The organism is Streptomyces sp. NPDC030798 (assembly GCF_055572275.1).
In genome coordinates, this window is record NZ_JBVIDR010000002.1 from 527,203 (window position 1) to 641,311 (window position 114,109).

At 71.8% G+C, this 114,109-nt stretch carries 97 protein-coding genes and 3 tRNA genes (2 of these 100 running past the window's edge); 39 read left to right on the forward strand and 61 right to left on the reverse strand.

What is annotated here, in order from left to right; all coding sequences use genetic code 11:
* Positions 1-310: the 5' portion of an MFS transporter gene (locus ACZ404_RS06860; RefSeq protein ID WP_468436632.1), read on the reverse strand. The gene continues 1,118 nt to the left of window position 1, outside the view; only the first 310 of its 1,428 coding nucleotides appear in the window; it begins with the start codon at positions 308-310; its stop codon lies beyond the left edge, outside the window.
* Positions 311-411: 101 nt separating this feature from the next.
* On the opposite strand from ACZ404_RS06860, the gene ACZ404_RS06865 reads away from it, so the two are divergent.
* On the forward strand, positions 412-1,308 hold the full coding sequence (locus ACZ404_RS06865; protein WP_468436634.1) for a helix-turn-helix transcriptional regulator: 897 nt from the start codon (positions 412-414) through the stop codon (positions 1,306-1,308).
* Positions 1,309-1,330: 22 nt separating this feature from the next.
* Here the strand turns inward: ACZ404_RS06865 and ACZ404_RS06870 are convergent, their stop codons facing one another.
* From ACZ404_RS06870 to ACZ404_RS06880, 3 genes are all read right to left on the reverse strand, one after another.
* The gene (locus ACZ404_RS06870; RefSeq protein WP_468436636.1) at positions 1,331-2,998 is read right to left on the reverse strand and encodes a caspase, EACC1-associated type; all 1,668 of its coding nucleotides are present in this window, start codon (positions 2,996-2,998) and stop codon (positions 1,331-1,333) included.
* Positions 2,999-3,000: 2 nt separating this feature from the next.
* Positions 3,001-3,381, reverse strand: a complete 381-nt coding sequence (locus ACZ404_RS06875) for an effector-associated constant component EACC1 (protein ID WP_468436638.1) — start codon at positions 3,379-3,381, stop codon at positions 3,001-3,003.
* A gap of 117 nt (positions 3,382-3,498) precedes the next feature.
* The gene (locus ACZ404_RS06880) at positions 3,499-4,950 is read right to left on the reverse strand and encodes an MFS transporter (protein WP_468436640.1); all 1,452 of its coding nucleotides are present in this window, start codon (positions 4,948-4,950) and stop codon (positions 3,499-3,501) included.
* Between the two features lie 129 nt (positions 4,951-5,079).
* Between ACZ404_RS06880 and dusB the strand changes: the two genes are divergently transcribed.
* Positions 5,080-6,219: a tRNA dihydrouridine synthase DusB gene (dusB, locus tag ACZ404_RS06885; RefSeq protein ID WP_468436642.1), complete on the forward strand. Its 1,140-nt coding sequence runs from the start codon at positions 5,080-5,082 to the stop codon at positions 6,217-6,219.
* A gap of 23 nt (positions 6,220-6,242) precedes the next feature.
* Here the strand turns inward: dusB and ACZ404_RS06890 are convergent, their stop codons facing one another.
* The 3 genes from ACZ404_RS06890 to ACZ404_RS06900 form a co-directional block, all read right to left on the reverse strand.
* Positions 6,243-7,868 (reverse strand): sulfatase-like hydrolase/transferase, encoded by a 1,626-nt coding sequence (locus ACZ404_RS06890; RefSeq protein WP_468437180.1) that lies wholly within the window; start codon positions 7,866-7,868, stop codon positions 6,243-6,245.
* Positions 7,869-8,632: 764 nt separating this feature from the next.
* A complete protein-coding gene (locus ACZ404_RS06895) occupies positions 8,633-10,570 on the reverse strand; it encodes an amylo-alpha-1,6-glucosidase (RefSeq protein ID WP_468436644.1) in 1,938 nt (645 codons plus the stop codon).
* Entirely contained in the window at positions 10,567-12,015 is a 1,449-nt protein-coding gene (locus tag ACZ404_RS06900) for an MGH1-like glycoside hydrolase domain-containing protein (RefSeq protein WP_468436646.1), read from the reverse strand. The genes ACZ404_RS06895 and ACZ404_RS06900 overlap by 4 nt, the downstream gene beginning before the upstream one ends.
* 120 nt (positions 12,016-12,135) lie before the next feature.
* On the opposite strand from ACZ404_RS06900, the gene ACZ404_RS06905 reads away from it, so the two are divergent.
* Positions 12,136-13,356 (forward strand): ROK family transcriptional regulator, encoded by a 1,221-nt coding sequence (locus tag ACZ404_RS06905; RefSeq protein ID WP_468436648.1) that lies wholly within the window; start codon positions 12,136-12,138, stop codon positions 13,354-13,356.
* 418 nt (positions 13,357-13,774) lie between these two features.
* Complete coding sequence (gene ppdK, locus ACZ404_RS06910; RefSeq protein WP_468436650.1) at positions 13,775-16,495, forward strand: pyruvate, phosphate dikinase; 2,721 nt, start codon at positions 13,775-13,777, stop codon at positions 16,493-16,495.
* Between the two features lie 500 nt (positions 16,496-16,995).
* Here the strand turns inward: ppdK and ACZ404_RS06915 are convergent, their stop codons facing one another.
* From ACZ404_RS06915 to ACZ404_RS06945, 7 genes are all read right to left on the reverse strand, one after another.
* On the reverse strand, positions 16,996-17,217 hold the full coding sequence (locus ACZ404_RS06915; RefSeq protein WP_468436652.1) for a hypothetical protein: 222 nt from the start codon (positions 17,215-17,217) through the stop codon (positions 16,996-16,998).
* 418 nt (positions 17,218-17,635) lie between these two features.
* Positions 17,636-17,986 carry a nitrite reductase small subunit NirD gene (gene nirD, locus ACZ404_RS06920; RefSeq protein ID WP_468436654.1) on the reverse strand — a complete coding sequence of 117 codons (351 nt, stop codon included), beginning with the start codon at positions 17,984-17,986 and terminating at the stop codon, positions 17,636-17,638.
* A complete protein-coding gene (nirB, locus tag ACZ404_RS06925; protein ID WP_468436656.1) occupies positions 17,983-20,601 on the reverse strand; it encodes a nitrite reductase large subunit NirB in 2,619 nt (872 codons plus the stop codon). Before nirB ends, nirD begins: the two co-directional genes overlap by 4 nt.
* Positions 20,601-21,815 (reverse strand): NAD(P)/FAD-dependent oxidoreductase, encoded by a 1,215-nt coding sequence (locus ACZ404_RS06930; protein ID WP_468436658.1) that lies wholly within the window; start codon positions 21,813-21,815, stop codon positions 20,601-20,603. The genes nirB and ACZ404_RS06930 overlap by 1 nt, the downstream gene beginning before the upstream one ends.
* 132 nt (positions 21,816-21,947) lie before the next feature.
* The gene (locus ACZ404_RS06935) at positions 21,948-22,583 is read right to left on the reverse strand and encodes a class F sortase (protein ID WP_468436660.1); all 636 of its coding nucleotides are present in this window, start codon (positions 22,581-22,583) and stop codon (positions 21,948-21,950) included.
* A 138-nt stretch (positions 22,584-22,721) separates the two neighbouring features.
* The gene (locus tag ACZ404_RS06940; RefSeq protein ID WP_468436662.1) at positions 22,722-23,243 is read right to left on the reverse strand and encodes a hypothetical protein; all 522 of its coding nucleotides are present in this window, start codon (positions 23,241-23,243) and stop codon (positions 22,722-22,724) included.
* A gap of 303 nt (positions 23,244-23,546) precedes the next feature.
* Positions 23,547-24,083, reverse strand: coding sequence for a TetR/AcrR family transcriptional regulator C-terminal domain-containing protein (locus ACZ404_RS06945; RefSeq protein WP_468436664.1), 537 nt, complete (start codon positions 24,081-24,083; stop codon positions 23,547-23,549).
* A 175-nt stretch (positions 24,084-24,258) separates the two neighbouring features.
* On the opposite strand from ACZ404_RS06945, the gene ACZ404_RS06950 reads away from it, so the two are divergent.
* Entirely contained in the window at positions 24,259-25,476 is a 1,218-nt protein-coding gene (locus ACZ404_RS06950; RefSeq protein WP_468436666.1) for a DUF4241 domain-containing protein, read from the forward strand.
* Between the two features lie 105 nt (positions 25,477-25,581).
* Here ACZ404_RS06950 and ACZ404_RS06955 read toward each other — a convergent pair whose 3' ends face one another.
* Positions 25,582-27,231, reverse strand: coding sequence for a M4 family metallopeptidase (locus ACZ404_RS06955; RefSeq protein ID WP_468436667.1), 1,650 nt, complete (start codon positions 27,229-27,231; stop codon positions 25,582-25,584).
* Between the two features lie 139 nt (positions 27,232-27,370).
* Between ACZ404_RS06955 and ACZ404_RS06960 the strand changes: the two genes are divergently transcribed.
* The gene (locus ACZ404_RS06960; protein WP_468436669.1) at positions 27,371-27,808 is read left to right on the forward strand and encodes a gamma-glutamylcyclotransferase family protein; all 438 of its coding nucleotides are present in this window, start codon (positions 27,371-27,373) and stop codon (positions 27,806-27,808) included.
* A gap of 14 nt (positions 27,809-27,822) precedes the next feature.
* Here the strand turns inward: ACZ404_RS06960 and ACZ404_RS06965 are convergent, their stop codons facing one another.
* Entirely contained in the window at positions 27,823-30,072 is a 2,250-nt protein-coding gene (locus ACZ404_RS06965) for a molybdopterin oxidoreductase family protein (RefSeq protein WP_468436671.1), read from the reverse strand.
* Positions 30,073-30,174: 102 nt separating this feature from the next.
* Entirely contained in the window at positions 30,175-30,852 is a 678-nt protein-coding gene (locus ACZ404_RS06970; protein WP_468436673.1) for a SanA/YdcF family protein, read from the reverse strand.
* A gap of 170 nt (positions 30,853-31,022) precedes the next feature.
* Between ACZ404_RS06970 and ACZ404_RS06975 the strand changes: the two genes are divergently transcribed.
* The 5 genes from ACZ404_RS06975 (at position 31,023) to ACZ404_RS06995 (ending at position 38,284) form a co-directional block, all read left to right on the forward strand.
* Entirely contained in the window at positions 31,023-31,883 is an 861-nt protein-coding gene (locus ACZ404_RS06975; protein ID WP_468436675.1) for a sirohydrochlorin chelatase, read from the forward strand.
* A 148-nt stretch (positions 31,884-32,031) separates the two neighbouring features.
* Positions 32,032-33,321 carry a deoxyguanosinetriphosphate triphosphohydrolase gene (locus ACZ404_RS06980; RefSeq protein ID WP_468436677.1) on the forward strand — a complete coding sequence of 430 codons (1,290 nt, stop codon included), beginning with the start codon at positions 32,032-32,034 and terminating at the stop codon, positions 33,319-33,321.
* Between the two features lie 104 nt (positions 33,322-33,425).
* The gene (locus tag ACZ404_RS06985; protein ID WP_468436679.1) at positions 33,426-34,691 is read left to right on the forward strand and encodes an NAD(P)/FAD-dependent oxidoreductase; all 1,266 of its coding nucleotides are present in this window, start codon (positions 33,426-33,428) and stop codon (positions 34,689-34,691) included.
* 47 nt (positions 34,692-34,738) lie between these two features.
* Positions 34,739-36,655 carry a DNA primase gene (gene dnaG / locus ACZ404_RS06990; protein ID WP_468436681.1) on the forward strand — a complete coding sequence of 639 codons (1,917 nt, stop codon included), beginning with the start codon at positions 34,739-34,741 and terminating at the stop codon, positions 36,653-36,655.
* A 369-nt stretch (positions 36,656-37,024) separates the two neighbouring features.
* Complete coding sequence (locus tag ACZ404_RS06995; RefSeq protein WP_468436683.1) at positions 37,025-38,284, forward strand: RNA polymerase sigma factor; 1,260 nt, start codon at positions 37,025-37,027, stop codon at positions 38,282-38,284.
* Between the two features lie 38 nt (positions 38,285-38,322).
* Here the strand turns inward: ACZ404_RS06995 and ACZ404_RS07000 are convergent, their stop codons facing one another.
* The 4 genes from ACZ404_RS07000 to ACZ404_RS07015 form a co-directional block, all read right to left on the reverse strand.
* Positions 38,323-40,251, reverse strand: coding sequence for an ABC transporter ATP-binding protein (locus tag ACZ404_RS07000; protein WP_468436685.1), 1,929 nt, complete (start codon positions 40,249-40,251; stop codon positions 38,323-38,325).
* Positions 40,251-41,984, reverse strand: coding sequence for an ABC transporter ATP-binding protein (locus ACZ404_RS07005; RefSeq protein WP_468436687.1), 1,734 nt, complete (start codon positions 41,982-41,984; stop codon positions 40,251-40,253). The genes ACZ404_RS07000 and ACZ404_RS07005 overlap by 1 nt, the downstream gene beginning before the upstream one ends.
* 141 nt (positions 41,985-42,125) lie before the next feature.
* A complete protein-coding gene (locus ACZ404_RS07010) occupies positions 42,126-43,580 on the reverse strand; it encodes a xylulokinase (RefSeq protein ID WP_468436689.1) in 1,455 nt (484 codons plus the stop codon).
* Between the two features lie 104 nt (positions 43,581-43,684).
* Positions 43,685-43,990, reverse strand: coding sequence for a YtxH domain-containing protein (locus ACZ404_RS07015; RefSeq protein WP_468436691.1), 306 nt, complete (start codon positions 43,988-43,990; stop codon positions 43,685-43,687).
* 159 nt (positions 43,991-44,149) lie between these two features.
* Between ACZ404_RS07015 and ACZ404_RS07020 the strand changes: the two genes are divergently transcribed.
* The 4 genes from ACZ404_RS07020 (at position 44,150) to ACZ404_RS07035 (ending at position 45,356) form a co-directional block, all read left to right on the forward strand.
* A tRNA-Asn gene (locus ACZ404_RS07020) sits at positions 44,150-44,222 on the forward strand.
* Positions 44,223-44,228: 6 nt separating this feature from the next.
* Positions 44,229-44,301 (forward strand) — tRNA-Asn (locus ACZ404_RS07025).
* Between the two features lie 175 nt (positions 44,302-44,476).
* Positions 44,477-44,553: transfer RNA gene (locus tag ACZ404_RS07030), tRNA-Ile, on the forward strand.
* A 335-nt stretch (positions 44,554-44,888) separates the two neighbouring features.
* A complete protein-coding gene (locus ACZ404_RS07035) occupies positions 44,889-45,356 on the forward strand; it encodes a hypothetical protein (protein ID WP_468436693.1) in 468 nt (155 codons plus the stop codon).
* Between the two features lie 238 nt (positions 45,357-45,594).
* On the opposite strand, the gene ACZ404_RS07040 is transcribed toward ACZ404_RS07035, so the two are convergent.
* A complete protein-coding gene (locus tag ACZ404_RS07040) occupies positions 45,595-46,251 on the reverse strand; it encodes a TetR/AcrR family transcriptional regulator (protein WP_468436695.1) in 657 nt (218 codons plus the stop codon).
* Between the two features lie 130 nt (positions 46,252-46,381).
* On the opposite strand from ACZ404_RS07040, the gene ACZ404_RS07045 reads away from it, so the two are divergent.
* The 3 genes from ACZ404_RS07045 to ACZ404_RS07055 all read left to right on the forward strand — a co-directional run bounded on the left by ACZ404_RS07045 (position 46,382) and on the right by ACZ404_RS07055 (position 50,528).
* Positions 46,382-47,050: an ABC transporter ATP-binding protein gene (locus ACZ404_RS07045; protein ID WP_468436697.1), complete on the forward strand. Its 669-nt coding sequence runs from the start codon at positions 46,382-46,384 to the stop codon at positions 47,048-47,050.
* The gene (locus tag ACZ404_RS07050) at positions 47,047-49,470 is read left to right on the forward strand and encodes an FtsX-like permease family protein (RefSeq protein WP_468436699.1); all 2,424 of its coding nucleotides are present in this window, start codon (positions 47,047-47,049) and stop codon (positions 49,468-49,470) included. Before ACZ404_RS07045 ends, ACZ404_RS07050 begins: the two co-directional genes overlap by 4 nt.
* A gap of 182 nt (positions 49,471-49,652) precedes the next feature.
* The gene (locus ACZ404_RS07055; protein WP_468436701.1) at positions 49,653-50,528 is read left to right on the forward strand and encodes an MBL fold metallo-hydrolase; all 876 of its coding nucleotides are present in this window, start codon (positions 49,653-49,655) and stop codon (positions 50,526-50,528) included.
* Here the strand turns inward: ACZ404_RS07055 and ACZ404_RS07060 are convergent.
* Together ACZ404_RS07060 and ACZ404_RS07065 are read right to left on the reverse strand one after the other, a co-directional pair.
* Positions 50,483-51,850: a hypothetical protein gene (locus ACZ404_RS07060; protein WP_468436703.1), complete on the reverse strand. Its 1,368-nt coding sequence runs from the start codon at positions 51,848-51,850 to the stop codon at positions 50,483-50,485. The genes ACZ404_RS07055 and ACZ404_RS07060 overlap by 46 nt on opposite strands.
* A 259-nt stretch (positions 51,851-52,109) precedes the next feature.
* Positions 52,110-53,606, reverse strand: a complete 1,497-nt coding sequence (locus tag ACZ404_RS07065; protein ID WP_468436705.1) for an RICIN domain-containing protein — start codon at positions 53,604-53,606, stop codon at positions 52,110-52,112.
* Between the two features lie 264 nt (positions 53,607-53,870).
* Between ACZ404_RS07065 and ACZ404_RS07070 the strand changes: the two genes are divergently transcribed.
* Complete coding sequence (locus ACZ404_RS07070) at positions 53,871-55,202, forward strand: serine/threonine protein kinase (protein ID WP_468436707.1); 1,332 nt, start codon at positions 53,871-53,873, stop codon at positions 55,200-55,202.
* Between the two features lie 300 nt (positions 55,203-55,502).
* Here ACZ404_RS07070 and ACZ404_RS07075 read toward each other — a convergent pair whose 3' ends face one another.
* Positions 55,503-56,192, reverse strand: a complete 690-nt coding sequence (locus ACZ404_RS07075) for an ANTAR domain-containing protein (protein ID WP_468436709.1) — start codon at positions 56,190-56,192, stop codon at positions 55,503-55,505.
* Positions 56,193-56,324: 132 nt separating this feature from the next.
* Here ACZ404_RS07075 and ACZ404_RS07080 point away from each other — a divergent pair, with 132 nt between their 5' ends.
* Positions 56,325-56,687 (forward strand): STAS domain-containing protein, encoded by a 363-nt coding sequence (locus ACZ404_RS07080; protein ID WP_468437182.1) that lies wholly within the window; start codon positions 56,325-56,327, stop codon positions 56,685-56,687.
* Positions 56,684-57,628: an anti-sigma factor RsbA family regulatory protein gene (locus tag ACZ404_RS07085; RefSeq protein WP_468436711.1), complete on the forward strand. Its 945-nt coding sequence runs from the start codon at positions 56,684-56,686 to the stop codon at positions 57,626-57,628. Before ACZ404_RS07080 ends, ACZ404_RS07085 begins: the two co-directional genes overlap by 4 nt.
* A 24-nt stretch (positions 57,629-57,652) precedes the next feature.
* On the opposite strand, the gene ACZ404_RS07090 is transcribed toward ACZ404_RS07085, so the two are convergent.
* From ACZ404_RS07090 to ACZ404_RS07115, 6 genes are all read right to left on the reverse strand, one after another.
* The gene (locus ACZ404_RS07090) at positions 57,653-58,690 is read right to left on the reverse strand and encodes a rod shape-determining protein (RefSeq protein ID WP_468436713.1); all 1,038 of its coding nucleotides are present in this window, start codon (positions 58,688-58,690) and stop codon (positions 57,653-57,655) included.
* A 126-nt stretch (positions 58,691-58,816) separates the two neighbouring features.
* Positions 58,817-59,179 (reverse strand): CU044_2847 family protein, encoded by a 363-nt coding sequence (locus ACZ404_RS07095; protein WP_468436715.1) that lies wholly within the window; start codon positions 59,177-59,179, stop codon positions 58,817-58,819.
* A 73-nt stretch (positions 59,180-59,252) separates the two neighbouring features.
* Entirely contained in the window at positions 59,253-60,620 is a 1,368-nt protein-coding gene (locus ACZ404_RS07100) for a carboxyl transferase domain-containing protein (protein ID WP_468436717.1), read from the reverse strand.
* A complete protein-coding gene (locus ACZ404_RS07105; RefSeq protein WP_468436719.1) occupies positions 60,613-62,085 on the reverse strand; it encodes an acyl-CoA synthetase in 1,473 nt (490 codons plus the stop codon). The genes ACZ404_RS07100 and ACZ404_RS07105 overlap by 8 nt, the downstream gene beginning before the upstream one ends.
* Before the next feature lie 39 nt (positions 62,086-62,124).
* Complete coding sequence (locus ACZ404_RS07110; RefSeq protein WP_468436721.1) at positions 62,125-62,730, reverse strand: O-methyltransferase; 606 nt, start codon at positions 62,728-62,730, stop codon at positions 62,125-62,127.
* Between the two features lie 21 nt (positions 62,731-62,751).
* A complete protein-coding gene (locus ACZ404_RS07115; protein ID WP_468436723.1) occupies positions 62,752-63,825 on the reverse strand; it encodes a MerR family transcriptional regulator in 1,074 nt (357 codons plus the stop codon).
* 169 nt (positions 63,826-63,994) lie between these two features.
* Here ACZ404_RS07115 and ACZ404_RS07120 point away from each other — a divergent pair, with 169 nt between their 5' ends.
* Entirely contained in the window at positions 63,995-64,876 is an 882-nt protein-coding gene (locus tag ACZ404_RS07120; RefSeq protein ID WP_468436724.1) for an ATP-grasp domain-containing protein, read from the forward strand.
* On the opposite strand, the gene ACZ404_RS07125 is transcribed toward ACZ404_RS07120, so the two are convergent.
* Positions 64,866-65,768 (reverse strand): LysR family transcriptional regulator, encoded by a 903-nt coding sequence (locus ACZ404_RS07125; protein WP_468436725.1) that lies wholly within the window; start codon positions 65,766-65,768, stop codon positions 64,866-64,868. The genes ACZ404_RS07120 and ACZ404_RS07125 overlap by 11 nt on opposite strands.
* Before the next feature lie 114 nt (positions 65,769-65,882).
* Between ACZ404_RS07125 and ACZ404_RS07130 the strand changes: the two genes are divergently transcribed.
* Complete coding sequence (locus tag ACZ404_RS07130) at positions 65,883-66,725, forward strand: oxidoreductase (protein WP_468436726.1); 843 nt, start codon at positions 65,883-65,885, stop codon at positions 66,723-66,725.
* On the opposite strand, the gene ACZ404_RS07135 is transcribed toward ACZ404_RS07130, so the two are convergent.
* Positions 66,722-67,279 carry a hypothetical protein gene (locus ACZ404_RS07135; RefSeq protein WP_468436727.1) on the reverse strand — a complete coding sequence of 186 codons (558 nt, stop codon included), beginning with the start codon at positions 67,277-67,279 and terminating at the stop codon, positions 66,722-66,724. The genes ACZ404_RS07130 and ACZ404_RS07135 overlap by 4 nt on opposite strands.
* A 131-nt stretch (positions 67,280-67,410) precedes the next feature.
* On the opposite strand from ACZ404_RS07135, the gene ACZ404_RS07140 reads away from it, so the two are divergent.
* A complete protein-coding gene (locus tag ACZ404_RS07140) occupies positions 67,411-68,184 on the forward strand; it encodes an IclR family transcriptional regulator (RefSeq protein ID WP_468436729.1) in 774 nt (257 codons plus the stop codon).
* On the forward strand, positions 68,181-69,044 hold the full coding sequence (locus ACZ404_RS07145; protein ID WP_468436731.1) for an SMP-30/gluconolactonase/LRE family protein: 864 nt from the start codon (positions 68,181-68,183) through the stop codon (positions 69,042-69,044). The genes ACZ404_RS07140 and ACZ404_RS07145 overlap by 4 nt, the downstream gene beginning before the upstream one ends.
* 27 nt (positions 69,045-69,071) lie before the next feature.
* Here the strand turns inward: ACZ404_RS07145 and ACZ404_RS07150 are convergent, their stop codons facing one another.
* The 4 genes from ACZ404_RS07150 to ACZ404_RS07165 all read right to left on the reverse strand — a co-directional run bounded on the left by ACZ404_RS07150 (position 69,072) and on the right by ACZ404_RS07165 (position 75,379).
* A complete protein-coding gene (locus ACZ404_RS07150) occupies positions 69,072-70,460 on the reverse strand; it encodes an NAD(P)/FAD-dependent oxidoreductase (protein ID WP_468436733.1) in 1,389 nt (462 codons plus the stop codon).
* The gene (locus ACZ404_RS07155) at positions 70,453-71,682 is read right to left on the reverse strand and encodes an MAB_1171c family putative transporter (RefSeq protein ID WP_468436735.1); all 1,230 of its coding nucleotides are present in this window, start codon (positions 71,680-71,682) and stop codon (positions 70,453-70,455) included. The genes ACZ404_RS07150 and ACZ404_RS07155 overlap by 8 nt, the downstream gene beginning before the upstream one ends.
* Positions 71,679-72,284: a toxin-antitoxin system, toxin component family protein gene (locus tag ACZ404_RS07160; protein ID WP_468436737.1), complete on the reverse strand. Its 606-nt coding sequence runs from the start codon at positions 72,282-72,284 to the stop codon at positions 71,679-71,681. The genes ACZ404_RS07155 and ACZ404_RS07160 overlap by 4 nt, the downstream gene beginning before the upstream one ends.
* 128 nt (positions 72,285-72,412) lie before the next feature.
* Positions 72,413-75,379, reverse strand: coding sequence for a glycoside hydrolase family 35 protein (locus tag ACZ404_RS07165; RefSeq protein ID WP_468436739.1), 2,967 nt, complete (start codon positions 75,377-75,379; stop codon positions 72,413-72,415).
* A gap of 75 nt (positions 75,380-75,454) precedes the next feature.
* Between ACZ404_RS07165 and ACZ404_RS07170 the strand changes: the two genes are divergently transcribed.
* Together ACZ404_RS07170 and ACZ404_RS07175 are read left to right on the forward strand one after the other, a co-directional pair.
* A complete protein-coding gene (locus ACZ404_RS07170) occupies positions 75,455-75,913 on the forward strand; it encodes an RrF2 family transcriptional regulator (protein ID WP_468436741.1) in 459 nt (152 codons plus the stop codon).
* 214 nt (positions 75,914-76,127) lie between these two features.
* Positions 76,128-76,778 (forward strand): DUF4360 domain-containing protein, encoded by a 651-nt coding sequence (locus ACZ404_RS07175; RefSeq protein ID WP_468436743.1) that lies wholly within the window; start codon positions 76,128-76,130, stop codon positions 76,776-76,778.
* A 177-nt stretch (positions 76,779-76,955) separates the two neighbouring features.
* Here the strand turns inward: ACZ404_RS07175 and ACZ404_RS07180 are convergent, their stop codons facing one another.
* From ACZ404_RS07180 to ACZ404_RS07215, 8 genes are all read right to left on the reverse strand, one after another.
* On the reverse strand, positions 76,956-78,854 hold the full coding sequence (locus ACZ404_RS07180) for a pyridoxal phosphate-dependent aminotransferase (RefSeq protein WP_468436745.1): 1,899 nt from the start codon (positions 78,852-78,854) through the stop codon (positions 76,956-76,958).
* 102 nt (positions 78,855-78,956) lie between these two features.
* On the reverse strand, positions 78,957-80,111 hold the full coding sequence (locus ACZ404_RS07185; RefSeq protein WP_468436747.1) for an aldose epimerase family protein: 1,155 nt from the start codon (positions 80,109-80,111) through the stop codon (positions 78,957-78,959).
* 54 nt (positions 80,112-80,165) lie between these two features.
* The gene (mmsB, locus tag ACZ404_RS07190; RefSeq protein ID WP_468436749.1) at positions 80,166-81,410 is read right to left on the reverse strand and encodes a multiple monosaccharide ABC transporter permease; all 1,245 of its coding nucleotides are present in this window, start codon (positions 81,408-81,410) and stop codon (positions 80,166-80,168) included.
* Positions 81,407-82,957, reverse strand: coding sequence for a multiple monosaccharide ABC transporter ATP-binding protein (gene mmsA, locus ACZ404_RS07195; RefSeq protein ID WP_468436751.1), 1,551 nt, complete (start codon positions 82,955-82,957; stop codon positions 81,407-81,409). The genes mmsB and mmsA overlap by 4 nt, the downstream gene beginning before the upstream one ends.
* A 44-nt stretch (positions 82,958-83,001) precedes the next feature.
* The gene (gene chvE, locus ACZ404_RS07200; protein WP_468436753.1) at positions 83,002-84,111 is read right to left on the reverse strand and encodes a multiple monosaccharide ABC transporter substrate-binding protein; all 1,110 of its coding nucleotides are present in this window, start codon (positions 84,109-84,111) and stop codon (positions 83,002-83,004) included.
* A gap of 49 nt (positions 84,112-84,160) precedes the next feature.
* Positions 84,161-85,129, reverse strand: coding sequence for a hypothetical protein (locus ACZ404_RS07205; RefSeq protein ID WP_468436755.1), 969 nt, complete (start codon positions 85,127-85,129; stop codon positions 84,161-84,163).
* A gap of 113 nt (positions 85,130-85,242) precedes the next feature.
* On the reverse strand, positions 85,243-86,247 hold the full coding sequence (locus ACZ404_RS07210; protein WP_468436757.1) for a zinc-dependent alcohol dehydrogenase: 1,005 nt from the start codon (positions 86,245-86,247) through the stop codon (positions 85,243-85,245).
* Entirely contained in the window at positions 86,244-87,401 is a 1,158-nt protein-coding gene (locus ACZ404_RS07215; protein ID WP_468436759.1) for a mandelate racemase/muconate lactonizing enzyme family protein, read from the reverse strand. Before ACZ404_RS07215 ends, ACZ404_RS07210 begins: the two co-directional genes overlap by 4 nt.
* A gap of 203 nt (positions 87,402-87,604) precedes the next feature.
* Here ACZ404_RS07215 and ACZ404_RS07220 point away from each other — a divergent pair, with 203 nt between their 5' ends.
* Entirely contained in the window at positions 87,605-88,858 is a 1,254-nt protein-coding gene (locus tag ACZ404_RS07220; RefSeq protein WP_468436761.1) for a hypothetical protein, read from the forward strand.
* A 228-nt stretch (positions 88,859-89,086) separates the two neighbouring features.
* Entirely contained in the window at positions 89,087-90,250 is a 1,164-nt protein-coding gene (locus ACZ404_RS07225) for a serine hydrolase domain-containing protein (protein WP_468436763.1), read from the forward strand.
* Positions 90,251-90,318: 68 nt separating this feature from the next.
* Here the strand turns inward: ACZ404_RS07225 and ACZ404_RS07230 are convergent, their stop codons facing one another.
* Both ACZ404_RS07230 and ACZ404_RS07235 read right to left on the reverse strand, forming a co-directional pair.
* Positions 90,319-90,738 (reverse strand): organic hydroperoxide resistance protein, encoded by a 420-nt coding sequence (locus ACZ404_RS07230; protein WP_468436765.1) that lies wholly within the window; start codon positions 90,736-90,738, stop codon positions 90,319-90,321.
* A gap of 113 nt (positions 90,739-90,851) precedes the next feature.
* Positions 90,852-91,850, reverse strand: a complete 999-nt coding sequence (locus ACZ404_RS07235; protein ID WP_468436767.1) for an NADP-dependent oxidoreductase — start codon at positions 91,848-91,850, stop codon at positions 90,852-90,854.
* 95 nt (positions 91,851-91,945) lie between these two features.
* Here ACZ404_RS07235 and ACZ404_RS07240 point away from each other — a divergent pair, with 95 nt between their 5' ends.
* From ACZ404_RS07240 to ACZ404_RS07250, 3 genes are read left to right on the forward strand one after another with little or no spacing between them, the layout of a single operon-like run.
* Positions 91,946-92,380 (forward strand): MarR family winged helix-turn-helix transcriptional regulator, encoded by a 435-nt coding sequence (locus tag ACZ404_RS07240; protein ID WP_468436769.1) that lies wholly within the window; start codon positions 91,946-91,948, stop codon positions 92,378-92,380.
* 23 nt (positions 92,381-92,403) lie between these two features.
* On the forward strand, positions 92,404-93,231 hold the full coding sequence (locus tag ACZ404_RS07245; RefSeq protein WP_468436771.1) for an EI24 domain-containing protein: 828 nt from the start codon (positions 92,404-92,406) through the stop codon (positions 93,229-93,231).
* A gap of 11 nt (positions 93,232-93,242) precedes the next feature.
* Complete coding sequence (locus tag ACZ404_RS07250) at positions 93,243-93,563, forward strand: YrdB family protein (RefSeq protein ID WP_468436773.1); 321 nt, start codon at positions 93,243-93,245, stop codon at positions 93,561-93,563.
* A gap of 268 nt (positions 93,564-93,831) precedes the next feature.
* On the opposite strand, the gene ACZ404_RS07255 is transcribed toward ACZ404_RS07250, so the two are convergent.
* Positions 93,832-94,803 carry an aldose epimerase family protein gene (locus tag ACZ404_RS07255; RefSeq protein ID WP_468436775.1) on the reverse strand — a complete coding sequence of 324 codons (972 nt, stop codon included), beginning with the start codon at positions 94,801-94,803 and terminating at the stop codon, positions 93,832-93,834.
* 15 nt (positions 94,804-94,818) lie between these two features.
* Positions 94,819-95,721, reverse strand: a complete 903-nt coding sequence (locus ACZ404_RS07260; protein WP_468436777.1) for an SGNH/GDSL hydrolase family protein — start codon at positions 95,719-95,721, stop codon at positions 94,819-94,821.
* A gap of 256 nt (positions 95,722-95,977) precedes the next feature.
* Between ACZ404_RS07260 and ACZ404_RS07265 the strand changes: the two genes are divergently transcribed.
* The gene (locus ACZ404_RS07265) at positions 95,978-96,472 is read left to right on the forward strand and encodes a DUF3145 domain-containing protein (protein ID WP_468436779.1); all 495 of its coding nucleotides are present in this window, start codon (positions 95,978-95,980) and stop codon (positions 96,470-96,472) included.
* Positions 96,473-96,527: 55 nt separating this feature from the next.
* Here ACZ404_RS07265 and fabF read toward each other — a convergent pair whose 3' ends face one another.
* The 5 genes from fabF to fasR all read right to left on the reverse strand — a co-directional run bounded on the left by fabF (position 96,528) and on the right by fasR (position 101,479).
* Entirely contained in the window at positions 96,528-97,790 is a 1,263-nt protein-coding gene (gene fabF, locus ACZ404_RS07270) for a beta-ketoacyl-ACP synthase II (protein ID WP_468436781.1), read from the reverse strand.
* Between the two features lie 85 nt (positions 97,791-97,875).
* On the reverse strand, positions 97,876-98,124 hold the full coding sequence (locus tag ACZ404_RS07275; protein ID WP_018545314.1) for an acyl carrier protein: 249 nt from the start codon (positions 98,122-98,124) through the stop codon (positions 97,876-97,878).
* A gap of 80 nt (positions 98,125-98,204) precedes the next feature.
* The gene (locus ACZ404_RS07280) at positions 98,205-99,236 is read right to left on the reverse strand and encodes a beta-ketoacyl-ACP synthase 3 (protein ID WP_468436783.1); all 1,032 of its coding nucleotides are present in this window, start codon (positions 99,234-99,236) and stop codon (positions 98,205-98,207) included.
* A 21-nt stretch (positions 99,237-99,257) separates the two neighbouring features.
* Positions 99,258-100,184, reverse strand: coding sequence for an ACP S-malonyltransferase (locus ACZ404_RS07285; protein WP_468436785.1), 927 nt, complete (start codon positions 100,182-100,184; stop codon positions 99,258-99,260).
* Between the two features lie 89 nt (positions 100,185-100,273).
* Positions 100,274-101,479, reverse strand: coding sequence for a fatty acid biosynthesis transcriptional regulator FasR (fasR, locus tag ACZ404_RS07290; RefSeq protein WP_468436787.1), 1,206 nt, complete (start codon positions 101,477-101,479; stop codon positions 100,274-100,276).
* 97 nt (positions 101,480-101,576) lie between these two features.
* Between fasR and ACZ404_RS07295 the strand changes: the two genes are divergently transcribed.
* A complete protein-coding gene (locus ACZ404_RS07295) occupies positions 101,577-102,230 on the forward strand; it encodes a pirin family protein (protein WP_468437184.1) in 654 nt (217 codons plus the stop codon).
* Positions 102,231-102,259: 29 nt separating this feature from the next.
* On the opposite strand, the gene ACZ404_RS07300 is transcribed toward ACZ404_RS07295, so the two are convergent.
* Positions 102,260-103,081 carry a serine hydrolase domain-containing protein gene (locus ACZ404_RS07300; protein WP_468436789.1) on the reverse strand — a complete coding sequence of 274 codons (822 nt, stop codon included), beginning with the start codon at positions 103,079-103,081 and terminating at the stop codon, positions 102,260-102,262.
* A gap of 20 nt (positions 103,082-103,101) precedes the next feature.
* A complete protein-coding gene (locus ACZ404_RS07305; RefSeq protein ID WP_468436791.1) occupies positions 103,102-103,581 on the reverse strand; it encodes a GNAT family N-acetyltransferase in 480 nt (159 codons plus the stop codon).
* 98 nt (positions 103,582-103,679) lie between these two features.
* Here ACZ404_RS07305 and ACZ404_RS07310 point away from each other — a divergent pair, with 98 nt between their 5' ends.
* Positions 103,680-104,135 carry a MerR family transcriptional regulator gene (locus ACZ404_RS07310; protein ID WP_468436793.1) on the forward strand — a complete coding sequence of 152 codons (456 nt, stop codon included), beginning with the start codon at positions 103,680-103,682 and terminating at the stop codon, positions 104,133-104,135.
* 15 nt (positions 104,136-104,150) lie between these two features.
* On the opposite strand, the gene ACZ404_RS07315 is transcribed toward ACZ404_RS07310, so the two are convergent.
* The 3 genes from ACZ404_RS07315 to ACZ404_RS07325 form a co-directional block, all read right to left on the reverse strand.
* Positions 104,151-105,005, reverse strand: coding sequence for a DUF4429 domain-containing protein (locus tag ACZ404_RS07315; RefSeq protein ID WP_468436795.1), 855 nt, complete (start codon positions 105,003-105,005; stop codon positions 104,151-104,153).
* Positions 105,006-105,071: 66 nt separating this feature from the next.
* The gene (locus ACZ404_RS07320; RefSeq protein ID WP_468436797.1) at positions 105,072-106,289 is read right to left on the reverse strand and encodes an alpha/beta hydrolase; all 1,218 of its coding nucleotides are present in this window, start codon (positions 106,287-106,289) and stop codon (positions 105,072-105,074) included.
* A gap of 92 nt (positions 106,290-106,381) precedes the next feature.
* Positions 106,382-107,008, reverse strand: coding sequence for a TetR family transcriptional regulator (locus tag ACZ404_RS07325; RefSeq protein ID WP_468436799.1), 627 nt, complete (start codon positions 107,006-107,008; stop codon positions 106,382-106,384).
* A 120-nt stretch (positions 107,009-107,128) separates the two neighbouring features.
* On the opposite strand from ACZ404_RS07325, the gene ACZ404_RS07330 reads away from it, so the two are divergent.
* On the forward strand, positions 107,129-108,748 hold the full coding sequence (locus ACZ404_RS07330; RefSeq protein WP_468436801.1) for an MFS transporter: 1,620 nt from the start codon (positions 107,129-107,131) through the stop codon (positions 108,746-108,748).
* Positions 108,749-109,018: 270 nt separating this feature from the next.
* Positions 109,019-109,327, forward strand: a complete 309-nt coding sequence (locus tag ACZ404_RS07335) for a small hydrophobic protein (protein ID WP_468437186.1) — start codon at positions 109,019-109,021, stop codon at positions 109,325-109,327.
* 166 nt (positions 109,328-109,493) lie between these two features.
* Here the strand turns inward: ACZ404_RS07335 and ACZ404_RS07340 are convergent, their stop codons facing one another.
* Both ACZ404_RS07340 and aceE read right to left on the reverse strand, forming a co-directional pair.
* Positions 109,494-110,234: a potassium channel family protein gene (locus ACZ404_RS07340; RefSeq protein WP_468436802.1), complete on the reverse strand. Its 741-nt coding sequence runs from the start codon at positions 110,232-110,234 to the stop codon at positions 109,494-109,496.
* A 78-nt stretch (positions 110,235-110,312) separates the two neighbouring features.
* Positions 110,313-113,060, reverse strand: coding sequence for a pyruvate dehydrogenase (acetyl-transferring), homodimeric type (gene aceE / locus ACZ404_RS07345; RefSeq protein ID WP_468436804.1), 2,748 nt, complete (start codon positions 113,058-113,060; stop codon positions 110,313-110,315).
* A gap of 441 nt (positions 113,061-113,501) precedes the next feature.
* On the opposite strand from aceE, the gene ACZ404_RS07350 reads away from it, so the two are divergent.
* Both ACZ404_RS07350 and ACZ404_RS07355 read left to right on the forward strand, forming a co-directional pair.
* Positions 113,502-113,939, forward strand: coding sequence for a DUF3052 domain-containing protein (locus ACZ404_RS07350; protein ID WP_468436806.1), 438 nt, complete (start codon positions 113,502-113,504; stop codon positions 113,937-113,939).
* 141 nt (positions 113,940-114,080) lie between these two features.
* On the forward strand, positions 114,081-114,109 hold the 5' end (the start) of the coding sequence (locus ACZ404_RS07355) for a peroxiredoxin (protein ID WP_468436808.1). 430 nt of this gene lie beyond the right edge of the window; 29 of the gene's 459 nt are visible here — the first part of the coding sequence; the start codon lies at positions 114,081-114,083; the stop codon falls past the right edge of the window.

Below are 114,109 nucleotides of genomic sequence, written 5' to 3' on the forward strand. Positions count from 1 at the left end.
ACGCCAGCGAGGTCAGTCCGAACGCGGCCATCCCGCCGAGGAACAGCCGCCGGCGCCCGAACAGGTCCCCGAGTCGCCCGCCGAGTACGAGCAGCACGGCGTAGGCGACCCCGTACCCGGCCACGACGAGCTCCAGCACTGCCTCGCCGGCGGCGAGATCGGCACCGATGGTCGGCAGGGCGACGTTGACGATGAAGAAGTCGACCAGCGGCAGCGCCGCGGCCAGCAGAACGGTGAACAACCCCGGCCCGCCGAGTGCGGGCGTTGTCCCCGGCGCTCGAACGGCCGGGGCGGTGACGGTTTCGGTCATGCACCCGAGCCTGCGCCCGTCCTCAGACTGGTACCAGAGTCTTCTGATCCTGGTAGAAGAAGTACCTGGCAACAGGATCCGCCGGGCGGCACCCTGGAGGCATGACGACGACGGCAGCCCGTACGACGGCCGAGCGGACCGCCACCGCTCAGCCCGCGCGGGGCTCGGAGATCCGGCGGCACGAGCTGGCCGCCTTCCTGCGCAGCCGGCGCGAGCGCATCCCACCCGAGCAGGTGGGCCTGCCGCGCGGGGCCCGGCGCCGCACACCCGGCCTGCGGCGGGAGGAGGTCGCCCAGCTCTCGGCGGTCGGCGTCACCTGGTACACCTGGCTCGAGCAGGCTCGCGACATCCAGGTGTCCGTGCAGGTCCTGGACGCCCTGGCACGCACCCTGATGCTGGACGCCAGCGAGCGCGCCCACCTCTTCCAGCTCGCCGGCGCGACCGACCCGACACCGGCCGCCGGCTGCTCGGGCGTGACCGACGCCCAGCGCGAACTGCTGCGCCGGCTGGAGCCGTTCCCGGCCTGCATCCAGAACAGCAGGTACGACATCCTCGCCTACAACCGCACCTACGGCCGCCTGCTCTGCGACCTGGACGCGATCCCGCCCGAGGACCGCAACTGCATGATCCTCGTGCACACCAACAGCGACTGGCGCGCGTCCATCGTCCACCTCGAGGAGAGCATGCGGCTGATGGCGGCCCGCCTGCGCGCCTCCATGGCCGGCCACCTCGGCGAGCCCGCCTGGAAGATGCTGATCAAGCGGCTGGAGTCCGAGTCCCCGGAGTTCCGCGAGAACTGGGAGCGCTACGAGGTGGTCGGCAACCGCTCCAAGACCAAGGAGTTCATCAACCGGTACGTCGGCCACCTCACACTGGTCCACACCGACCTGTGGCTCGGTCCGGAGCCGGGGGCGCGGATGGTGACGTACACGCCGAAGAACGAAGAGACACGGGAACGCCTGGAGAAGCTGTACGCACTGGCGACGGCCGACGGCTGAAGTCGTCCGGCCGCAGCGCCGGTCAGCCCGGGTCGGCGAGCCGCGCGAGGCCCTCCTCGGCCTGCTGGACCATCCACCGATTGTGGATGCGGACGCCGATCTCCAAGGTGCGCGCGTAGTGATCATGTGCCTGCGACACGTCGCCGGAGCGCTCCGCGCACTTGGCGACGTGTATCAGGCTCCAGCCCGCCAGGGTGTCGTCGGAGGAAGCAAGGCCGGCCCGCGCGGCGGCTGCGTAATGCTCCCGCTCCTGTGAGGTGTCTCCCTCGTCGCGTGCCAACTCGGCCATCAGGTGGCGGGTCCAGCCCGCGGGTGCGTAGTGCCGATGGGCGTCCGACACCGCCAGGGACCGCTCGAACAAGTCCTTGGCGGCCGCCACGTCACCGCGTTCGCGCCGGTACGCACCGAAGTTGTGCAGACTCCAGGCCTTCAGGAGCGTGTCCCGCGTCTCGTCGGCGAGGCGATCGGCCCGGGTGAAGAACCTCATCGCCATCTCGTGGTCTCCGGAGCGCCAGCGACAGGAGCCGATGCCGTCCCAGGCCCAGCCTTCCTTCCCTTTGACGCGGTGCTGCAGGGCGAGGTCGAGAGCCGACCAGTAGTGGTCCTCGGCCCGGTCGAGCGCGCCTCGTTCACGCTCTTCGGTCGCCTGCTCCAGCAGCCTGTCGATGTCGGCGGGCCCTGGGCCGGCCGCGGGGGTGGGCGGCGGTCCCGGTGGGCGAGTCCGCTGCGGTGGGACAACCGGCTCGGCCGACCGGTTCTCGAGCTGGGCGGCGGCCTCGGCGGAGACGCTGCGGCTGTCGTCGTCCATCAGGAGCCGGAGCTGCTCGGCCGCGAGACCGCGGACCGTCCCGTTGCCGGTGCGGTACAGATGGGCCAGCGACGTCACGGCGCCGAGCCGGTCCGGCACGAGCGGGCTGAGCAGCATGTTCCGGAGATGCTCGGGCAGCGCCCAGTGGACGTTGCGGGCGACGACGATGCGGCCCTGGACGTCGTCCTGCTTCTTGGGCCGCTGCTGCGGCATCTCGGCGACGACCTTCTCGTGGACGTAGGCATACAGCTCGTCGAGGGTGATGTCGCCGTCGCCGTCGAGGTCGGCGGTGCCGTCGCGCAGCCCCCGCACCAGATGGCGCGTGAACACCGACTGAGGGGCGCTGCCGTGCACCTGGTCGCCCTCGAAGGAGTACTGGGTGGCGTCGGAGGCGGTCAGCACGGTACGACCGCGCCCCTGGAACCGCTCCAGCGTGTGCACGTCGTCGTCGCCCTTGGCGAGACGGCCGGCCGGGAAGGCGCCGCTGTAGCAGCAGTCGAGGATCAGCACCTGCCGCCGCGACAGGCAGGCGCTCATCGCCTGGTCGATCCGCTCCGCGGACAGGGAGGTGAACATGAGGTTGGTGCGGCGCGTGTCCGCCGTGGCCAGGTGCAGCCGGCCCTCGTCGTCCTTGAGGCCGTGCCCGGTGAAGTACAGCAGGGTGAGGTCGTCGTGGCGGCTGTCGCGGAAGAACTCGCCCAGGGCCGCGCCGATGCGGTGGTGCGGTTCGTTGACGAGGGTGGTCACCTCGAAACCGGCGATGTCCGGGTCGCGCAGCACCTCGGCCAGTGCCCCGGCGTCGTGGGCGGGTGCGGTGAGCTGCCGCAGTCCCTCGTCCTCGTACGCGTACGTGGCGATCAGCAGGGCCAGCCGGCGTCCCATGTCTACTCCCCACCCGCCCCGTGACGGCGCACGAACGCGTCGATCAGCTGCCGGCGTTCCTCGGGGGTCGCCTGCTCGAGCTCCACCGTGTCGCCGTCGACGGTGACCGAGACGCGATGCCGGGCGGACTGCCGGCCGAGCCAGTCCTGCACCAGGCCGACCAGCGAGGTGAGGACTCCGCCGGGAGCGCTCAGCGCCAGGACGACGGCGCCCGCGGTGACCGGGTCGACCGCCTTGGCGCGCTCGGGCGGGGCGCCGTCGGCAAGCACCCGCAAGCTGTCGACGTCGAGCTCGCGCAGCTCCGCGCGGAGCCGAGCGGTCAGCCGCTCGCTCTCCTCGGCGTCCGCATCGCCGTCCGGTGTCAGACCCAGCAGGACATCCATGGCGCCCACCCCCCGGCCATGGAACCGCTTGCTCCACGGCGCAGTGACCAGTGTGGTGCAAGGGGATGGGGTCGGGGGAGGAATCCCAGGAAATGGACGAGCCCGCCCGGGGCGGGGCTAGCCGCGCCCGGAAGCGCTCACGGTCTGGCGAACCTCCGGTGACTCCAGCTTCTCGGCGGTGCGCTCGGCCGTTGCGTGGGCCCAGCGTCCGCTGGTGACGAAGCCGAGTGCCAGGACCGCCAGGCCGCAGCCGGTGAGGATCCACCAGCCGGGCTCGGCCGCCGCGACGAAGGCGTTCCTGTACGACGACCTGCCGATGCCGGAGGCCAGCACCGCGCCGACCACGGCGACCCCGAGGGTCTGTCCCAGCTGCCTGCTGGTGGAGGCGACGGCGGCCGCGACCCCGGCCTGGGCGCGCGGCATGCCCGACACCGCCGTGTTCGTGATCGGCGCGTTGACGAAGCCGAAGCCGATGCCGAACAGCATGTACCCGACGAAGAGCGTGGTGTTGGCCGTCTCCGCGGAGAACGCGGCGAACAGCACCGCACTCGCGGTCATGGCGGCGCCGGCGACCAGCAGCGGCAGCCGCGGCCCCCGGCTGCCCACCAGCCGCCCGGACAGCGGCGCGCACAGGAACATCGGCACGGCCATCGGCAGCATCCACAGGCCGGCGTGCAGCGCGTTGAGGCCGCGCACGTTCTGCAGGTACAGCGTGGACAGGAACAGGAAGCCGCCCAGCGCCGCGAACGCGCTGATCGCGATCACGGTGGCGCCGCTGAACGGGGCGGAGCGGAAGAAGCGCAGGTCGATCAGCGGTTCCTCGCGCCGGGGCTCGTACCACAGCAGCCCGGCCAGGGCCGCGGCGGCGACGGCGGCGAACGGGGCCACCGTGCCCGTGCCCGCGTCGGGCGCCTCGATGATCGCGTACGTCAGCGAGCCGAACAGAGCGATCACCAGCGCCTGGCCCACCGGGTCGGGGCGGCGGGCCCGCGGCGCCCGGGACTCGGGCACGAACCGCAGGGTGAGCAGCAGGGCCGCCAGGCCGACCGGGAGGTTGACCCAGAAGATCGAGCGCCAGCCGACCGACTGCACCAGCAGACCGCCGGCCAGCGGTCCGGCCGCCATGGATATGCCGACCACCGCACCCCACACGCCGATCGCGCGGGCGCGCTCGCGGGCGTCGGTGAAGGTGTTGGTGATGATCGACATGGCGACCGGGTTGAGCATCGACCCGCCGACCGCCTGCACCATCCGGAACACCACCAGCAGGGTCAGGTTCGGAGCGAGCGAGCACAGCAGGGAGCCGGTGGTGAAGACGGTCAGTCCGGCCATGAAGACGCGCTTGCGGCCGATCCGGTCGGCCGTCGAGCCCGCGAGCATCAGCAGCGAGGCCAGCACCAGCGTGTAGGCGTCGATGGTCCACTGCAGGCCGGAGGTGGTGGCGTGCAGCTCGCGCTGCATCGAGGGCAGCGCCACGTTGAGGGCGGTGATGTCCAGGCTCACGATGAGCAGGCTCATGCAGCAGATCGCGAGCACGAGCAGGCGTCGGCGGTGGCTGAGCTCGGGCATGCGTCCCATCGTACGCCGATTTCAATAGTGCGTCTAACTAATGAGTATGCAGGTGGTGCTCGTATCCACAGTGCGGACGTTGTCCACAGGCGGGAGCGGCCACCGTTCCCGGTACGGGACAATGGAGCAATGTCCACGCTCGAGTCCCCGCTGCAGATCGGTCCTCACACGGTTCGGCCGCCCGTCGTGCTCGCCCCCATGGCGGGCATCACCAACGCGCCCTTCCGCACCCTGTGCAGGGAGTTCTCCGGCGGCAAGGGGCTGTTCGTCAGCGAGATGATCACGACCCGGGCGCTGGTCGAGCGCAACGAGAAGACCATGCAGCTCATCAGGTTCGACGCGAGCGAGCGGCCGCGCTCGATCCAGCTGTACGGCGTCGACCCCGCGACCGTCGGCAAGGCCGTCCGCATGATCGCGGAGGAGGACCTGGCCGACCACATCGACCTCAACTTCGGCTGCCCGGTGCCGAAGGTGACGCGGAAGGGCGGCGGCTCCGCGCTGCCGTACAAGCGGAACCTGCTGCGGGCCATCCTGCGCGAGGCGGTCTCCGGCGCCGGGGACCTGCCCGTCACGATGAAGATGCGCAAGGGCATCGACGACGACCACATCACCTACCTCGACGCCGGCCGCATCGCCGTCGAGGAGGGCGTCACCGCGATCGCGCTGCACGGCCGCACGGCCGCCCAGCACTACGGCGGCACCGCCGACTGGGACGCCATCGCCCGGCTGAAGGAGCACGTGCCGGAGATCCCGGTGCTCGGCAACGGTGACATCTGGTCCGCCGAGGACGCACTGCGGATGGTGCGCGAGACCGGCTGCGACGGCGTGGTGGTGGGCCGCGGCTGCCTCGGCCGCCCGTGGCTGTTCGCGGACCTGGTGGCGGCCTTCGAGGGCCGGGCCCGGTTCGCGCGGCCGACGCTGCGGGAGGTGGCCGACGTCATGGTCCGGCACGCCGCCCTGCTCGGCGAGTGGATCGGCGACGAGTCCAAGGGCGTGGTGGACTTCCGCAAGCACGTCGCCTGGTACCTCAAGGGCTTCGCGGTCGGCTCCGAGATGCGCAAGCGGCTCGCGATCACGTCGTCGCTGGCCGAACTGCGGGCCGGGCTGGACGAGCTGGACCTCGACCAGCCGTGGCCCGCCGGCGCCGACGGGCCACGCGGCCGTACGTCCGGCAACAACCGGGTGGTGCTGCCGGACGGCTGGCTTAAGGACCCGTACGACTGCGCGGGCGTGAGCGAGGACGCCGAACTGGACACGTCCGGCGGCTGATCAGCCCCTCGCCCGGCGCGTCGTCAGCGCGTCCTGGGATGCGGGGTGGAGCCGTACGCGGTCAGGAAGCGGTCGCGGAACGAGCTCATCTTCCACACCGGCGCGTCGTGGGCGGGCCGCAGGCCGTCCGTCCACCCCCAGTCGGCGACCTTGTCGAGGACCTTGGGGTCCTTGGCCACGATCGAGACGGGCACGTCACGGCTGGCGTGGTTGCCGCTGACCCGGGCGATGGGCTGGTGGTCGCCGAGGAAGACCAGGACCGTGTTGTCCTTGCCGTAGCGCTCCAGCCACTGGGTCAGCGCGGTCACCGAGTACTGGACGGACTTGCCGTACTCCTGACGGGACTTGGTGGTGTCGGCGATCACGTCGGCCGGCTTGTTGCCCGCCGCCTCGATGCCCTTGAAGATCGAGCCGTCGCCCAGCTGGTCCCAGCCGACCATCTTCGGGATCGGCGCCCAGGGCTGGTGGCTCGAGGTCAGGATGAGCAGCGACATCCGCGACTTGCCGTCGGCCGGCTGCTTGCTGTGCACCCGGTCCTGGTACTGCTGCAGGGCGTACTGGTCGGGCATGGTCGACCAGCTGAACTTCGGTCCCCGGTAGCCGAGCTGGAAGGCGTTGTAGACCTTGTCCAGGCCGTACCACTTCTGCTCCGGCCAGCCCTTCTGCACGCCCGGCATCACGCCGACCGTGTCGAAGTCACCGGTCTTCTTGAAGGCGTCGGTCAGGCTCATGTGGTCGCTGGCCATGACCGTGCGGTAGCGCTGCTGGTTGCTGATCCACAGGCCGGACATGGTGGTGGAGTGACCGAGCCAGCTGCTGCCGCCGTACGTCGCCGACGTCAGCCAGCCGCTCTTGGCGTGGAAACCGGCCTTGGCGAGCGCCTTGGTGCGGGCGTCGAGGGTCGCGTCGACGCCGGGGGCCATGATCGGGTCCTCGATGGCGCTGCGGCCGTAGCTCTCGATGAAGGTGAAGATCATGTCCTTGCCGCGCAGGTCCGGCACCAGCTGACTGCCCGGGGTGTTCCCGAACCGGTCCACCTTGGCGACCTTCTCGAACTCCGCCTCGTCCTTCAGAGTGTCCGAGAACCGCCGGGCCTCGATCCTCAGCGAGCTGGCCGTGCGGTCGGACGCGATCGGCACGCCGGAGATCTGCAGGCCCAGCGAGGAGCAGGTGATCCATACGACGCCGGCGATCAGCGTGCCGCGGGTCGCGGTGCCGGTGTGCCGGGCGAGCAGGTTGCTCAGCCGGACCATCGACAGCGCCAGCAGCACGGCCACCACCAGCACCAGCGCGATGACTGCCGCGGTGGCGGCGAGGGTGGCCGTACGGCCGAGCGAGTCCTCCAGGTACGACTGCGCGTCGCCGAGCAGGCTCCAGTCCAGGACGGGGTTGAAGGGGCGGCCCAGGTACTGGTTGAACCCCATGTCCAGCAGGTTCAGCACGGTCATGCCGGCCAGCGCGACCCCGGACACCGCCGCCAGCACGATCCGCGGGCGGCGCGGCAGCGCGATCATCACGGCCGCGCCGATGACGGCTTCCGCCGGTATCCGGGTGAACTTCGCGGGCCGCAGCCCGACCACGCTGTTCGGCAGCACCAGCGCGGCCACGACGAGCGCGGCGGCGAGGACGGTGAGGACGACGGAGAGCACCTGAGCGCCGACCGGATGCGCCTCCCGCCACCGACGGGCACGGGCGGACCAGGCGGCCCAGAAGCGGGGGGAGGGGCCGGGGGATTCGGTGCCAGTGGTGGTCTCGTCGGCCGTGGCTGTGACGGTGGGCGTCTCCGGCGCCTCGGCCGGGGCCTGGGCCGCCGGTTCCTCGGCTGCCTCGGGCTTCTCGGAGGCCTCGGGGCCGGCGGCGGCGCCTTCCGCGGTGGCGGGCTCGGCCTCCCCGGCGGCGGAGACGTCGTGGGCGTCGGGTTCGGTCTCCTCAGCGGCCTCCGCAGCTGCGGAGCGCTCCGGCGTCTCGGCCGCCGCCTCCGCTTCCGCAGCGGCGGCGACGTCTGCGGTGGCCGACTCGGCCTCCCCGGCGGGCTCCGCAGTGCCGGTGTCCTCGGCAGTAGCGGTGCCCTCGGGAGTGCCGGGAGTGCCGGGAGTGGTGGAGTCCTCGGTGTTCGCCCCCGCGGGCTCCCGGGTGACGGCGGCCTGTGCGGGAATGGCCCCCTCTTTTTCTTCCAGGACGACCTCGATCCCCCCGGCGTTACCCGGTGACTGGCGCGTACTCGTGTGCTGAGGCAACCCGGAGGTCCTTCCGTGCGAGACCCGTGACGGAGTCGGCGGGCCACGCTGGGGAGGCTGGGCAGGACCGGAGAGGGCCCCGGCCCGCCTGGCCCGCCGTCCTCCGATACGGCTCGCCCGAGCCCCCTGTTCACAGCCCTCGGCAAACAGCGGGCAAACGCCTCGCAAGGTTCCCGTCAGGCGCCCCCGACCGCGGTGAGCAGAGCGAGCGGGGCCGCCGCCGAGCGGGACTCGCGGACACACGCGTGCGGGTAGGGGACCGGCTCGGGGTGGGTGTCGCGGCCGTACCCCGCCAGCACCTCCGGGAGCCGGTGCCCGGTGGCCGTCGCCGCGTCGATCAGCGCGTGCGCCACCGTACGGGCCTCGTCGTGCAGGCCGTAGCGGGCGAGGCCCAGGGTGATCAGCGCGTTGTCGTGCGGCCAGACCGAGCCCCGGTGGTAGGAGAGCGGGTGGTACGCCGGCTGCCCGGAGGCGAGCGTGCGGACGCCCCAGCCGGAGAAGAAGTCCGGTTCCAGCAGCCGCCGGCCGGCCAGCTGGCCGTACTCCTTGTCGAGCAGCCCCGACCACAGCAGATGCCCGGCGTCGGAGGCCAGCGCGTCGACCTGGCGGCCCGTCCCGTCCAGCGCGAGCGCCGGGAAGGAGTGCTCCGGCATCCAGAAGTCCCGCTGGAAGCGTTCGCGCAGGTCGGCCGCCGCCTGTTCGAGCAGCGCGGCGTACGTCTCGTCGGCCCACACCGTGCGGGCCACGCCCGCCGTGCGGCGCAGCGCGTCGTAGGCGTAGCCCTGCGCCCCCGCCGCCATGACCGGGCCGGTGGGCCGGGTGCCGTCGGCGGAGCAGATCGCGCCGGGGGAGTCCTTCCAGTTCTGGTTGGCGAGGCCGCCCTCGTCGGCGCGGTAGACGAGATAGCCGCGCGAGGTCAGTCCGCCGTGGTCCAGCATCCAGCCGACGGCGGCACGGGCGTGCGGCTCCAGGCGCCGGGCCAGGGCCGTGTCGCCGGTCAGCTCGACGTAGGCGCCGAGCAGGATCAGGAAGAGCGGGGTGGCGTCGACCGAGCCGTAGTACCGCCCGAACGGCACCTGCCCGAAGTGCGCCAGCTCGCCGTGGCGCAGCTCGTGCACGATCTTGCCCGGCTGGGCCAGCGGGGACACGCCGGTGCCGGTCGCCTGGGCGGCCGCCAACGCCAGCAGCGTGGCGGCGGCCGGCTGCGGGCGGTACGGCAGCGCGAACAGGGAGGTGAGCAGGGCGTCCCGGCCGAGCAGGGCGAGGAACCAGGGGGCGCCCGCCGCCGGGACGCGCAGCTCCTCGCCGTCCGGTCCGGTCGCCGGGATCTGCAGCGCGGCCAGGTCGGCCAGGCCCCGGGCGCAGGCCGCCGCCAGTTCCGGCCAGCCGGTGGGGAAGGCCACGCCCTCCACGAACCGTCCCTCCGCCGCGAGGAGCTGCTCGTTCACGGCGGCGGGGGAGCGGGGCACGCGCAGGGCGCGGCGGTCGCCGTGCGGGCGGGCGATGACCCGCAGCACCAGCTCTGCGGTGCCGTGCGGGGCCAGGTCGAGGGTCCACACCAGCCGGCGGGCGCCGGTGCCGGTCTCCTCCACGGCGTCCGGGGCGGGGTCGGCGGTGATGGTCGTGACGGAGCACCACTCGGCCCGGCGGTAGGTGAACTCGATGCCGTCGTCGAGGACCTGGCGGGAGCGTACGGCGCCGGCCTTGACGTAGGTGCGGTGGTCGGAGCGGAGTTCGAACTGGTCGGTGAAGTCGGCGTCGACGGTGAGGGCGAGGCGGACGGTGGTGGGGACCGGGCGGTTGCTGGTCACCCGCAGCACCTCGACGAAGGAGCTGTCGCCGACGGCCTGTTCGCGGAAGAGGGTGTGGGCGGGGGGCTCCTGCCGGCCGCCGCGCGGCACCAGAACGCAGCGCGCGGCGTCGCCGTCGGCGACCGGGGTGAGCACCTCGGGCACCGCGCCGTCGACGGTGAGCTGCCAGCGGCTCAGATGCCGGGCGTCGCGTACGAACAATCCGTCCGGGGAGCTGCCGCTCCGTACGCCGCTGATGTCGCCCCGGTCGCCCACGGCCGCGAAGGTCGCGCCGTGCACGAGCAGATGATGCCGGTCCGTCATCGCCGGTCCCCTCCCTTGTCACTGCTGACGAACGTGCCGGTGCCCGTGGGGGACACGCTGTTTCCCGAGGGCTGGTGGAGCAGGTCGAGCGCGAGTGCGGCGGTCCAGCCGAAGCCGGTGGCTCCGCAGGCCTCGCCGGTGCGGGGGTCGACGTACTCGGCGAAGCCGGTGTCGCCGGCCAGGGTCAGCACGGCCTCGCGCAGCGTGTCGGCGTGCGCCGTCCCGCCGTGCTGCCGCAGGCCGCGCTCGAGCAGCCAGGCCGTGTTGAACCAGGCCGGGCCGCGCCAGTACCGGTGCGGGTCGAAGGCCTCCCCGAGCAGGTCGTAGCTCGGCACGAGCCGGCTCTCCCCGCCCAGCCCGAAGTGCGGCCCGCGCACCGTGCGGACGATGCCGGAGACGACCTCCCGGGGCAGCCCGGGCACCACCAGCGGCACCAGCCCGGAGACACTGAGCTCGGGGAGGAGGGCGCCGGTGGGTGAGCGGAGGTCCCGGCAGAGGAAGATCCCCCTCTCCGCGTCCCACAGCCGCTCCACCAGCGCCGCCGTCAGGCGTTCCGCGCGGGCGTGGCGGGCGGTGCCGGGGGCGCCGAGTTCCTCGGCGATGCGGGCCAGCGCGTGTTCGGAGGCGATGAGCAGCGCGTTGAACGCGGGGTCCTCGACGGCGAACCCGGCGCACCCGGCACCCTCCCCGTCCCGGTACCCGGAGTCCCGGTAGTCGGCGGCCAGCCGTACGTACCGGCCGTAGTCCAGATCCGTCGGCCGGTCCTCCGCCGCACCGTGGTCGAGGTCGGCGCGGCGGAAGGAGCGGGACGGGGCCGGGGTGACGCGGGCCAGCGGGGTGTCCCAGCAGGGACTGTTGTCCATGCCCTGCTCCCAGGGGTGCACCACGGAGACCAGCCCGCCCCCGCCCAGGTCCCGCCGGTGCAGCAGATACCGGTGCCAGGCGGCCAGCCGCGGGTACACGCGGGTGAGGAAGCCGCGCGCCCGCGACAGGCCCGGGTCGGCGCGGTGCACCAGCCAGGCCGCCAGCGCGTGCACCGGTGGCTGCACGATGCCGGACGTCTGTACGGTGCGCGGGGCGCCCGCGGCGCGTCCCGCGCGGGAGGAGCGCCAGAAGTCGGGGCTCGGGAAATAGGCGTCGAGCGGTACGGAGGGGTTGAAGACGATGTGCGGGACGCGCCCGTCGCCCCACTGGGCCGCCAGCAGCGTCTCCAGCTCGGTCTGGGCCCGCTGCGGCGACACGTGCCGCAGCCCGATCGCGATGAACGCCGAGTCCCAGGACCACTGGTGCGGGTACAGGCTCCGGGAGGGGACCGTCGAGGCACCGGTCCAGTTCGCCGCCAGCACCCGAGCCGCTCTGGCGTGCAGGGACGACGCCGACGCCGGCGGATCGTATGCGGTCTCCCGCTCCGGGAGACGGGCAGTGAGCTGGGCAGTGCGATCCACTCGGGGCTCCCCGAAGACGTCCGGCCGGCCTGGTTCGGCTGTGGCTACCGTAGGGTTACGTCTATTTAACACGCAAAACTCACTATGTAATGCAGGCTTGATGAACACAAGGGGGTGCGCATGACCGGACGGCCCGGCAGGACGGGAAAGAGCGGAAGCCAGGCGAGCGCCGGCGATCTGCTCGAACTGGTGCGCAGTGGGCGAGCCGTGACGCGCGGCGCGCTCCAGCAGGCCACCGGACTGTCCCGCGCGACCGTCGGCCAGCGCCTCGACCGGCTGTTCCGGGCCGGCTGGCTGCGCGAGGGAGCCGGCGGCCCGGTCGGCTCACCGCTCGGCGGCCGCCCCTCCATCACCCTGGAGTTCGACGACTCCCACGCGGTCGTCCTCGCCGCCGACCTCGACACCCGGCACGCCCGCGCGGCCGTCCTCACCCTGACGGGGGAGATCCTCGCCGAGCACTCCGGCGTCCTGGCCGTGGAGGACGGACCCGAGGCCGTCCTCGGCGAACTGGGCCGCTGGTTCGGCGAGCTGCTGGCCAAGACCGGCCACCGCGCGGAGGAGGCGTGCGGCATCGGGCTCGCCGTACCGGGCCCGGTGGACAGCGAGACCGGCCGGGTGGTCCAGCCGCCGATCATGCCGGGCTGGGACGGCTACGACATAAGAGGCCGCCTCTCCCGTGCCTTCACCGAGCACACCGGCGCCCCCGCGATCCCGGTCCTGGTGGACAACGACGCCAACCTCATGGCGTACGGCGAACAGCGCACCGCCCACCCCGACTGCTCGGCGTTCGTGCTGGTCAAGGTGTCCACGGGCATAGGCGCCGGGGTGGTGGTGGACGGCTCGATCTACCGGGGCGTCGACGGCGGCGCGGGCGACATCGGGCACATTCGGGTGGGCGCGGACGCGCTGTGCCGGTGCGGGTCCTACGGCTGTCTCGCCGCCGTCGCGAGCGGTGGCGCCGTGGCCCGCAGGCTCGCGGAGGCGGGGGTGCCGGCGGCCTCCGGCTCCGATGTGCGGGACCTGCTGGCCGCCGGGCACCCGGAGGCCGCAGCGCTGGCCCGCGAGGCCGGGCGCCGGGTCGGCGACGTGCTGGCGACGGTGGTGACCCTGCTCAACCCCGGAGTGCTGATGATCGCCGGGGACCTGGCCGGAACGGCCTTCCTCACCGGGGTCCGGGAACTGCTCTACCAGCGGGCGCTGCCCCGCTCCACCGCACACCTGGACGTCGTGACCTCCCGGCTGGGGGAGCGGGCCGCGCTGGTGGGCGCCGGTGCGCTGGTCGTGGAGCATCTGTACGCGCCGGAGCGGGTGGAGGAACGGCTGCTCGCGCTGGGTGTGTGAAGCCGCCGTTCCGGCCCGGGAGCCCGTCCCGTCCGGGCGTCCGCATGGTGAAATCCGGGCCCCTGTGGCAGCGTGATTCTCGCCACCCTTGATAAGGGTTGCGCTCAGATGAGCGGATCTTGGGCGACTGCACTTCTCCAAGGGGTGGCACTGGGTGCCACCCCTTGATCGTTCATCGATCGAAATCAGACGTGCCGGGAGCCGCTCATCTGAGCACAAACGCGTACCTGAGGGCGTGGGTGCGTTCAAGAAGTGAAAACATGCGGGCGTTTCCGCTTGCCAAGCTTTGACTTTCGATCCACTGGCGGACGAGTGGTTACAGGCACATGACGCGCAAGTGGACGTACCCAGGCACCTTCGATCTGGGTATGTTCCTCGCCGTCAGGGCAGCCACCGCGGCCTCAAGGAGTCGAGACCCGTGTCGGAAAACAAAGAACCCCACGTAGCGAAGTTCGTTTACGACTTCACCGAGGGCAACAAGGACCTCAAGGACCTTCTCGGCGGCAAGGGTGCCAACCTCGCCGAGATGACCAACCTGGGCCTTCCCGTCCCTCCCGGCTTCACCATCACCACCGAGGCCTGCAAGGTCTACCTGGACAGTGGTGAGGAGCCCGCGGCACTGCGTGACGAGGTGAGTGCGCACCTCGACGCCCTCGAGCAGAAGATGGGCAAGAAGCTCGGCCAGCCCGACAACCCACTGCTGGTCTCCGTCCGCTCGGGCGCCAAGTTCTCCATGCCCGGCATGATGGACACCGTCCTGAACATCGGCCTCTCCGACAAGTCGGTGCAGGGCCTGGCCAAGCAGGCCGGCGACGAACGCTTCGCGTGGGACTCCTACCGCCGCCTCATCCAGATGTTCGGCAAGACCGTCCTCGGCGTCGACGGCGACCTCTTCGAGGAGGCCATCGACAAGGCCAAGGAGGCGAAGAAGGTCACGGTCGACACCGACCTGGAGGCCGCCGATCTGAAGAAGCTGGTCACCACCTTCAAGAAGATCGTCAAGAAGGAGGCCGGCCGGGACTTCCCGCAGGACCCGCGCGAGCAGATGGACCTCGCCATCAAGGCGGTCTTCGACTCCTGGAACGGCGACCGGGCGAAGCTCTACCGCCGCCAGGAGCGCATCCCGCACGACCTCGGCACGGCCGTCAACGTCTGCTCCATGGTCTTCGGCAACCTCGGCCCCGACTCCGGCACGGGCGTCGCGTTCACCCGCGACCCCGCCTCCGGCCACCAGGGCGTCTACGGCGACTACCTGCAGAACGCCCAGGGCGAGGACGTGGTCGCGGGCATCCGCAACACCGTCCCGCTCGCCGAGCTGGAGCAGATCGACAAGAAGTCGTACGACCAGCTCATGCAGATCATGGAGACCCTGGAGAACCACTACAAGGATCTCTGCGACATCGAGTTCACCATCGAGCGCGGCCAGCTCTGGATGCTCCAGACCCGCGTCGGCAAGCGCACCGCGGGCGCGGCGTTCCGCATCGCGACCCAGCTGGTGGACCAGGGCCTGATCGACGAGACCGAGGCGCTCCAGCGCGTCACCGGCGCCCAGCTCGCGCAGCTGATGTTCCCGCGCTTCGACGAGGACGCGAAGGTCGAGAAGGTCGCCCGGGGCATCGCCGCCTCGCCGGGCGCGGCGGTGGGCAAGGCGGTCTTCGACTCGTACACCGCCGTGAAGTGGTCGCGCTCCGGCGAGAAGGTCATCCTGGTCCGCCGGGAGACCAACCCCGACGACCTGGACGGCATGATCGCGGCCGAGGGCATCCTGACCTCGCGCGGCGGCAAGACCTCCCACGCGGCCGTCGTCGCCCGCGGCATGGGCAAGACCTGTGTCTGCGGCGCCGAGGAGCTGGAGGTCGACACCAAGCGGCGCCGGATGACGGTGCCGGGCGGCCACGTCGTCGAGGAGGGCGACGTCATCTCCATCGACGGCTCCTCCGGCAAGGTGTACCTGGGTGAGGTCCCGGTCGTGCCCTCCCCGGTGGTGGAGTACTTCGAGGGCCGGATGCACCCGGGCGCCGACGACGCCGACGAGCTGGTCGAGGCCGTGCACCGGATGATGGCCTTCGCCGACCGCAAGCGCCGCCTGCGGGTGCGCGCCAACGCGGACAACGCCGAGGACGCGCTGCGCGCCCGCCGCTTCGGCGCTCAGGGCATCGGCCTGTGCCGCACCGAGCACATGTTCCTCGGTGACCGCCGCGAGCTGGTGGAGCGCCTGATCCTCGCGGACACCGAGGAGGAGCGCCAGGAGTCCCTCAAGGCGCTGCTGCCCCTGCAGAAGAAGGACTTCGTCGAGCTCTTCGAGGCGATGGACGGCCTCCCCGTCACCATCCGCCTGCTCGACCCCCCGCTGCACGAGTTCCTGCCCGACATCACGGAGCTGTCGGTCCGCGTCGCCCTGGCGGAGTCCCGCCAGGAGCCGCACGAGAACGAACTGCGTCTCCTCCAGGCGGTCCACCGCCTGCACGAGCAGAACCCGATGCTGGGCCTGCGCGGCGTCCGCCTCGGCCTCGTCATCCCCGGCCTGTTCACCATGCAGGTGCGGGCGATCGCGGAGGCGGCGGCCGAGCGCAAGGCGGCGAAGGGCGACCCGCGCGCCGAGATCATGATCCCGCTGGTCGGCACCGTCCAGGAGCTGGAGATCGTCCGCGACGAGGCCGACCAGGTCATCGCGGAGGTCCAGGCGGCGACCGGTACGTCGCTCAAGCTGGCGATCGGCACCATGATCGAGCTTCCGCGCGCCGCGCTCACCGCGGGCCAGATCGCCGAGGCGGCGGAGTTCTTCTCCTTCGGCACGAACGACCTGACCCAGACCGTGTGGGGCTTCAGCCGCGACGACGTCGAGGCCAGTTTCTTCACGGCCTACCTGGAGAAGGGCATCTTCGGCGTCAGCCCGTTCGAGACGATCGACAAGGACGGCGTCGGCTCCCTGGTGAAGGCGGCCGCCCAGGCCGGCCGCGCCACCCGGCCCGACCTCAAGCTCGGCGTCTGCGGCGAGCACGGCGGCGACCCGGAGTCGGTCCACTTCTTCCACGAGGCCGGCCTGGACTACGTCTCCTGCTCCCCGTTCCGCATCCCGGTCGCCCGCCTCGAAGCGGGCCGGGCGGCCACCCAGTCGGCGGGCAGCGACCACCGCTGAGCCCCGCTCCGGACCCCGGAGCCGCCGTTGGTCCCCGACCCTCACCGATCGGCGGCGGCTCCGGCGCACCAAAGGAGAGGCGGCACCCTGTGCGGGGGTGCCGCCTCTTCGTGCATGGTCTGCGGGGGCTGGCAGATTTTGCACCGGGCTGAGCCCACCCGCTGTGACCTGAGATTTCACCCGTGCACGCCGCGACGCCGTGGCCCAGTAATAGACGGTCGCCGTGCTCGTTGTTCCATGCCTCAGTCCTGATCAAGAACAGGGCGACGCCGAAGCACGTGCCGATGAGGCTTGGTCACGTCAAGCCATCGATCACGGTGAACGTCTACACACGCACTTGTGGGAGGCCGAGGGAGGGACCGCCGACATGATGGCGGCCGAGCCGGGCGATGTGCCCTGAGAGTGCCCTCCAGGTACGGGAGACGGCTGACTTCCCAGCTCAGGAAGTCAGCCGTCCACCCTGAACCGTTGTCTCCTCGTCACCTCGCCGAAGCACGAGGTCAGTTGTCATCGAACAGGACCGCGTTGACGATGTCCGCGCGCACGTCGTTCCTGGTGCGCTCGGCGAGTCCGGAGTCGGGTGAGTACGCGCTCACCGTCATCCACAGGTTTCCCGGCTGCGGGACGCAGACCACCGTGGCGATCACGTTGCCCGCACCGCCGATCACCTGGTAGTTGCCGTCGCCGGCCAGGTCCCAGACCTCGAGGCCATGCCGCCTCATCGCGTCCTCCGCGAACCTCAGGCCGACGTTGAGACTCGCCGGCTTTGTAAAGGTTCCCCAATGCGCGAACATGTGAGTCTCCCTTCGGAAGGGCCGGCAGACAGCCTGTACATGCGATGTCGGGACGCCGGCGCCCCGCAGACATGGGGGACCTGCCCAAGCTCTGTACATGGACCCCGGCGTGCTCCGCCCGGGAGCGTCCACCGTACGAAGGTGCCTCTACCGGCCGAGCAGTTCGCCTGACAGCCACCGCGTCGGGCGTTCCGTGCCGAACGCCTGATGACAAAGCGGCTTTGCCTCCACCTTAGCGCCGGCGGAGCAGACCGGCGATCTGGGAAGGGCCGCGCGCACCACCGCCGCCGCCCGGTCGAAGGACCGGGCGGCGGCGGTGGACGTGGCGGAGCCGGAGGGACCGAGGCTAGAGGGCCCGTACCTCGTAGGTCGTCACCTGGACCGACTCGTCGTCCAGGCACCTGCCGGTCTCCAGGTCGAAGCGTTGCTTCAGCAGCGGCGACGCCACGAAGGTGCGGCCCTGGTGGGTGCCGGTCAGGCCGCGGGAGAGGACGGCGGCGCCGACGAACGGGTCACGGTTGTCGATGCCGTACAGCCGGTCCGCCCGGTCCCGGAACAGCGCCACCTGGCGGCCGTCCGGCAGCAGGGCGGCCACCCCGCGGCCGGGCTCCAGCCGGTGCAGGTCGCACACCGTGTACCAGCTGTCCTCCAGCTGCAGTTGAACCTTCAGGTCGGTCGTCTCGGGTGCCAGGGTCATCGCTGGGCGCTTCCTTCCAGGACGTCTTCAGCGGGTCGGATGCCGATGGACAGCAGCGGCAGGTCGGGCTTCATCTGGTCGCGCTCGGGTACGAAGGCGACGACCGGGTCCGGGGTGTCCGGGGCGTTCACGAAGGACACGAACCGGGCCAGCTTCTCGGGGTCGTTGATGGTGTCCGCCCACTCGTCGCGGTAGTGGGCGACGTGCGCGGCCATCAGCCGCTCCAGCTCGTCGCAGATGCCGAGCGAGTCGTGCACCACCACGTCCCGTACGTGGTCCAGGCCGCCCGGGATCCGCTCCAGCCAGGTCGAGGTCCGCTCCAGGCGGTCGGCGGTGCGGATGTAGAACATCAGGAACCGGTCGATCAGCCGGACCAGTTCGGCGTCGGACAGGTCCTGGGCGAGCAGGTCCGCGTGGCGCGGCGTCGCGCCGCCGTTGCCGCCGACGTACAGGTTCCATCCGTTGGAGGTGGCGATGACGCCGAAGTCCTTCGACTGGGCCTCCGCGCACTCGCGGGCGCACCCGGAGACGGCCGACTTCAGCTTGTGCGGGGAGCGCAGGCCCCGGTAGCGCAGCTCCAGGTCGATCGCCATGCGCACCGAGTCCTGGACGCCGTACCGGCACCAGGTCGAGCCCACACAGGACTTCACCGTGCGCAACGACTTGCCGTAGGCGTGCCCGGACTCGAAACCGGCGTCCACCAGCCGGGCCCAGATGAGCGGGAGCTGCTCGACCCGGGCGCCGAACATGTCGATCCGCTGGCCGCCGGTGATCTTCGTGTAGAGGTTGAAGTCCCGGGCGATCTCGCCGATCACGATCAGCTTCTCGGGCGCGATCTCCCCGCCGGGGATGCGCGGCACCACCGAGTACGAGCCGTTCTTCTGCAGGTTGGCCAGGAAGTGGTCGTTGGTGTCCTGCAGCGCCGCCTGCTCGCCGTCCAGGACGTAGCCGCTCGCGCCGATCGTCGGGGCGAGGGAGGCGATGATCGAGGCCACGGCCGGCTTGCAGGTCTCGCAGCCGTCACCGCCCCGGGCGCCCTCACGGCCGTAGCGGTCCAGCAGCTCCTGGTACGAGGTGATGCGCAGGGCGAGGACGATCTCGTACAGCTCCTCGCGGGTCTGCCCGAAGCAGCCGCACAGGCCCTTGTCGACCTCGACGCCGGACGCCTCCAGCTCGGCGGTGACGAGCTGGCCCAGCACCTTCACACAGCTTCCGCAGCCGGTACCGGCCTTGGTGCACTTCTTCACCTCGGGCACGGTGGTGCACTTGTGCTCGGTGACCGCGCCCCGGATCGTGCCCTTGCTGACGTTGTGGCAGGAGCAGATGATCGCCTCGTCCGGCAGCGCCGACGGGCCGAGCTGGGCCCCCGAGTCCGCTCCGGCGGGCAGGACGAGCGACTCGGGGGAGATGGGCGGCACCGAACCGGTGAGCGCGCGCAGGGTGCCGTACGCCTCCGCGTCGCCGACCAGGATGCCGCCGAGCAGCGTGCCGTCCCGGCCGATGACCAGCTTCTTGTACAGGCCCGCGCGGGAGTCGGAGTAGACGACGTCCAGGCAGTCCTCGGTGGTGCCGTGCGCGTCGCCGAAGGACGCCACGTCCACGCCGAGCAGCTTCAGCTTGGTGGACAGGTCGGCGCCCGTGAAGGAGGCTTCGTCCTCGGCGATGGTCGCCGCGGCCGTCTCCGCCTGCTCGTAACCGGGGGCCACCAGGCCGTACACCCGGCCGTCCGCCGCCAGCGCGCACTCGCCGATCGCGAACACGTGCGGGTCGGTGACCGTACGGCACTGCTCGTCCACCGTGATGCCGCCGCGCTCGCCGACCGCCAGGCCGCAGTCGCGGGCGAGCTGGTCGCGGGGGCGGACGCCGGCGGAGAACACCACCAGGTCGGTGGCCAGTTCGGAGCCGTCGGACAGCTTCATGCCGGTGACCGCGCCGGACTCGTCGACGACGATCTCCTGGGTGCCCACACCGGTGTGCACGGTCAGGCCCATGTCCTCGATGGTGCGCAGCAGGGCCGCGCCACCGCCCTCGTCGACCTGCACCGGCATCAGGCGCGGCGCGAACTCCACGATGTGCGAGGTCAGACCGAGGCCCTTCAGGGCGCCCGCCGCCTCCAGGCCCAGCAGACCGCCGCCGACGACGGCACCCGTGGAGGCCTTCTTCTTCGCGTACTCCTCGATCGCGAGCAGGTCCTCGATCGTGCGGTAGACGAAACAGCCCTCGGCGTCCTTGTTCGGTACCGGAGGCACGAACGGGAAGGAGCCGGTGGCCAGCACGAGGACGTCGTAGCCGACGACGAGCCCCGAGCGGGCGGTCACCTTGCGCGCCTCGCGGTCGACCGTCACCGCCGGGTCGCCGACATGCAGCTCGATGCCGTGGTCCTTGATGAACTCCATGTCCGTCATGGACAGTTCTTCGGGCGTGCGGCCCGAGAAGTACGAGGTGAGCTGCACGCGGTCGTACGCCGGACGCGGCTCCTCGCACAGCACGACCACGCGGTGCGTGGCGGTCAGGCCGCGCTCGGCGAGCGCTTCGAGGAAGCGCTGGCCGACCATGCCGTGGCCGACGAGCACGATCGTGGGGGTGGCCTCCATGGCCTCCGGGGTGGCGGTCATCAGGAGCCTCCATCGTTGGTGAGCAGGTGGAGCAGGGGGCCCTCGTCGGGGAGCGGCTCTGCTCCCTCCCAGGCGCGGGCGAGCGCGCCGACGGTGCCGAGTTCGCCGACGAGAACCCCGCCGACCAGGCGGTCGTCGCGGACGACGACCTTGCGGTAGGTGCCCCGGGTGGCGTCGGTGAGCTGCACGACGTCGTCGCCGGGGAGCGGCTCGGTCTCACCGAACGCCGCGAGGTCGAAGGGGGAGTCGGGGCCGGTGAGCGTGAGCCTCGTCAGGGAGCGGGTCCCGGTGTAGCGGGCGGCGGGGTCACCGGCGAGCAGTTCGGCGAGCGCCTCGGCCTGTTCGAGGGCCGGGGTGGCCAGGCCGTAGATCGTGCCGTCGTGCTGGGCGCAGTCGCCGATGGCGTGGATGTGCGGGTCCGAGGTGCGCAGTTCGTCGTCCACGACGATGCCCTTGCCGACGGTGAGACCCGCCTGCTCGGCCAGGCCCGTGCGCGGATGCACCCCGCAGGCGAGGACCACGAGGTCGGCGTCCAGGGCGTAGCCGTCGGCCATCTCCACCGAGCGGACCGCGCCGCCGACGCAGCGCACGTCACGCACCCGGCACTCGGTGTGCACCTCGACGCCGAGGTCCCGCAGGTGCCGCAGCACCAGCCGGGAGGCGTTCGGGTCGAGCTGGCGTTCCATGAGCCGCTCGGACTGCTGGGCGAGGACCACCTGGGCGCCGCGCACGGCGAGCGCGCGGGCCGCGGAGACCCCGAGCAGCCCGCCGCCGATGACCACGGCCCGCACGCCGGGCCGGACCGCCTTGGACAGGCCCAGGCAGTCGTCCATCGTGCGGAACGCGTGGACGCCCTCGGGCAGCTGGTGGTCCGGCGTGAACAGGCCGCGCAGCGGTGGCAGCACCGGGTTGGAGCCGGTGGCCAGCACCAGGGTGTCGTATGCGATCAGCGAGCCGTCGGCGCACTCCAGCCGCCGCGCGGCGCGGTCGATGCCGGTGATCCGGGTGCGCACCAGGCCGCCCGGCGTGGGCAGCGCGATCACTTCCGGGGCGTACCGGCCGGCCAGCACTTCGGCGAGCAGCACCCGGTTGTAGGGCCGGTGCTCCTCCTCGCCGACGAGCAGCGCGGGCGTGCCCAGCTCACCGAGCCGCCGGGCGAGGCGTACGCCCGCGAGGCCGGCGCCGATCACCACCACACGCGTATTCGAGGTCATGCACCGAGCGTGCGGCCCCGACGTTACCCGGTGGCATCACTGTTGTTTCCCACGAGGAACGCTGCCCTCAGCGGGGGCGGGCGGGGGGTGTGAGGGTCCCTGACCGGGGGCGGGGGGCGCTGTGAGGAGTCGTCACCGGGCCGGGGGGCGGCTGCCGGTCAGGTGGGCGAAGACCACGACGTTTCCCTGGTAGCCGGTGGCCCGCGAGTAGCCGCCGCCACACGTGATCACCCGCAGCTCCGGGCGGGCGGCGGCGCCGTACACCTTGTCGTCGGGAAAGTCGCGGGCCGAGTACACCTCGACCGCGTCCACCGTGAACACCGCCACACTGCCGTCCTGGCGGTCCACCTCGACGACCGCGCCCCGCTTCAGCGCACCGAGGTCGTAGAAGACGGCGGGCCCCTCCGTGTTGTCGACATGACCCGCGACGATCGCGGTGCCCGTCTCCCCCGGCACGGTCCCGGCCCGGTACCAGCCGGCCAGGTTCTTGCGGTTCGCGGGTGGTACGTCCAGGCTGCCGGCGGAGGTGAGCGCGAGGCCCATGAGCGGGGCGTTCACGCGGATCGCGGGGATACGGATGCGGGTCGGCGGGGACGGCTCCAGCGCGGGTGCCGTGAGCCGCTCCTCGCCGGGGTCGGGGTGCCCCTCGGCGGCCGCCGGCTGCGGCGGTGCGTGCGTCCCGGCGCCGAGCAGCCACACCCCCGAGCCGAGGGCGACGACGGTGACGGCTGCTATCGCGGTGTCGCCGATCCGGTCGAACCTGCGCATACGAAACCCCTCTCCGGAGCGGCCCCGGGGGGCACCCCTGACGAGGCCGGCCCCCGTCCCCCTCCGGGCCGCGAGGGGCATCGGACCCGGAGGGGGCGGGACTTGCGGTACCGGCGGACGGACAGCGGAGGGTGTCCGTCAGATCCCGCTGCCTCTCGCCCGGCGATGCAGGAGCCAGGTACCGCCCGCGGCGGCGACGGCCAGAGCGGCCACACCCGCCGTGGTATGCACGGGGTCGGTGCCGAGTGCGCCACCGACCCCCGTCTTCACACTTCCCCGCGGCTGCACCTGCCCGTGCGCCGCGCTCAACGCCACCACCAGGTCGCCGGTGACCTGCTTGGTGCCCTCCGCGCACTGGGCGACGATCTCGTACGTCCCCGGCTGCGCGCTCGGCGGCACCCGGAACTGGCCGATCGCCTCGCCCTCGTGCGTGCTGGGCGCCAGCGTGAAGGTCCCGGCGCCGACGGCGCCCGCGTCACCGAGGGCCGCGCCCGCGCCCCCGCACGCCGCCGTGTTCACCGTGACCTGGCTGCCGGGCACCGTGGTGGACGGGTACACCCGCAGGTCGTCGTGGCCCGCGCCGTACGCCGGTGCCGTGGCGAGTCCGGCCGCGGCCACGGCGAGCGCGGTACCGGTCAGCGGACGGGCGATGCGTCGCATGGTGTTCCCCAGGGCTTGTCCGACTCGTGCCCTTCCGAGGTAAGTGGCACTCGGGCCGGTTCGCTTCCTGAGGGGGCGTCAGGAACGTGCTGAACGGGTGGCGGACGCCGCCCCCACATGGCCCAGCCGGGGCGAGTCGTGGCAGGTCATGGGGGGTGGTCGGGGGTACGGGAGACGGCTGGGGCGAAGTGAACACGAATGGAGCGACGGGCGCCGGTGAACGGGTGACGAGGTGTCAGCCCTTGCGGCCCGTCCCCGCCGGGCGGGGCGCGCGCGTCGGTCCCTCTTCGGCCCCGTCCCCGCTCAGCCCCTGGCGAGCCGCTGGGCCGGCCCGTCGAGGACGACGTCCAGGCCGTAGGCGAACGTGGCGTCGCGGTCCCGGGCGGGGTCCGCGGGGCCGGTGCCGACGGCGGTGCAGGCGTCGGCGAGGTGGGTGTGGCCGGCCGCGGCCTGCTGGGCGGCGGGCATCAGCCGGGCGATGGACTCGGCCTCCTTCTGCCCCGAGCGGGCGACCGTGGTGAGCCAGGCCGCCTCGGTGGTGCTCATGCCGAGCACGTAGGCGAGCAGCGCGCTGATCGCCTCGTCGGGCTGCGGGAAACCGGCCTCGGTGAACAGCGCGGCGAGCCGCTCGGTGAACGCCATGAGGTTGGGGCCGAGGTGGGCGAGGCCCGCCTGGCCCGTCACGGAGGACAGCCAGGGGTGCCGGAGGGCGGTCGCACGGAAGGACCGCGCGGCCTCGGTGACGGCGGGCCGCCAGTCGGACCCGGCCCCGTCCGGCACCCGCACCTCGGCGGCGACCTCGTCCACGGCCGGCTCCATCGGCTCGTCCTTGGTGGCCACGTGCCGGTACCACGGCCGGCACCCGACGCGGAAGCCCCGCCAGGGGCTGCGTGTCAGACCCCAGTGACAGACTGGCGGCACAACGATGTTCCGGAAGGTCAGGGCGATCCGGCAGGATCACCCGCCGGCGGCGCTGATCGGGCGCGGCCGATGTCATGGGGGGAGATGCGCGGCTGTGATCTTCGACAGTCTTGATGTGTCGTACGGCCATATGTGGGGTTCCCATCAGGGAATGACCCATCCGGATCCGATGTCGCGCGCGGTCGCGGCGCGCAGACACGCTGCCGGGATGGACTACGCGGTTCTGCTGTCCTCGCGGGAGCGACCGCTGGCACTGATCGAATGCTGGCCGCGCGGAAAGTGGCGTGTGTATCTGTTCGACGACAGGTCCTGGCGCATGCAGATGATCGACTTCAAGCCGCACCGCACGGGGATGTTGCTCGCTCACCGGAACACCCGATGGCAGTTCTCCAGCGAGCAGGAGCGCTCGTCCTTTCAGTGGAACGTCAAGGAGACCACGACCGTCCTGGCCGACGGGCTGGTCGAGGCGAGGTCCGAGTTCGCCGGGCCGAGAGGGGCCTCGGCGCAGCCACTGCACGCTCGAACATCCGGCCGGTCGAGCGCCGACCCGGAGCGCGTCCCCGTGCGGCTGTTCCCGGCGCCCGTCGAGGACTTCCTCTGCCCCGCACCGGAATTCGGCGACTGGCAGGTGTTCGCTCCGTTCCTCGCCCAGCAGGGCCACGAGCCCGCCACGACCGTGGTGCTGAACGACGTGTCGGTGGACGAGGGTGCAGGGCCGCTGCGCGCCACCGGAATCGAGCAACTGTTCAGTCCGGGTGCGCGCGACACTCCGGACGGGCCGGCCGTCGTCGAGCCCGTCGACGCCGGTTTGCTGCGGATCACGTCAGGGCGGCTGGCGGTCTCGGACCCCGGCTGGATCAGTGAGCCGCGGACCGTCGCTGTGCCACCGGGCGAGTATCCGGTCACGCTGTCGCTTCTGCGCAGGACACACGGGGTCGATGTCGCCGCGGCCAGGGTGACGTTCCTGGACATCCCGCCCCGCGAGTGGGAGATGGCCCTCCGGCCCGACGAGGACCTGGGGCTGCTCGGCGAGGGCGAGTTCTACGGGGTCGGTGTCGATACCGGCACCGTGGCCTTCATGGATGCGACCCGGACGGTGAAGGAAGACGAGTTGGACGAGGACCTGTTCCTACCCCTCGACAGCCGCTTCACCGTCGAACTGCCCGGCACGGAAGCCGAGCCGAACCTCATCGCCTTCCGTGCCGGCCGCGGCGACGGGGCCTACCCCGTCTGGATCGGCCGCACCGATGACGGGCAGGTGGGTTGCGTCGTGGTCGACTTCCAGCTCCATTCCTCCGGCGGGGGAGAGTAGGGCAGCCGGCGTCCGTCCGGTGTGAACCGGGCGTCGTACGGTGGCGGAGCGGCCACCCCGATGCCGAGCAACCGGGGCGGCCGTCCACCGTGCGTCGAGCGAAGGTCAGCTCACGTTGACGGCGCTCCAGGCCGCCGCCACCGCGTTGTACTCCGTGCTGCCGGAGCCATAGAGGTCCTTGGCGGCGTTGAGCGTCGCCGTCCGGGCGCCCTTGTAGTTCGTCGAGGACGTCATGTAGACCGTCAGGGCCCGGTACCAGATCTTGCCGACCTTGTCGCGGCCGATGCCGGTGACGGTGGAGCCGTTGTACGTGGGCGAGTTGTAGCTGACGCCGTTGATGACCTTCGCCCCGCTGCCCTCCGCGAGGAGGTAGGCGAAGTGGTTGGCGACGCCCGAGGAGTAGTGGACGTCGAGGTTGCCGACCGAACTGCTCCAGTAGTCCGCCGAGCTGCCGTCCTTGGAGGGCTTGTCCATGAAGCGCAGGGCGGGCTTGCCGAAGCCGGGCTTCACGATCTCCTCGCCGATGAGGTAGTCACCGGGGTCGGAGGAGTTGTTCGCGTACCACTCGACCATCGTGCCGAGGATGTCGGAGGTGGCCTCGTTCAGGCCGCCGGACTCGCCCGAGTAGGTCAGTGCGGCCGTCTTGGACGTGACGCCGTGGGTCATCTCGTGCCCGGCGACGTCGAGGGCGACCAGCGGTCCGAAGGTGGTGCCGTCACCGTCGCCGTACGTCATGCAGAAGCAACTGTCGTCCCAGAAGGCGTTGTTGTAGTTGCTGCCGTAGTGGACGCGGTTGTACGAGCCCTTGCCGTCGCCGGCGATGCCGTTGCGGCCTTGGACGTTCTTGTAGTAGTCCCAGGTCTCGTTGGTGCCGTACTGGGCGTCGACGGCGGCCGAGGCCCGGTCGGAGTTGCTGCCGGTGCCCCAGTGGTTGTCCGCGTCGGTGAACAGGGTCGCGGGGGCCCGGCTGAAGCAGATGCCGAAGAAGCACAGGTCGGTCTTGCCCTCGGCGTCACCGGTGAAGGTGTTGCCGCGCGTCGGGTCCTTGAGCTGGTACGACGATCCAGACTGGGTCGTCTCCAGCGGTACCGTCCCGCTGTACAGGGACTTGCCGTCGCCGGTGGCCGTCTCGATGCTGTCCCAGGCGTCGATCTGGGCGCCGGTGCGGGCGTCGGTCAGCACGGTGCGGGCGACCGGGTTGCCGAGCGAGTCCAGGCCTACGGCGTTGGTGCGCCAGGCCAGCTTCGGGGCGCCGTGCAGGGCGTCGACGACCAGCTCCGGCTTGGCCTTGACCTGCTTCAGCTTCTCGCCGAGGTTGGCGGCGCGCAGGGCGTTCACCGCGAGGTCGGCGGCCTTGGGGGCGGACAGCTTCGGGGTGACCGAGGGCAGGGCGATCAGGCTTCTGGTGGCCCGGTCGGCGCTGCGGTACGCGCCGTTCGCGGCCAGGTGGACGACGAAGTCGCCGCCCAGCACCGGGAGGCCGCGGTAGGTGCGGTCGTAGCGGACGTGCTGGGTGCCGTTCCTGTCGACGATCACGTCGCGGACGCTGGTGCCCTGGGCGGAGGTCAGGCCCAGGCCGGTGGCGTGCGCCAGGAGTGCCGAGGCCGCGTTCTCGACGGCGGTGGCCCGGGTCGGCCGGCTGTCGGCGTGCGCGGCGGGGGAGAGGGCTGCGGCCAGCAGGGTCGCGGTCGTGACGGCGATGCCGGCGGTGGCGAGACGACGGGATCCTCGGACGTGCTGACGTATCCGGCTCATCTGTCTCCTTGGGGAGGCGCCCTTCGAGGCGTGGGGGTGGCGCTGATGTCCACAGAGATTTAAGGGGGCATGACATGTCATGTCCATAGCGCCTTCATGGAGATGTGTGGGGAGCCGGAGGGGGTACAGAATCGTTTCCGTGATCACCCCGGACCCCCCGACGCCCCCGCGCCTCCCCTTTTTCGTCTACGGCACCCTGCGCCCGGGCGAGCCGAACCACGACCTCTTCCTGCGCGGACGGACCGGCTCCGGTGAACCCGGCCGCCTCCCCGGCGCCGTGCTCTACGACGGGCCCGGCTACCCCTACGCCGTCGAGGAGCCGCGCGGCGAGGTGCGCGGAGAACTCGTGAGCGCGCTGCCGGAGGCGTACGAGGATCTGCTCGCCGACCTGGACCGGCTGGAGGAGTACACCCCGGGCGACCCCCGCAACCTGTACGAGCGCGTCGCCCGGGACGTGGTACGCGCCGACGGCACCGCCGTGCGGGCCTGGGTCTACCTGGCCGCCCCGCCGGTCGCCGCCCGGCTGCGCGCGACCGGTACCCCCATCGGCGGCGGCGACTGGCTCTCCCGCCGCTGATCAGCCGAGCGGTCTCAGAGGACTTCGACCCGTACCGCGCAGGTCTTGAACTCCGGCATCCGTGAGGTGGGGTCCAGCGCCGGGTTGGTGAGGGTGTTGGCGCGGCCCTCGCCCGGCCAGTGGAAGGGCATAAAGACGGTGTCCGGGCGGATCGCCGTGGTGATGCGGGCCGGTGCCACGGCCCGGCCGCGCCGGGAGACCACCGCGACCCGGTCGCCCTCGGCCGCGCCGAGCCGCGCCGCGAGCCGCGGGTGCAGTTCGACGAAGGGGCCGGGCGCGGCCGCGTTCAGCTCCGCCACCCGCCGCGTCTGCGCACCCGACTGGTACTGCGACACCACCCGCCCGGTCGTCAGCAGCAGCGGATACTCCGCATCCGGCTCCTCGGCGGCCGCCCGATGCGTCACGGCCACGAACCGGGCCCGGCCGTCCCCGGTGGCGAACCGCTCGAGGAAGAGCCGGGGGGTTCCGGGATGCACGCCGCCCTGCCCGGCGGTCCGCCTGGCAGTCTCCAGGTCGGCCTGCACCGCGGGGCCGAGGGAGGCGTCCCCGCCGTCGGCGCCCGCCTCCTGGCCGTCCTCGTCGGTGGTGCCGCCCGCCCCTTGGCCGTCGTCGGCGGTGGGTGCCTCCCGGCCGTCGTCGGTGGTGCCGCCCGCCCCCTGTGCCTCCGGGCAGGGCCAGAAGACGCCGTTCTCCTCGGTCAGGCGGCGGTAGGTGATGCCCGAGTAGTCGGCGGGGCCGCCCGCGCTGGCGCGGCGGAGTTCCTCGAAGACCTCCTCGGGGTCGGTCGGGAAGCCCTTCTCCACGCCCAGGCGGGCCGCCAGCTCGTGCAGCACGTGCAGGTCGCTGCGGACCCCGGCCGGCGGAGCGATCGCCTGGCGGCGCAGCAGGACGCGGCCCTCGAGGCTGGTCGTCGTGCCCGTCTCCTCGGCCCACTGGGTCACCGGCAGGACGACGTCCGCCAGTTCCGCCGTCTCCGAGAGGACGACGTCCGCCACCGCCAGGAAGTCCAGCGAGCGCAGCCGCTCCTCGATGTGTGCCGCGCGCGGGGCCGACACCACCGGGTTGGAGCCCATCAGCAGCAGCGCCCGGACGTCCGTGCCGAGCGCGTCGAGGAGTTCGTACGCGCTGCGCCCGGGCCCCGGCAGGCTGTCCGGGTCCACGCCCCACACCTCGGCCACGTGCCGCCGTGCCGCCGGGTCGTCCAGCTTGCGGTACCCGGGCAACTGGTCGGCCTTCTGGCCGTGTTCCCGCCCGCCCTGCCCGTTGCCCTGCCCGGTGAGGCAGCCGTAGCCGGACAGCGGCCGGCCGGCCCGGCCCGTCGCCAGGCACAGGTTGATCCACGCGCCGACCGTGTCGGTGCCCTTGGACTGCTGCTCGGGACCGCGCGCGGTGAGCACCATGGCCGACTCCGGCTCGCAGAACAGCCGTACCGCCTCCCGCAGCTCGGGAACGGACACCCCCGTGATCCGCTCCACGTACTCCGGCCAGTGCGCCATCGCCGCCGCGCGGGCCTCCTCCCAGCCGGAGGTCCGCTCCCGGATGAACTCCTCGTCCGTGCGGCCCTCGGCGACCACCAGGTGCAGCAGGCCCAGTGCGAGCGCGAGGTCCGTGCCCGGCCGGGGCGCCAGGTGCAGATCGGCCTGCTCGGCCGTCTTCGTGCGGCGCGGGTCGACGACGATCAGCGTGCCGCCGTTCTCCCGCAGCTCGCTGAAGAAGCGCAGGCTGGGCGGCATGGTCTCGGCGAGGTTCGATCCGACCAGGATCACGCACCCCGAGCGCGGTATGTCCTCCAGCGGGAACGGCAGCCCCCGGTCCAGGCCGAACGCCTTCGTCCCGGCCGCGGCCGCCGACGACATGCAGAACCGCCCGTTGTAGTCGATCTGCGAGGTGCCGAGCACCACGCGCGCGAACTTGCCGAGCGTGTACGCCTTCTCGTTCGTCAGCCCGCCCCCGCCGAACACCCCGAGCGCGTCCGCGCCGTGCTCCGCGCGGACCGAGGCCATCGCCCCGGCGATCCGGTCCAGCGCCTCCTCCCAGGAGGCGGGCACCAGCCCGGCACCGGAGCGCACCAGAGGGGTGGTCAGCCGTACCGCGGGCGAGAGCACCTGCGCCGCCGTACGGCCCTTGCCGCACAGCGCGCCCCGGTTCACCGGGAAGTCCGGCCGTTCGGTCACCTCGACGCCCCCCTGCGGCAGGGGCGTGATGTTCATCCCGCACTGCAGGGCGCAGTACGGGCAGTGGGTGGGCGTCGAGGTGGTCTCCATGCCGACCAGCGTGGATCGGGCGTGTTACGTCCCTGCCCGCTCCCGGTTACACGGCCGGGACGACGACCTCCCCGCGCCCGCCCGCCCGCCGTGAGGCGCCGGTCACCGCCCGGCGGCGAGGGCCCGTGCCACCCCGGGCTCCTTCGGCCCGAGGAACCGCGGATCCGGGTGGAACACCGCGTCCAGCGCCGCCTTGCCCGCCGCGAACACTTCGCGGGTGCCGCCGTAGTACCAGGTCGCGTCGTGCTTGGCGTCCACCCCGATGCCGTACGCGTCGACGCCCGCCGCCTCGCACAGCGCCACCGCCCGCCGGATGTGGAAGCCCTGGCTGATCAGCACGGCCCGGTCCACGCCGAAGATCTTCTTGGCCCGCACGCACGAGTCCCAGGTGTCGAACCCGGCGTAGTCGGTGACGATCCGCCCGTCCGGAACCCCGTGCCGGGTCAGGTACGCGCGCATGGCGTCCGGCTCGTCGTAGTCCTTGCGGCTGTTGTCCCCGGTGACCAGCACGACCTTGATCCGCCCCGCCCGGTACAGCTTCGCCGCCGCGTCCAGCCGGTGCGCGAGATACGGCGACGGCTCCCCCTGCCACAGGCCGGCCCCGAACACGACGGCGACCTCGGTGCGCGGGGCGTCCGCCGTCGTCCGCAGCCGGTCCGCCGTCGACACGTACAGCCAGGTGACGGGCAGCAGCGCCAGCACGCACGCGGCCATGACGGCCTGCACCAGCCGCCGCTGCCCCGCGCGGGTGCGCGGCCACCTCGGTCGACGGATCTTCATGACGGCCCCCCAGTACTCGCGGTCCCCAGCGATCCGCTCCGACCATGGAGGACGCGGGTCACACCCGTCCGGTTCACCTCACATCGCAAACCTGTACGACGTGAAGCCGCGGAAAATACCCGTGACGGCCACGCAACGGGCGCGCAACGAACGCCCGCCAGGATCGTTCCATGACGGCGTCGAACCCTCCCCGCGACGAGCCCCGCGTCCGCCTGGACAGCACGGCCGAGCTCATGCACAGCATCGGCAGCCAGGTCGCCGGCCGGCTCCGGCTCGTCTCGCCCGGCGGACACCGCCGCCCGGCCCCGCCCGCCCTCGTCCTGGTCGGCCACGGCAGCCGCGACCCGCGCGCGCTGGAGACCGTGAAGGCTCTCATGGAGCGGGTACGCGCACTGCGCCCCGGGCTCCCCGTCCACCTGGGCCACATCGAGCTGAACGAGCCGCTGCTCCCGGACACCCTGGCGGCGCTCGGCGACACCGCCGCCGTCCTCGTCCCGCTCCTGCTCGGCCGGGGCTACCACGTCAAGCAGGACATCCCCGAGATGGCCGCCGCCGCACCGGCACGCGCGCGCGTGGCCGCCCCGCTCGGCCCGCACCCCCTCCTGGTGGAGACCCTGCACGCCCGCCTGCTGGAGGCCGGCTGGCCCCCGGCACCGGACGCCGCCACGCGCCGGGCGAGTGCGGTCGTCCTCGCCGCGGCCGGCTCCCGCGACCCCGACTCGGCCACCGACACCCGCCGCACGGCCCGCCTCCTGGCCGCCCGCCTCGGCGTCCCCGTGGTCCCGGCCTACGCCTCGGCGGCGACCCCGACGGTCGACACGGCGGTCCGCGCCCTGGCGGCACGCGGCCGCCCGCGCGTGGCCATGGCCTCCTACTTCACGGCCCCGGGCCGCTTCGCCACCCAGTGCGCCGCCGAAGCCCCCTGGATCGCCTCCGCCCCTCTGGGCGCCCACGAGTCCATGGCCCACCTGATCCTCCACCGCTACGACCAGACCCGGGCCCGGCCGGAAACGAACCTGGCCTCGGCTTGAGACGAGGGGCGGCGCACACCCCGTCAAGGGCGCGGGGCACCTGCGCGACCAGCCCCCACGCACCCGCACCCGCTGCACGACACACCCCGGCAGACGATTGGGCGCCCGGCACCCCCCGATTGTCACAGCCGACCCGTACTGTCGAATCATGGAAGGCACCGCAGGTACGCGCACCGCATCCCCGACCGCCTACGACCCGACGTCAGTCGCCCGCTGGGCCCCGGAGCCCGACAAGCGCCCAGGCCGCACCGCCTTCCAGCGCGACCGCGCCCGCATCCTGCACTCGGCGGCGCTGCGACGCCTGGCCGGCAAGACCCAGGTGGTCACCCCGGGCACGAGCAACCAGGCCTGGGACGCCAGTCCCCGCACCCGGCTGACCCACTCCCTGGAGTGCGCGCAGGTCGGCCGGGAGCTGGGCGCGGCCCTCGGCTGTGACCCCGACCTGGTGGAGGCGGCCTGCCTCTCGCACGACCTCGGCCACCCCCCGTTCGGCCACAACGGCGAACAGGCGCTGAACGAGTTCGCGGACGACTGCGGCGGCTTCGAGGGCAACGCCCAGTCCCTCCGGCTCCTCACCCGTATCGAGCCCAAGCGCTTCACCCCGGAGGGCTCGGTCGGCCTGAACCTCACGCGTGCCGCGCTCGACGCCGCCACCAAGTACCCCTGGCCGCGCGGCGCCCACCCCACCGACCCGAAGTCCCCGAAGTTCGGCGTGTACGAGGACGACCGCCCGGTGTTCGACTGGGTCCGCGAGTTCGCCCCCGGCACCCGCACCTGCTTCGAGGCCCAGGTCATGGACTGGTCGGACGACGTGGCGTACTCGGTGCACGACGTCGAGGACGGCCTGCACGCCGGGCACATCGACCCCGGCAGCCTGCGCGCCGAGCCCGAGCGGCAGGCGGTGTTCGAGGTCGCCGTCGGCCGGTACGTCCCCGACGACACCGACCCGGCGGAACTCGCGGCCGCCCTGGACCGTCTCCAGGAGCAGGAGTGGTGGCCGCACGGGTACGACGGCACGGCGGTCGCCCAGGCCCGGCTGAAGGACGCCACCAGCCAGCTCATCGGCCGCTTCTGCCTGGCCGCCGAGGGCGCCACGCGCGCGGCGTACGGCGGCGGCCGGCTCACCCGCTACGGCGCCGAACTCGTCGTACCGCGGGAGACCCGCATGGAGTGCGCGGTGCTCAAGGCGGTCGCCGACCGGTATGTGATGCAGCGGGCCGAGCAGGAGCGGCTGCGCGCCGACCAGCGGGTGGTCGTGGCCGAGCTGGCGGAGGCGCTCACCGCCCGCGCGCCGGACGGCCTCGACCCGCAGTTCCGCTCCCTCTTCGCGCAGGCGCCCGACGACCACGCCCGCAAGCGGGTGATCGTCGACCAGATCGCCTCGCTGACCGACGCCTCCGCCCGCTCCCTGCACGCGAGACTGACCGGGCATATGTGAAAGGAACGTGACTTCGAGTGGCCTGATCGGGTCACTCCCTCTTCCCGCACCACGCCGCGTGCGGGACGCTCGCATGTGGCGGCACCCTGACGAGGAGGCAACAAGTGGTCGACGCGGATCAGACATTCGTCATCGTCGGAGGCGGTCTCGCGGGCGCGAAGGCGGCCGAGACGCTCCGTACGGAGGGGTTCACCGGCCGGGTGATACTGATCTGCGACGAGCGCGACCACCCGTACGAGCGGCCGCCGCTGTCCAAGGGCTACCTCCTCGGCAAGGAGGAGCGCGACAGCGTCTTCGTGCACGAGCCGGCCTGGTACGCGCAGAACGACGTCGAGCTGCACCTCGGTCAGACCGTCGACCGGATCGACCGCGCCGCGAAGACCGTGCGCTTCGGCGACGACGGCACCCTCGTCCACTACGACAAGCTCCTGCTGGCCACCGGTGCCGAGCCCCGCCGCCTCGACATCCCCGGCACCGACCTGGCCGGCGTCCACCACCTGCGCCGCCTGGCCCACGCCGAGCGGCTCAAGGGGGTGCTGACCTCCCTCGGCCGGGACAACGGGCACATCGTGATCGCGGGCGCCGGCTGGATCGGCCTGGAGGTCGCGGCGGCGGCCCGCGAGTACGGCGCGGAGGTCACGGTGATCGAGCCGGACCCGACCCCGCTGCACGGCGCCCTCGGCCCCGAGCTGGGCAACGTCTTCGCCGAGCTGCACCGCGCGCACGGGGTCCGCTTCCGCTTCGGCGTGCGGCTCACCGAGATCGTCGGCCAGGACGGCATGGTCCTCGCGGCCCGCACCGACGACGGCGAGGAGCACCCGGCCCACGACGTCCTCGCCGCGATCGGCGCCGCCCCGAGGACCGCCCTCGCGGAGGCGGCCGGGCTGGAGCTGGCCGACCGGGCGCACGGCGGCGGTGTCGTCGTGGACGCCCAGTTGCGCACGTCCGACCCGGACATCTACGCGGCCGGTGACGTCGCCGCCTTCCCGCACGCCCTGTTCGACACCCGGCTGCGCGTCGAGCACTGGGCCAACGCGCTCAACGGCGGCCCGGCGGCCGCCCGCGCCATGCTCGGCCAGGAGGTCGCCTACGACCGCGTGCCGTACTTCTTCACCGACCAGTACGACCTGGGCATGGAGTACAGCGGGTGGGCGCCACCGGGGTCGTACGACGAGGTGGTGATCCGGGGGGACGCGGGGAAGCGGGAGTTCATCGCGTTCTGGGTGCGGGAGGGGCGGGTGCTCGCCGGGATGAACGTGAACGTGTGGGACGTCACAGAGCCCATCCAGCACCTCATCCGTTCCCGCGCCAGGGTGAACACCGAGGCCCTCGCCGACCCGCACGTACCCCTCGACAGCCTCGGCTCCTGATCCGTCCGGGCACCGGGACTGTCACACCGCCCCCGTAGAATTCACGCGTGGCTGGACGGATCAACGACGAGGACGTGAAGGCGGTGCGGGACGCGGTCCCGATCGACGCCGTGGTCTCCGAGTACCTCCAGCTGCGCAATGCCGGTGGCGGCAACCTCAAGGGACTGTGCCCCTTCCACGACGAGAAGTCACCGTCCTTCCAGGTCAGCCCGAGCAAGGGACTCTTCCACTGCTTCGGCTGCCAGGAGGGCGGCGACACCATCACGTTCGTGATGAAGATCGACCACCTCTCCTTCTCGGAGGCGGTCGAGCGCCTCGCCGCCCAGGCCGGCATCACGCTGCGCTACGAGGAGGGCGGGTACAACCCTGCTCACCAGCGCGGCGAGCGCATCCGCCTGGTCGAGGCGCACAAGATCGCCGCTCAGTGGTACGCCGAGCAGCTCGCCACCGGTCCCGAGGCCGAGACCGGCCGGATCTTCCTCGCCGAGCGCGGCTTCGACCAGGCCGCCGCCGAGCACTTCGGGGTCGGCTACAGCCCCCAGGGCTGGGACCACCTCACCCGCTATCTGCGCGGCAAGGGCTTCAGCGACAAGGAGCTGCTGCTGTCCGGCCTCGCCCAGGAGGGCCGCCGGGGTCCCATCGACCGGTTCCGGGGGCGGCTGATGTGGCCCATCCGGGACATCGGCGGCGAGGTCGTCGGCTTCGGCGCCCGCAAGCTGTACGAGGCGGACAACGGACCGAAGTACCTGAACACCCCCGAGACGGCGATCTACAAGAAGGGCCAGGTGCTGTACGGCATCGACCTGGCCAAGCAGCACATCGCCAAGAGCAGCCGGGCCGTCGTGGTCGAGGGCTACACCGACGTCATGGCCTGCCACCTGGCCGGGGTGACGACGGCCATCGCCACCTGCGGCACCGCCTTCGGCGGGGACCACATCAAGATCCTGCGCCGGCTGCTGATGGACAACGGCTCGGCCCGGGTGATCTTCACCTTCGACGGTGACGCGGCCGGGCAGAAGGCGGCCCTGCGCGCCTTCGAGGACGACCAGAAGTTCGCCGCCGAGACGTACATCGCCATCGCGCCCGACGGCATGGACCCCTGCGAGCTGCGTCTGGCCAAGGGCGACGAGGCGGTCGCCGACCTGGTCGAACCCCGTACCCCGCTGTTCGAGTTCGCGCTCCGCCAGGTCGTCGGCCGCTACGACCTGGACACCCCGGCCGGCCGCGCCGCCGCGCTGGACGAGGCGGCGCCGATCGTCGCCCGCATCAAGAACAGCGGCGCCCAGCACGAGGTGGCCGTCGAGCTGGCCGGCATGCTCGGCATCCTGGACACCCAGTTCGTGGTCAGGCGGGTCGCCCAGCTCGCCCGCTGGGCCCGCGAGCGCGGCGGCCGGGGTGAGAGCGGCGCGCAGCAGCGGCCCCGCGCCGCCCAGCAGCAGTGGGAGTCCGGCCCCGGCCCCGCCGGACCGTCCGGCCCGGCCCTCACCCTGCGCAACCCTGTCCACGCCGCCGAACGCGAACTGCTCAAACTCGCCCTCCAGCGCCCCGAACTGGTCTCGCCGGCCTTCGACGCGTACGGCGTGGACGAGTTCACCGCCCCGCCCTATGCCGCCGTACGCCGGGCGATCGCGGAGGCGGGCGGTGCCGAGTACGGGGTGCCGGACCCGCAGGAGTATCTGGTCCGGGTCCGCGAGGCCGCGCCGGACGACACCGTCCGCGCGATGGTCACGGAGCTGGCCGTCGAGCCGATCCTGCGCCGCACCGTGGACGAGACCTACGCGGGCACGGTCCTGGTCCAGATCCGCCGACGCGCGGTCGAGCGCCGCATCCGCGACATCCAGTCCCAGATGACCCGCCTCTCCACCGGCGGCGACCCGGCCCAACTGGCCGCCGTGCAGAACGAGATGTGGATCCTCCAGCAGTACGACCAGGCCCTGCGGGAGCGGGGGGCGGAGGCGCTCTGAGGAGGCTGGTCCTCTTCCTGGGGCTGCTCGGGGGGCGTGATGCCGAGGTGGTCGGTGATCGCCTGCAGCTGCTCCATCATCGCCACCTGACCGGACACGAGGGCTCCGAGCAGCTTGCTGCGTTCCTCCAGCGTCTTGGTGTGCGCCTCCAGCGTCCTGCCGTGCTCGATCTGCGTCGTGCGCAGAGCCTGCATCAGCTGCACATCCGCACGCCGCTGCACTTCCGTCTCGCTCATGCCGTCCTTCCCCCCCCCCAAGTCGACGCAGCGCAGTGGTCGCAGTTGCCCATCGCATAGTCCAACGAGCTGAGTAACTGCGCGGTCACGGACCGGACGCAAAAAGTCACCGCACGCCCCTCGTGGCGGAGATGTGTCTTACCCCACACTGGGGGCGGTGCCCGATCCCTCGGAGCGCAGGACGTCGACTCTCCGCTCCCGAAGTACCGCTGCCGCACTCCCCTCAGCAGCGATCATCCTGGAGGTCGCCCCCGTGCAGACCCAGACCCTCATCCAGACCGACAGCAGCACCAGCACTGCCGGCACCACCGCCGGCGAGCCGGACGCGGAGACGGACGTCCTCGTGGCCGTACCGCCGCAGGGCCGCGCCCCGCACCACCCGGACACGGCCCCGGAACCGGGCGAGCCGTCCGCCGAGGCGCTGACCGAGGAACCCGACGAGCCCCTCGGGGCGCCGGTCGCCGTTCGGGCGGAGACCGGTAACCCCTCCTCGGACCTGTTCCGGCAGTACCTGCGCGAGATCGGCCGCATCCCGCTGCTCACCGCCGCCGAGGAGGTCGACCTCGCCCGCCGTGTCGAGGCCGGGCTGTTCGCCGAGGAGAAGCTGAGCAACACCCCCGACCTGGACAGCGAGTTGGCCCTCGACCTGGACCGGCTCGTCGTGATGGGCCGGATGGCCAAGCGCCGCCTCATCGAGGCCAACCTGCGGCTCGTGGTGTCCGTGGCGAAGCGGTACGTCGGGCGCGGGCTGACCATGCTCGACCTCGTGCAGGAGGGCAACCTCGGGCTGATCCGGGCGGTCGAGAAGTTCGACTACGCGCGCGGCTACAAGTTCTCGACCTACGCGACCTGGTGGATCCGGCAGGCCATGTCCCGGGCGCTCGCCGACCAGGCCCGCACCATCCGCGTCCCCGTGCATGTTGTGGAGCTGATCAACCGGGTCGTCCGGGTCCAGCGCCGCATGCTCCAGGAGCGCGGCTACGAGCCGACCGCGGACGAGGTCGCCGCCCACCTCGAACTGCCGCCCGAGCGCGTCTCCGAGGTGCTGCGGCTCGCCCAGGAACCGGTGTCCCTGCACGCCCCGGTCGGCGAGGAGGAGGACGTGGCCCTCGGCGACCTCATCGAGGACGGCGACGCCGCGAGCCCCGTCGAGTCGGCCGCCTTCCTGCTGCTGCGCGAACACCTGGAGGCCGTGCTCTCCACCCTCGGCGAGCGCGAGCGGAAGGTCGTCCAGCTCCGCTACGGCCTGATGGACGGCCGCCCCCGCACCCTGGAGGAGATCGGCCGCCTGTTCGGGGTGACCCGGGAGCGGATACGGCAGATCGAGTCCAAGACCCTCAACAAGCTCCGCGACCACGCCTTCGCCGACCAGCTGCGCGGCTACCTCGACTGAAAGGGGCGCCCACCCGGGTGAGCGCCCCCTTCCGGCCATCAGTCGACCTCGGCCACCGCCTGCGCGAACTGGGCCTTGTAGAGCCGCGCGTACGCCCCGTCGGCCGCCAGCAGCTCCGCGTGCGCGCCCTGTTCGACGATGGACCCGTTCTCCATCACCAGGATCGTGTCCGCGTCCCGGATCGTCGACAGCCGGTGCGCGATGACGAACGAGGTCCGCCCGGTAGCCAGTTTGGCCATCGCCTTCTGGATCAGCACCTCGGTACGGGTGTCGACCGAGCTGGTCGCCTCGTCCAGGACCAGGATCACCGGGTCGGACAGGAACGCCCGCGCGATGGTGATGAGCTGCTTCTCACCGGCGCTGACCCCCGAGCCCTCGTCGTCGATCACGGTGTCGTAGCCGTCCGGCAGGGTGCGGATGAACCGGTCCGCGTGGGCGGCCCGCGCCGCCTCCTCGATCTCGCCCCTCGTCACGTCGCGCGAGGCCCCGTAGGCGATGTTGTCCGCGATGGTGCCGCCGAACAGCCAGGTGTCCTGCAGCACCATGCCGATCCCGGAGCGCAGTTCGTCCCGGGACATCTTCCTGATGTCCACGCCGTCGAGGGTGATGCGCCCGCCGGACACGTCGTAGAACCGCATCAGCAGGTTGACCAGCGTGGTCTTGCCCGCGCCGGTCGGGCCCACGATGGCCACGGTCTGCCCGGGCTCCACCGTCAGCGACAGGTCCTCGATCAGCGGCTTCTCCGGGTCGTACCGGAACGACACGTGCTCCAGCCGCACCCGACCCCGCAGCTCCTCGGGCCGCTCGCCCGGCACCGGATCCGCCTCCTGCTCCTCCGCGTCCAGGAGTTCGAAGATCCGCTCGGCCGAGGCGACACCGGACTGCACCAGGTTCGCCATCGACGCGACCTGGGTCAGCGGCATCGAGAACTGCCGCGAGTACTGGATGAAGGCCTGCACATCACCGATGGACAGCGCGCCGGACGCGACCCTGAGGCCGCCGACGACCGCCACCAGCACGTAGTTCAGGTTCGACACGAACATCATCAGCGGCTGCATCACACCGCTGTTGAACTGTGCCTTGAACCCGGCCTGGTACAGCGCCTCGTTCTGCTCGGCGAACTGCCTCGCCGACTCCTCCTGCCGGCCGAACACCTTCACCAGGGTGTGCCCGGTGTACATCTCCTCGACGTGCGCGTTCAGCATGCCGGTGGAGCGCCACTGCTGCACGAAGTGCGGCTGCGACCGCTTGCCGACCCGGGTGGCGACCACGAACGACAGCGGGACGGTGACCAGGGCGACGAGCGCCAGGATCCAGGAGACGTAGAACATCATGGCGAGCACGCCGATGATGGTCAGCACCGAGTTGATCAGCTGGCCCATCGACTGCTGCAGCGTCTGCCCGATGTTGTCGATGTCGTTGGTGGCCCGGGAGAGCACCTCGCCGCGCTGACGCCGGTCGAAGTACGACAGCGGCAACCGCGACAGCTTGCCCTGGACGGCCTCCCGCAGCCGGTACATCGTGCGGTTCACGGCCCGGTTGACCAGCCGGGTGGCGACCGCCATGAGCAGACCGGCCACCAGGAAGGTGCCGAGCGCCAGCAGCAGCACATGGCCGACGGCGCCGAAGTCGATGCCCTTGCCGGGGGTGAAGTCGGTCCCCTTGAGCATGTCCGCGACGGAGCCCCGGCCCTGGGCCCGCATCCGGTCCAGGACCTGCTCCTTGGTGACCCCGGACGGCATCTGCCGGCCGATGATGCCGGCGAACACCAGGTCGGTGGCCCGGCCGAGGATCTTCGGGCCGATCACGTTCAGGGTCACGCTGACGACCACGCACAGCAGCAGGCCGTAGATGGTGACCCGTTCGGGCCTGAACTGGGCGACGAGCCGTTTGCCCGATCCCTTGAAGTCCATCGAGCGCTGGTCGGGGCCGCCGCCGGCCATCATGCGTCCCATGGGCCCGGCCATCAGGCAGCCTCCGCTTCCGTGAGCTGGGAGAGCACGATCTCCCGGTACGTCTCATTGCCCGCCATCAGCTCGTGGTGCCGGCCCGTGCCGACCACCCGGCCCTCGTCCAGCACGACGATCCGGTCCGCGTCCCGGATGGTCGCCACCCGCTGGGCGACGATGACGACGGTCGCCTCGGCGGTCTCCTGGCCGAGCGCCGCGCGCAGCGCCGCGTCCGTCGCGTAGTCCAGCGCGGAGAAGGAGTCGTCGAAGAGGTAGATCTCCGGACGCTGCACCAGGGTGCGGGCGATGGCGAGGCGCTGGCGCTGGCCACCGGAGACGTTGGTGCCTCCCTGCGCGATCGCCGCGTTCAGCCCGCCGTCCAGCTCGCTGACGAAGTCCTTGGCCTGCGCCACCTCCAGCGCGTGCCAGAGTTCCTCGTCGGTGGCGTCCGGATTGCCGTAGCGCAGGTTGCTCGCGACCGTCCCCGCGAACAGGTACGGCTTCTGCGGCACGAGCCCCACCGTCTTCGCCAGCAGTTTCGGCTCGACCTCCCGCACGTCCACGCCGTCCACGAGGACCTCGCCCTCGGTGGCGTCGAACAGCCGGGGCACCAGGCCCAGCAGCGTCGACTTGCCGCTGCCGGTGGAGCCGATCACGGCGGTCGTCTCACCCGGCCGGGCCACCAGGTCGATGGCCTTCAGCACCGGCTCCTCGGCACCCGGATAGCGGAAGCCCGCGCCCCGGATCTCCAGATGCCCGTGCCGGCGCAGCTCGGTGACCGGCGCGAGCGGCGGCACCACGCTGGAGTCGGTCTCCAGGACCTCCTGGATGCGCTCCGCACACACCTCCGCGCGCGGCACCATCATGAACATGAAGGTGGCCATCATCACGGACATCACGATCTGCATGAGATAGGCGAGGAACGCGGTCAGGTCACCGATCTGCATGCCGCCGCTGTCGATGCGGTGCCCGCCGAACCACACCACGGCGATCGACGACAGGTTCACCACCGTCATGACGATCGGGAACATCAGCGCCAGCATCCGGCCGGTGGCCAGCTGCATGTCGGTCAGCTCCCGGTTGGCCTTCCCGAACCGGCCCTGCTCGTACTCGTCGCGGACGAAGGCGCGGATCACCCGGTTGCCGGTGATCTGCTCGCGCAGCACCCGGTTCACCGTGTCCAGGCGGACCTGCATGGACCGGAACAGCGGCCGCAGCCGACGCACGATCAGCGTCACGGAGATGCCGAGCACGGGGACGACGGCGACGAGGACACCCGACAGCGGCACGTCCAGCCCGAGCGCCAGCACGATTCCGCCGACGCACATGATGGGCGCCGAGACCATCAGGGTGAACGTCATCAGGGCCAGCATCTGGACCTGCTGTACGTCGTTCGTCGTACGGGTGATGAGCGAGGGTGCCCCGAAGTGGCCCAGCTCGCGTGCGGAGAAGGACTGCACCCGGTCGAAGACCGCGCCGCGCACGTCCCGGCCGAGCGCGGAGGCGGTGCGGGCGCCGTAGTACACGGCACCGATGTTGCAGACGACCTGCGCCAGCGAGATGCCGATCATCAGGCCGCCGAAGGACAGGATGTAGCCCGTGTCCCCCTTCACGACACCGTTGTCGATGATGTGGGCGTTCAGCGTGGGCAGGTAGAGGGTGGCGCAGGTCTGCAGGAACTGCAGCAGCACCAGGACGGCGATGGGTTTCTTGTAGGGACTGAGGTGAGTGCGGAGAAGTCGTATGAGCACGCTGTGTCTCTCGGAGTCGGCGACGGGGGCTGGTCGGTGCGCCCTTGGCCCCTATCGTCGGACACTCCACCCGCGTTACCTCAACCGATTAACCCAACAGTGCCGTCCCGACGACTCGAGGGTTTCGCCGTGTAAGGGGTGTTACGGGCGGAATGCCCCCGGGTGCGTCTGCTCCCGTACCGACACGAACTGCTGCCGCACGGCCTGACCCACCGCCAGTTCGTCACCCGGCTCCAGGATCTGCGCGGCCGCGCCCTGCCAGGCCGGCGGGGTGCGCGGGTCGAGCGTGCCCTGCGACGCGCCCAGCGCCCAGGCGGCCTGCCGGGCCGCACCGATCGCCGCGTAGTCCGCGGGCTGCGGTACGACGACCTGCGCGCCGAACAGCGACGGCGCCGCCGCCTGCACGGCGGGCAGCTCGGCCGCCGCGCCGAGCAGGAAGATCCGCCGCACCTCCACGCCCCGCCCGCGCAGCACGTCCAGCGCGTCGGCGAGCCCGCACAGCATGCCCTCGAACGCGGCCCGCGCCAGATGCTCCGGGCGCATCGACTCGCGCCGCAGCCCGGCCAGCGTCCCCGCGGTGTGCGGCAGATGCGGGGTGCGCTCACCCTCCAGATAGGGCAGCAGCACCAACCCGTGCGCCCCCGGCGTCGACTTCATCGCCAGGTCGGACAGGCCCTCCAGGTCGGGCACCCCGAGCAGCTCGGCGGTGCCGCGCAGGGTGCGCACCGCGTTCAGGGTCGTCACGACCGGCAGGTGCATGCCGGTGGCGTCGGCGAGGGAGGTGATCATCCCGGACTGGTCGGCGAGCGCCTCCGGGTGCACGGCCATCACCGAGCCCGAGGCGCCGAGCGAGACGACCGCGTCGCCCAGCCCGATCCCGAGCCCGAAGGCGGCGGCCATCGTCTCCCCGGTGCCCGCCGAGATCAGCAGTCCCTCCGGCGTCGTACCGGCCGCGTCCGACGGGCCGATCACCTCGGGGAGCATCGCCTGGTGCCCGAGCGCCAGCTCGACCAGGTCGGGCCGGTAGGCGCCGGTGGCCGCGGACCAGTACCCGGTGCCCGAGGCCCCGCCCCGGTCGGTGGTCCGGCGGATCGGCCGCCCGAGCAGCTGCCACACCAGCCAGTCGTGGGCCTGCAGCAGGACGGCCGTCCTGCGGGCGTTCTCGGGTTCGCTCTTCGCGAGCCAGCGCAGCTTGGTCACCGGCTGGGCGGCCTGCGGCACGCAGCCCACGGCCTGCGCCCAGGCCTCCCGGCCGCCGAGCGCATCGACGAGGTCGGCCGCCGCGACCTGCGCCCGCTTGTCCCCGCCGACCATCGCCGGGCGCACGGTGCCGCCCTGCGCGTCCAGCGGGATCAGCGCGTTCTGCTGCGCGGAGACACCGATGGCCTGCACCCCCTCGAGCAGCCCGCCCCCCGCGGCCTCGCCGAGGGACAGCAGCCAGGCCTGCGGGTCCACGTCACTGGGCCGCCCGCTGCCCTCCGGCGCCTCGACCGGATGCGGGGCGTACCCCTGACGCAGTACGGCACCCGAGTCCGCGTCGCACACCACGATGCGCGTGAAATCGGGTGAGCTGTCCAAGCCGGCGACTATCCCCATGTCCGAAATTCTGCCGCATCACCGCGCCGGCTTCGGCCCTGGGCGGTTTCCCGCCGTGGGAGCACCCGCGGGGTGCCTGGTGCGGCTTTCGCCGTGGCCGGCCGCTAGGTGTTGCTCGTGCCCCAGTCGTCTTCGGGGGTGCCGTTGAGATTGCGGTCGCGCAGGGAGCGGACGCGCTGGGCCACGGAGGCCGGGACGCGGTCGCCGACCTTGTCGCTGACCGTGTGGAAGGCCCGCCCGGCGTACTGGCGGCCCTGGTGGGCGGCCGTCTCGGCGGTGTTGCGGACCGCGGGGTTCTCCGAGAGCGTACGCGCGGCCTTCTTCAGCTGCTCGTACCGTTCCCGGCCGGCCCTTGTCCCCAGTACGTAACCGAGGGCCAGTCCGGCGACGAAAGTGAGCCGGTAGCGCATGGCTGCCACCCTTCCCTTGGGTAGGTTGCTGGTGCGGCGTCGGCGCCGGGGAGTACCGATTGGCGGAGCACCCCCCTGCTTGCGCTAATGTATGTGTCGCAGCGAGCGCCCGCCCCCTGGCGAATACCCAGGTAGGTACGTTCGATGCAATCGAGGCGATCCTCCGTAGCTCAATTGGCAGAGCAGCCGGCTGTTAACCGGCAGGTTACTGGTTCGAGTCCAGTCGGGGGAGCTTCGGTCCTCCGTAGCTCAATTGGCAGAGCAGCCGGCTGTTAACCGGCAGGTTACTGGTTCGAGTCCAGTCGGGGGAGCGCGCTGGACGAGGACCCTTCGGGGTCCTTTTTCATGCCCGCGGGAACCGGGGGACCCACACCGAAGTCCTCAAGGTCAGGAAGCAGCGCAGAGCCGACCATCCGAAGCAGGAGATCGTATGAGCGGCTATGCTGCGGCACACGGCGCGTACACATGTACGCGACACGCCGCTATGGGGCGGTAGCTCAGCCGGTTAGAGCAGCGGACTCATAATCCGTCGGCCGTGGGTTCGAGTCCCACCCGCCCCACCAGGCAGGTCTCTGACCTGCAAAAACGTCTCATCGGGGGCGCGGATTCAGAACTTTGGCCCGACGGACTGAATCCGCTGCTCGCGAGTTCAGCGGCGATGCCGTAATCCGCAGTTGGGTCCTTCGTTGACCTGCGGTTATGCCTCGTGCGGTTGCTCTCGCGGGCTGGAGCGGGCGGTCTGAACGGCGGGCGAGGGCGGTATTCGGGACGCTGATGGGACGCAGGGAATCGGAAGTGGCTGCGTCAGGCCCATCCTGTCAGCAGAAGGCGTCGGTGGCGGTGGACAGGGGTGCTCCATACCTGCGGAGCGCAGGGCCGTTCGCCGTGACTGGCTGTGGTGGGTAGACGGCCCGACCCGGCCGCCAGCTTCACGGCCGCTTTCCACAGCAACGCCGGCGGCAGCGTCCGCGTCTACGTCAGGGGAGCCGTCGACGTCGTGCTGGACCGCTGCACCCACATCCTGACCGAAGACGGCCCCGCCCTGCTCGACGCCGAACACCGCCATGGCGTCAACGACGCCGCACAGCGCATGGGCGGTCAGGGCCTGCGCGTCCTCGGCGCCGCCCTCGGCCACAGTCCGTTGCTGCCCGCCGACACGGCCCGCTGGCGGGCAGCAGGAGGTGTGACCGCGCCGTCGCCTTGTGGGGCGGGCGGCGTCGCGGAGTCTTCCGCCGGTTCGATCAGCAGCGTGCCGTGGATCGTGTCTGTGCCGCGAGCGAAGCCGAAGCAGCCCGGCCACTCGGGGTTGAGCCGCCCGGAGGTGCGGGTGTGGGCCGGCAGGCCCGGCGTGTGGAGCGCGGAATAGGGGCGGCGCGGAGGCGCCGAACCGTACGACCATGGTCAACGGCTCGGTGGTGGTTATCACGAGCGCGCTCCACCGCCCATCTTCCTCGCGCCGAGCCAGCCGTAGTGCTCGACGTGCTGGACGGCCTGCTGGGTCGTAGGCGAGAAGCAGCCGCCGCAGAGGCGTCGCCGCGTGCGTCGACGGCCGCCGTCCTGATGGCTGAGGAGTGCTTGTCCTGACCGACCCGGCCCCAGCACGTTCAGCCGGTGGCGTCGACGCTGGGCTGGGTCAGGGTCCGGAAGATCTCGTCGACCTCCTCCGGCGTGCTCTGCGGGCTCTGGGCGAGCCACCATGCGACGAGGGCCATATGGGCGGCGACGATGAAACGGGCGAGGGCTTCTGCGGGAACGCCCCTGCCGGTGTTCGCCGGCAGGTCGCCGCGGACGACATCGAGAAGAAGCTCCTCGATGTGCTTGAGCACGGGACGCAGACTGCTTTCGGTGAAGACTGCTCGTGCCAGATCCTGTTGCTCCTGGATGTGGCGCAGGAACGGCAGGCTGAAGCGCAGCGGCTCATGGTGTGCTCCCCTGCTCCCGTCCGTGGGGCGCCCGACCAGCGTCCGCAGATCGGCGAAGCCGTCCGTCAGCAAGTCGTCCTTGTTCACGTAGTGGTTGTAGAAGGTGGAGCGGCCTATGTCCGCGCGGTCGATGATGTCCTGGATCGTGACCGCTTCGTACCCCTTCTCGGCCATGAGGTCGAGCAAGGCGTTCCGCAACGCCTGCCGAGTACGGCGGACCCTGCGGTCCGGCACTGTGACCACTGTCACCTCGCCCTTCTGAACACCTCGGGCCGATCTTGTTCGGTTCCGGACGACCGGCCGCGGATTGCTTCTTGTCCAGCCTCTGCTCGTGGACATTCACTTCTTAGTGAACTGATGTCCAGAAACAGACTAACGTCCAGCAGGGCCGGTGCCACGTATGAGCATGAGGAAAAGCAAGACAGGCGATCCGACGATCGCCGCTCGGGGACTCGTCAAGACCTATCCGATGCCCTCAGGCGATGTCACCGCGCTCGGTGGCATCGACCTGGACGTCGCCGCGGGTGAGTTCGTCGCCGTGGTCGGCCGGTCCGGCAGCGGCAAGACGACGCTGCTGAACCTTCTGGCGGGGATCGATCGCCCCAGCGCCGGGGAGATCGTCATCGGCGGAACGGCTGTCCACGAGCTGAAGGGCTCACGAATGGCCGCCTGGCGCGGCACGGCGATCGGCCTGGTGTTCCAGTTCTTCCAGCTGCTGCCCACCCTGACGGTGGCCGAGAACGTGATGCTGCCGATGGATCTGTGCGACACCTTCCCCACGCGGCAGCGTCGCGCTCGGGCACTGGAGTTGCTGGGGCGGGTGGGCATCCGGGACCAGGCCGGCAAGCTGCCCTCCGCGCTCTCGGGCGGACAGCAGCAGCGCGCCGCGATCGCCCGGGCCCTGGCGAACGAGCCGCCGGTGCTGCTGGCCGACGAGCCGACGGGCAACCTCGACTCAGCTACCTCCGACGGCGTGCTGGACCTCTTCGCGGGGCTGGCGGCGGACGGCCGGACGGTGCTGATGGTCACCCACGAGCGCGACGTCTCCCGACACACCACCCGCCAGATCACTCTGGTCGACGGCCTGATCAGCAGCGACGTCGCGACCGGGGAAGCCCGAGAGGACGTGCTGTCATGACACTCCTGCGGCTGCGGAAACTCGCCCGCGACCTGTGGGCCACGCGCGCCAGGATCGTCATGATGACGATCGCCATCGCGGTCAGCGTGCTCACGGTGATCGCGTTCCTGTCGGCGCGAGCCGTCATCGGCCGGGAGATCACCCGAAACTACGCGGACACGCATCCGGCTTCGGCGACTCTGCATGTCCCCGGCGGTGTCGACGAGGCTGCCCTCGCCGCCGTACGAGCCCAGCCGGGCGTCCTGGACGCCGCCGCCCGCGCCACCGTGGAGGCGCGGATCAGGGTCGGCGACGGGCCCTGGCGCGTCCTGGTGCTCTTCGTCAGCTCCCCGGCCGATCCGCAGCGGATCAACAAGGTCGCAGTGGAGGAGGGGAGTTGGCCCCCACCCCGGCGCGCTGTGCTGCTGGAACGCACCGCGCTGGACTTCCTCGGTGTGCACACCGGTGAGCAGGTGGTCGTCCAGGCGGCCGGTGGGGTGCCTGCTGTCATGACCGTGGCAGGGGCCGTGCACGACGGTGGCGTCGCGCCGGCCGGACAGGAGCAGACCGCTTACGGCTACGCGCCCACTGCGGCCCTGCCCGCACTCGGCCTCCCCGGGACGCTCGACCAGGTGCGCATCGTCGTGGGTGACCACTCCACCGCCACCGCCGACCCCTCCGTCATCGACCGCACCGCCCAGCGCGTCGCCGCCGGGCTGAAAGCCCAGGGCCACCCCGTCAGCGGCATCGACATCCCGCCACCGGGACGCCACCCCCATCAGGGGCAGATGGTCATGGTCGGGTTCGTGATGCTGGCGTTCGGCCTGATGGCGCTGCTGCTGTCGTCCGTCCTGGTGGCCACCATGCTGGGCGGCATGCTGACCGCCCAGATCAGCCAGATCGGGGCCATGAAGGCGGTGGGCGCCCGCACCGGCCAGATCCTGAGGATGTACCTGACCCAGGCGGCCGCCATCGCGCTTACCGCCACCGCGCTCGCCTTCGCACCGGGCCTTGCCCTCGGGCGTGTCCTGGCCGGGCAGGCAGCGCGACGGCTCAACCTCGACATCGCCGACGCGTCCCCTCCCGGCTGGGTTTACGCGGTCGCCCTGGCGGCGGGGATCGGCGTGCCACTGCTGGTGGCCCTGGTGCCGTTGGTGCGGGGCAGCCGCATCACCGTACGCCAGGCCATCGACGACCACGGAGCCGATCTCGCTGGTCCCGGCGGCCGTCTCGAATGGGTCCTGACGCGTCTACGCGGCCTCGGCCGCATCCGGATGATGGCCCTGCGCAACACGTTCCGGCGCCGCGGGCGCCTGGCGCTCAGCGTCGGACTGCTCGCCGTCGCCGGTGCGATGTTCCTCACCGGCCTGAACACCGCGGGCGGCTGGAACTCCCTGGTCGGCCAGGGGATCAGGCAACGCAGGTACGACCTGGAGATCCGCTTCGACAGGTCCTACCCCGCCGACCGTCTCACCGCACTCGCCCGCTCCACCCCCGGCGTGCGGGACGCCGAGGGCTGGGGCCGGACCGCTACCACCGTGCACCACCCCGGACGCGTGGACGTCGCCCATGTCTATCCCGACGAGGGCCACGACAGCCTCACGGTCATGGCACCGTCCGCCGACACCCACATGATGCGCCTGCCGCTCATGGCCGGCCGCTGGCTGCGGCCCGACGACACCGGCGCCGTGGTGCTGAACAATCTGGTCCCCAGCCAGCAGGCCCCGGGCATCGGCGTCGGCGACAGCATCACTCTCACCGTCGCCGGACGTCCCGTCACCCGCCGGGTGGTGGGAGTCGTCTCCGACTTCGGCACCCTGGGCACGGCCTATCTCACCGACCGGGACTACGCGGCCGTCACCGGCAGGCCGGGGCAGGCGGAGATGCTGCGCATCGTCACCGGCCGCCACGACGCGGCGACCCGCCAGTCCGTCCTGGAACGGCTCGAGCGCACTCTGGCCCGGGCGGGGATGGGCGTCCAGCAGGCCACCACCCTGGACACGCTGCGGGTGGCCCTGGACGGACATGTCCTGGTCCTGGCCGACACCCTGATCGCCCTCGCGATCCTCATGGGCTTCGTCGGGCTGCTGGGCCTCGCCTCGGCCCTGAGCACCAGCGTCCTGGAACGTACCCGCGAGTTCGGCGTCCTGCGCACACTCGGCGCCACCGGCTCAGCGATCCGCACCGTCGTCCTCACCGAAGGCGTCTTGACAGCCGCACTCAGCCTGGTGTTCGCGACAGCCGCGACCCTGCCCCTGACCCGGGTGTTCGGGAACTTCATCGGCAACCAGGCCTTCCGGCAGGACCTGCCCTACGACTTCTCCCTGCCGGCGCTCGCCCTGTGGACCCTGTTCACCCTCGCCGGTGCCGCCGTGGCCGGCACCGCGGCAGCCCGACGCGCCTCCCGCGCAACCGTCCGCCAAGCCCTCAGCACTGTGTGAACCCCCAGCGAAGGAGCTGAACCGTGAGCCGTACCCGCGCAATCCTGCTGATTCTCGTCGGCCTCGCCCTCGTCATGGCGACCATCCACTTCGCCGTCAACGGCCTCCCCGCCCTGAACAGCCTCAACCCCCACGCCCGCTGACCCACTCACCCGCGACATCCCTGTGCACTACGGAGACCCATGCCCACCATCGTCCCGCCCTCTTCCCAGCCCGCCCCCGTTCAGGTGGGCGCCCGTACCATCGTTCCCCTGGTGGAAGCGGTCGGCCCGGCACTGCCTGCCCGCGCCACCTACCCGCAGCTGGACCCCGGAGAACTGCGAGACCTGCTCACCGCTCACGGAGACACCTACAGCGACCCGTCCCGCACCCATCTGCGCATGGCCTCCCAGGGATTCGCCATCCTCGGAGCAGGACGCGTCATCCTCGTCGACACCTGCCTCGGCGGAGCCAAGCCCGACCGGCCCCGCCCCAGGGCCGGGTTCACCTCCCGCTGGCTCTCCGCCCTGAGTGCGGCGGGGATCAGCCCGCAGCACGTGGACACAGTGATCAACACCCACCTGCACCACGACCACGTCGGCTGGAACACCACCTTCGCGGACGGGCGGTTGCGCCCCACGTTTCCCTTGGCCCGCTACCTGATCACCCGGGAAGAACTCGCCCACGCGTACGGCATCAGACCGCCCACCCACATCGTCGACAGCGTGCTGCCGCTCCGAGCCGAGCGACAGCTGGAAACGTGTGATCCAGACACCCGCATCGACCACGAGGTCAGGCTCGTCCCGGCACCCGGGCACACCCCTGGCCATGTCCTGGTCGAAATCATCAGTCAGGGACAACGCGCCGTACTTGCCGCCGATCTGATCCACCATCCCCTCCAGCTGCGCCGTCCTGACGTCTCCGCAGCGATGTGCACCGACCCCCACCAATCCGCCGCCACCCGTACGCGGATCCTCCAGCAGTACGCCGACACCGACACGCTGTTCCTTCCGAGCCACCTCCCGCGGGGCGGCTACCTGCACAGCGCCCGCAACGGGTGGAGACTTGCCGCGGCCTGAGAACTCCCTCGGGTGGGCCACGCGGTGCGGAACCGGGCGAGTTCGCCCCCGGATGAGGTCGAACTGCCTGGCGTGTCGGTCCAGCTGTGATGCGCACTGGGCAATCCGCTGCGCGAAGTTCCAACTCCTTTTCCGAGCGGTGTCGGGACGCAGTCGGGACGCAAGGACAGGAGCCGACGAGCACGGCGGCACAGACCGGCGAGGCTCTCCCGCTCGTCGGTCAGCAGGCCCAGATAGGAGGGCAGGTCCATGCCGGAGTCGATGAGGAAGGCCGCCGCCTGGGAGAGGGCGAGCGGAAAGCGCCCGAGCACCGCCGCGAGGGCGGCCAGGTCCTCCGGACGGTGCTCCGCAAGCCCGTGTGTCCCGGCGAAGTCCGGAACCAGCGACAGCCGGTCGGCCAGGTACCCGGTGGCCTCCTCGGCAGTGAACACGCCGACCGGGATCACCCGGACATCCGGGCGCAGCAGCGTGGCATCCCGCCGACGCGTCGTGACGACGGTCCGGCCGGCCTCGCCCACCGGCCACAGCCCGGCTACTTCTCCGAGGTCGTCCACGTCGTCGAGCACCACGAGCCAGGACGTCCCGGTCGACCGCAGCCATGCGAGGAACAGGTCGGACTGCGTCTCGTCGTCGCTGCCGGGATCGGCGGCGGGGTCTGCGCCGTCACCGGTGACGGCGGCCCGCGAGAGCGCGCGCCAGGCGCGGGCGTAACCGTCCACAATGGACTCACGGCGGTCGGCGGGTGCCCAGAGCAGAAGTTCGGTTCGCCGCTCGGCACGGTGGAACGCCGCCGCGGCCAGCTGCGACTTGCCGACGCCGCCCGCACCGGTGAGCAGAACCCGCCGTACGGAATCGTCCGCGAGGTACTCGTCCATGCGTCCGGCGACCTCGTCGCGTCGTCGCAGCGCGGCGGCGTCGCTCGGCGGACGGCCGATGACGATCGGCCCTCGCTTCCGGTCCGGCGGTACGGTGGTCCGCTCCGGTGATCCGGTGGCGGAGCGGCCGCTCCGGTGCTCACGTGCGGCGCGCCACAGGCCTTGCCAGCGCGCCACCGTGGTCCGGTCGGCCGCGGCGCCCCCGGCCGCCTGCTCGATGGCGCGCACCAAGGCCATCACGGCCTCGAACTGGCGGGGTACCGACCGACCACTGGTCCATTCGCCCAGTCGGCGCGCGTTGACGGCGACCCGGCGTCCGGACGGCAGCACCACCGCGCCGGCCCGCCGGGCCAGGGCCTCGTCCGACACGTCCGGCAGTCGGCGGCGCAGCCGGGTCAGCTCCGCCGCGAAGACGAGCCGTGGATCATCGGTTGCGTGCTCGCCCACCCACGGCGCTCCTCTCCGCTGACTCAACGCCAGGAGACCGCTCCCCAGGGCGGGTTGTGTCCCGACGCCTGCGAAGGTTCGCAAGCATCGTACGGGTCCGGCGCCGAGGCGTGCAGAGTCGAGACGTCGGGCCAGGCCCCGTGCACCCTCCGACAGGCTCGGCCGAGCAACGACCCGCCGCGGACCGCCGTCACCCGACGACCAGGCAGCTTCGGCTCCGCCGGCTCCCGACCCCCTGTCCTGCCGTGGGACTGTTCCGTCAGGACATCGTCCACTGCTGGCTGGTGGCGCCCGTGCCGGTCAGCTGGACGACGGCGGCGCCGGCGGTGGTGGAGGAGGAGCTCACGCCGATGTTCAGCCCGCTCTTCACATTGACGAGCATGAACTTGGTGCCGGTGAGGCTGCCGACGAGGTCGGCGGCGAACTGCTGGTTCGTCCCGCCGTTGCAGGTCCACTGCTGGAGCTGGACGTTCTCCGCGGTGGACTGGTCCGGGACGTCCAGGCACAGCCCGCTCTTCACGCTGACGAGCGTGTAGACGTTGTCCGCCACCCGCTTCAGCGTCCACTTCTGGTTGTCGCCGCCGTTGGACTGCCACTGGATGATCCTGGCGCCGTCGGCCGTGGAGCCGCTCGCCACGTCCATCACCATCGAGCTGCCCCCGTTCGTCAGCGTGTGCACCGCGTTCGTCGGCACGCCCGAGTCGGCAGTCCAGGTGCCGGCCGCGGGGTCGAGCGACCAGGTCGGGTACTGACCGAGGTTGACCACGGTGCCGCGGATGGTCAACGGCAGCCAGATGAGCTGGGAGTTGCCGAGGTCGCTGGTGTTCCACCGGTCACCGGCGTAGAGGTAGGCGGTGCCGGAGCTGCCCTGCACGGTGATGATGTTCGCCGTCTGGCTGTTGTACGTGTGGGTGCCCGGCGCCGCGAAGTTGCGCATCGGCGCCCACGGCCCGCTCAGCGACGTGGCGGTGGTGTAGACGTTGTCGTTGGTGCTCCAGCCCGTCAGGTGCGAGGCGAGCAGGTAGTAGACGCCGTTGATCTTCACCATGGCGGGCGCCTCGTAGCTGGCCGAGCCGCTGCTGCCCAGCAGGGCCACGCTGCTCTCCACGGAGAGGTAGTCGGCGGAGAGCCTGTAGATCTGCAGGCCGTGGTTGCGGTCCTCGCTCAGCAGGTAACCGGTGCCGTCGGTGTCCTGGAACAGGCCGATGTCACGGCTCAGATTGCCCATCGGGCGGAAGCTGCCCCGGTAGCTGTACGGCCCGCAGGGGGTGCTGCTGGTCGCCACGCCGACCCTCGCGTCGCCGTAGTTGGTGCTGTCGATGTGCATGTACATCACGTACGTGCCGGTCGACGCGTTGTGGATGACCTTCGGCCGCTCCACGACCCGGCTCGGCCCCAGGTCGCCGCTCGCCTGCTTGGCCAGGGCCACTCCCCGGTACGTCCAGGAGGAGAGGTCGGTGGAGGTGTAGCAGGGGATGTCCTGGAACGACGTGTCGGACGAGGTCTCCCCGGTCTTGTCCTCGCCGAAGCCGTACCAGGTGCTGCCGACCTTGACGATGCCCAGGCCGTGCAACTGCAGCGTGTTGCCGTTCTGGTCGGTCCTCGTGGCGCCCAGGGTGAACGAGACGCCGGCGGCATGGGCGGACGCGGCGGGCAGCAGCGCCGCCGCCAGGCCCGCGAGCACGGTGAGGAACGCGGCGACGGCGGCCCGCAGGCGGCCGCCCGGTGATCGGCGGTGGGGTGTGCGATGCGACATGCTCTGCCTCTCCTTCGAGGTCCTGACATGACGTGGTGGGCGTCGCCGCGAGGAGGAGAGCGCGGAACAACGGGCAAAGGCGGCGAACGTGCAGAAGGTTCTGTGTAGTTCCGGGGAAATCAGAGCTTCGGGCCTGTTGGACTGTCAATAGTTACGATTGATTTTGTTTGTTGGTGACGAAACACAGGGATTTCCGAACAGCGGGTGCGTGGAGGCGGTACCTCGGGGGGCGGTGAGGGGCGGACCGGCCGCCATACTGTGCGCATGGAACGGATAGGGGGGTACCTCGTCGAGCGGAAGCTCGGTGAGGGCGGGATGGGGACCGTGTTCCTCGCCCGGACGCGGGGCGGCCGCGCGGTCGCGCTGAAGGTGGCCAAGCCGGAGCTGGCGGCGGACCCGGTCTTCCGGGAGCGGTTCCGCAGCGAGGTCGAGGCGGCCCGCACGGTCGGCGGCTTCCACACCGCGTCCGTGGTCGACGCCGACGTCGACGGCGACACGCTGTGGCTGGCGACCGCCTACATCCCCGGGCCGACCCTCGCGGCCCGGCTCGCCGCCGACGGCCCGATGGACGAGGCGCAACTGCGGGCCCTGGCCGCCGCCCTCGCCGAGGCGCTGGAGTCCATCCACGCGCGCGGCCTGGTGCACCGCGACCTCAAGCCCGGCAACATCATCATGGCCGAGGACGGGCCCCGGGTCCTCGACTTCGGCATCGCCCGGGCCGTCGAGTCCACCCGTCTCACCGCCACCGGCACCGCCTTCGGCACGCCCGGCTTCCTCGCCCCCGAACAGGCCCTCGGGCACGATGTCAGCGGCGCCGCCGACGTGTTCGCCCTCGGTGCCGTCCTGGTCGCCGCGGCCGGCGGCAGCGCCTGGGGCGAGGGCACGCCCATGGGGCTGATGTACCGCTCCGTGCACGAACCGCCGGACCTGGCCGCCGTACCCGCCGGGCTGGTGGACCTGGTCTCGGCCTGCCTGGCGAAGGATCCCGCGGCCCGGCCGACGCCCACCCAGCTCCTGGACCGGATCACGGGAGAGCCCGAGTCGCCCCGGCCGGCGTATCCCGCGACGGTCGCCGTGTCCCCGGCGCCCTCCCCGTACACCCCACCGACACCTCGGCCCTTCCCGGCGGGGCCCGCTGCGCCCCAGCACCTCGCGGCGGGGCCCTCTACGCCCCAGCCCTTTCCGGCGGCGCCCTCTACGCCCCAGCCCTTCCCGGCAGGGCCCTCTACGCCCCAGCACCTCGCGGCCGGGCAGCAGATGCCGCCGCCTCCCGCGACCCCGCCGCAGGGCCCCTACGGGTTCGGCCCGCCCATCCCCCTGGGGCCGCCCGAGGTGGTGCTCGCCGACCGGGAGGCACGCGTCGTCGTCAACGCGACCGGGGTGATCCTCGAACTCCACGGTGCCGCCGCCGACTTCGAGTGGGCGGAGATCGCCGGCGTGGTGCGGACACCGCGCGGCAACCGGCTGACGGTGACGGTCCGGCTGTGGGACGGCAGCCTCTACGACTGTGAGTTGAACGCCCGCCGCCCGGCCCGGCTGGCCGAGTGGATCGCCCATCTCGACCCCGTGCTGGGCCGCTTTCTGACCGGCCGGTAACGGGTCGGGACAGTCCGGCCGGGTCCGTCAAGCCGTTTCGCCAACAGCTGCTGCCACGTCACGACTTGTCCCGTACTTGGCTTGGACATGCCTTGTCCGGGGCACGGACCTCCTACGGGGATTGCCGCCACCGGGCGGTGCCGGCAGGAGGAGGTCGTCATGGACCGTCGGATTCGGGTACGGATCAGCCGTCGGCCACCTGCCCCACGCGACCAGGAGATCGACCGCCGGACACCGTCGGGACGCATCCTGCCGTACTGACCAGCCGTCGAGCCCGGGGATGCGCGCGGCGCGCATCCCTCACCCCGGGGCGGCCGGTGCGTGCCGGGTCACCGCCGCTCGCAGGGCCGTGCGCAGTTGCTCGGGTGGGGCGGGGGCGCCGGGGGCCGTGGTCGCGGTGACCGCGGCCGCCACCTGGCGCAGCTTGGTGTTGGACCGTTGGGAGGCCTCCCGCAGGATCTCCCAGGCCTGGTCCGGCGTGCAGCCGTGCGCGGCCATCAGGATGCCGCGCGCCTGGTCGATCACGGGACGGGAGTCGATGGCGTGCCGGAGCTGCTCGATCTCCACCCGGAGCACGTGGAGTTGCTCGGCCCGCTCCAGGGCCACCACGGAGGCGGTGCGGGCGGGGGAGTCGTCGAGCAGTGCGTTGCGCAGCGGATCGGTGGTGTCCAGGCCCGCGAGTTCCAGGATCCGGCGCGGCTGCCCCTGCCAGCCCGTGACGGACACCGGCACACCGTGCAGCAGGCCGTAGCGGCTGAGCACGTCCAGGAACTCCAGCCCCGCCGTGTCCATGAACGACACGCCGCTCACGTCGAGGCGGATCCGCCCGACGCCCTGCGGGAGGGCGGCCAGGGCCGCGGTCAGTGTGTCGGCGCAGCCGTGCACCAGCTCGCCGCGCGCGTCGAGGAAGGCGTGGCCGTCCTCCGTCCGGCCGCCGACGACCAGCGCGTCCAGCCGCCCGCCGGGCGGCGTCGGTGCCGTCCAGGTCATGTCTCCCCCCTGCCTCGGTCCTGCCGGCTCGCCCCTCGCCTGCCCCGGGCCCACCTCCCTACACCCCATGCGGAACACGGAAGGCGCATACTGGGCACCTGTGTTCATGTGCAGCAGGGAGACGGCGTGAGCGTGCCGGAGCCGACGCGGCCCCCGAAGGCCGCTGCCGCATGGGTGCCCGCGGTGCCGCGGCTCGAGGTGTCCCCGCTCACCGGGCGGACCGGAGTCCGGGCGGCGGGCGAGGTGAGCCTGCCCACGCGCGACATCTGGCGGCGCGTGCTGGAGCAGGCGGTTCGCGAGGGCGAGGACGTGTATTACTTGGAGCTTTCCGCACTGACCTTCGTCGACGTCGCGGGCGCGGGCGCACTCGCGGACGCCGCCCGGCGGTTCGGCGACCACCGCCGGCTCGTGCTGGACCGGCCGCCGCCCACTCTGCCGCGCGTCCTGGACCTGCTGTGGCCGGGGCTCCCCGCGATCGAGGTGGCGGCGTCATGACCGCGAGCGCCGAACCCTTCGTGCACCCCGCCCTCTTCTACGCCGACCAGGAGCAGTACCTGGCGGGCACCGTGCCCTTCGTCCGCGCCGCCCTCGCCGCCGGCGACCCGGTCGCGGTCGCCGTCCCCGGCGAGAACCTCCGGCTCATCGAGGACGCGCTGGGCGCCGACGCCGCCGCCGTACGCCTGCTGGACATGCGGGAAGCGGGACGCAACCCCGGCCGCATCATCCCCGGCGTGCTGCGCGCCTTCGCCGACGCCCAGCCGCCCGGCCGGCGCGCCCACATCATCGGCGAGCCGGTCTGGGCGGGCCGCACCCCGGTGGAGTACCCGGCCTGCGCCCAGCACGAGGCGCTGATCAACGCGGCGTTCCAGGGCCGCGAGGTGACCATCCTCTGCCCCTACGACACCTCGCGCCTGGACGCCCGCTCCCTCGCCGATGCCCACGCCACCCACCCGGTCGTCATCCCGGCCGGCACCACCGCGCACCGGCCGAGCGAGGCGTACGCCCCAGAGGACGTCGTCGCCCGCTACAACGAGCCGCTGCCGCCCGCGCCCGAGTCCGGCCCCGGGGTCCTCACCGCCACCTTCGACGACGACTCGCTCTCCGCCGTCCGGCATCTCGTCACCGGGCACGGCGCCCGGCTCGGCCTCGCCGGGCTGCGCCTGGAGGACCTCACCCTGATCACCGCCGAGCTGACCACCAACAGCGTGGTGCACGGCGGCGGCACGGGCGCGGTCACGGTGTGGGCCGAGGGCGGGTACGTGCTGTGCGAGGTCCGTGACAAGGGCCGGCTGACCGACCCGCTGGCGGGCCGCCGCCCCGCCTCCCGCGACCAGCGCGGCGGCCGCGGCCTGCTCCTGGTCAACCTCGTCTCCGACCTGGTGCGGGTGCACACCGGGGAGGCCGGGACGACGATCCGCAGCTACGTGGCCCGCTGACGGACGCCGGCCCGGCGGCCGTGCTCAGGCGGCCAGCGGGTTCAGGACCAGCGGCTCGATCCGGCCCTCCAGCATGTCCCCGAGGCCCTGGACGGCGCACACGTCGGGGCGTTCCGCGATGTGCACCGGGATGCCGGTCGCCTGGCGCAGCATCTGGTCGAGACCCGGCAGCAGCGCGGAGCCGCCGACCATCATGATGCCGCGGTCGACGAGGTCGGCCACCAGGTCGGGCGGGCACTCCCGCAGCACCTTGCCGATGCCGTCCAGGACGGCCGTGAGCGGGGTCTGGATGGCGTCGCGCACGGCGGCGGTGTCGACGCGCACGCTGCGGCTGAGCCCGGTGGCCACGTCCCGCCCGTGGATCTCGGTGGAGGCCGGTCCGTGCGGGGACAGTCCGCTCTCGGACAGGGCCACGTGCAGCGGCCGTACCGACTGGCTGGGCAGCATCAGCGCGTGCTCGCGCCGCAGGTGCTGCACGATCGCCCGGTCCACGGCCTCCCCGCCCACCGGGATCCGCTCGGCGGTGACGATGGACCCGAGCGAGAGCACCGCTACCTGCGTGGCCGCCGCCCCGCACACCATGATCATGGTGGCCTCCGGCCGCTCCACCGGCAGCCCGCAGCCCACGGCGGCCGCGATCAGCGTGTCGACCAGCTCCACCCGGCGCGCCCCCAGCCCGACCAGCGTCTCGATGGTCGCCCGCTGGGCCAGCGGATCGGCGTCGTGCGGGGTGCAGGCCGCCGCCCGCAGCCGGGGCTTGCGGCGCAGCGTGCGGCGCATCCGGTCGCCGAGCAGATGCCGCAGCATGCGCTGCGCCATCTCGATGTCGACGACCGTACCCCCCGAGACCGGCCGCACCACCCGGATGTAGCTCGGCGTCCGCCCCGTCATCTGCTCGGCGAACTCGCCGACGGCTATCAGCGAGCCGGTCCGGATGTTCACGGCGGCGACGGACGGCTGGTCGACGACGAGTCCGACGCCCTTCACATACACCCGGGTACGGGCCGCACCCAGATCGACGGCGAAATGGCAGCGGCGCAGCTGGTCGAGACTGACGGTCACGGCGGGTCCTCCCGAGTGCGCAGGCCTGGCACGGCCGCCCGATCCGACGGCCCACACCCGATCCTGCGGCCCCGCCCCCGCACGCGCCTTCCAGGGGCCCCCGCCCGGGGGACTCCCCGGCGTGTCTCAGGCCCCGGTGCTGGACTCCGGCCCCTGATCCGTACCTGCCGACGCCCAGCCGAGCCGGACCGTCAGCTGTCCCTCGGCCGCGCCCTTGGCGATGACCGCGCCGGCTTCCGCGCTCAGCTTCACCCCGAACTCCAGTTCCACGGAGTCGGGCCGCAGTGAGCCGTCCCGGAAGACCCGCAGCGCCGACTGGGCCGCCGCACGCACCCCGTCCAGGGCACCCTCGAAGGTCGCGAAGGTACGGGCGGTCTGCGCCGACGGACCCTCACCCCGCGAGACGAGCTGGTTCCCGGCCGGACCGTCGGCGGTCTCCACGACCACCACCGCGCCGTCCTCGGTCGTGAACTCCACCAGCCTGCTCATGACGCCGTCCGCCCCCAATTCCTTGATCCACAACCGACCCCATTGTGGGGCAGTGGGCCCCGCGGTGTCTGCCTCAACCCGCCCGGCCCGCCGCACCGCCCGACTCCGCGGACCCGACGATGCCCCGGACCACCCCCAGCTCCACCAGGTCCTGCGGTCTCAGGCGCAGTTGGCCGGCGGTCGGCTCGGTCTCGGTCGGTGGTCGCTTGAGGATGGCCGCGGCCAGTTCGGGGGCGATCACCGAGAAGTAGCTGTCCGGCGTCACCCAGGTGTTGCCGGGTGCGGCCAGGGCGAGGGCGCCGCCGGAGCCGCCCTCGCCGATGACGAGCGTGGTGACCGGGACGCGGGCGGAGGCCACGGCGCCGAACACCTCGGCGATGGCGGCCCCGGCGCCCTGCCGCTCCGCCTCGGCGTCATTGGCGGCGCCCGGCGTGTCCACCAGCGTCAGCACCGGTATCCCGAGGCGGTCCGCGAGCCGGATCAGCCGCGCCGCGGTGCGGTAGCCCGCGGGCCGGGTCGCGGCACCGGTCTGCGCCGCGAACGCCACCGTACGGCCGTCCCGCTCGCCGAAGCCGCACAGGACGCCGTCGGGATCCGTGCCGCCGCAGCGGTCGCCGTAGATCGAGACCCGACGGCTGAAGTACGCGTCCACGTACGCCAGCGCGCGGGGGCGTTCGGGGGAGCGGGCGCGCATCACGGCCTCCCAGCCGGTGCCGGGAGGCGCGGCGCTGCCGAGGGCGGGTGGCACAGGGGCCTGTGCGGCCGGGCGGGTGAGCAGACCCAGCCACAGCCCCAGCGTCTCCCGCAGCTCCTCCGGCGCCACCACGGCATCCACCGAGCCCGCCGCCACCTGGGCCTCGGCTGTGTAGGCGGCCGGATCCGCGTCCGGGGGCCGGACCCGGGACCCCGCGAAGCCCACCTGGGCGCCGGGCAGCGCCAGGATCACATCGGCTCCCGCGCCCAGGGTGGCCCAGCCGCCCCCGGTCGTCGGATCCCGCAGGACGGCCACCTGGGCCAGGCCCGCCTCGCGGGTGAGCGCCGACTGGCGGGCCACCCGCTGGAGTTGCGTCAGCGCGACCATTCCCTCCTGCATGCGGCTGCCACCCGTGGCGATCAACGGCACGACCGGGAGCCGGTGTTCGCGCGCGTACGTGTACGCCGACTCCAGCCGGTCGCCGGTGCGCTCGCCCACGGAGCCGCCGAGAAAGCCGAACTCGAAGGCGATCAGCACGGCCGCGGTGCCGCCGACCCGGGCGGTGCCGCAGACGACGGACTCCTCCTCGCCGGTGCGCTCGGCGGCACGGGCGCGCGAGGCGTCGTAACCGTCCCAGCCGAGCGGACCATCGGGGGTGGACTCCCGCAGGTGGCCGGGGACTTCGGCCCAGGTGCCGTCGTCCGCCAGCCGGGCGAGCATCTGCCGTGCCGACAGCCGCTCAGGCATCCGTGGCCGCCAGAGCCCGCTTCATGATCTTCCCCATGTCGTTGCGGGGCAGGGCGTCCAGGTGGCGGACGACACGTGGCCGCTTGTGCGGGGCGAGCCGCCGGGCCACGTGGTCGGCCAGTTCCTCGGCCCCGGGCGGCGCCTGCGGATCCGCCGGGACGATCCACGCCACGATCCGCTCACCCAGGTCCGGGTCCGGCTCCCCGGTGACGGCGGCCTCGCGCACCCCGGGGTGCTCCAGCAGCGCGTTCTCGATCTCACCGGCGCCGATCTTGTAACCGCCGCTCTTGATCAGGTCGGTGGCCCTGCGCCCGACGATCCGGACGTACCCGTCGGGCTCCCGCACCGCCATGTCGCCGGTGCGGAACCAGCCGTCGGCGGTGAACGCGGCGGCCGTGGCGTCGGGCCGGTTCAGGTACGCGGTGAACAGGTTCGGGCCACGCACCTGGATCTCGCCGACGCGCTCCCCGTCGTACGCGGTGATCTCCGTGCCGTCCTCCTCCACCAGCCGCAGCTCCACGCCCGGCAGCGGCACCCCGACGGTCCCGGCCCGGGCCTCGCCGTCGGCGCGCACGCTTGTGTTCATGAGCGTCTCGGTCATGCCGTACCGCTCGATCACCCGCCGCCCGGTGGCCGCCGCGATCCGCTCGTGGTCGTGCACCGGCAGCGCGGCCGACCCGGACACCAGCAGCCGTGCCCGGCCCAGCGCCTTCGCCAGCTCCGGGTCGTCCGGCAGGGCCTCGGCGATGCGGTGGTACATCGTCGGCACCCCGAACAGCATGGTCGCGCCGGAGTTCAGCTCCCGCGCCACGCCCTCGGTGCCGAACCTTCCCAGGTGCCGCACCGAGCCGCCGCGCCGCAGCGGACCCAGGATGCCCAGCACGAGCCCGTGCACATGGAACAGGGGCAGCCCGTGCACCAGCACGTCGTCCCCGGTCCACTGCCAGGCGTCGGCCAGCGCGTCCAGGGTCGCGGCGAGGGCCCGGCGCGGGATGACGGCACCCTTGGGCGGGCCGGTGGTGCCGGAGGTGTAGACGATCAGCGCGGGGTCGCCGTCGGCTGCCCTCTCCTCGGGTACGGCCCCCGGGGCGGCACAGGCGTCGACGTCGATGCGCTCCAAGTGACCGAGGGCTGACGGGAGTTCCGCCCCGGGCGCGGCGAGTACGGCACCCGGCGCGCTGTCGGAGACGATGTGCGCCAGCTCCTTCTCGCCCGACTTCGGGTTCAGCGGCACCGCGGCCACCCCGGCGAGCAGCACGCCCGTCACCGCGACGGCCGTCTCCAGCTCCGGCGTGGCCCACACGGCGACCCGGCCGGCACCGCCGACCCGCGCGGCGACGGCACCGGCCGCGCCCGCGAGCTCGCCGTACGTCAACGACCGTTCGCCGAACCGCAGGGCGACCTTCACCGCCGTCTCGCTGCGCTCGCGCGGGCCGTTCACCAGGGCGGGGAAGAGGGAGGACACGCGGCGCACTCCTTGGGCTCGGGGACGTCAGCACCCTTCCTACACCAGGAGCCGCGTCCCGACGACCGCGCTCAGGCCGGGCGCGAGCCGCAGTTCGGTGGCGCGCAGGGCGGGATGCTCCAGCCAGTGCAGCCGGGCGAGGTCGGGGACTCCGTCGTGCAGCGGCGGCCAGGTCGTCGCCGGCGTGAAGTCGTCCACGACGACCGTCCCGCCGGGCACCAGCAGCTTCTCCACGTCGGCGGGCACGTCCCCGGGCACCTTGCCCTGCCCGCCGCCGTCGAGCACGAGCAGGTCGAAGGGGCCGTACTCCTCGATCCGCCGCCAGTCCCCGGTGAGCACGGTGACCTCCGGGCGCCCGGCGAAGACCTCGGCGGCGCGCCGGGCCCGCTCGGGATCACGCTCCACGCTGTACAGCTCGACCCCCGCCCCGGCCCCCGAGGCCAGCCAGGCCAGCCCGACCCCGAGCCCGGTCCCGGTCTCCCCGATCCGCAGCCGGGCCCCACCCGCCAACACGCGCAGCAGACGCCCCTGTTCGGGCCGGCAGGAGTGGGGGAAGCCGTCCGCACGGGCCCTGGCCAGGGCGTCCCGCACGAGCCCCGGCAGTTCCCCCAGCTCCTCGTAAGCACCGGTGCCGTCCATCGCCATGTGCCCACTCTGACCGATCGGTCACGGCTGCGTGGGCGAAACCACGTCGGCCACGACACAGCTCACATTGTCGGGACCGCCCGCGGAGTTGGCCTCGCCCACCAGCACCCGCACACCGCCCTCGGGGTCCGGCGCGGCGGCGAGCAGCTCCGCGATCCGCTCGTCCGGCACCACCCTGGTCAGCCCGTCCGAGCACAGCAGATACCGGTCGCCGGCCCGGGCCTCCTGCAGCCGCAGGTCCGGCACCGGGGCCGCGTCCCCGGTCAGGGCCTTCATCAGCAGCGTGGCCTGCGGATGCGACTCCGCCTCCTCCGGCGCGAGCCGCCCCTCGTCGATCAGGGACTGCACGACGCTGTGGTCGTGGGTGATCCGGAACAGCTCCCCGTCGCGCAGCAGATACGCCCGCGAGTCGCCGATGTGGACGAGCGCCAGCTTGGACCCCGTCCACAGCAGGGCGGTCAGCGTGGTGCCGATGTCCTTGCCGTTGCCCGCCGCCAGGTCCCGGATCGCCTCGCCGGCGCCGCGCACGGCGTCCTCCAGGAGGTTCAGCACGCTGCCCGCGCCAAGTTCCTCCTGCTCGTCCAGGAACTTCAGCGCCTCGACGGCGGCGCTGCTCGCCGGGGCGCCCGCCGGGCCGAACCCGTCGGCGACGGCGAGCAGCCTGCGGCCCGCGTACACGGCGTCCTGGTTGGCGGGGCGGACCTGCCCACGGTCGGTGTGGGCGGCATAACGCAGTTCCAGCATGGTGGTGTGGTCCCTTCTCGACTCTCCGGTCAGCTGGTCGACGAGGAACGCGGCCAGATCCCGCCGTACGGCCGTCTCGGCCTCGACGCGCGCCCAGTACGCCCGGATCTCCCGGGCGGAGCCCGCCGCATCCAGGGCGCACACCGCGCGGATCTCGGCCAGCGGCATGCCCAGCCGGCGCAGCCAGGCCACGAGCCGGGCCTGCCGGAGCTGCTCGACGGCGTAGTACCGGTAGCCGGAGCCCGGGTCGACCCTCGCGGGCCGCAGCAGCTTCAGCTCGTCGTACAGCCGCAGTGCCTTCGGGGACAGCCGGCTCGCCCTGGCGAAGGCGCCGATCGTCAGCAGTTCCATGCGTACCTCAGCTCCACGCCGACCTCGCGTTCCTCGTCGCTTCCGCCACCGATGCTGGGGCTTCCCCGAAGGTGAAGGTCAAACGGGCTGTCCCGGTTCCTTCGGCGCTTGTTAGCCTCACAGCCGGCCGATCCGCCGCGACCGAACCGCCGTACGACAGGAACCCGCCGTGCCCCGTATCGCCCTCGCCACCTACGACCCCGGAGCCGCGCCGAGCAAGGACAGGGACCTGCCGGTGCTGGTGCGCGCGCTGACCGGGGCCGGTGCCGAGGCGGAGGCCCGGCACTGGGACGACCCGGAGGCGGACTGGGGCGGCTACGACCTCGTCGTCATCCGCTCGACCTGGGACTACAGCTGGCGCGCGGCGGAGTTCGGGGCGTGGGTCGAGCGGGTCTCCGCGCTGACCCGCCTCGTCAACCCGGCCGCCGTGGTGCGCTGGAACAGCGACAAGCGCTACCTGGGCGAGCTGGCCGAGGCCGGTGTGCCCACCGTCCCCACCCGCTACCTCGCCCCCGGCGACCCGGCCGGCCTCCCCACGGACCACGAGTACGTGATCAAGCCGACCTCCGGCGCGGGCGCCCGGTTCGCCGCCCGCTACACGCCCGCCGACCACGACACGGCCGTACGGCACCTCGCGCGCATGCACGCGGAGGGCTTCACCGCGATGGTGCAGCCGTACGTCGCGGGCATCGACGTCAGCGGCGAGCGCGCCCTGCAGTTCTTCGGCGGCCGCCTGCTGCACGCCAGCCGCAAGGGCGCCGTCCTGGCCCACGGCACTCCCTACGACGCCGACAAGGTCGCCCACCCCGACCTGGAGCCCTGGCAGCCCACGGACGCCGAACTCGCCGTGGCGGAAAAGGCGTTGGCGGCCATACCCGGCGCCCCCGGCCTGCTGTACGCGCGCGTGGACCTGGTCGACGGGGCGGAGGGCGAACCCCGCCTGATGGAGCTGGAACTGGTCGAACCCAACCTGTTCCTGTTCCTCCACCCCGACTCCGTGCCCCGCGTGACGGAGGCGATCCTGGCGGCGGCCGGGGACGTCACCGGCTGACCGTCTCCCGGCACGCCCGCGCGTACGCCCGGACCAGCGGCCGGCGTCCGTCCGCACGGCGCCAGGCCAGCGCGTACCGGCTGGGGCCGATGCCGCTGACCGGGCGGGTGACGACCCCGCCCAGGCTGATCAGCGGAGCGTTGCCCGCCGCGACCAGACAGACCCCGAGACCCGCGACCAGTGCCTCGTACGTCTCCTCCGCGCCGGCGACCTCCGCGCCGATCCGGGGCGGCCGGCCGGCCCGGGCGTCCAGGGCCAGCCAGTGGTCGCGCAGCACGCCCGCGCTCCCGGGCAGCGCCAGGAACGGCTCGTCCAGCAGCTCCGCGAAGCCGATCTCGGCGCGGGCGGCCAGCGGGTGCGCCTCGGGCAGGGCGACCAGCCGCGGCTCCTCGGCGACCACGGTCCAGGCGTAGCGCTCCTCGTCGGGCAGCGGCAGCCACACGAAGGCGACGTCCGTCCCGCCGTCCGCCAGGCCCGCCGTCGGATCGTCCCAGCTCATCTGGCGCAGCCGGACCGTGACGTCGGGGTGCGCGGCGGTGAAGCGGGAGCGGACGGCCGGCAGCAGCCCGCCCCGGCCCGGACTGGTGCTCATGCCCACCACGAGCGTGCTGCGCTGGGCCGCCTTGGCCGCCTCCACCGCCGCCGCGCCCGCCTCCCAGGCCGCCAGTACCGTCCGGGCATGCGGCAGCAGCGCCTCGCCGGCCGCCGTCAGCGCCACCCGGTGCCGGTCGCGCCGGAACAGTTCGGCCCCCAACTGCCGCTCCAGCGCCCGGATCTGCTTGCTCAGCGCGGGCTGGGACACGTACAGCCTCTCGGCCGCCCGCGTGAAGTGCAGTTCCTCGGCGACCGCGACGAAGTAGCGCAGGTCGCGGGCGTGGACGTCGATGGTCATAGCCGTTGGTTATCACCGCGGGTCTTGGACGGGCAACGGGACGCGGCGGCAGGCTGGTGGCCGTCAAGGAGCGGTCACGGAGAACGGGACGCACGAGAGGCACGGGGAGTCGCGATGAACAAGGTATGGCTGGTGACCGGGGCGAGCAGCGGCTTCGGGCGGGCGGTCACCGAGGCGGCCGTCGCCGCCGGTGACGTGGTGGTCGGCGCGGCCCGGCGCCCCGAGGCGCTGGACGACCTGGTGTCCGCCCACCCCGACCAGGTGGAGGCGCTGCGCCTGGACGTGACCGACAGGGTCGCCGTCCAGGAGGCCGTTCGGGATGTCGTGGCCCGGCACGGCCGGATCGACGTGCTGGTCAACAACGCCGGCCGCACCCATGTCGGCGCCGTCGAGGAGACCACCGACGAGGAGCTGCGGGACCTGTTCGACCTGCATGTCTTCGGGCCGACGGCGCTCGTGCGGGCCGTGCTGCCGCACATGCGGGAGCGGCGCTCCGGCGCGATCGTGCAGATGAGCAGCATGGGCGGGCAGATGTCCTTCGCCGGCTTCGGGGCGTACAGCGCGACGAAGTTCGCGCTGGAGGGCATCTCCGAAGCGCTCGCGGACGAGGTGGCGGAGTTCGGCATCAAGGTGCTGATCGTGGAGCCGGGCGCCTTCCGGACCTCGCTGTTCGGCGCCGGCCGGGCCGGCGCCAGCGCCGACAGCGGGGTGTACGCCAAGGTGGGCGAGACCCGCGGTGCCGTCTCCGGCGGCGACGGCACCCAGCCCGGTGACCCGGCCAGGGCGGCGGCCGTGATCCTCGCCGCGCTGGACGCCGAGCACACCCCGCTGCGGCTGCCGCTCGGCGACGACGGCGTGAGCGCGGTGCTGGCCCACCTCGACCAGGTGCGGGAGGACGTCACCGCGTGGGAGAAGCGGGCGCGGGCGACCGGCTTCGGCGACCAGGACGTCCGCTAGGCGACGATCGCCGTCCGCTGCAGCAGCCCCCAGGTGAACTCGGCCGCCACCTGGTGGCGCACGCCCTCGCGGTCGGGGGCCGTGAAGGCGAGGCCCCAGCGGGTCGGGGCCGTGCCCTCCAGGGGGCGGGCCGGGGCGAAGGCGCGGGCGGCCTCGTCGACCGTGCAGGACCACGGGGCGAGGTCGTCGAGGGTGCGCAGAGCGGGGGAGGGGGCGCCCGGGGCGCGGACGAGCCACTCGTTCCACACCGCGCCGTCGGGCGAGACCAGCACCTCGAAGCGCAGGTCCGGCCAGAGGGGCAGGGCCCAGCGGCGGGCCTCGCAGTCGACGTCACCGAGGCGCCGGGCCACGACCGACTCGGGCTCGCCCAGCACCGAGCGGTACCGGGCGGCCGCCGACCGGGACCGGGGCGAGCGGACCATGGCCTGCCAGCGCTTGTTCGCCTCCCGCATGTCCGCGAGGGACGCGCCCAGCTCGCGCCGGGCGTCCTCGACCAGGTCCGGATTGTGGTCGGCCATACGGCGCAGCAGCACCAGCTGGAAGTCGAGTCGCATGTCATCCATGGTGCCGGGCCCTGCGCGACCATTGCCCCGGGGAACAGTCCATGGCTAGCCTGTGTTCGTCATGCCGATCGTCTGTTGATATCTCGAACGCAGGCGCTGAAACCCAAGGGAGGGGGCCGGACGTGGGACGCCTCGTGCCTGCCGTGACCCGAGCTCTCGACATTCTTGAGCTGTTCCTGGACGGGGACGGGACACTCTCCGCCCCCGACATCGTGCGCAAACTCCAGCTGCCGCGCACCACCGTGCACGAGCTGGTGACCACGCTCGCGGCACGCGCCTACATCGTGCCCGTACCGGGCCAGCCCGGACGGTACCGCCTGGGAGTACGCCCGTACCAGCTCGGCAGCCGGTACGCCGAGCAGCTCGACCTCGCGGCCGAGGGCCAGCAGGTGGCCCGCTCGGTCGCCGAGACCTGCGACGAGACGGTCCACGTCGCCATCCTCGAGGGCACCGACGTCATCTACATCGCCAAGGTCGACTCCACGCACGCCGTGCGCATGGTCTCCGCCGCGGGCCGCCGGCTGCCGGCCCACTGCACCTCGGTCGGCAAGATGCTGCTGGCCTCGCTGCCGGAGCAGGAACTGGCGGCTCGCATCCCGGACAGCGCCGTGCTGGCCGGGATGACGCCCAACAGCATCACCGACCCCGCCGCGCTGCGCCAGGCCCTGGCGGAGATCCGGCAGCGGGGCATCGCGGTGGAGAACCGCGAGTCCAACCCGGACGTGTCCTGCGTGGCCGCCCCGGTGCGCGACCGGGCCGGGCAGGTGGTGGCCGCGCTGTCCATCTCCGTGCCGATGATCCGCTGGAGCGACGAGCGGCGGGCCGAGCTGGAGCAGCTGGTCGTCAAGGGCGCGGCGGAGCTGTCGGAGCGGCTGGGCCACCGGAGCGGGGTGTGAGTGCCGGGGCCGGGTTCGAGGTGGCCGTGGCCGCCGGGGCGACGCTCGGCGAGGGGCCGACCTGGGACCCGGCGGCAGGCCGGCTGATCTGGCTGGACATCCTGGGCATGCGGATCCACACGTACGACCCCTCCTCGGGGCGTCGCACGATCCGTACGACCGAGCAGCACGTCGGCGCGGTCAAGCCCCGGGCGGGCGGCGGGCTGGTGCTGAACCTGCGGGACGGGGTCGGGCTGCTGGACCCCGACGACACCTTCCGCTGGCTGCACCACGAGCCGGTCGCCGGGCGCCGCGCCAACGACGCGGCCGTCGCGCCCGACGGCTCGCTGTGGGCGGGCACGATGCGGTACGACGAGACGGCGGGGGGCGGCACGCTGGCCCGGCTGACGGGGGACGGCGAGGTCCGCACGGTCCTGCCCGACGTCACGGTCAGCAACGGCACCGGCTGGAGCCCGGACGGGCGCCTGATGTACTACATCGACACCCCGACCCGCCGCATCGACGTCTTCGACTGCGCCGACGACGACGCGGGGGCCGTCCGCAACCGGCGTCCGCTGGCGGAGATCGAGGAGGGCGCGGGCTTCCCCGACGGGCTCACCGTCGATGCCGAGGGATGCGTGTGGGTGGCGCTGTGGGACGGCGGAGCGGTGCGGCGCTACACGCCGGCCGGTGAGCTGGACCGCGTCATCACGCTGCCCGCCCCCCGTACGACAGCCTGCGCCTTCGGCGGCCCCGACCTGACCGACCTCTACATCACCACGGCCCGCACGGGCCTCTCCTCCCCCCACCCGCTCTCGGGCTCACTCCTGGTGGTCCCGGGTGCGGGCAAGGGGCTGGCGCAACCGGCCTTCACAGGCTGACCGGCACCCCCGCCGGCCGAGGCCCCCCTACAGCACCCCCGCCGCCTTGCGCTCCTCCAACGTCAGCGGCGGAGCCGCGAGCGGCGGCTTCAGCGGCCCCACCGCGGCAGCGACCAGCACGCTGGGGGCCAGCAGCGCCTCCGCCCCCCGGGTCAGAGCCGTCACGTCGGTGACCCGGCGGGCGATGCGGCCGTTGCCCGTCGCCGTGCGCAGCAGCCGGCCGACGTACGCGGACAGGACCCGGTCCCGGAGGGTGGGGCCGGTCTCCGTGGCGCCGGGGTAGAAGACGTCCGCCCCGATCGCCAGGTCCCACGCCGCCCGGACCGTCCGGCCCACCGCCCGCTGGATCGCACCGGACAGGCCGACGCAGCCGTACCCCTGACCGGCCACCACATCCCGCACGGCAAGCGCCGATTGTGCCGCCACCGACATCCCGTGGCCGTACACCGGGTTCAGCGCGCACACCGCGTCCCCGAGCACCGCGAAGTTCTCCGGCCACGCCGGCATCCGCTCGTAGAAGTACCGGCGGTTGGCGGTCGTACGCGTGATCGTCACCTCGGTGAGCGGCTCCGCGTGCGTCAGCAGCTCCCCGATGAGCGGGTGCCGCAGCCGCTCACGGGCGTACCGGGCGAACTCGGGCCCGTCGGTGGGCAGTTCGTCGCCCCTGCCGCCGAACAGCGTCACGATCCACTTGCCCTCCTCCACCGGCATCAGCACGCCCCCGCGCCCGACGCCCGCCCGAGGATCGGGCTCGATGTTGACGACGGGGAACCCCTCCCGCGCCTGCTCCGGCGCCCGGAAGAGCCGGCTCGCGTAGGCCAGCCCGGAGTCGACCTCGCGCCGCTCGGCGGCGGGCAGCCCGAGGTCGCCGAGCCACCGTGCGGCCCGGGAGCCGCGCCCCGTCGCGTCGACGACCAGCCCGGCCGTCAGCGTGCGCTCGGCGTCGTCGTGGACGCGGATCCGCACCCCGGTCACCGCCGCGCCCGTACCCGTGAGGCCGACGGCCTCGGCCCGCTCCACCACCTCGATGTCGCCGCCGTCCAGCACCAGGCGCCGTACCACCCAGTCCAGCAGGTCCCGGCTGGCCGGCAGCATGAACGCCGACTCGGCCCACCGCCGGTACCAGCCGTGCGGCGACAGCGCCACCATGTCGGTGGTCATCGGCACCCGGCTGATCCCGGCCGCCCGCAGCCGCCCGATCGCCCCGGGCAGCAGCTCCTCCAGCGCCCGCGCCCCGCCCGACCACAGCTGGTGCACATGCCGGGCCTGCGGCAGGCCCCTGCGCGGCTCGGGCCCGGCGGGCAGCGCGTCCCGCTCGACGACGGTCACCCGGGCGCCCGTCGAGGCCAGCGCACGGGCCGTGAGCAGACCGGCGAGGGAGCCGCCGAGCACGACGGCGGTGGGCTTGTCACTCATGTACGGCAACGCTCTCTGCTGGGGCGGCCGCACGCGCGCGTACCGCCTCGATGTCGTCGGGACGGCGCAGGGCCCGGGAGACGGCCCCGATCTCCTGGAGCAGGTCCGTGGTGTCGGGCCCGGCGGCGGCCTCGGGCGGCTCGGGGGTACGGCTCCTGGTCCCGATCGCGTCGAGGATGCTCACCGCGGCCGCCAGCGCCCGCGCCCGCTCGGGCGGATGCCCGAGGCCGAGCGCCGCGTCGTACGACCGCCTGCCCAGCCCGGTGTCGATGTGCCGGGCGAGCGGCAGCAGCACGTCCCGGATGAACGTCTCGCGCCGGGTCAGCCGCAGCTCCGGCGTGGCCCGCAGCACGAACGGCACGCCCTCTCCGTTCACCGACCGCATCAGCAGGTACAGCGGCCGCAGTTCACGGTGGGCGAGCCGGATCCGCCGGCGGTCGTGCAGGTACTGGCCGGCGTGCGGCAGGATGAAGCCGACCGCGATGAGGATGGCGGACAGCGCAGCCACCGGCGGCGCGAGGTCGGTGCTCAGCCAGTCCATGTTCCGCCCGCACCAGCGCGCCACCACGGCGGCCAGCTTGGACGCGTCGAAGATCAGGTTCAGCACATAGCCCGCGCCCAGCAGCTTCAGACCCCAGCGCAGCCAGGCGTCCAGGCCCTCGGTGCGCACCCAGTTCCAGATGAGACGGGAGGTGATCAGGCAGGCCACGGCGTGCGCGACCAGGTAGAGCAGGATCTCCTCGCGCATGAACGGGGTGGTGGCGTAGTACGTGTCCAGGTCCCGCAGCCGCTCCACGGGCGCGTCGGCGAGCAGGAACAGCACCCACAGCAGGGCGACGACCCCGGAGTACACCGAGATCACCCAGCGCATCGCGCGGCGGGTGGCGGCCGAGCGGTCGGACAGGCCGTTGCGCCAGGTGATGATCAGCAGCAGACAGGACCCGCAGAACGCGGTGATCAGCGAGTAGCACCAGGGCGCCGAGATGTTGGGCACGCCGGTGAGCCGGTTGACGGCGGCGATCGTGGACGGCGTGCAGAACACGAACACCCCGCAGGCGAGCAGCAGCAGCCCGCCGACCGCGCGCAGCAGCGGGTCCCGCCACAGCCGGATGATCGTGGGCAGCTTGATCACCAGGGCAGCGGTGAGCACCGCCGTGGGGATCCAGAAGGAGATGTAGAACTCGCTGAGAACACCCGAGGGGTTCAGCGCCAGCAGGGTCACCGCGTGGCTCCTCCACGTCCGCGATAGCCGAGGGAGCGCTGGACCGGGTCGAGGGGCGTGCCGGGGTCGTCGCCGGTGAGGCAGGACCGGAACAGGGTGGCGAGGCGGTGCCCGAAGTCGTCGGCCTCGGCCTCGTCCGCCTCCCGGGAGCCGTTGCGCGCGGCCACCGTCAGCGCGGCCTCCCGCCAGCGGGGCTCGTCCGCGAGCGCCCGGGCCGCCGCCGCACCGGCCAGGTGGTGGTGCCGGTGCCCGGCGTGCAGATGCCACAACTCGTGCCCGAGGATGACCAGCTGCTGCACGGCCTCGGCCCGCTCCTCCACGATGACCAGGTCGAAGTCCTGGAACTCCACCCACAGACCGGTCACTTCGATCTCGTCCGGGAAGCGCTCGAAGCGCAGCCGCACCGGCCGGCCGGCCCGCCGGGCGCTCATCTCCTCGCACAGCATCCGGCACAGGTCCCGGATGCCCTCCGGCGCCCCGGGACGGGCGCGGACGGCGGCGGCGAGGTCGGCGGCCAGAGCGCGCATCGCCGAGCCGCGGCGGGGGCGACGCAGCCGTCCGGCCAGCCGTGCCGTCCGCTCTCGCGCGCCCGCGATGGTCATCGGTCCCCCTTCTCACCGCCGGTGTGCGGCTGGTCCGAGCGTACGCGTCCCGACGTGTCCGCGTCAGGTGATCCGGCCGGTCTTGTTCAAGCGGGAACCACCGCCGGATCCCGCCGGGAGGAGGGGGCTCAGCGACCGGGGGACGGCACCTGAGTCACCGGCACTCCGCCGGCCGCCCGGCCCAGCAGGGTCAGGCTCACCCGGCCCGGCCCGGACCGCGTCGTGAACTCCGAGAGCACCGCCAGCGCCAGGGTGTTGGCACCCCGGGTGCGCAGGATGCCGTTCGGCAGCACGAAGGTGTGCTGCGGGCCGACGTTGTTGATGTACTGGCCCAGGTTCCAGCCGTTGAGGAAGATCTGCGCCCGGTAGGCCCGGTACGGATCGTCCTCCAGGGTCAGGCCCACCGAGGCGTCGATGTCGCCCGGCACGGACAGCCGGAACGTCGTCCGGTACCAGGTCACGCCCTGGCGCCGCTCGGCGCGCGGGAAGCCGACCCGCTCCCAGTCCCGGTCGGGGAAGCCGGGCAGGTGCCAGCCCTCCCGCTCGCCGTACAGACCGCCGGTGTTCAGTGGCCCGCGCACCGGGTCGGGTGCCCCCGCACCCTGGATGCGCCACGTCACCTTCGGCGACGCCCCCGAGAAGCCGACCGCCGTGAGGCCGCGCGCCACCTTGTGGCTGTCCTGCGCCTTGCCGTCCTCGTCGTGCTGCATCGGCCGCACCAGCACCGACAGCACATGCCGCCCCCGGGAGCGCTGCCGCTCGTTCACGGGGAACTCGGCGACGGCGTCCCAACTCCCCTTCCTTACCGTCGACTTGTCCGGCACCGGCATCCGGTGGGTGCCCAGCGGCTCCCCGTCCAGCCATGCCATCAGCAGCCCCTGCGTGCCGGTGGTGTAGGCGAGCGAGACCTTCTCGAGGCCGGAGGCGTCCATGAGGGTGCCCCGGTACCAGACGTCGCCGTAGTGGAAGCCGTAGTCGTCGGCGAACAGCACCGGCTGCCCCTTCGGCACGGGTGTGGTGCTGTACGACGACACCTTGTCGGCGACCTTCCACCCCGAGTCGTCGAAGTTGGGCCCCGCCTCGGGGTTCTCGGTCCGCATCCGCCAGCCGCCCAGCTCGGGCAGCCGCACCTCGGGCACGCCGGGCAGCAGCCCGGTCGACATCAGGCTGCCGGACAGGGTGACCCGCGTCGGCACCTTCCGTCCGTTCCACACCAGGCTCGAGATCCCGCGCGGCCCCCACACCTCCAGGCTGGTCTCCTCGGTGACGTCACCGGTCAGGTGGACCTCCGAGCCGCGCAGCTCGGCGTGGCGCAGCAGGGCCGGGCCGTACACCAGCAGGGTGCCGGACGGGGTGTCGTACGGGAACATGCGCACGGCGGTGGCGTCGTCGGCGAAGAGCAGCAGCAGCGGGATGTCGCTCTCGCCCTTCTCGACCATCACGCGGGTGAGTCCGCCCTGTCCGAGGGGCGCGTCGACGTGCAGTTCGTTGCGGTCGTACGCCCAGGCCGCCTCCGGGTCGAGCCGGGTGACGTAGGGCTCCTGCGGGCACTTGAGCACCAGGTCCGCCATGTCGTCGCGGCGCCCGGTGAACAGCGCGATGTCCAGCCGCCCGGTCGCCAGGCACATCATGGGCTGGGCGGTGGAGTACTTCAGCGTCCGGTGGCCCAGCGGCAGCCCCGTGGTCAGCATGCGGGCGTCGTGGGCGGGCACGGTGATCCGCAGCTTGCCGGCGTCCGTCGGCAGGTCGGTGGTGACCGGGACGGCGCCGTCGTTGCGGGCCACGTACACATGGCTGCCGGTGTCCGGGTTGGTCAGGTGGTAGACCTTCAGCCCCTCGGCGTGGACGTCCGCCGCCCGGTCCAGCCGGGCGAAGTCGGGCACGCGCTGCAGCAGATGCCCGAGCTGGTGCATCGGGGCGATCTTCTCGGTGACGTTCCGTGCCTCGTCGATGGCCGCGCCGTAGTCGTACGACGTGTAGACGACGGGTGCGGGGAGCCACCCCCACGACGTCCCGCCGAAGGTCATGTACACGTTGTGCAGGGTGATGCCGTTGGCGAGGTTGGTCAGGTAGAAGCGGCGCTCGTAGGCCGCGTCCCGGGTGCGCCGTGACTCGGCGTACCCCTTGCCGTCGAACCAGGCCCCGCCCCACGGATCGAACCAGCCACCCCCGAACTCGGGAATGAATCCGGGCGTATGGGGTGAAGCGGTCGCCCCACCGGTCATCCCGCCGGGCCCGAAGTGCCCCCAGTCGGGCGGCGTCTGCGACGGCGACGGATACCCGTCGAACCCGTACAGCCACCCACCCTTCTCGCCGCCGGTGTCGAACGACCCCGGGACCCAGTACCCGTTGCGCCCCTTGTCGTTGTGGAAGAGGGGGACATCGATCCCGTCCCGGCGGACCTTCTTGTACAGATGGGACATGTAGTCCCGCCCGGTCGCCTCCCCCACATGGGAGTCGTACTCGTTCTCGATCTGGTAGAGCAGAACCGTGCCCTTGCCCTGGGTGAACAGGTGCCGGCGGGCGATCCGGTTCACCTGGGTCAGCCACTCGTCGACGTGCGCCAGATACGTCGGGTCGGCGGTGCGCGCCGAGCCCTTCGTCACCGTCAGCCAGCCCGGGAAGCCGCCGCCGTCGACCTCGGCGTTGATGTAGGGCCCCGGCCGCAGGATCACGTACAGCCCCGTCTCGGCGGCCATGCGCAGGAACAGGTCGAGATCCCGGACACCGGAGAAGTCGTACTGACCGGGCGCGGGGGAGTGGTAGTTCCACGCCACGTAGATGCTCACGGCGTTGTAGCCGTGCGCCCGCATCTTCTGCAGCACGTCCCGCCACAGTGAGGGGCTCGGCAGCCGGAAGGGGTGCATCTCACCGGACCACACCACCAGCCGCCGGCCGTCGACCAGCAGCGAATACGCGTCGTAGCCGATCGTGTGCCGCTTGCCGTCGGCGCGCGGCGGGGCGGGCGCCGGGCCGGTGGGCACGCTGCGCGCCGCGTACGCCGAAGGCGCCCCGGGGCCGCCGCTGCCGCCCAGGGCGAAGCCGAGCGCGGCCGAGCCGGCCAGGGCACTGAAGGTACGTCTGCTGAGCGCCAAGGTGGATCCTCCCGGGCGATCTTACGGGGGCGCGGTCCGGCCATTCTCCATGGAGATACGCCCCACAATGGACCCATGAGGATCTCGGCACGGGCGGATTACGCGGTACGGGCGGTCCTGGAGCTGGCCGTACGGGAGGGTAACGGGCCGGTGAAGGCAGAGGAAATCGCGGTCGAGCAGGACATTCCGCACAAGTTTCTGGAGGGCATCCTGGGCGACCTGCGCCGCGCCGGAATCGTCGAGAGCCGGCGCGGCGGCGGAGGCGGCTACCGGCTGGCGCGCTCTGCGGCGTCGGTCACAGTGGCGGACATCATCCGCGCGGTGGACGGCCCGATCGTCTCGGTGCGCGGCGAACGCCCGACGAACGTCGCCTACACGGGCACGGCCGAGCCGCTCCTCCCCCTCTGGATCGCCCTGCGCGCCAATGTGCGCCGCATCCTCGAGGGTGTCACCGTGGCCGACCTCGCTACGAACACGCTCCCGGATCCCGTACGGACCCTGGCGGCGGAACCGGCGGCCTGGGAGAACCCCTGACACCCGCGGGGACACCCACGGCGACCACCGCGCCGACGCGCGCCCCGAGCCCGTGAAAACCCCGATGTGAATGGCCGGAGTTCACCCTGCCGCCCCACCCCGGGCCTCCCTACGATTCCCTCGCCTCCCGCCCTTCACAACTTCCGCACAGACTCTGCATGGCCGTGCGGACCGGCGTGAGGTGACACCCCCCACTCCACAACAGGGAGAAACGATGGCTGGTGGACTCCTCCTGAGCGGCGCGATAGCCGCTCTCCTCACCACCGCGCTACCCGCCCAGAGCTCTTCCCCCGTCTTCGACGACCCGCCCCCGGACAAGATCGTCATCGACGTGGCCACGGTGAACGGCTCCGGCTGTCCCCAGGGCACGGCGGCGGTGGCGGTCTCGCCGGACAACACGGCCTTCACGGTCACCTACAGCGACTACCTCGCCCAGGCCGGCGGCAACTCCGACCCCACCGCCTTCCGCAAGAACTGCCAGCTCAACCTGATCGTCCACGTGCCCCAGGGCTTCACCTACGCGATCGCCAGCGCCGACTACCGGGGCTTCCTCTCCCTCCAGCCGGGCGCCACCGGCACGCAGAGGGCGTCGTACTACTTCCAGGGCTCCTCGCAGACCGTGCCCAGGACCCACCCCTTCAACGGTCCCTACAACGACGACTGGCAGGCCACCGACAGCACCGACTGGGCCCAGCTGGTGTGGGCCCCCTGCGGAGTGCTCCGCAACTTCAACATCAACACGGAGCTGAGAGTGAACGCGGGGAGCGCGAACCCCGGCAAGGTCAGCTTCATGACGATGGACTCGACGGACGGCGACATCAGCACGGTGTACCACCTGGCCTGGAAGGAGTGCCCCAAGCAGTGACCACCCCCGCCGGCCGCCCGCTCCCACCGACCGGGCGGCCGACGGAAGGGCCGCCCTGCGCGAGGCACCGGCACCCGTGGGCCCACGACGAGTGAGCAGCACCGCCGAGCGCCAACCCCGTCCGGGGCCAGGCCCCACGGTCGCTCGACGGCGTACGTGAGGAACGCGGCCCTTGCGCTACCCCGCCGCCTGCCCCATCCCCGCGGCGTTCGGCCAGCTCTGGGCGTTGGGCCAGCCCGTTGCCGGGGCGGGGGTGAGGCCGGCGGCCGGAACCGGGGTGCCCGGTGCGGTCATGCCCCGTACCTGGGCCGCCGTGAGGCCACCGCGGGCCGGGACGCCGGGTGGAGTGGGCCCCGCAGCGGCGGCCGGCGCCGGGACGGGCGCCGGGACGGGAGTGGGCGCCGGAACAGGCGCGGGAGACGGCATCTGCGCGGGAGCAGCAAACGCAGCGGCGGCAGGGACCGGACCCGGAGCAGGTGCGGGCACCATCCCCGGCACCGGAGTGGGCGCGGAAGCGACGGCAGGCACCGGCGTCGGAGCCGAAGGCGCCGCAGGCACCGGCGTCGGCGCAGGAGTCGGTGCGGGAGCCGCCGCAGGTACAGGTGCCGGCATCGCGCCCGAGGTCACCCCGGGCACCCCCGCAGCAACTGCCCCCGGGGCCACCACGCCCGGACCCGCAGCGGTCCCACCAGGCATCTGCCCCGAAGCCGGCGCCACCGAAGGCGTCGGTGCGGGCAGAGCCTGGGCTGCCGCCGGCAGCGGCATCCCGGCGCCGGGTTGGGGGGCGGCGGCGGGGAGCGGCATGCCGGTGCCGGCGGCCGGGGCGGGGCCGGGAGCGGCGGCGGCCTGGGCGGCGAGCCCCCGCAGTCCGGCTCCGTTGGTCTCGCTCACCAGCCGGTCCACGGCCGCCGTACCCGAGCTGTAGCTGGTCCCGGTGCCCAGCTCGGGTACGGCGGCTCCCCTCCTGGTCCCGTAGAGCACCTGCTCCAGGCCGGACACCAGGCGACGCACGTCGACCTGGGGGCGCACCACGAGTCTCAGGAAGCGGCTGGATGATCCGATCTTGTTGCCGCACTCGCGGACCAGGATCCGGTGCTCGGTGAGCATCCGGTCCCGGACCACGGTGCCCTCGGCGCCGACGGGGAGGCGCACGAAGAGGAAGTTGCCCTGGGAGGGGTAGACGGTCAGGCCGGGCAGGGCCGAGAGGTGGCTGGCCATGTCCAGGCGGTCCCGGCGCACCTGCATCAGGCTCTGCGCGTACTCGGCGCCGTGCTCCTTCAGCATGAACACCACGTGCTCGGCGAAGGAGTTGAGGTTCCACTTCGGAAGCATCGAGCGGACCTTGCCCGCCAGCGCGGGGTTCGCCACCAGGTAGCCGAAGCGTATGCCGTGCAGGCCGAAGTTCTTGCCGAGGCTGCGCAGCACGACCACGTTGGGGCGGAGCATCGCCTCCTGGACGACGCTCGGTTCGGCCTCGGCGTCGGCGAACTCCAGGAAGGACTCGTCGACGACGATCAGGTCGAGGTCCGCCATCGTGTCCATGAACTGCACGAGCTGCTGCTTGCGCAGATAGCCGCCGTCGGGGTTGTTGGGGTTGCAGACGACCGCCACGCGCGTGCCCCGGGCGCGGATGAAGTCGGTGTACTGGGCGAGGTCCAGGGCGAAGCCGTTCGCCTCCTGCAGCGGGAACATGTCGACCCGCTTGCCGGTCTCCATCGGCTGGTCGGTCCAGCGGCCGAAGGTGGGGACGGGGACGGCGAGGGACTCGCGGACCAGCAGGTGGTCGATCCAGGTGATCAGTTCCGTCGAGCCGTTGCCCATCGCCACGCACTGCGGCGGCAGTTGGAGCAGGTTGCACAGTTCCGCGGTGATGGTGTCCGAGCTGCTGGGGTAGTACGTGACGATCTCGCGCAACCGGGCCGCCATCTCCTCGAACATGGCGGGAGTGGGGAAGTAGGGGTTGCACGGGATGCAGAAGTCCACCGGGCCCGACCCGTCGCTCTCCCGCGTCAGCGCCGCCATCGAAGGGCTGTGCGCGGCGGTGTTGCGGAACAACGAGGTGACGTTGTCAGGCAAGAGGACCTCCGTCGAAGGGTGGCCCGTGCGGGGGAGCACGGGCCACCCTTGGATACGGAGGGCACCGCGGTGGTGTTCAACTCACCGCCGGTGTGACCCCGTTCACGCCTCGAACGTGTGAACCGTCGTCGTCCGGTAGGTCTGGCCCGGACGCAGCACCGTCGACGGGAAGTTGGCGTGGTTCGGCGAGTCCGGGAAGTGCTGGGTCTCCAGGCACAGTGCGTCGCCCTGGCGGTAGGTGCGGCCGCCGGTGCCGGTCAGGGTGCCGTCGAGGAAGTTGCCGGAGTAGAACTGCAGGCCCGGCTGGTCGGTGGCGATCTTCAGGGTGCGGCCGGAGCGCGGGTCGCGCAGGGTCGCGACGTGCTCGGGCCGGGCCGTGATGCCCTTGTCGAGGACCCAGTTGTGGTCGAAGCCCTTGGCCTGCACCTGCTGCTCGTGGCCGTCCCGGATGTCCCGGCCGATCGGCTTGGCGTGGCGGAAGTCGAACGGGGTGCCCGCGACCTTGGCCAGCTCGCCGGTGGGGATCAGGCCCGAGTCGGTCGGGGTGTAGCGGGACGCGGCGATCTTCAGCTCGTGGTCCTCGATCGTGCCGCTGCCCTCGCCGGCCAGGTTCCAGTAGACGTGGCTGGTGAGGTTGACGATCGTCGGCTTGTCGGTGGTGGCCTCGTAGTCGATGCGCCACTGGCCGTGCCGGTTCAGGGTGTACGTCACCTTCGTCTTCAGCGTGCCCGGGTAGCCCATCTCGCCGTCGACGCTGGTGTAGTGCAGGTGCAGGCCGACGTCGGAGCCCTTGGTGAACGGCTCCACGTCCCACACGTGCTTGTCGAAGCCCTTCACGCCGCCGTGCAGGCTGTTCACGCCGTCGTTGACGGAGAGCTGGTAGCTCTTGCCGTCGAGGGTGAACTGCCCCTTGCCGATGCGGTTGCCGTAGCGGCCGATCAGGGCGCCGAAGTACGGGCTCTTGGCCACGTAGTCGTCGATGTTGTCGAACCCGGCGACCACGTTGGCGTGCCGGCCGTGCCGGTCGGCGACCTCGAGGGTCTGGACTATGCCGCCGTAGGACAGCACCTTGAGCCGGGTGCCGCCGTTCTCCAGCGACCAGCGGTAGACCTTGGTGCCGTCGGCGAGCTTGCCGAAGAGTTCCTTCACCGGCTTCCTGCTTCCGGATGCGGCCTGGGCGGTGCCCGAGCCGAGGGTGGTGGCGGCAATGCCCGCCGCCGCTGCTCCTGCAATGACCGTGCGTCTGTTCAGTTCCATGTGCGGCTCCCGAAAAGGAGGGACCCCGCCGTTCCCGGCGGGGCCCGATCTGACTTACGAACCGGACTTGCGCTTGTTCCACACGTCGAACCCGACCGCCACCAGCAGGGCGAGGCCCTTGATGACCTGCTGCCAGTCGGTGCCGACGGAGAGGAGGTTCATGCCGTTGTTCAGCACGCCGAGGACGAGACCGCCGATGATGGCGCCGAGTACGGTGCCGACACCGCCGCTCATGGAGGCGCCACCGATGAACGACGAGGCGATCGCCTCGAGTTCGAAGTTGACGCCCGCCTTCGGCGAGGCCGCGTTCAGGCGGGCGGCGACCACCAGACCCGCCAGGGCCGCGAGCACGCCCATGTTCAGGAAGACATAGAAGGTGACCTTCTTGTCCTTGACGCCGGACAGCTTGGCGGCCGGCAGGTTGCCGCCGATCGCGTAGATGTGCCGGCCGAAGACCGCGTTGCGCATCACGTAGCCGTAGCCCACGACCAGCGCGCCGAGGACGATCAGCACGATCGGGGCGCCCTTGTAGCTGGCGAGCAGCATCGTCAGGGCGACGATCGCGGCGACCAGCGCGGTCAGCTTGAGCAGGAACAGCTTGGCGGGCAGCACCTCCAGCGAGAACTCCTGCTGGCGGCTGCGGTCGCGCACCTCCTGCCACACCACGGCGACGGTCAGGACGAGGCCGAGGAGCAGCGTGAGGTTGTGGTAGTTGGTGTTCGGGCCGACCTCGGGCAGGAAGCCGTTGCCCATCTTCTGCAGGCCGTCGGGGAACGGACCGAGGGTCTGGCCCTTGAGCAGGATCTCCGTCAGTCCGCGGAAGAGGAGCATGCCCGCGAGGGTGACGATGAACGACGGTATGCCGAGATAGGCGATCAGGAATCCCTGCACCGCGCCCGCCACCGCGCCCATCAGCAGGCACAGGACCAGGGCGATGGGCCAGGCCACATGGTGCTGCACCGTGAGCACCGCCGCGAACGCGCCGACGAACGCCGTCAGTGAACCCACCGACAGGTCGATGTGGCCGGCGATGATGATCATCATCATGCCGATCGCGAGGATCAGGATGTAGCTGTTCTGCAGGACCAGGTTGGAGACGTTGCGCGGCAGCAGCAGGTCGCCGTCGGTCCAGACCGCGAAGAGGACGACGATCAGGCCGAGTGCGATCAGCATGCCGTACTGGCGCATGTTGCGGCGCAGTCCGTCGAGGATCAGCTGGACCAGGCCGGTGCCGGAGGCCGGTCCGCCCTTGCCCGGCGGCGCCGAGGCCGGGATCTTGTCGGTCACATCGGTGCTCATCGGGTTACCTCTTTGTCCTTCGTCATATGGCGCATCAGCACTTCCTGCGTGGCCTCGGACCGTGGCACCTCACCGGTCAGCCGTCCCGCGGCCATCGTGTAGATGCGGTCGCACATGCCGAGCAGCTCGGGCAGCTCGGAGGAGATGAAGACGACCGCCTTGCCCTGGGCGGCCAGCTGGTCGATGACCGTGTAGATCTCGTACTTGGCGCCCACGTCGATGCCGCGGGTGGGCTCGTCGAGGATCAGCACGTCCGGACCGGCGAAGATCCACTTGCTGAGGACGACCTTCTGCTGGTTGCCGCCGGACAGCTTGCCCACCGGTTCGAACACGGTCGGTGCCTTGATGTTCATGGACTTGCGGAAGCCCTCGGAGACCTGCCGCTCCTCGTGCTCGTCCACGATGCCCCGCTTGGCGACCTTCTTCAGGGCGGTCAGCGAGATGTTGCGGTTGATGGTGTCGATGAGGTTGAGGCCGTAGTGCTTGCGGTCCTCGGTGACATAGGCGATGCCGTGCTCCACCGCCTCGGCGACGGACCTGGTGCGGATCTCCTTGCCGTCCTTGAGGACGGTGCCGCCCGCGTACCGGCCGTAGGTGCGCCCGAACACGCTCATCGCGAGCTCGGTGCGGCCGGCGCCCATCAGGCCCGCGATGCCGACGATCTCCCCGCGGCGCACGTGGATCGACACGTCGTCGACCACCTTGCGCTCCTGGTCGATCGGGTGGTGCACGGTCCAGTCCCGGATCTCCAGGGCCGGGGCCGCGTCCGCCTCGCCGTCGTAGGGCGTGCGCTCGGGGAAGCGGTGGTCCAGGTCGCGGCCCACCATGCCGCTGATGATCCGGTCCTCGGTCGTCTCCGGCGCCTTCACGTCCAGCGTCTCGATGGACCGGCCGTCGCGGATGATCGTCACCGAGTCGGCGACCTTGCGGATCTCGTTGAGCTTGTGGGAGATGATGATCGAGGTGATGCCCTGCTTCTTCAGCTCCAGGATCAGGTTGAGCAGCTTGTCGCTGTCCTCGTCGTTCAGCGCCGCCGTCGGCTCGTCGAGGATGAGCAGCTTCACCTTCTTCGAGAGCGCCTTCGCGATCTCGACCAGCTGCTGCTTGCCCACGCCGATGTCGGCGACGCGGGTCTCCGGGTGCTCGTCGAGACCGACCCGGCGCAGCAGTTCGGTGGCGTGCCGCAGGGTCTCCCTCCAGTCGATGAGCCCGCCCTTGGCGTGCTCGTTGCCGAGGAAGATGTTCTCCGCCAGGGAGAGGTACGGCGAGAGCGCCAGCTCCTGGTGGATGATGACGATGCCGTGCTGCTCGCTCGCCCGGATGTCCTTGAAGTGGACGATCTCTCCCTCGAAGAGGATGTCGCCCTCGTACGTGCCGTGCGGATGGACGCCGGAGAGCACCTTCATCAAGGTGGACTTCCCGGCGCCGTTCTCGCCGCAGATGGCGTGGACCTCGCCCTGACGGACGGTCAGGGTGACGTCCGACAGCGCCTTGACACCGGGAAAGGTCTTGACGATCGAGCGCATTTCCAGGACGGGTCCCGCCATGGTCGTGCCTTCCAATCAGTGTGGTTCGGCCAGGACTGTCCGGATTACTTGAGCTCGGCGTCGGTGTAGTAGCCGCCCTTGACCAGGACGTCCTCGTAGTTGGACTTGTCCACGCTCACCGGCTGGAGCAGGTAGGCGGGCACGACCTTGGTGCCGTTGTCGTACGTCTTGGTGTCGTTGACCTGCGGCTTCTTGCCCTTGAGGGCGTCCTCGACCATGGTCGCGGCGACCTTGGCGAGCTGCCGGGTGTCCTTGTAGACGGTCTGCGTCTGCTCACCGGCGATGATCGACTTCACCGAGGCGAGCTCGGCGTCCTGGCCGGTGATGACGGGCAGCGGCTGGCTCTTGGAGCCGTAACCGTCCGACTTGAGCGCGGAGATGATGCCGATGGAGATGCCGTCGTAGGGCGAGAGCACCGCGTCGACCTTGCCGCTCTTGTACGACGAGGTGAGGATGTCCTCCATGCGCTTCTGGGCGGTGGTGCCGTCCCAGCGCAGGGTGGTGACCTGGTTCAGCTTGGTCTGGCCGGACTTGACCACCAGCTGCTTCTTGTCGATGTACGGCTGGAGCACGCTCATCGCGCCGTTGAAGAAGTACTTGGTGTTGTTGTCGTCGTTCGAGCCTGCGAACAGCTCGATGTTGAACGGGCCCTTCTTGCCGCTGTCCAGGCCGAGCTTGTGCACGATGTACGTGCCCTGGAGCACGCCGACCTTGGTGTTGTCGAACGACGCGTAGTAGTCGACGTTCTTGGTGCCGAGGATCAGGCGGTCGTAGGCGATGACCGGGATGTTGGCGTCCGCGGCCTCCTGGAGCACGTTGTTCAGGGACTTGTTGTCGATGGCCGCGATGATCAGGCCCTTGACGCCCTGCGTGATCATGTTCTCGATCTGGGAGACCTGGGTGTCCGGGTCGTCCTCGCCGTAGACCAGCTTGGTCTTGTAGCCGGCCGACTGGAGGGTCTTGACGACGTTGTTGCCGTCGTTGATCCAGCGCTCGGAGGACTTGGTCGGCATCGCGATGCCGATGGTGCCGCCCTTGGAGTCGCCGGACTTCGGCTTGCTGCCACCGTCACTGTTCTGACCGCAGGCGGTCAGGGTGAGGGCGAGCGAGGCGGCTCCGGCTATCGCGGCGAGTGCGGCTCTGCGGTTGCGCATGGTCATCCGTCCTTTTTCTTCGCGGGTGAGAGGGATCGCTACGGCGGGTTCAGCCGTCGGTGGGGAAGCGGTGGAGCGGGCCGGGCAGACGGGAGCCGAGCGGCGCCATGTCGCCGTCCGCGCCGTGCCGGGCGAGGAGGTCCAGGGCGAGGCGGCCGCGCCGCACCCGCTCCCGGGCGGTGTCCAGGGTCACGTCCCTGAGGTGGGTGCCCCAGGGGTAGATGCCGGGAGCCCTGGACAGACCGAACTTCAGGTAGAGCGGTGCGCCGCGCCGGATCAGCTCGGCGACCTCGTACATCCGGACGTAGCCGCCGAGGTCGTCGGGCGCCTCGATGTACATGTCCATGGGAGCGGCGGACACCCGGCGGATCTCGGTGAGGTGATCCAGCGTCAGGTCGCTGGGCACGTTGATCGAGTCGGCGCCGAGCCGCTCGTACACGGCGTACGAGGCCGGGTTGACCGGGCCGATGAGTGCGGAGACCTTGAGCGTGGTGTCCGCCGGGATGATGCCGGCCCGACGCGCGCGGTGCAGGGTCCACAGCACGCCCTCGTCGGCCACCAGCAGGCACTTGACGCCCAGTTCGGTGGCGCGGACGGCGTCCTCGACGCAGCCGGCGACGGCGTCGTGGCCGCGGGCGCGCAGTCCGCCGCCGCGGGAGTCGGAGCGCACCGAGCCGCCGATGTCCCAGGTGCCGCGCGGACCCGTGAACAGGCAGAGTTCGATGTCCCGTTCGGCGGTCGACTCGACCATCTCGGTGATCTCGGCGTCGGTGAGCATCCACACACCGCTGCCCTGGCTGATCCGGTGGATCGGGACGTCGAGACGCGAGGATTCCTTGAGGACGACGGTCAGCGCCTCGGGCCCCTCGCACGAGGGGATCTCGGTGCGCCAGCGGCCGCCGCCCGGGAAGCTGTGGGCGGATGCGTCGGCGGGGTCGAGGGCGGGCGCGCTCAGGCCGAGTGCGGCGAGCTGTCGCTCACCGGGCCGGCGGGCTGCCGGGGCGGAGGCGTCGGTCACAAGGTGTCCTTCGTGTTCGAAATCTCGGACAAGGTTCGCGGCTCGGGACAGAAAAAGGCCTTGGTGTACGCCGGTCGGGGCGCGGCCAGGTCACGCCCCGACCGGCGTACGGTTCAGGGTCGGAGCAGCACCTTGCCCACCTTGGGATCACCGGCCCCCACCAGCTCGATGGCCTGGGGGAACTCGGTCAGCGGCAGTTCGTGCGTGACCAGGGGCAGCGGATCCAGCAGCCCGGCGCCGAACACTCGCACGGTGTGCGACCAGGCGGCCGGCGGCGCGCCGAAGACCGTGTACACCTCCAGTTGCCGTATGACGAGATCGGTGGGGTCGAGCCCGGCGGCGCCCGGCGCCGGAATGCCCGTCAGGACCAGGCGGCCACCGCGCCGGAGCAGGGAGGTGGCCGTGCGCGCGGCGGACGCGGACCCGGCGGTCTCGATCACGGCGTCGAAGTCGCCCGGGAGTTGCCCGTCCTTCAGCCGGAAGTCGGTCGCCCCGAACCGCCGGGCGAGCGCCTCCCGGTCGCTCCGGGCGCCCACCACCAGCAGTTCCGCCGGCGAGACCGCCTTCAGGAACTGCACGGCGAGCATCCCGAGCGTGCCCGTGCCGACCACCGCGACCCGCTCGCCCGGCCAGGCCCCGGACTTCAGGGTGGCGGCCGCGATGCAGGCGGCCGGCTCCAGCAGGGCGGCCGCGGTCAGGTCGGCCTCGTCCGGCAGCGGGTGCAGCAGCCGGGCCGGCAGGGTGAGCGTGCCGGCCATGGCGCCCGGCTGGGTGAACCCGGTCTCGTCGTACCCCGCGCTGCACAGCGTGGTCTCACCCGCGTGACAGCGGTCGCACACCTGGCAGTTGCGGAACCCCTCGCCGACGACCTTGCGGCCGACCAGCGAGGTGGGCACCCCGGCGCCCACGCTCCGCACGGTCCCGGACCACTCGTGGCCCGGCGTGACGGGGTAGCGGACGTACCCCTCCGGCCGGTTGCCCTGGTACACCTCGCGGTCGCTGCCGCAGATGCCCACCGCGTGGATGGCGATGAGCGCCTCGCCCGGACCGGGATCCCGAGGAATGTGCTCCTCGATCCGGTGGGCGCCCGGCGCCTCGATCAGGACCTGTGAACTCACTTGGTGCCCTTTGGCTTGCGCTGCTCCCAGCCCTCGGCCCACAGGTCGAACCGCGCCTGCTGCTGCGGGAACTCGGCAGCGGCGTCCGTGTCCAGCTCGACGCCCAGGCCGGGCTTGTCGGAGAGGTGGAAGTAGCCGTCGACGACCTCCGGCGCGCCCTTGACGACCTTCTTGATCTCCGCGTCCGCGAAGTCGTTGAAGTGCTCGAGGATCTTGAAGTTCGGGGAGGTGAAGCCCACCTGCAGCGAGGCGGCGGTGAGCACCGAACCGCCCACGTTGTGCGGGGCCACCAGCATGTAGTGGGTCTCGGCGGTGGCGGCGAGCTTGCGGGTCTCCCAGATGCCACCGATGTGGCCGACGTCCGGCTGGATGATGTCCACGGCCTGGCTGTCGAACAGCTCGCGGAACTCGATCCGGTCGTGGATGCGCTCACCGGTGGCGACCGGGATGTCGACCTTGGCGGCGATCTTCTCCAGCGCCTTCAGGTTCTCCGGCGGGCACGGCTCCTCCAGCCAGGCCGGCTGGAACGGGGCCATCTCCTTGGCCAGCCGCACGGCGGTGGCGGGGGAGAAGCGGCCGTGCATCTCCAGCATCAGCTCGGCGTCGGGGCCGATGGCGTCCCGGACGGCCTCGATCAGGGAGACGGCGTACAGCGTCTGGTCGTGGTCCAGTTCGAAGTGCCCGGTGCCGAAGGGGTCGATCTTGAGGGCCTTGTAGCCGCGCTCCACGACCTGCTGGGCGGCCTTGTGGTAGGCGTCCGGGGTGCGCTCGGTGGTGTACCAGCCGTTGGCGTACGCCTTGACCCTGTCGGTGACCTTGCCGCCGAGCAGCTGCCACACCGGCACGCCGAGGGCCTTGCCCTTGATGTCCCAGCAGGCCATCTCGACGATCGCGATGCCCGACATGACGATCTCACCCGCACGGCCGTAGTCGCCGTACTTCATCCGGCGCACGAGATCCTCGACAGCGAACGGGTCGGAGCCGAGAATGTGATTGGCCTCGGCCTCTCGCAGATAGCCGATCAGCGCGTCGGTGTGCCCGAGCATCCGGGTCTCGCCCACACCGGTGATCCCCTCATCGGTGTGCACCTGGACGTACGTCAGGTTGCGCCAGGGCGTCCCGACCACGTGAGTGCTGATTCCGGTGATGCGCACGGCTGTTGCCCCTCAAGCTCTGTTCGAGATTTCGTCACTCGTTCGAAATGCTGGCGTGACAGTAAAGACGGGGCGGCGGGGGTGTCAATGGGTCGAACAGGTAACGGTTTCGACAAGGCTTTCGAGAACCTTTTCGGTCCCCCACCAAACCTTCACATGGGCCCCTACGAACGTTACCGGCCGGCAACTAGTCTTCCCGCGTCATGGACTACTGCCACCCGTGCCAACGGCACCTCAACGGCGCCCTGGCCTGTCCCGGGTGCGGCTCACCGGTCGCGCACGCGCACGGGTACGGCTACGCGCACGAGGGCGGCGGTGTCCAGGAGTACGCGGAGCAGCCCGGACACCTCCAGGCGGGTGCCTACGCGGGCCACACGGGCCCCATCGGCCACGGGGCCGGCGCGCAGGCCGTCGGCTACGCCTCGGGGCCCCCTGCGGACGGCTACGAGGCCCAGAGCGGGTACGCCGCTCACGGGGGCCACCCCGCGCACAGCGTGTACGACGCGCACGCCGAGTACGGCGCGCGGGGCCCGCACGACATGCACGCCGGCTACGACGCGCCGAGTGAGCACGGCATGCACGCCGGTTACGACGCGCCGAGTGAGCACGGCACGCACGCCGGTTACGACGCGCCCAGTGAGCACGGCACGCACGCCGGGTACGGCGCCGGCGCGCCCGCGACCGAGTACGACACGCCGGGGGAGTACGCCTCCGGCGGAGAGGACGACACGCCCGCCGGCCTCGGCGCCCGCGACGAGGCGGACGCCTCCCACGACCCGCACGCCTCCCGGCATCCGCACGCCTCCGACGACCGCGACTCCGATGCCCCGGAGCCCGGGGAGGACGACCCCGGTGCCGACGAGCCCGTCGGCCGGGCCGCCCGGCGGCGCGGGCGTGGCGGTGCCGTCGGCATGCCGGACGCCGGTCCCGACGCCGTCGACACCGGCCGGCGGGACCGCAAGGCCGCCGCCCACCGGCGTCGCCGGCGCCGTACCGTCTTCATCGCCGCCGGGCTGGCGCTGGCCGCCGGCGGCCTCAGCATCGCCGAACTGGGCACGGACGCCCCCTTCTCCCCCTTCGGCGGTGACACACCGGCCGCCTCCGACGACACCGCCGCGGACGGCGGACCCTCCTCCGCCTCCCCGGGCCGGACGGCGGCCCCGCTCGACGACGCCTCGCACGGCACGACGAACCCCGGCGCCTCCGCCTCGGCCGCCCCCTCGGCCTCCGCCTCCGCCTCGAAGTCCCCGAAGGACAAGGCCTCCAAGTCCCCCTCTGCCTCGGCCCGGTCGGCGCAGTCGGCCACCACGGGCGCGGGGTCGCCGACGTCGGCCCCCGCGGCCCCGGCCACCTCCGCGCCGGCGGCCACCCCGACGAGCGCACCGACGACCTCCGACCCCACCCCGGCGCCGACCCCCACCAAGACCTGCGACCGATTCCTGTGGTGGTGCACGTAGGCGCACCGGCCGCCTCACCGGCGCGGTCCGCCGCGCCGCCGTCCCTGCGCCGCCCCTGTACCACCCCGTGCCCTCGGCCGTCCGGGGTATCGGTGACACCAACCCGCCGCGGTGACGGTTGAGTCGGACGGGTACGTCCCGCCGTACACGATCACGGGAACGCCCGACGGCGAAAACGGGCGTTTGCACAGGGGGAGCAGCGGAACGCGGCTCAGTTGAGGAGTACGGATGACGCAGGGGACCACCGTCCACGGCACAGTCAGCGAGGGCTACGAGGCGGTGCGCGAGGCGTTCGCCGCCTTCGTCGCGGAGGAACGGGACGACTACGAGGGCCAGTTGTGCGCCCATGTGCACGGCCGCAGAGTGGTCGACCTGTGGGCGGGCGAGGGCGCCGGCGCGGATTCGCTGTACGCCGTGTTCTCCTCCACCAAGGGCGCCGCCCATCTGGTCGTGGCCCTGCTGGTGCAGGACGGCACACTGGAACTGGACCGTAAAGTCACCTACTACTGGCCGGAATTCGCCGCCGAGGGCAAGGGCGGCCTGACCCTGCGCGACCTGCTCGCGCACCGCGCCGGACTGATCGGCGCGGACACCGGGTTCAGCGCGGCGGAGCTGGCCGACGACCGGGTGATGGCCGAACGCCTCGCCGACCAGCGTCCGTTCTGGCGGCCGGGCACCGCCTTCGGCTACCACGCCCTGGTGATCGGCGCGCTGACCGGCGAGGTCGTCCGGCGCGCGACGGGCCGTACGATCCAGGAACTGCACGAGGAGCGCGTGCGCGCCCCGTACGGCCTGGACTTCCACCTGGGCCTGCCGGTCTCCCGCGAGCCCCGCTTCCGCACCGTCCAGCCGATGCTGCCGACCCCCGCCCAGCAGGCGGTGCTCGACACGCAGCCGAGCGGCCCGCACACCCTCGCCTCGATCGCCTTCAACGGCCATGTGCCCGAGCCGACCGACCTGGTGACGCTGCCGAACGAGCGCTACGTGCGGGCCAAGGGCCCCGCCTCGTACGGCGGTGTCGCCTCGGCGCGCGGTCTGGCGGGGCTGTACGCGGCGATGATCAGCGAGGTCGACGGCAAGGCGCCGCTGCTGAAGGAGGACACGGTCGCGGAGTTCGGCCAGCTGCACTCCGTCGGGTACGACCTGGTGGCCCGCGCGCACAAGGCGTACGGTCTCGGCTTCCAGGCCACCGCCGACACCTGGCACCCGTTCCTGGGCGCCGGCACGATCGGCCACAGCGGGGCCGCCGGGTCCCAGGCCTTCGCGGACCCGCGCAGCGGCCTGGCCTACGGCTACACGCGTCGGCGATTGGCCTACCCGGGCGGTTCTGCGCCGGAGAACGACCGGCTCGCGGCGGCCGTGCACCGGGCGGCGCTCGCCCACCGACGCTGACGTCCCCGCATGCAGAAGCCGCACCCCACGTCCAAGGGTGCGGCCTCCGCCCTGCGCAACGACCGTGGTCAGACCAGCGTCACGGTGATGTTGCCGCGAGTCGCCTTCGAATAGGGGCACACCTGGTGGGCCTTCTCGATCAGGCTCCGCGCGGTGGCCGCGTCCACGCCCGGGATGTCCGCGGAGATCTCCACGATGATCCCGAACCCGTCCTCGTTCCTGCCGATCCCGACCTTCGCCGTGACGGTCGACCCCGACACGTCGGCGCCCTCCTGGCGGGCGACCACGCCGAGCGCGCCCTGGAAGCAGGCGCTGTACCCGGCGGCGAAGAGCTGCTCGGGATTGGTGCCGGCGCCGCTGCCGCCCATCTCCTTGGGCGGATTCACGACGACGTCGAGCCGGCCGTCGTCGGTCGCGACACGGCCGTCGCGGCCGTTCTCGGCGGTGGCGACCGCCGTGTACAGGACGTCGGAGTGCTGGATGGGCATGCGGTGTCTTCCTCCTCGGTGCCGCCGCGACTCGCGCCCACGATCTACGACGGTTTCGGAAAGAAGTTACCGCATGCCGGAAGCGGGCGGTAGGTGTGGGCGGTTACGTTCCGTTACAGCTTGACGATCATCTTGCCGGTGTTGTCGCCGCGCAGGACCCCGAGGAACGCCTCCAGGTTGTTCTCGATGCCCTCGACGACCGTCTCGCGGTACTTCAGCGCGCCCGAGGCGACCCAGGGGCCGACCTCCTGGACGAACTGGGGCTGCAGGTCGTAGTGGTCGCCGACCAGGAAGCCCTCGATGCGGCCGCGGGTCTGGATGAGACGGGCGAGGTTCCTCGGGCCGGGGGCGGGCTCGGTGTTGTTGTAGACCGAGATCATGCCGCAGACCGCGATCCGGCCGCCCTGGTTCAGGGACCCGATGGCCGCCTCGAGGTGGTCGCCGCCGACGTTGTCGAAGTAGACGTCGATGCCGTCGGGGGCGGCGTCCCGCAACTGCTCGCTCACCGGGCCGTTGCGGTAGTTGAACGCGGCGTCGAAGCCGTACTCCTCGACCAGCAGCTTCACCTTCTCGTCGGACCCGGCCGAGCCGATGACCCGCGAGGCGCCCTTGAGCTTGGCGATCTGCCCCACCTGGCTGCCCACGGCGCCCGCCGCCCCGGAGACGAACACGCTGTCGCCCTCCTTGAAGGAGGCGGTGCGCAGCAGGCCGGCGTACGCGGTCAGGCCGGTCATGCCGAGGACGCCGAGGTAGGTCGACAGGGGCGCGGCCTCGGCGTCGACCTTGACGGCGTTCTTCGCGTCCACGGCCGCGTACTCGCGCCAGCCGAAGAAGTGGAGCACGTGGTCGCCGACCGCGATGCCCTCCGCGTTGGAGGCGACGACCTCGCCGACCGCGCCGCCCTGCATGACCTTGCCCAGCTCGAACGGGGCGACGTAGGACTTGGCCGCCGACATCCGGCCGCGCATGTACGGGTCCACCGAGAGGTACTTGTTCCGCACCAGCACCTGACCCTCGCCCGGGGTCGGCACGGGCGCCTCGACCAGGGCGAAGTCCTCGGGCTTCGGCCAGCCGACGGGACGGCTGAGCAGGTGCCACTCGCGGTTGATCATGACAGGACCTTCCAGTTGCTCATTTACTTCAGTTTCTGAAACAACCGTGCACCTGAATATTTCAGCCTGTCAAGTAAGCGCGCTATCCTGAGCTCATGGCCACACCTCAGAAGACCCGTCCGGACGCCCTCACCCTGGAGGTCGTCGAGCTCATCGGCGAGGTGGTCGCCCGCTACCACGCGGACTACGAGGAGGCCGCCGCCGGGCATTCCCTGACCGGAGCCCAGGCGAAGCTGCTCAGCCTGCTGTCGCTCGATCCGCTGCCGATGCGCAAGCTCGCGCAGAAGCTGAAGTGCGAGCCGTCCAACGTGACCGGCATCGTGGACCGCCTGGAGTCCCGGGGCCTGGTCGAGCGCCGCCCCGACCCCGCCGACCGCCGGGTGAAGGTGGCCGCCGCCACGGACGAGGGCCGCCGCGTGGCCCGCGAACTGCGCGACGGCCTGCGCTTCGCCCGCGAACCCCTGGTCGGTCTGTCCGAGGACGAGCGGCTGGTGCTGCGCGATCTGCTGCGGCGGATGCTCGACGCCTGAGAACCGCCGGTAAAGTTTTCGCCATGCGTGATCTTGGGGTGGGATTCCGACATCTTCTGCGCGGCCAGCGCTGGGTGGCCCGGCACGGCCGGAGCTACGGCTTCGGACTGCTGCCCGGCCTGATCACGCTGGTCCTCTACACGGCCGCGCTGGTCGCCCTCGCGCTGTGGGGCGAGGACGCGGTCGCCTGGGCGACACCGTTCGCCGACGACTGGTCGAGCCCCTGGCAGGGCCTGTTCCGCGGCTTCCTGACAGCCGTCCTGTTCGCCCTCGGCCTGCTGCTCGCCGTCCTCACCTTCACGGCCGTCACCCTGCTGATCGGCCAGCCCTTCTACGAGAGCCTCTCCGAGCAGGTCGACGCCGACCTCTCGCCCGACGGCACCGCTCCCCGGTCGGGCCTGCCGCTGTGGCGCGAGCTGTGGATCTCGGCCCGCGACAGCCTGCGCATCCTGGTCCGGGCGGCGCTGTGGGGCGTGCTGCTCTTCGCCCTCGGCTTCCTGCCCGTCGTCGGCCAGACCGCCGTACCGGTGATCGGCTTCTTCGTCACCGGCTTCTTCCTCACCGAGGAACTGGCCGCCGTCGCCCTGCAGCGCCGCGGCGTCGAACTGCGCGCCCGCCTCGCCCTGCTGCGCTCCCGCAAGACCCTCGTCTGGGGCTTCGGCGTCCCCCTCGGCCTGGCCTTCCTGGTCCCGTTCGTCGCGGTGTTCCTGATGCCGGGCGCGGTCGCGGGCGCCACCCTCCTCGCCCGCGACCTGCTGGGGGAGGAGAACGCGGCCGACGACGACGCCCCGGAGGACGGCGGGGACGTCCAGCCGGCCCCGGCAGTACCGCCGCACCGGCACGACGGGTGATACTGCCCGGCGTGAAGACAGCGAAGGCCGTGAACCTGGGCGTCATCTTCCTTCTGGAACTCGGCGTCCTCGCAGCGGTCCTCCGCTGGGGCAGCACCCGCATGGGACTGCTCGCCGTCTTCGCGTCCGGCGGCCTCGCCTGGCTGTGGTCGCTGTTCGGATCACCGCGCGCCAGGTTCCCGCTCCGCGGTGCCGCGCGCGTCGCCTTCGAAGTGCTCTGGTTCGGCACCGGAGTCGCCGCCCTGTACGCCGTCGGCGCCTACGCCTGGGCCCTCGTCCTCGCCCTGGTCTGCCTGGCGAGCAAGTCCCTCGCGTACGCCTGGGACCGGTGAGCCTCACTCCACCGGCCCGCCAGCAGCCACAGCAAGTCCCGCCCCCGCCCGTGTCCGTCTGTGCGACACCGGCCTTCGAGGTGCAGGACGAGAAGGGGAACGCGTGGGTGTGTGTGAAGGGTTCGTACGAGATCGCGGCGGGCCGCTCGATCGGCGACCGAAGACTGGCGGCCCCGATTAAGGTCTGATCCGGGACAAGTCCCCCACGAGCAGCCCCGGCCCGGGACCTGACCCCTGGGCCGGGGCTCGTGCGCGGCGGCGGGAGCGTCTAGCGCACCGCGAAGCCGTACACCGTCGCGGAGCGGAACACCTCGCCCGGCCGCAGGACCGTGCTCGGGAACTCGGGGCGGTGGGGGGAGTCCGGGAAGTGCTGGGTCTCCAGGGCGACGCCGGCGCCGGGGGCGAAGGGGTCGGACAGGTGGTCGGCGCTGTAGAACTGGAGGCCGGGCTCGGTCGTGGCCACGGTGAGGACGCGGCCGGACGCGGGGTCGTACAGCTCGGCGACCTCCTCGGCCACCGCCGTCACGCCCTTGTCCAGCACGAAGTTGTGGTCGTAGCCGGAGCCCGTCCGGCGCGGCGTACGGAAGTCGAAGCGGGAACCGGTCACGTCCTCCAGGGCGCCGGTCGGGATCAGGTCCGCGTCCACCGGGGTGTACCGGGAGGCGGCGAGCCGCAGCTCGTGCCCGGCCGTGTCGCCGGAGCCGCTCAGGTTCCAGTACGTGTGGTTGGTGAGGTTGACGACCGTGGGCGCGTCGGTGACGGCCTCGTAGGCGATCCGCAGCGCGCCTGACGCCTCGAGCGTGTACGTGGCCGACACCTCCAGCCGGCCCGGGAACCCCTCCTCGCCGTGCGGACTGACCCGGCTCAGCCGCAGCCCGTGCTCGACCGGCTCCGCCTCCCACACCCGCTTGTCGAACCCGAGTGAGCCGCCGTGCAGTGAGTTCGTCCCGTCGTTCTGCGCGAGGACGTACGTGCACCCGTCCAGCGGGAAGCGGCCGCCCGCGATGCGGTTGGCGTACCGGCCGACCAGAGCGCCCAGATACGGCTCCGGGTGCGCGAGGTAGCCGTCCAGCCCGGGGAACCCCAGCACCACGTCCGTCCGGCCACCGTCCCGGTCCGGTACCTCGACGGACTGCACGATGCCGCCGTACGACAGCACGCGCACCCGCACCCCGCCGCGCTCCAGGGTCCAGCGGTGCACCGGAGTCCCGTCGGAAAGTGTGCCGAAAAGTTCACTCATGTGAGAAACCCTAGGTCACGGCTTCTCGGCGGTGACAGTGCGGTAGGCGATCTCGGCCAGCCTGGCCTGGCCGCTGCGGCTCGGGTGGAACCAGTCCCACTGGCTGAGCTGGGCCGTGCCGAAGCGGTAGTCGAACACCGCGTTGCCGTCGAAGCGGCAGCGGCGGTCCTTGGCGCACACCTCCTTCAGCACCGCGTTGTACGCCTCCACGCGCTGCTGCACCGTGTCCCGCCGCACCACGGCCGCGCTGCTCAGATCGTCGGCGTCGGCCAGCATCGACGGGCAGATGCCCAGCTTCCACACCTGCTTGCCCAGCGGGCTGGTCCGGCCCTGCGACCACAGCCGCTTCAGATTCGGCACGCTCGCGACGTACACCTGCGTCTTCGGCAGCGCCCCCCGCAGCCTGCCCAGCGCCTCCTCGAACTCCGCGCGGAAGTCCGCCACCGGCGTCATCGCGGAGGCGGACGAGCGGCAGGCGTCGTTGGCCCCCACCATCACCGTCACCAGCGCGGGCCTGCGCGCCACCGCCCGGGTGACCTGCCCCGCCAGGTCGGACATCCGGGCGCCGGTCTGCGCGTAGTTCCAGCTGTGCCGCGCCGCCCCCGCCGCGCCCAGCAGCCGCACCGCCAGGCTGTCGACCTGGGCGTCGCTGCCCGTCGCCCACGACACCTGGGGACAGTCGGAGAGCACGTTGCAGGCGTCGAAGCCGCGGGTGATGGAGTCGCCGACCGCGGCGATCGAGTCCGGGCTGCGGTCCCACACCGGAGCCGGCCGGGCCGGCGGCCGCGAGGCGCTGTCCCCGGAGCCCTTCCTGCCCTCGGGGCCGCCTCCGCCGAAGGCGTCACAGCCCGCCGTGGCCAGCACGGCCGTCACCACGACCGCAAGGGCGGCCCGCGCGCGGTGCCTTCGCTTCCGCATCCTCGGCTGTTCCCCTCGTTCGACGGTGGAGTGCTCCCTCTATGACAACGCGCGGGAGTTCCCCGCCGGTGACCTGGGAACGGCGCACCCCCGTACAAGCGTCCCCCTGGGTGAATGACGGGGGTTTCCTGGCGCCTGGACCGACGGTACGTCACACTCCTTGCGCCGCCGCAGGGTAGCCTCGCCATCAACGCGGCCGTCGCGCCACTGCCGCCCCGCCAGTCCGCAAGATGTCCCGCTCTGCCCGGAGGTTCCGGTGACGACACGTGGAGTTCTGTACGTGCACTCCGCGCCGCGCGCGCTGTGCCCGCACGTCGAGTGGGCCGTCGCCGGGGTGCTGGGCACCCGAGTCAGCCTGGACTGGATCCGCCAGCCCGCCGCTCCCGGCACTTGGCGCTCGGAGTTCTCCTGGCAGGGCGAGGCGGGCACCGCCTCCAAGCTCGCCTCGGCCCTGCGAGGCTGGCACCTCCTGCGCTTCGAGGTCACCGCCGAGCCCTGCCCCACCGCCGAGGGCGAACGCTACAGCTGCACCCCCGACCTCGGCATCTTCCACGCAGTCACCGGCCTGCACGGCGACATCCTCATCCCCGAGGACCGCCTGCGCGCCGCGCTGACCCGGTCCCAGCGCGACGAGACGGACCTGGAGGCCGAGATCGCCAAGCTCCTGGGCAAGCCCTGGGACGACGAGCTGGAGCCGTTCCGCTACGCGGGCGAGGGCGCACCGGTCCGCTGGCTCCACCAGGTGGTCTGAGCACCCGGACATGACGGAGGGCCCTCACCCGCGGGTGAGGGCCCTCCGTCATGTCTCAGATGGTCCGGAACGCCAGAACCACGTTGTGCCCGCCGAACCCGAACGAGTCGTTCAGCGCGGCGATCCGCCCCTCGGGCAGCTGACGGGCCTCGCCGGTCACGACATCCGCGTCGACCTCGGGGTCGAGGTTCTCCACGTTGATGGTCGGCGGGGCCGTCCGGTTCACCAGCGCCAGGATCGACGCCACGGTCTCGATACCGCCCGCACCACCGAGCAGATGACCCGTCATCGACTTGGTCGCCGAGATCGCCATGTGGTCGACGTCGTCGCCGAACACCTTGCGCAGCGCCTTCACCTCCGCCACGTCACCCTGCGGGGTGGACGTCGCGTGCGCGTTCACGTGCACGATCTCCGCCGGCTTCAGGTCGGTGCTGTCGATCAGGTTCTGCAGCGCCTGCGCGATCCCGTTGCCGGACGGCTCCGGCTGCGTGATGTGGTGGGCGTCGGCCGAGATGCCCTGGCCGACCGCCTCGACGTAGATCCGGGCGCCGCGCGCCTTCGCGTGCTCCTCGGACTCCAGGACGATCACACCGGCGCCCTCGCCGAGGACGAAGCCGTCACGGCCGGAGTCGTAGGGACGCGACGCGCCCTGGGGGTCGTCGTTGTTCTTGGACATCGCCATCATGTTGCCGAACGCGGCGATGGGAAGCGGGTGGATGGCGGCCTCGGTGCCACCGGCCACGACCACGTCCGCACGCCCGGTGCGGATCATCTCGATCGCGTACCCGATGGCCTCCGCGCCCGAGGCGCAGGCCGACACCGGGGTGTGCACACCGGCCCGCGCGCCCAGCTCGATGCCGACGTTGGCCGCCGGGGAGTTGGGCATCAGCATCGGCACGGTGTGCGGGGAGACGCGGCGTACGCCCTTCTCCCTGAGCACGTCGTACTGGTCCAGGAGCGTCGTCACGCCACCGATGCCGGAGGCGATGACCGCACCGAGACGGTCGGGGTTCACGGACTGGTCCTCACCGGCCTTGGCGGTGAAACCGGCGTCCTTCCAGGCCTCCTGAGCGGCGATCAGCGCGAACTGCGCCGAGCGGTCCAGCTTGCGGGCCTGCGGCCGGGGGATGATCTCACCCGGCTCGACGGCGATCTGCGCGGCGATGCGGACCGGCAGGTCGGCCGCCCACTCCTGCTCCAGGAGGCTCACGCCGGACGTGCCGGCGACGAGGGCCTCCCAGAACGAAGCTGCGTCGCCACCCAGCGGTGTGGTTGCGCCGATACCGGTGACGACCACGGTGCGATTGGTCGGGCTCACGGGAATTCTTTCTCCAACGGATGCGGGATTCTACGGCGCCACCGCCGGGTGGCGGGGCCTTGCGGCCTTGGGCCTAGGAGATGGCTCAGGCCTGGTGCTTCAGGATGTAGTCGGTGGCGTCACCGACGGTCTTGAGGTTCTTGACGTCCTCGTCCGGGATCTTCACGTCGAAGCGCTCCTCGGCGGCGACGACGACCTCGACCATGGACAGCGAGTCCACGTCCAGGTCGTCGGTGAAGGACTTGTCCAGCTGGACGTCCTCGGTGGGGATCCCGGCGATCTCGTTCACGATCTCGGCGAGACCGGCGACGATCTCTTCCTGAGTGGCGGCCATGTCAGGCGCTCCTTCTTCGATATTCCAGACGGTTGGTGGCAGTGTGCACCGTGCCGGACGCAAGATCCGGCACGGAGTGCCTAGGGGAGGGTAACGACCGTGGCGGCGTAGACGAGACCCGCCCCGAATCCGATGACGAGCGCGGTGTCGCCGCTCTTCGCCTCGCCGGTCGCCAGAAGCCGCTCCATCGCGAGCGGAATCGAGGCGGCCGAGGTGTTGCCGGTGGTGCGGATGTCACGGGCGACCGTGACGTGCTCCGGCAGCTTCAGCGTCTTCACCATCGAGTCGATGATCCGCACATTGGCCTGGTGCGGGATGAAGACGTCCAGGTCGTCCGGGCTGATCCCGGCCGCGTCCAGCGCCTGCTGGGCGACCTTCGCCATCTCGAACACGGCCCAGCGGAACACCGCCTGGCCCTCCTGCGTGATCGCAGGGAACTTGACGTTGCCCTCGCTGTCCACGGGCAGCTCGGACAGGTCACCGATCCTGAACCGGTCCCAGGACACGGTCTGCTTGATGGTCTGGGCCTTGTCGCCCTCCGAGCCCCAGACGGTCGGGCCGATCGCCGGCTCCCGGGACGGGCCGACCACCACCGCGCCGGCGCCGTCGCCGAACAGGAAGGCCGTCGCACGGTCCTCCAGGTCGGTCAGGTCGCTGAGCCGCTCCACGCCGATGACGAGCACGTACTCGGCGGAACCTTCCACCACCATGCCCTTGGCGAGGGTCAGGCCGTAGCCGAAGCCCGCGCAGCCCGCCGAGATGTCGAACGCGGCGGCCTTGTCGGTGCCCAGCTTGTCGGCGATCTCCGTGGCGACCGCCGGGGTCTGGCTGAAGTGCGAGACGGTCGAGACGACCACGGCGCCGATCTGCTCCGCGCCGATGCCCGCGTCGGCGATCGCCTTGCCGGCGGCCTCGACGGACATCGCGGCGACGGTCTCCTCGGGACCGGCCCAGTGCCGGGTCTCGATGCCGGAGCGCGAACGGATCCACTCGTCGGACGAGTCGATCTTCTCGAGGATCACCTCGTTGGGCACGACCCGGGTCGGCCGGTAGCCGCCGACACCGAGGATGCGCGCGTACGGGGCGCCCTTGCTGGGCCTGATCTTCGACATGTTCGTACGGCTCCTTAGGCGTCAGGCGTGGACGTGTTCGGCGATCAGCTCGCGGGCCGCGTCGAGGTCGTCGGGGGTCTTCAGGGCCAGCGTCTTGACGCCGGGCAGGGCGCGCTTGGCGAGACCGGTGAGGGTGCCACCCGGGCAGACCTCGATGAGCGCGGTGGCACCCAGCTCCTTGAACGTCTCCATGCACAGGTCCCAGCGGACCGGGTTGGCGACCTGGCCGACGAGCCGCTCGAGCACCTCGGAGCCGGCGGTGACGCTGCGGCCGTCCTTGTTGGAGACGTAAGGCACCTTCGGGTCGGCGGGCGCCAGCTCGGCGGCGGCCTTGGCCAGCGCCTCGACGGCGGGCGCCATGTGGTGCGTGTGGAAGGCACCGGCGACCTTCAGCGGGACGACCTTGCGGACGCCCTCGGGCTTGTCCTCGTTCAGCGCGGCGAGCTGCTCCAGTGTGCCGGCGGCCACGATCTGGCCCGCGCCGTTGATGTTCGCCGGGGTCAGGCCCAGCTTCTGCAGGTGCGCGACGGACGTCTCCGGGTCGCCGCCGAGCAGCGCCGACATGCCGGTCTCGGTGATCGCGGCGGCGTCGGCCATGGCCAGACCCCGCTTGCGGACGAGGGCCAGCGCCGCGGTGTCGTTCAGGACGCCCGCGAAGGCGGCGGCGGTGATCTCGCCGACGCTGTGGCCGGCGACCGCGCCCGGGGCGATCTGCGACATGTCACCCAGTGCCGCGGCGGACAGGATCCCGGCGGCGACCAGCAGCGGCTGGGCCACCGCGGTGTCACGGATGGCGTCCGCGTCGGCCTGGGTGCCGTAGTGCACCAGGTCCAGTCCGATGGCGTCCGACCACGTGGCGACGCGGTCCGCGGCACCGGGCAGTTCGAGCCAGGGAGTCAGGAAGCCGGGCGTCTGGGCGCCCTGGCCGGGAGCGACGAGTACGAGCACTCTCACACTCTCTCTTGGGGACGGGCACGGCCGCCCGTGGGGACAAGGACGAAGAACACGAGGGGCTTTTGTGGGCCCCCGACAAAACGTCAGGGCTGGAGGTCTCCATCGGCGAGACGCCCCAGGATCAGCGCGATCCGCAGTGTGAACGCGGATCGTACATCCGATGGCGACCAGCCGGTGACGTCTGTCACACGTCGGAGCCGGTAGCGCACGGTGTTCGGGTGAACGAAGAGCATCCGCGCCGCGCCTTCCAGGCTGCTGGCCTGTTCCAGGTAGACACTCAGGGTCTCCAGGAGTGCGGAGCCTGCCTCCTCCAGTGGTCTGTAGATCTCCTCCACCAGTTGCTCGCGTGCGCTCGGATCGCCCGCGATGGCCCGCTCCGGCAGCAGATCGTCCGCCAGCACCGGGCGGGGGGCGTCCTGCCAGGCAGAGCACGCCTTGAGGCCAGCGGCGGCGGCCTGCGCGGACCGCGTGGCGGCCAGCAGATCGGACACGACGGGCCCGGCGACGACCGGTCCGGCCGCGTAGGGCCCGATCAGCGACTTGGCGACGGCGAGCGGATTCGGGTTGCCCCCGGCGATCACCACGAGCCGGTCCCCGAGGACGCCCGTGAGCACCTGCAGCTTGGCGTGCCGGGCGGCCCGCCGGATGGCCTCCACGGTCAGCTCGCTGTCCCCGTCCGGCGCCGTGCCGAGGACGACGCACACGTGCTCCGGGGCGTTCCAGCCCAGCGCGGCGGCCCGGCTGACGGCGCCCTCGTCGGCCTCCCCGCTGAGCACGGCGTTGACCACGAGCGACTCCAGCCGGGCGTCCCAGGCACCGCGTGCCTCGGCGGCCTGGGCGTACACCTGGGCGGTGGCGAAGGCGATCTCCCGCGCGTACACCAGCAGCGCCTCGCGCAGCACGCTCTCGTCGCCCGGGGCGGCCACCTCGTCGATGGCGCTCTCCATGACCTCGATGGTGGTGCGCACCATCTCCACGGTCTGGCGCAGCGTGATGGCCCGGGTCAGCTCACGGGGAGCGGTGCCGAACACGTCGGTGGAGATCGCCTGCGGGGCGTCGGGGTGCCGGAACCACTCGGTGAACGCGGCGATGCCCGCCTGGGCGACGAGCCCGATCCAGGAACGGTTCTCCGGGGGCATGGCCCGGTACCACGGCAGGGTCTCGTCCATGCGCGCGATGGCCTGAGCGGCGAGCGACCCGGAGGACTTCTCCAGCCGCTTCAGCGTCGCGGAGTGCGGGTGGACGGCGTGTGCTGCGTGTTCGCTGTGGCGGGATTCGGGTTCGGGCACGGGGACAAGACTGCCTTATCGGGACGGGGCCGTGTGCCGCCGGGGTCGGGGGAGGGCTGCGCCGGGCTCGCGTGCGCGGTCTACGGTGGTGCCCGTGATGGACGTACGGCGCGCCGGCGAGCGCTACCCAGGAGGGGATCCCGAGGCCGGGATCGACACCCGCCACGCCTTCTCCTTCGGGCCGCACTACGACCCGGACAACCTGCGCTTCGGTGCGGTGATCGCCTGCAACGAGGAGCGGCTCGCGCCGGGCGCCGGGTTCGACGAACACCCGCACAGCCGCACGGAGATCGTCACCTGGGTGATCGAGGGCGAGCTGACGCACCGGGACTCCACGGGCCACGAGACCGTGGTCCGCGCCGGTGACGTCCAGCACCTCGCCGCGGCGTCGGGCGTCCGCCACGTGGAACGCAACGCCGGCCCGCTCCCGCTGACCTTCCTGCAGATGTGGCTGGCCCCGCTCACCCCCGGCGGCGACCCCTCCTACGAGATCGTCCGGGGCATCGCCGACTCGACCCCGTACGCCGTCCCCGCCTCCGGCGCGATGCTCCACGTACGCCGCCTGGCCCCGGGCGAGCGCACGGCGATCCCCGACGCGGCGTACCTGTACGTCCACGTCGTCCGAGGAGAGCTGGAACTGGAGGGCCAGGCCCTGGGCCCGGGCGACTCCGCCCGCATCACGGCGTCACGGGGCCTGGAGGCGGCAGCGGCGACCCCGGCGGAACTCCTGCTGTGGGAGATGACGGGCTAGCCGCACCCGGCCACGGGCACCGGCCGGGCTCAGCCGCGCAGCTCCCCCAGCACCGCGTCCGTGAACGCCGGCCACGCCTCGACCGCCCACGGTCCGAAGGCCCGGTCGGTCAGGGCCACGCCTGCCGCGCCCGCATCGGGGTCGACCCACAGGAACGTGCCGGACTGGCCGAAGTGCCCGAACGTACGGGGCGAGGACGAACTTCCCGTCCAGTGCGGCGACTTGGAGTTCCGGATCTCGAACCCGAGCCCCCAGTCGTTCGGGTTCTGGTGCCCGTACCCCGGCAGCACCCCCTTCGTCCCCGGATACTGCACGCTCATCGCCTCCGCCACCGTCCGCGGATCCAGCAGCCGCGGCGCCTGCACCTCCGCGGCGAACCGCAGCAGGTCCGAGACGGTGGACACGCCGTCCTTCGCCGGGGAGCCCTCCAGCGACGTGGACGTCATCCCCAGCGGCTCCAGCACCGCCTGCCGCAGATACTCGGCGAACGGAATGTCCGTCGCCTTGGCGACGTGGTCCCCGAGCTGCTCGAACCCCGCGTTGGAGTACAGCCGCCGCTCCCCGGCCGGCGCCGTCACCCGGTGCTCGTCGAACGCCAGCCCCGAGGTGTGCGCGAGCAGATGCCGCACCGTGGACCCGGGCGGCCCGGCCGGCTCGTCCAGCTCCACGGCCCCCTCCTCGTACGCGACGAGCACCGCGTACGCCGCCAGCGGCTTGGTCACCGAGGCCAGCGGAAAACGGTGCCCGACGGGTCCGTGGGTCCCCGGGACCGTTCCGTCGGCCCGTACGACCCCCGCGGCGGCGGTGGGCACCGGCCAGTTCTCGATCAACGCCAGACTCTGCAACGACATGCCGCGAGCCTAATCCGGGCTCACAGCTGCAACCGCATCGAGGGGTCCGGCTTGCGCACGAAGCCCAGCGACGCGTAGAGCGGCTCCGCCTCGGCGGACGCGTTGAGGTCGACCTGGGCGGCGCCCCGCCGGCGGAACCACTCCAGCAGCTCCGCCATGCACGCGCGCGCGTACCCCCGCCGCCGTGCGCCGGGATCGGTGGCGACGCTGAACACGTACCCCACCCGGCCGTGCGGGTTCCCGGCCCGCCCGATCCGGTACTCCAGCGTCCCCGCGACCATCGCGGCCAGCGCCTGCGGCCGCTCCGGGTGGTCCACGACGAAGGCCGCGAAGTCCCCGTCGGCCTCGGTGAGCCGGGCCCGCAGGATCGGCAGGGACTCCGGGTGCCAGTCCACCGGCCCGCCCGGACCGTCCGGTCCGAACACCGAGTCGATCATCACCTGGCGCAGCCGCAGCAGTTCCCCGGCGTCCTCGGGCCGGGCCCGTCGTACAAGACTCATGTCCCGCACGCTAACCACGACCGCCCGGCGCCGTCCTGGGGATTTCTTGACGGATTCCGCTTGCTTGGAGTGCACTCCAAGGCCATAGCGTGGGGAACATGACGGTGATGCAGACCACGCCAGCGGCCCCGGAGCAAGCCACCCCCGCCGACATCTGCTCCGCCCCACCCCGGCGCCATCCCCGCCCCGACGGCCAGGACCGCTACACGATCAGCGAGGTCGTCGCCTTCACCGGCCTGACCGCGCACACCCTGCGCTGGTACGAGCGCATCGGCCTGATGCCGCACGTGGACCGCTCCCACACCGGCCAGCGCCGCTACAGCAACCGCGACCTGGACTGGCTGGACTTCGTCACCAAGCTGCGGCTGACGGGCATGCCGGTGGCGGACATGGTCCGGTACGCCGAGCTGGTCAGGGAGGGCGACCACACGTTCGCCGAGCGCCGCGAGCTGCTGGAATCCACCCGCCGGGACGTCCTGAACCGCATCGCGGAACTGCACGACACCCTCTCGGTGCTGGACCGGAAGATCAGCTTCTACGGCCGGGAGCGGTGACACCCCGGCCGCCCGCTACAACTCGGCCAGCAACTCGGCCTTCTTGGACGAGAACTCCTCGTCCGTCACCAGCCCGGCCCGGTGCAACTCGCCCAGGTGACGGATCCGTTCGGCGATGTCCGCGGGGTCCCGACGCGACGGGGCCGGTACCACCGGTACCGGCCCCCGGGTCCGCACCGCCGCCAGCACGGCAGCGGCGAACGGCAGCGACTCGTGCACCGGCCCGTACCCCAGCCCGAACACCACCGCCGCCGGATCCTGGTCGGGCTGCAGGGCTCCCGTCGCCGAGGCGGAGCGCCGCAGCAGGCGCAGATGCCCCTCGAAGACCTCCGGGGAGCGCCACTCCACCCCGCTGAGGTCGCCGACCGCGAAGCTCTGGTCGCCCGCCTTCCACTTCGCCGAGGACGCCCCCGTCCAGGACCAGCGGAACTGCACGGAGGTCCCGTCGAAGGACGCCTTCCCGTCGTACGCCTTGAACTGCAGCGGCGTCTCGGGCGGGGACACCAGGTACCGCTCGGCGGGCTCCGACCCGGTCCCGGTCAGCAGCTCCTTCAGTTCGTCGGCGTAGTACTCGGCGAGCGTCGAGCGCTCGGCCGGCAGGACCAGCCGGTACGGGTCGGCGTTCTCGCTCAGTTGCCCGGCCGCCGCCTCCATCAGTGGATCGGCCCCCGGCCGCGGGCGCAGCCGCAGCGCCACCGTGCCGCGCTTGCCCGGGGTGAGGGTCACGCCCTCCACCGCGGACAGCGGTATGCGTCGTTCGCCCAGCGCCTGGAACAGCTTCGGAGTCCGGATCCCCCGTTCGTAACGGATGAGCACGGAGTCGGACTCGAACTCCCATACGGCATGAAAACCCGCCAGTACGTCACCCATGCGGCTCATCGTATGCGGCACGTGCTCCTCCGTCGCCACCCGCGCAGACCGCACTTCCTGCTGTTTCTACGCGCGTCCGGCCGTCGTCGTGTCGGTCAGACCGGCCCGGCACGCGTCGTTCTCGCGGGCGCAGGTCACGTTGTCGTACGCCCCCACCGCCACGTCGGCGAGGTTGCGCAGGCTGTCGGTGCCCGGCTGGAAGTAGCCGGCGTGCCCCTGGGCGTCGTGCGCCGAGAGCACCCGGGAGCCGAAGCCCGAGGACACCGGGTCCGCGCCGTGCCCGAGGCCGCCGAGCTCCAGGTAGGGCACGTCCTGCACCCAGTCGGTGGCGTCCCGCATCGCCCAGAGCCGGGCCGAGGTGCCCAGGTGGGCGGCGCTGGGGACGCGCATGCCGGGGCTCGCGGCCACCGCTATGTCGCTCACCCGGCGGGGCATGCCGTGGGCCGCGACCCCGCAGACCACGGAGCCGTAGCTGTGGCAGACCGCCGACACCGGCGCCCGGCCGGGCAGCGCGCGCAGCAGCGCGTTCAGCCGTACGGCGCCCTCCTCGGCGCGCAGGCCCGTGGCCGCGTCGACGCCCAGCCCGTCCGGCGCGGTGTAGTCGGCCCAGGCGATCACGGCCGTGCGCGTCGTGGGACGGGCCGCCCGCTCGGCCGTGTAGAGCGCCTTGGCCATGCCGACCGGGGCGCTGTACGGGCGGTAGCTCTTCTCGAAGGTGAGCAGGTCGGTGTCGACGCCGGGGACGACGACGGAGATCCGCTCGGCCCTGGTGAGGTTCCCGAACACCTCCGCGACCCGCCCGGAGCCCGCCGGGTCGAAGGCGAGGATGTGCCGGCCGCGCTGCATCAGCGCCTCGTAGCGCTCGACGCGGCGGCCCGCGTCCTGCTGGCCGGCCGTGCTGAGCCGGCTGTCGTGCATCCGCTTCTTCTCCACCCGGCGCGCCTGCTCCAGCGCGAGATGGTTGGCGCGGTAGCGCAGGGCCACCGGGGCGCCGTTCATGTTGCCGACCGCGAGCGGGTAGCGGTGGGCGAGGCGCTCGCGGTCGTGCTCACCGATCGAGGTGAAGAAGCGCGCGAGCCGCGCGGGGGAGGCCTTGGGGTCCGGCAGATGCCGGCCGTGCAGGCGGCCGTGCTTCCACTTGTCGAGCGAGGCCTGCAGGGCCGTCGCCTCCCGGTGGCTGTGCAGGGCGGTCCAGCCGGTTGTGGCGAGCATCACGAACACGACGGACAGCGCCAGCATCGCGCGCCAGACGTTGAGTTGCGGGGAGGAGTCGAAGGAAGTCACTGGGAGGACACACTAGGAGAACGAGAGGGTCTCGCGGTAACCGAGTGACAGGGATCACGTTTCGGCAACGGTCGAACGATCCCGGAACGACCTCACCCGGTACGCCAGTTCCCGGTGAGTGCCGATCCCACCTGATCGAGGTAGGACGCGGTGAGTTGACGGATCGCCACCAGACTGAAGTCGTCGCCCGTGCTCCACTGCCGCTCGGTGACCCTCATCACCCCGCCGAACACGGCCACGGCCAGCCGCGGCCGGGGGTCCGCGTCCACGTCCACGCCCTCCCGCTCGGCGAGCAGCCGCGCGATGGTCTCCTCCGTCGCCGCCGAGCGCCGCAGGTGCGCGGCGAGCAGTGCGGGGGTGGACTCGATCGTCCGGTACATCCGCAGATACAGCTCGACCGGGACCGCCGACTCCACGGTCTCCCGGATCGCGTCCCAGCCCTGCAGCACCGCCTGCCGCAGCGCCTCCATCGGCGCCTCGCCGGCCGGGCGCTCCCGTACGGCCGCCACGAAGCGGGCCTCGGTCATGTCCTGGACGGCGAAGGCCGCGTCCTCCTTGCCGGCGAAGTAGCGGAAGAAGGTGCGCTGGGAGACCTCGCAGGCCTCGGCGATCTCGTCGACGGTCGTCTGCTCGTAGCCCTGGGTGGTGAACAGTTCGAGAGCGGCCCGCAGCAGCGCCTCCCGGGTACGCCGCTTCTTGCGCTCGCGCAGCGTCTCCATGCCCTCTTCTCCGCTTCCTGTGAATGTTTCGCCAGCTCAGCCTATGCGCCCATGACCTGTCAGTCACCGACTTGTGAACCCGATCGTCAAGTGTCAGTGGCTGTCACTATCCTCGAACGCATGACTAGTCAGACCACCGTCGACACCACTGGCCCGGGGGACAGGGCGCCCGCGGCGCCGTCGGAGCCGGCCCCGGCCACCGGCCTGCGCGGCCACCCGTGGCTCACCCTCATCACCGTTGCCGTAGGCGTCATGATGGTGGCCCTGGACGGCACCATCGTGGCCATCGCCAACCCGGCCATCCAGAAGGACCTCGGCGCCACCTTCGCCCAGGTGCAGTGGATCACCAACGGCTACTTCCTGGCGCTCGCGGTCTCCCTGATCACCGCCGGCAAGCTCGGCGACCGCTTCGGCCACCGGCAGACCTTCCTGATAGGCGTGACCGGCTTCGCCGCCGCCTCCGGGGCCATCGGACTGTCCGACAGCATCGCGCTCGTCGTCACCTTCCGCGTCTTCCAGGGCCTGTTCGGCGCGCTGCTGATGCCGGCCGCGCTGGGCCTGCTGCGGGCGACCTTCCCGGCCGAGAAACTCAACATGGCCATCGGCATCTGGGGCATGGTCATCGGCGCCTCCACCGCGGGCGGCCCGATCCTCGGCGGCGTCCTGGTCGAGCACGTCAACTGGCAGTCGGTGTTCTTCATCAACGTGCCGGTGGGTGTGCTCGCCCTCGTCCTCGGCCTGCTGATCCTGCGGGACCACCGTGCCGAGAACGCTCCGCGCTCCTTCGACGTCCTCGGCATCGCCTTGCTGTCGGGTGCCATGTTCTGCCTGGTGTGGGCCCTGATCAAGGCGCCCGCCTGGGGTTGGGGCGACGGGCGGACCTGGGCCTTCATCGCCGCCTCCGTGCTCGGCTTCGCCCTGTTCTCCTTCTGGGAGACGAAGGTGAGGGAGCCGCTGATCCCGCTGCGGCTCTTCCGCTCGGTCCCGCTGTCCGCGGGCGTCGTCCTGATGGTCCTCATGGCCATCGCCTTCATGGGCGGCCTGTTCTTCGTCACCTTCTACCTGCAGAACGTGCACGGCATGAGCCCGATCGACGCCGGTCTGCACCTGCTGCCGCTCACCGGCATGATGATCGTCGGCTCCCCGCTCGCGGGCGCGATGATCACCAAGCTGGGCCCGCGCATCCCGCTGGCGGGCGGCATGACGGCCACCGCGGTCGCCATGTACGGCATGTCGACGCTCGAGGCCGACACCGGCAGCGGGCCGATGTCCCTCTGGTTCGCCCTGCTCGGCCTCGGTCTCGCGCCGGTCATGGTCGGCGCGACCGAGGTCATCGTCGGCAACGCGCCCATGGAGCTGTCCGGGGTGGCCGGCGGTCTCCAGCAGGCGGCCATGCAGATCGGCGGCAGCCTCGGTACGGCCGTGCTGGGCGCCGTGATGGCCTCCAAGGTGGACAGCGACCTCGCGGACAACTGGAAGGGAGCCGGTCTGCCTCCGCTCACGGCGCAGCAGGCGGCCCAGGCCTCCGAGGCGGTGCAGGTCGGCGTCGCCCCGGTACCGAAGGGCACGCCGGAGGCGATCGCCGCGAAGATCACCGGCGTCGCCCACGACACCTTCATCTCCGGCATGAGCCTCGCCTCGCTGGTCGCGGCGGGCGTGGCGGCGGTCGCCATCTTCGTCGCGCTGCTCACCAAGCGGGGCGAGAACGCGGAGGCGGGCGCGGGCGTGGGCCACATCTGACCCACGTTTCCTGGCCCATTCGGCGTTTCATGCGGTACATGCGTTTCATGCCGATTCCGGGCGAAGTTCCCCTATCAGGGTGACTCCGCTAAAGATCCCTCGCCATCGGTGCGCGCCGCAGGTCACAGTGGGTCAAGTCCTCCGCAGGGCATGGGAGGACGCGGGCCGCGGCGCGCGCTGCTGGAGGGGGGCAGCGCGCGCAGGTCTGCTCCCGCCGAACCGGGGTACCCGCACATCGAACCCGAACTGTCCATGACGATCAGGGAGTTGATGATGGCAGCCTTCGGGAACGGAACGCGCGGGTACCCCCGGTCGCGTGGCCGGACGTGGCAACGGACCGGGCCGGACCGTGCGACGCTCGGCATCATCGGCGCGATCTGTGCCGTGGCCGGCTTCTTCGCCCTGGGTATCGTCCTGGGCCCGGTGGCGATGCTCTGCGGCTGGCAGTCCATGGGCCGCAGGTGGTCCTCCAACCCCACCATCCCGTCGCTGGTGGCCCTGATCCTGGGCGCCATCGACACCCTGCTGTCCCTCATCACCCTGGCGGGCGCAGCAACTTGGGGCCACGGCCTGCTCTGACCGAGCGAACGCGCCCGCGCAGCCAGGGGCCGCGGTCAGGCCCCTGGTGCGCGGGCGCCTGCAACGCCCTGGGGGCGCGGGGAACAGTGTCGCTGCGCAGCTGCGGGCCATCGTGGCCGCTGGGGGCGGCACGGACGAGCGCAGGCGGCACCGGCACCCACCCGCCTCAGCCCCGCTGCTCCTCCCGCGCCGTCAGCCGAGCCACCTCCGCCCGGAGCAACCGCACCTCCTCCGCCAGCGAGGCGATCGCCTCCGTCTGCCGCCGCTCCTCCACGTCGTCCTTCTCGAACCGCGAGATGAACCACGCCGCGATGTTCGCGGTCACCACACCCAGCAACGCGATCCCGGACAGCATCAGCCCCACGGCGATCATCCGCCCGAGCCCCGTGGTCGGCGCATGGTCCCCGTACCCCACGGTCGTCATCGTCGTGAACGACCACCACACCGCATCACCCAGCGTCCGGATGTTCCCGTTCGGCGACGCCCGCTCCACCGACAGCACCGCCAGCGACCCGAACATCAGCAGCCCGACCACCGCCCCCACGACATACGTGGTCAGCCGGATCTGCGGAGCCATCCGCGCCCGCCGCCCCACCAGCAGCAGCGTCGAGACCATCCGCAGCAGCCGCAGCGGCTGCAGCAGCGGCAGCACCACCGCGCACAGGTCTATCCAGTGCGCCCGGACGAACGCCCGGCGGCGCGGGGCGAGCGCCAGCCGCATCAGGTAGTCGACGGCGAACGCCGCCCAGACCACCCATTCGGTGGTCGTGCACAGGATCGTCACGGAGTGGTCGGCGGAGCTGTCCACGATCGGCACGGCGTAGGCGACGGCGAACGCCATCGCGAGCGCCAGCAACGGCCGCTGGGTACACCGCTCCCAGCGGTCCTGGGCCGAGTGATCGTTCATGGCCGCCATCGTAAAGAAAGGGTAAGGGCGGTGGAGACCTCGGCTCCACCGCCCGTCACCGCTCCACGCCGCGCAGCGTTACGCGTCGCCGCCCGCGGCCCCCGGGTCCGCCGCCGCGACGTCCAGCAGCTGGTACCGGTCGATGGCCTGCTTCAGCACGGACCGGTCGACCTTGCCCTCACGGGCCAGCTCGGTCAGCACCGCCACCACGATCGACTGCGCGTCGATGTGGAAGAACCGCCGCGCCGCGCCGCGCGTGTCGGCGAAGCCGAAGCCGTCCGCGCCCAGCGACTGGTACGTGCCCGGCACCCACCGCGCGATCTGGTCCGGCACCGACCGCATCCAGTCGGACACCGCCACGAACGGCCCCTCGGCCCCGCTCAGCTTCCGCGTCACCCACGGCACCCGCTGCTCCTCCTCCGGGTGCAGCAGGTTGTGCTCCTCGCAGGCCACGGCCTCGCGCCGCAGCTCGTTCCAGGAGGTCGCGGACCACACGTCGGCCCTGACGTTCCACTCCTCGCCCAGGATCCGCTGGGCCTCGAGGGCCCACGGCACCGCGACACCGGACGCCATGATCTGCGCCGGGATCGAGCCGCCCGCGGCCTCGCCGATCCGGTGGATGCCCTTGAGGATGCCCTCGACGTCCACGTCGGCCGGCTCGGCCGGGTGCTGGATGGGCTCGTTGTAGACGGTGAGGTAGTAGAAGACGTCCTCGCCGTGCGGGTGCTCGGCGTCCCCGCCGTACATGCGGCGCAGGCCGTCCTGGACGATGTGCGCGATCTCGTAGGCGTATGCCGGGTCGTACGCCACGCACGCCGGGTTGGTGGAGGCGAGCAGCTGCGAGTGCCCGTCCGCGTGCTGCAGCCCCTCACCGGTCAGGGTCGTACGGCCCGCGGTCGCGCCCAGCACGAAACCGCGCGCCAGCTGGTCGGCCATCTGCCAGAACTGGTCACCGGTGCGCTGGAAACCGAACATCGAGTAGAAGACGTACACCGGGATCAGCGGCTCGCCGTGCGTGGCGTACGCCGAGCCGGCCGCGATCAGCGAGGCCGTGCAGCCCGCCTCGGAGATGCCGTCGTGCAGCATCTGACCGGTCGGCGACTCCTTGTAGGCGAGCAGCAGGTCCCGGTCCACCGCCTCGTACTGCTGGCCCAGCGGGTTGTAGATCTTCGCGCTCGGGAAGAAGGAGTCCATGCCGAACGTGCGGTACTCGTCCGGCGCGATCAGCACGAACCGCTTGCCGATCTCCTTGTCCCGCATGAGGTCCTTGAGGAGGCGCACAAAGGCCATGGTGGTCGCGATGGACTGCTGGCCCGTGCCCTTCTTCACGGTCGCGTACGCCTTGTCGTCCGGCAGCGGCAGCGGCTCGGAGCGCACGAGGCGGGTCGGCACGTATCCGCCGCACTGCTTGCGGCGGTCGTGCATGTACTGGATCTCCTCCGAGTTCCGGCCCGGGTGGTAGTACGGCGGCGGGCCCGACTCCAGCTCCTTGTCGGAGATCGGCAGGTGCAGCCGGTCGCGGAAGCGCTTGAGGTCGTCGACCGTCAGCTTCTTCATCTGGTGCGTGGCGTTGCGGCCCTCGAAGTTCGGGCCCAGCGTCCAGCCCTTGACCGTCTTGGCCAGGATGACGGTCGGCTGACCCTTGTGCTCCACGGCCGCCTTGAACGCGGCGTAGATCTTGCGGTGGTCGTGACCGCCGCGGCCCAGCATCAGGATCTGGTGGTCGGTCAGGTTCTCGACCATGGCGCGCAGCCGGTGGTCGTCGCCGAAGAAGTGGTCCCGGATGTACGCGCCGGTCTCGGTCGCGTACGTCTGGAACTGGCCGTCCGGCGTGGTGTTCATCTTGTTGACCAGCACGCCGTCGCGGTCCTGCGCGAGCAGCGGGTCCCAGGAGCGGTCCCAGATCAGCTTGATCACGTTCCAGCCGGCGCCCCGGAAGACCGACTCCAGCTCCTGGATGATCTTGCCGTTGCCGCGCACCGGGCCGTCCAGGCGCTGCAGGTTGCAGTTGACCACGAAGGTCAGGTTGTCCAGGCCCTCGCGGGCGGCGATGGAGAGCTGGCCGAGTGATTCCGGCTCGTCCATCTCGCCGTCGCCGAGGAAGGCCCACACGTGCGACTTGGAGGTGTCGGCGATGCCGCGCGCCTCCATGTAGCGGTTCATCCGCGCCTGGAAGATCGCGGAGAGCGGGCCGAGGCCCATGGAGACGGTGGGGAACTCCCAGAAGTCCGGCATCGAGCGCGGGTGCGGGTAGCTGGAGAGCCCGTCGGGGTACTTCGACTTCTCCTGCCGGAAGCCGTCCAGCTGGGCCTCGGTGAGCCGGTCGAGCAGGTACGCGCGCGCGTAGATGCCCGGGGAGGCGTGGCCCTGGAAGAAGACCTGGTCGCCGCCGAGGCCGTCGTCCTTGCCGCGGAAGAAGTGGTTGAAGCCGACGTCGTAGAGCGACGCGGAGGAGGCGAAGGTGGCGATGTGGCCGCCGACGCCGATCCCGGGGCGCTGGGCGCGCGAGACCATCACCGCGGCGTTCCAGCGGGTGGCGTTGAGGATCTTGCGCTCGATCTCCTCGTTGCCGGGGAAGAACGGCTCCGCGCGGGTGGGGATGGTGTTGACGTAGTCCGTGCTGCGCATCTCGGGCACGGCCACGCGCTTCTCGCGGGCCCGCTCGATCAGGCGCAGCATGAGATAGCGGGCCCGCTCCCGGCCGCGCTCGTCCACCGCGGCGTCGAGGGAGTCGAGCCACTCCTGGGTCTCTTCGGGATCGAAGTCAGGAACCTGACTCGGAAGGCCGCCAATGATGATCGGATTGCGATCGGATCCGGAAGCCACGCTGTTCCTTACCTGTCAGAGGGCCACTTTTTTGCTCGCGTTTTTGCTCGTGCCTAACTCGTGCCTCAGTTCTGCCTGCACCGTTCCCCATCGTGTACCTCGGAAAGGCGCACGTCATCTCTACCGCGGGGTAACCGCGGCACAGGGCCGGTCGAAAAGCAACGATACGCCCGGGGTGTGACAGCGCTTGCAAAGTTGTTCGAGGGGCGGAAAGGTGGAGGATTCCGAACCACGCAAAGCGGGCACATCGGTGTGATGTGGGTCACGATGAATCGGGATACGGTGCCAGGAGTTGCGACGACACGGCCGGGATCGTCACCGTTTCGGCGGTCTGGACGGCCGGGTACTTGCGCGATCGGTCCCGCCCGTGTGGACTACGGCCAATGCTTCGCGCACGCGCGTGGCTGAGATACTCACCAAGACATGATCAGGAGGCAACCCGTGAGCGCGACCGCGGACCACGCGGAGGAGCGGACGAACCCTGCCGCCAGGCTGGGGTTCCAGCCCGGGCAGGTGGTCCAGGAGATCGGCTACGACGAGGACGTCGATCAGGAGCTTCGCGAGGCCATCGAGGAAGCCGTCGAGGGCGACCTGATGGACGAGGACTACGACGACGTGGCCGACGCCGTTGTGCTGTGGTTCCGGGACGATGACGGCGACCTCACGGATGCGCTGGTGGATGCCACCACGTACATCGAGGAGGGCGGCGCCATCCTGCTCCTGACGCCGAAGACCGGCCGTTCGGGGTACGTGGAGCCGAGCGACATCTCGGAAGCCGCGACGACCGCAGGCCTGACCGCGTCCAAGAGCGTCAGCGTCGGCAAGGACTGGAGCGGCAGCCGCCTGGCCACGCCCAAGGCGGCCAAGTCCAAGAAGTGACCGCCGGCCGGGCTGGGCCGAACGGCTCAGCCCGGCCGCCGCAGACCCTCGGTGATCACTGCGTAGGGTGGACCCCGGCGCCGGCCGTACCCGGCGTCGCTGTGCCCTCACCCGAACAGCCCACCGAAGGGATGCACGACGATGGCGATCCAGGTCGGCGACAAGGCGCC

What these genes read in the sequence shown, in the direction of transcription:
- ACZ404_RS06865 (WP_468436634.1), top strand. Translation starts at nt 412, where the DNA reads ATGACGACGACGGCAGCCCGTACGACGGCCGAGCGGACCGCCACCGCT.
- ACZ404_RS06870 (WP_468436636.1), bottom strand. Translation starts at nt 2,998, where the DNA reads ATGGGACGCCGGCTGGCCCTGCTGATCGCCACGTACGCGTACGAGGAC.
- ACZ404_RS06875 (WP_468436638.1), bottom strand. Translation starts at nt 3,381, where the DNA reads ATGGATGTCCTGCTGGGTCTGACACCGGACGGCGATGCGGACGCCGAG.
- ACZ404_RS06880 (WP_468436640.1), bottom strand. Translation starts at nt 4,950, where the DNA reads ATGCCCGAGCTCAGCCACCGCCGACGCCTGCTCGTGCTCGCGATCTGC.
- dusB (WP_468436642.1), top strand. Translation starts at nt 5,080, where the DNA reads ATGTCCACGCTCGAGTCCCCGCTGCAGATCGGTCCTCACACGGTTCGG.
- ACZ404_RS06895 (WP_468436644.1), bottom strand. Translation starts at nt 10,570, where the DNA reads ATGACGGACCGGCATCATCTGCTCGTGCACGGCGCGACCTTCGCGGCC.
- ACZ404_RS06905 (WP_468436648.1), top strand. Translation starts at nt 12,136, where the DNA reads ATGACCGGACGGCCCGGCAGGACGGGAAAGAGCGGAAGCCAGGCGAGC.
- ACZ404_RS06915 (WP_468436652.1), bottom strand. Translation starts at nt 17,217, where the DNA reads ATGAGGCGGCATGGCCTCGAGGTCTGGGACCTGGCCGGCGACGGCAAC.
- nirD (WP_468436654.1), bottom strand. Translation starts at nt 17,986, where the DNA reads ATGACCCTGGCACCCGAGACGACCGACCTGAAGGTTCAACTGCAGCTG.
- nirB (WP_468436656.1), bottom strand. Translation starts at nt 20,601, where the DNA reads ATGACCGCCACCCCGGAGGCCATGGAGGCCACCCCCACGATCGTGCTC.
- ACZ404_RS06930 (WP_468436658.1), bottom strand. Translation starts at nt 21,815, where the DNA reads ATGACCTCGAATACGCGTGTGGTGGTGATCGGCGCCGGCCTCGCGGGC.
- ACZ404_RS06935 (WP_468436660.1), bottom strand. Translation starts at nt 22,583, where the DNA reads ATGCGCAGGTTCGACCGGATCGGCGACACCGCGATAGCAGCCGTCACC.
- ACZ404_RS06940 (WP_468436662.1), bottom strand. Translation starts at nt 23,243, where the DNA reads ATGCGACGCATCGCCCGTCCGCTGACCGGTACCGCGCTCGCCGTGGCC.
- ACZ404_RS06955 (WP_468436667.1), bottom strand. Translation starts at nt 27,231, where the DNA reads ATGAGCCGGATACGTCAGCACGTCCGAGGATCCCGTCGTCTCGCCACC.
- ACZ404_RS06965 (WP_468436671.1), bottom strand. Translation starts at nt 30,072, where the DNA reads ATGGAGACCACCTCGACGCCCACCCACTGCCCGTACTGCGCCCTGCAG.
- ACZ404_RS06970 (WP_468436673.1), bottom strand. Translation starts at nt 30,852, where the DNA reads ATGAAGATCCGTCGACCGAGGTGGCCGCGCACCCGCGCGGGGCAGCGG.
- ACZ404_RS06975 (WP_468436675.1), top strand. Translation starts at nt 31,023, where the DNA reads ATGACGGCGTCGAACCCTCCCCGCGACGAGCCCCGCGTCCGCCTGGAC.
- ACZ404_RS06980 (WP_468436677.1), top strand. Translation starts at nt 32,032, where the DNA reads ATGGAAGGCACCGCAGGTACGCGCACCGCATCCCCGACCGCCTACGAC.
- ACZ404_RS07000 (WP_468436685.1), bottom strand. Translation starts at nt 40,251, where the DNA reads ATGGCCGGGCCCATGGGACGCATGATGGCCGGCGGCGGCCCCGACCAG.
- ACZ404_RS07010 (WP_468436689.1), bottom strand. Translation starts at nt 43,580, where the DNA reads ATGGGGATAGTCGCCGGCTTGGACAGCTCACCCGATTTCACGCGCATC.
- ACZ404_RS07015 (WP_468436691.1), bottom strand. Translation starts at nt 43,990, where the DNA reads ATGCGCTACCGGCTCACTTTCGTCGCCGGACTGGCCCTCGGTTACGTA.
- ACZ404_RS07040 (WP_468436695.1), bottom strand. Translation starts at nt 46,251, where the DNA reads ATGTCCACGAGCAGAGGCTGGACAAGAAGCAATCCGCGGCCGGTCGTC.
- ACZ404_RS07045 (WP_468436697.1), top strand. Translation starts at nt 46,382, where the DNA reads ATGCCCTCAGGCGATGTCACCGCGCTCGGTGGCATCGACCTGGACGTC.
- ACZ404_RS07050 (WP_468436699.1), top strand. Translation starts at nt 47,047, where the DNA reads ATGACACTCCTGCGGCTGCGGAAACTCGCCCGCGACCTGTGGGCCACG.
- ACZ404_RS07055 (WP_468436701.1), top strand. Translation starts at nt 49,653, where the DNA reads ATGCCCACCATCGTCCCGCCCTCTTCCCAGCCCGCCCCCGTTCAGGTG.
- ACZ404_RS07065 (WP_468436705.1), bottom strand. Translation starts at nt 53,606, where the DNA reads ATGTCGCATCGCACACCCCACCGCCGATCACCGGGCGGCCGCCTGCGG.
- ACZ404_RS07070 (WP_468436707.1), top strand. Translation starts at nt 53,871, where the DNA reads ATGGAACGGATAGGGGGGTACCTCGTCGAGCGGAAGCTCGGTGAGGGC.
- ACZ404_RS07075 (WP_468436709.1), bottom strand. Translation starts at nt 56,192, where the DNA reads ATGACCTGGACGGCACCGACGCCGCCCGGCGGGCGGCTGGACGCGCTG.
- ACZ404_RS07085 (WP_468436711.1), top strand. Translation starts at nt 56,684, where the DNA reads ATGACCGCGAGCGCCGAACCCTTCGTGCACCCCGCCCTCTTCTACGCC.
- ACZ404_RS07095 (WP_468436715.1), bottom strand. Translation starts at nt 59,179, where the DNA reads ATGAGCAGGCTGGTGGAGTTCACGACCGAGGACGGCGCGGTGGTGGTC.
- ACZ404_RS07100 (WP_468436717.1), bottom strand. Translation starts at nt 60,620, where the DNA reads ATGCCTGAGCGGCTGTCGGCACGGCAGATGCTCGCCCGGCTGGCGGAC.
- ACZ404_RS07110 (WP_468436721.1), bottom strand. Translation starts at nt 62,730, where the DNA reads ATGGCGATGGACGGCACCGGTGCTTACGAGGAGCTGGGGGAACTGCCG.
- ACZ404_RS07115 (WP_468436723.1), bottom strand. Translation starts at nt 63,825, where the DNA reads ATGGAACTGCTGACGATCGGCGCCTTCGCCAGGGCGAGCCGGCTGTCC.
- ACZ404_RS07125 (WP_468436725.1), bottom strand. Translation starts at nt 65,768, where the DNA reads ATGACCATCGACGTCCACGCCCGCGACCTGCGCTACTTCGTCGCGGTC.
- ACZ404_RS07130 (WP_468436726.1), top strand. Translation starts at nt 65,883, where the DNA reads ATGAACAAGGTATGGCTGGTGACCGGGGCGAGCAGCGGCTTCGGGCGG.
- ACZ404_RS07135 (WP_468436727.1), bottom strand. Translation starts at nt 67,279, where the DNA reads ATGCGACTCGACTTCCAGCTGGTGCTGCTGCGCCGTATGGCCGACCAC.
- ACZ404_RS07150 (WP_468436733.1), bottom strand. Translation starts at nt 70,460, where the DNA reads ATGAGTGACAAGCCCACCGCCGTCGTGCTCGGCGGCTCCCTCGCCGGT.
- ACZ404_RS07160 (WP_468436737.1), bottom strand. Translation starts at nt 72,284, where the DNA reads ATGACCATCGCGGGCGCGCGAGAGCGGACGGCACGGCTGGCCGGACGG.
- ACZ404_RS07170 (WP_468436741.1), top strand. Translation starts at nt 75,455, where the DNA reads ATGAGGATCTCGGCACGGGCGGATTACGCGGTACGGGCGGTCCTGGAG.
- ACZ404_RS07175 (WP_468436743.1), top strand. Translation starts at nt 76,128, where the DNA reads ATGGCTGGTGGACTCCTCCTGAGCGGCGCGATAGCCGCTCTCCTCACC.
- ACZ404_RS07185 (WP_468436747.1), bottom strand. Translation starts at nt 80,111, where the DNA reads ATGGAACTGAACAGACGCACGGTCATTGCAGGAGCAGCGGCGGCGGGC.
- mmsB (WP_468436749.1), bottom strand. Translation starts at nt 81,410, where the DNA reads ATGAGCACCGATGTGACCGACAAGATCCCGGCCTCGGCGCCGCCGGGC.
- mmsA (WP_468436751.1), bottom strand. Translation starts at nt 82,957, where the DNA reads ATGGCGGGACCCGTCCTGGAAATGCGCTCGATCGTCAAGACCTTTCCC.
- chvE (WP_468436753.1), bottom strand. Translation starts at nt 84,111, where the DNA reads ATGCGCAACCGCAGAGCCGCACTCGCCGCGATAGCCGGAGCCGCCTCG.
- ACZ404_RS07220 (WP_468436761.1), top strand. Translation starts at nt 87,605, where the DNA reads ATGGACTACTGCCACCCGTGCCAACGGCACCTCAACGGCGCCCTGGCC.
- ACZ404_RS07225 (WP_468436763.1), top strand. Translation starts at nt 89,087, where the DNA reads ATGACGCAGGGGACCACCGTCCACGGCACAGTCAGCGAGGGCTACGAG.
- ACZ404_RS07230 (WP_468436765.1), bottom strand. Translation starts at nt 90,738, where the DNA reads ATGCCCATCCAGCACTCCGACGTCCTGTACACGGCGGTCGCCACCGCC.
- ACZ404_RS07235 (WP_468436767.1), bottom strand. Translation starts at nt 91,850, where the DNA reads ATGATCAACCGCGAGTGGCACCTGCTCAGCCGTCCCGTCGGCTGGCCG.
- ACZ404_RS07240 (WP_468436769.1), top strand. Translation starts at nt 91,946, where the DNA reads ATGGCCACACCTCAGAAGACCCGTCCGGACGCCCTCACCCTGGAGGTC.
- ACZ404_RS07245 (WP_468436771.1), top strand. Translation starts at nt 92,404, where the DNA reads ATGCGTGATCTTGGGGTGGGATTCCGACATCTTCTGCGCGGCCAGCGC.
- ACZ404_RS07255 (WP_468436775.1), bottom strand. Translation starts at nt 94,803, where the DNA reads ATGAGTGAACTTTTCGGCACACTTTCCGACGGGACTCCGGTGCACCGC.
- ACZ404_RS07260 (WP_468436777.1), bottom strand. Translation starts at nt 95,721, where the DNA reads ATGCGGAAGCGAAGGCACCGCGCGCGGGCCGCCCTTGCGGTCGTGGTG.
- ACZ404_RS07275 (WP_018545314.1), bottom strand. Translation starts at nt 98,124, where the DNA reads ATGGCCGCCACTCAGGAAGAGATCGTCGCCGGTCTCGCCGAGATCGTG.
- ACZ404_RS07280 (WP_468436783.1), bottom strand. Translation starts at nt 99,236, where the DNA reads ATGTCGAAGATCAGGCCCAGCAAGGGCGCCCCGTACGCGCGCATCCTC.
- ACZ404_RS07295 (WP_468437184.1), top strand. Translation starts at nt 101,577, where the DNA reads ATGGACGTACGGCGCGCCGGCGAGCGCTACCCAGGAGGGGATCCCGAG.
- ACZ404_RS07300 (WP_468436789.1), bottom strand. Translation starts at nt 103,081, where the DNA reads ATGTCGTTGCAGAGTCTGGCGTTGATCGAGAACTGGCCGGTGCCCACC.
- ACZ404_RS07305 (WP_468436791.1), bottom strand. Translation starts at nt 103,581, where the DNA reads ATGAGTCTTGTACGACGGGCCCGGCCCGAGGACGCCGGGGAACTGCTG.
- ACZ404_RS07310 (WP_468436793.1), top strand. Translation starts at nt 103,680, where the DNA reads ATGACGGTGATGCAGACCACGCCAGCGGCCCCGGAGCAAGCCACCCCC.
- ACZ404_RS07315 (WP_468436795.1), bottom strand. Translation starts at nt 105,005, where the DNA reads ATGGGTGACGTACTGGCGGGTTTTCATGCCGTATGGGAGTTCGAGTCC.
- ACZ404_RS07325 (WP_468436799.1), bottom strand. Translation starts at nt 107,008, where the DNA reads ATGGAGACGCTGCGCGAGCGCAAGAAGCGGCGTACCCGGGAGGCGCTG.
- ACZ404_RS07330 (WP_468436801.1), top strand. Translation starts at nt 107,129, where the DNA reads ATGACTAGTCAGACCACCGTCGACACCACTGGCCCGGGGGACAGGGCG.
- ACZ404_RS07335 (WP_468437186.1), top strand. Translation starts at nt 109,019, where the DNA reads ATGATGGCAGCCTTCGGGAACGGAACGCGCGGGTACCCCCGGTCGCGT.
- ACZ404_RS07340 (WP_468436802.1), bottom strand. Translation starts at nt 110,234, where the DNA reads ATGAACGATCACTCGGCCCAGGACCGCTGGGAGCGGTGTACCCAGCGG.